The following is a 111574-nucleotide window of genomic DNA, read 5'->3' as shown; positions in this document are numbered from 1 at the left end:
TGGGCCGCCTCGCGCTGCGCGGACACGTCCCGCTCGGCTACTACAACGACCCGGCGAAGACCGCCGAGACGTTCTTCGCGGCGGACGGCGACCGGTGGGTACTGCTCGGCGACATGGCCACCGTCGACGCGGACGGTGTGGTCACCGTGCTGGGGCGGGGCTCGCAGTGCATCAACTCCGGTGGCGAGAAGATCTATCCGGAGGAGGTCGAGCAGGCCCTCAAGGCGCATCCGGACGTCTACGACGCGCTGGTGGCCGGCGTCCCGGACGGCCGCTGGGGCAACCGGGTCGCCGCGGTCGTCCAACTCCGCCCGGATGCCGCACCGTTGGACCTCGCGGCACTGCAGACGCACTGCCGGACCCGACTGGCCGGCTACAAGGTCCCGCGCCAGGTCGTCTTCACCGACCACATCCAGCGGTCGCCCAGCGGCAAGGCGGACTACCGCTGGGCGAAGGCGGTGGCGACGGGCGAACGGGAGGCGTGAGCCGCGGGCGGGTGGGGCGGGGAGGGCGGTGGAACCCCGCCCGGGGGCGCGCCCGCCGGACCGCGTCCGGTCCCGGGCGGCCCGGACGGCCCGGACGGCCCGGACGGCCCGGACGGCCCGGACGGCCGACGGCGATTACGGAACAGGGGAACAGAAGAAGGGGGAACGAGGAACGGGGAACGGGGAACACCATGCCCGCAAGTCCGGTTGCACCAGGGCATGAAGGCTATCGGCGTGGAAGAGTTCGGCGGTCCGGAAGTCCTGCGGGTCCTGGAGTTGCCCGAACCGCAGGCGGGCCCCGGCGAGGTCCGCATCCGGGTGCACGCGGCCGCCGTGAATCCGACCGACGTCCTGCTGCGGCGCGGCGGCCACGCCGTGCGCATGCCCGACCGGCGGCCCCCGTTCGTGCCCGGCATGGACGCCGCCGGCGTGATCGACCAGCTCGGTCCCGGGACCGGCGCCCGCCTTTCCGTGGGCCAACGGGTGGTCGCCATGGTGCTCTTCACCAGCGTGCACGGCGGGGCCTACGCCGAGCACGTCGTGGTGCCCGCCGCCTCGGTGGTGCCGGCGCCCGCGGGGGTGGACCTCCCCGCGGCGTCCACCCTGCTCATGAACGCCCTGACCGCGCGCCTCGCACTGGACGCGCTGGCCGTGCCGCCCGGCGGGACCGTGGCCGTGACCGGTGCGGCCGGCGCCGTCGGGGGGTACACGGTCGAGCTGGCCAAGGCCGACGGCCTGACCGTCATCGCGGACGCCGCCCCGCACGACACCCACCGCGTACGCGGATTCGGCGCCGACCACGTCGTGGCACGCGGCCCCGAGGTCGCCGCCCGCATCCGGGCGCTGGCGCCCGAAGGCGTTCCCGGCCTCGTGGACGGTTCGATGCAGACCACCGAGATCATGTCCGCCGTCGCCGACGGTGGCACCCTCGCCGAGCTGCGGGGCTGGTCCGGCCCGGCCGAGCGCGGCATCCGCGTGCGCCCGGTGATGGTGACCGACGGCATCACGGACACCGAACGACTGGACACACTGCGCCGCCAGGCCGAGGAGGGCGTCCTGACGCTGCATGTCGCCGACGTGCTGCCCGCCGAAGAGGCGGCCAGGGCCCACCGCCTCCTGGAGGCCGGCGGCCTGCGCGGCCGGTTGGTCCTGGACTTCTCCCAGGTCGTGTCCGCGGGGTAACGCATGACGAAGCACAGCGCCGCATCGACCCGTTCACCATGGACGGGCCTGATGCCGGTCGACGACACGGCCCCGGCCGTCACCGACACCGACGGCCCCGGAATCCCCGTGCTCCACCTCAACGGCCATGTCGCCACGCAGAGTTACTGACGGCAGGTCATCGCCGAACCGGGGACAGGACGGCGGCACCTCACCTACGACATGCGGGCCCGCGGCAGGTCGAAGCGCTCGGCGGACCATGCGTTCGAGACGAACGTCCCACGCCCCACACCCCGGTCATCACGGCATGCGGTGTGGACCGGAACCCCGGCCTAGAACACGGCCCGGCTCTCGCAGACCGAGCGCAGCGACCGGGCCAGCCCCGCCGCGTGCAGCACGTCCAGATGCCGCTCCCGGCCCACCCGCAGCGCGGACACCGTCAGCCACGGCACGCAGCCCGGCGCCGTACGGGCCTGCGGGGACGCGGCGATGGCCCGGACCAGCTCCCCGTTGATCCGGTTGATCTCCACACGGATCCTGGCGAGATCCGGCCGGGTGGTGGGCGCCTGCGCCGGGTCCGCCGTCCAGCGGCGGTGCAGCCCGCGCTGGACGAGCTTGCTCGCCTCGATCTGGTCCCGGAAGATCCGTACCGTCGCCTCCGGGTCGGCGCCCAGCTGGCGGGCCTGGGCCGCGACCGCGTCCAGCACCTCGCGCTCCCGGACCGGGTCGTCGATCGGACTGCCGGTCCCCCACTTCGCCGCGGCCACCAGGTCCGCGGTGGCCAGCCGCTCGGCGGAGAGCGCGGCCAGCGGCCGGAGCTGCCCGGCCGGCGCGGGCGCGGCGCCGACCGGCCCGGTGGCCGGCCGCCCGGCCCCGGCGGCCGGCGCCGCGACGGCGCTCCCGGCCCCGGTGAACAGCACCGCCGCGGCGGTCCCGGCGAGCAGCGCACGGCGCATCGAGGTGGTCACCTGCACATCGAGCCTTTCTCGAAACCGCGGCCCGGCGCGCGGCGCGCGGGCCGCGGGAGTATTGCGGACGCTGGGAGCTTACGACCGACCCGGCCCCTTCGGCACCCGCGCCCGGCACAGGTACCCCTCAACTCCCCGACGGGGGACGGCTCGACAGTCCACCAGGGCACGGCCCCACAGCCCGCCGGACCGAACTGATACCCCGTCACGCTCCCCTCGCCCGGCCAGACGTCCGCTCACCGGCTCCCCGCCAGGCCCGCTCACCCGCTCCCCGCCAGGAACGACGTCACCGCCGCCAGATACTCCCCCGGGCGCTCCTCGTGGACCAGGTGGCCGGCGTCCCCGATGGTGACCAGGCGGGCGGCGGGGATGGCCCCGGCCAGCTCGGCGAGGTGGTGCTGGGGGATGTGGCTGGTGGGGCCGCCGGCGATGACGAGGGTCGGGGCGGTGATGGCGGGCAGCGCCGCGCGCCAGTGCGGAGCGGGGGCGTTCCGCTCGGCCACCACGGCGATCTTGGCCTGCCAGTCGAAGGCCGCGGGGCCGGGCGGCGGGGCCGGGACCTGCTGCGGCGGGTCGGCGGGGACCGGCGGGGCGGGCTCCTCCACGATCAGACGGGAGACCAGGTCCGGACGGTGGGCGGCCAGCAGCAGGGCGGCGGTGGCGCCCAACGAGTGGCCGATGAGCGTGACGGGGCCCAGGCCGAGCGCCCGGACGAAGCCGATCGCGTCGTCCCGCCAGCGCTCGAAACCGTACTCCCCCGGCCAGTCGCTGCGGCCGTGACCGCGCTGGTCGAGGGCGAAGACCCGGTGCGTGGTGGCCAGTCGGCCGACCACACCGCGCCAGTCCTCACCGTCCTCCCCGAGGCTGTGCAGCAGTACCGCCGGCGGCGCGTCCGCCTCGCCCCACACGCGGTACGCCAGCCGGACGCCGTCGACCTGCACCTTCCGTACGTCACCCATGCGCCCGACGCTACTCGTGTGCCGTCCACGGCACGCCCCTTGACGTGTTCGCCGCGCGCTGATTACTTGGAGCCGCACGCAGCTACCGAATGATCGGTAGGGAGACGAGGCGGTGAGATCCATGCCGGAAGCGACGACGGACAGCGGGACGATCGGCGGGGCCTGTGGGGCCGACTGGTGCGACGACGCGGAGCGGCTCTCGGCGGACGCCCTGCACACGCTCCAACTCACCCGACTGCAGGCCGCGTTGCGCCACGCCTACGAACACGTCCCCTTCTACCGGGAGGCGTTCGACGCGGCGGGGGTGCGGCCCGAGGACTGCCGCTCGATGGCGGACCTGGCCCGCTTCCCGTTCACGGTGAAGGACGATCTGCGGGCGCACTACCCCTTCGGGATGTTCGCCGTGCCCAAGGAGCGGGTGCGGCGCCTGCACGCCTCCAGCGGCACCACCGGGCGCCCCACGGTCGTCGGCTACACCGAGCGGGACCTCTCGGACTGGGCGGACCTGGTGGCCCGGTCGATCCGCGCGGCGGGCGGACGGCCCGGCCACACCGTCCACATCGCCTACGGCTACGGGCTGTTCACCGGCGGACTCGGCGCGCACTACGGCGCGGAGCGGCTGGGCTGTACGGTCGTCCCGGCGTCCGGCGGGATGACCAGCCGTCAGGTGCGGCTGATCCAGGACTTCCGCCCCGAGATCATCATGGTGACCCCGTCGTACATGCTCACCCTGCTCGACGAGTTCGAGCGGCAGGGCGTCGATCCCCGCTCGACCTCGCTGAAGGTCGGCATCTTCGGCGCCGAACCCTGGACGCAGGAGATGCGCCGGGAGATCGAGGAGCGGTTCGCCATCGACGCCGTGGACATCTACGGCCTGTCGGAGGTGATGGGCCCGGGCGTGGCGCAGGAGTGCGTGGAGACCAAGGACGGGCTGCACATCTGGGAGGACCACTTCTATCCGGAGGTGGTCGACCCGATCACCGGGGAGGTGCTGCCGGACGGCGCGCACGGCGAACTGGTCCTCACCTCCCTCACCAAGGAGGCCATGCCGGTCATCCGCTACCGCACCCGGGACCTGACCCGGCTGCTGCCCGGCACCGCCCGCCCGGCCTTCCGCCGGATGGAGAAGATCACCGGGCGCAGCGACGACCTGATCATCCTGCGCGGGGTCAATCTCTTCCCCGCACAGATCGAGGAGATCGTGCTGCGCACCCCGGGGGTCGCCCCCCACTTCCAGCTGCGGCTGACCCGCGAGGGACGACTGGACCACCTGACCGTCCGCGCCGAGGCCCGGCCGGACGCCACGGCGGACGACCGGGTGGCCGCCGTCGACCGGATCGCCCGCGGCGTCAAGGACGGCATCGGGGTCACCGTCGCCGTCGAGATCGTCGAACCGGAGACCCTGGAGCGCTCGGTCGGGAAGTTCAAGCGCATCGTGGACGCCCGCCGGGACGGGTGACGTCAGCTCAGCGACGGGTCCCCCTTGATCAGCGCGAAGGGCGCACCGGCCGGGTCCGTCACCATCGCCAACCGGCCGACGCCAGGAGTGTCCATCGGCGGGATGAGGGTCGTGGCACCGTGCCGGATGGCGGCGTCGTACGTGGCGTCGCAGTCGGTCACGCCGAAATACGGGTGCCACTCGGAGGTCGAGCCGGCGTCCAGATTGTCCTGCTGGAGCTGGAGGATGCCGCCGTGCCCGGTGTCCTCGCCCTGACCGGCGCCGGGGGCGGAGACGATGCTGTAGACCAGGTCTCCGCCCATCGGCATGTCCCGGTAGCTCCACGAGAACACCGAGCCGTAGAACTCCTTGGCCGCGGCCGCGTCGGTGGTGTAGAGCTCCGTCCAGCACAGGGCGTTCGGCGCCATGACCACGTCCAGGCCCGCGACCTCGCCCGGCTGCCAGACCGCGAAGTCGGCGCCCGTCGGGTCGGTGAGCATGGCCAGCCTGCCCGCGGTGAAGACGTCCATCGGGGCGACCCGGACCCGGCCGCCGGCCTGCTCCACCGCCTTGCAGGTGGCGTCCGCGTCCGCGGTGTGGAAGTACGCGGTCCAGGCCGAGGAGGCGCCCTCCTCCGTCAGCGGGCCGACCGCGCCGACCGTCTTGCCGCCGAGCTGGAAGAAGCCGTACCCGCCGCTCTCGGGGCCGGCCGACTGGAAGGTCCAGCCGAAGACCGCGGAGTAGAAGGCCGCGGCGGCGTCGATGTCGGGGGCGCCGAGGTCGAGCCAGTTCGGCGAGCCCGGGACGTAACGGGTCGTCAGCATGAGGGAGCTCCGATCACACGGGGGTCAATGCCGTTTCCCAGCATGGCAGCGGGCACTGACAGTCGCCGTGCACGCGCCGCTCAGCGGGTTCCGAACCGCTCGCGCAGCGCACGCTTGAGGACCTTGCCGCTGGCGTTGCGCGGCAGCGCGTCCACGAACACCACCCGCTTGGGCACCTTGAACGGCGCCAACCGGTCCCGCGCCGCGGCGATCAGCTCCGCCTCACCCACCACGCCGTTCCCGTCCGTGCCGGCCGCCCGGTCCGCCTCGTCCGCACCGTCGGCGCGCCGGACCACCACCGCGGTCACCGCCTCGATCCACCGCTCGTCCGGCAACCCGATGACCGCGACCTCGGCGACCTGCGGATGCGCGTAGAGCACGTCCTCCACCTGGCGCGAGGCGACCAGGACCCCACCGGAGTTGATGACGTCCTTGACCCGGTCCACCACCGTGAAGTAGCCCGCCGCGTCCCGGACGGCGAGGTCACCGGAGTGGAACCAGCCGTCCCGGAACGCCTCCGCGGTCTCCTCCGGCTTGTCCCAGTACCCGGTGCACAGCTGCGGCGAGCGGTAGACGACCTCGCCCCGGGTGCCGTCCGGCACCTCCCGGCCGTCCTCGTCCACCACCCGCGCCTCGACGAACAGCACCGGGCGCCCGCAGGAGTCCATCCGGCCGGCGTGCTCGTCCGGGCCCAGGACGGTGGCCAGCGGGCCGATCTCGCTCTGTCCGAAGCAGTTGTAGAAGGCCAGCCGCGGCAGCCGGGCGCGGAGCCGCTCCAGTACGGGCACCGGCATGATGGAGGCGCCGTAGTACGCCTTGCGCAGCCCGGTCAGGTCCCGGACGCCGAAGCCGGGGTGGTTGGCGAGCGCGATCCAGACCGTGGGCGGGGCGAACAGGCTGTCCGCCCGGCCCGCTTCCACCAGCGCGAAGATCCGCTCCGGATCGGGTCCGTCCACGATGGTGTTCTCCGCCCCGACCGCCAGATAGGGCAGCAGGAAGACGTGCATCTGCGCGGAGTGGTAGAGCGGCAGGGAGTGGACCGGGCGGTCGCTCTCCTTCAGGTCGAGGGCGACGATCGCGCTGGTGTACTCGTGCACGAGGGCCCGGTGGGTCATCATCGCGCCCTTGGGGAGGGCGGTGGTCCCGGAGGTGTAGAGCAGCTGGACGAGGGTGTCGTCGGACGCCTCGGGCAGTGCGCCGGCACCGGCCGGATCCGCGGTTTCCGCCGGCTGCCGCGCCAACCGCTCCAGCAGCCCGTCCGGGGCGCCGTGCAGCGGCACCGCCCGTACCGCGGCCGGCAGCCGGGACGCCAGGGCGGGGTCGGTGAGCACCAGGGCGCTGCCGGACTGCGTGAGGATGTAGTGCAGTTCCTCGCCGGTCAGGCCGTGGTTGACCGGTACGTGCACCAGACCGGCGCGGGCGCAGGCCAGGAATCCGATCAGGTAGGCGTCGGAGTTGTGCCCGTAGGACGCCACCCGGTCGCCGGGGCGCAGGCCCTCGGCCAGCAGCACCCGCGCGGCGGCGGTCACCGCGTCGTCCAGTGCGCGGTAGCTCCAGCTCCGTCCGGCGTACCGGACCGCCGTCCGCTCCGGCACCCGGCGCGCGCTGCGCCGCAGGACCCCGTCGACCGTGTTGCGCCGCGCGCCCGTTGCATCCGTGGCATCCGTCATGCGGTGATCCTGGGGCGTGCCCGGGAACCGGTCAAGGCACCGGACCGGGCGGGAGGGTCAGGGCAGTTCGCCGGCGGGTGCCGGGCCGTCGTCCGGCAGCGCGGCGAGCCGGTCCGCCAGGCTCCGGGTGGTGGCGTCGTCCGCCCCCAGGATCCGCACGCAGTCCGCGAGGAGGCGCGCGTGGACGGCCCGGGTGTGCGGCGCGTCCCGCTCGGCCGACTCCGCCCATCCGGCCACGAACGAGGCGGCGTTCTTCTTCACCCGGGCCGCGTCGGACGCGTCGCCGAGCGCCCGGAACTCCTCCAGGGCCTCCCAGGACGCCGTCAGCGCCCCTTCGATCCGGCCGGCCTGGGCCAGCGCCGCGGCGAGGTTGGTGAGCGTTCGGGCCCGACCGTGGCGGTCGCCGGCCGCCGCGAACCGTTCGACCGCCTGCTCGTAGGCGTGGACGGCTTCCGCCCACTGCCCCGCCGCGACCAGCGAACTGCCGAGGTTGGACAGCACCGGGCCCTGCCGCGGGTGGTCGGCGGGCAGGTCCGCGCCGGCCTGTCGGCCCAGGTCGATGGCCTCCGTCAAGTCGCCGTCGTAGCCTCCGCGTTCGTAGCGGATGCGCAGGGCGCTGCTGAGGCTGGCGAGCGCCGCGGCGCGCTGCGGGAGGCCGGACGGGATGCGCACCGCCGCCTCCCGGCCCAGGAGGATCGCCTCGTCGAGGTCGTCCCAGTTGCCGGTGCGTTCGGCGCGGGCGTGCAGGGCGCCGATCAGGTTGGGGACGATGGCGCTCAGCCCGGGGTAGCTGCCTTCCGGGAGTTGGGAGGCGTGCGCCGCCTGGGCGTCCCGGAAGCAGTGGATGGCGGCGTCGAGGTCCGCCGGGTCCGCGGTGAGTTGGAAGCGGACCATGCGGATCAGGCCCAGGTTGGACAGGATGGTGATGCGCAGCGCTCCCGGCGGCGTGGCGGTGAGCACCGTGTCCAGAGCGGCGATCGCCTCGTCCGTCTCCGCCAGCCCCTGGCGCGGCTCGCGCGTGGCCTCCAGGATCTTCCCCGCCCGCAGTGCGGTTGCCGGATCGATTCCGTGGTCACTGCCCATCGTCCCGCCTCCCCTCTTCGCCGTGCCGCTGGCCGAGCACCGAAGTGATCCAGATGCGTGCCAGCCCCTCATCGTAGATTTCAATGGTCTCCGTGCCCCGTTGGACCCGGATGACCACCGGCGGGTCGCGCTGCGGTGGTACCGCGGGGGACGGCGCGGCGGCCGGTTCGGCCGGCGGGTGGACGTGCACGCCGCCGTTGATGGCCCCGGCCTGCACGGTGGGGCCGAGGAGTCGGGCGTGGCCCTCGACGACGTTGTCGCTGGTCCCGACCGTCGGAGCGCTCCCAACGGTGCCGTCCGGGGTGTGCGCCGGCGGCCGGGTGGTGCGGTACCACAGCAGTTCCCACCACTGGGCGGAGCGCGGCAGGTGGGCGCCGTCGCTGGCCTGCCGGGCGAAGCCGTCCAGCAGCTCGACGAAGACCAGCAGGATCTCGCACGAGACGGGCGCCGCGCCCTCGTGGAACCAGCCGCGGACGGTCGACGGCGTCGGCCACTGGGTGACCGGGAGCCGCACCTGGGACAGCTCGACGAGCTTGTCCACGGCCGGACTTCCGGCATCCCGGTACAGCCGTCGCAGCTCACCCCCGAGGTCTTCCGCCCCTTGCTCCACCTGTTCGACTTCCCCCTGAGGACCGTGCGTGCGCTCCGATGAGATTCCTCGGCACGAGCCGCGTTAGGGGTCCAGGCTAGCCGTTGGGGACGGGGCCGTTCGCGTTGCCTCGGGGGTGCGGCGTCCGGGGCGGCGGTGGGTCACACGGCGCGCTCCCGGCCCTCCCAATACGGGTCGCGGAGCCGCCTCTTGTAGAGCTTGCCGTTGGGGTCGCGGGGCATGGTGGCGGTGAAGTCGACGGTGCGGGGGCGCTTGTAGGCGGCCAGTCGGTGTGCGCAGTGGTCGAGGATCTCGGCGGCCAGCTCCGGCCCGGCCCGGTGGCCGTCGGCGGGCTCGATGACGGCCTTGACCTCCTCGCCCCAGTCGTCGTGCGGGATGCCGAAGGCGGCGGCGTCGGCGACGGCCGGGTGGGCGAGGAGCACCGACTCGATCTCGGCGGGGTAGATGTTGACCCCACCGGAGATGATCATGTCGATCTTGCGGTCGCGGAGGAAGAGGTAGCCGTCCTCGTCGAGGTAGCCGAGGTCGCCGACGGTGAAGAAGTCGCCGATGCGGTTCTTCCGGGTCTTGTCCGCGTCCTTGTGGTAGGTGAAGCCGCCGGTGGTCATCTTCATGTAGACGGTGCCGAGTCGGCCGGGCGGCAGGCGGTCGCCGTCGTCGTCGAAGACCGCGAGTTCGCTGATCGGCCAGGCCCGGCCGACCGTGCCGGGCTTCTTCAGCCAGTCCTCGGCGGTGGCGAAGGCGCCGCCGCCCTCGCTCGCCGCGTAGTACTCCTCGACGCAGCCGCCCCACCAGTCGATCATCGCGCGTTTGACGTGGTCGGGGCAGGGTGCGGCGCCGTGGATGGCGTGCCGCATCGACGAGACGTCGTAGCCGCCGCGGACGTCCTCGGGGAGGGCGAGGAGGCGGTGGAACTGGGTGGGGACCATGTGGGTGTGGGTGCACCGGTACCGCTCGATGAGGCGCAGCATCTCCGGTGGGGTCCACTTGTCCATCAGGACGACGCGGTGGCCGATGTGCAGGGCGGCGCCGGCGAATTGCAGGACGGCGGTGTGGTAGAGCGGCGAGCAGACCAGGTGGACGTTGCCGTCGAACGGCCGGATGCCGAAGATGCCGAGGAAGCCGCCGAGGTGGGTCTCCTCGGGGGGTTTGCCGGGCAGCGGGCGGCGGATGCCGCGGGGGCGGCCGGTGGTGCCGGAGGTGTAGTTCATCACCCAGCCCAGGGTCCGGTCGGCGGGCGCGGACTCCGGCTGTCCGTCGAGGAGTCGGGCGTACGGGCGGAAGCCGGTGACGGTGCCGACGGCGTAGCGCCGCTCGGCCGCCAGGCCCGCCTCGTCGGCGGCCTGCCGGGCCGCGTCGCCGAACCGCTCGTGGGCGATCAGCACCTTGGCGCCGGAGTCGGCGACGATCCAGGCGATCTCCGGGCCGACCAGGTGGTGGTTGACCGGGACGAGGTAGAGGCCGGCCTGGGCGGCGGCGAGGTAGGCGGTGAAGAACTCCACGCCGTTGGGGAGGACCACGGCGAAGGCGTCGCCGCGTTCCAGTCCGGCCGCGCGCAGCCCGTGGACCAGCCGGTTGGTGGCGGTGTGCAGCCGGCCGGCGGTCCACTCCTCGCCGTCCGGCGCGATCAGGACCGTCCGGTCGGGGTCGGCGGTGGCCTGGGCCCAGAAGCCGTTGGGGGTGTCGGTCATGGTCGTGTCCTCCTCAGGCGGTGGCGCATCGGCGGGTCGGCGGGTCAGGCGCGGCCGGCGATGCGGTTGATGCGGTCGATGGCCCGCTCGAAGCCGCGGGTGAGGTCGTCGAAGACGGCCTGGACGCTGCGTTCGCTGGTCATCCGGCCGACGATCTGGCCGACCGGGGTGCCGAGCAGCGGCTCGACCTCGTGCCGTTGGATACGGGAGTTGGCCTCGGCGACCAGCAGGCCCTGGAGCGGCATCGGGAGGGTGCCGGGGCCGCTGGGGTCGTCCCAGGCGTCGGTCCAGGCGGTGCGCAGCTGGCGGGCGGGTTTGCCGGTCAGGGCGCGGGAGCGGACGGTGTCGCCGGGGCCGGCGGCGAGCAGTTTGGCGGTCAGCCGCCGGGAGTGCAGATCGGCTTCCTCGGTGGTGAGCCAGATCGAGCCGAGCCAGACGCCCTGGGCGCCCAGGGCGAGTCCGGCGGCGATCTGCTCGCCGGTGCCGATCCCGCCGGCGGCGAGCACCGGCAGCGGATGGACGGCGGCCACCACTTCCGGGGTGAGCACCATGGTGGCGATCTCCCCGGTGTGGCCGCCGGCCTCGTACCCCTGGGCCACCACGACGTCGATGCCGGCGGCCTTGTGGTGCAGGGCGTGGCGCGGGCTGCCGGCCAGCGCGGCGACCCGGACGCCGTGGTCGTGGGCGCGTGCGATGACGTCGGGGGGCGGGGAGCCGAGGGCGTTGGCGAGCAGCTTGATCGGGTAGTCGAAGGCGACGTCGAGCTGGGTGCGGGCGACCTGTTCCATCCAGCCGGTGATCCGCCAGCCGGACGCCTCGCCGGGGGCGAGCGGCGGCACGTCGTACTTGTCCAGGAGTGCCTCGACGTACCGGCGGTGGTCGTCCGGGATCATCGCCTCGACGTCGGCCTCGCTGACGCCCTCCACCTTGGCGGCGGGCATCACGACGTCGAGTCCGTAGGGCAGTTGGTCGGTGTGCTCCTGCATCCAGTCGAGGTCCCGGGCCAGTTCGGCGGGCGCGGTGTAGCGGACCGCGCCGAGCACCCCGAACCCGCCGGCCCGGGTGATGGCCGCGGCGACCGCGGGAAAGGGCGTGAACCCGAAGACGGCGTGCTCGACTCCCAGCGCGTTGCTCAGCTCCGTCTGCATGGGCGCAGGATGCCGCAGCGCGCCGTGCGAGGGAAGAGATTTTCTGATGCTACGTCAGAAACTCGGTGCCGGGCCGCCGCCGGCCGGCCGGCGGCCCCGCTCCCCCGCCGGCCTCACCCCTCCTCCAGTACCGCCATCGCCGCGTTGTGGCCGGGGATGCCGCTCACCCCGCCGCCGCGGAGCGCGCCCGCACCGCACAGCAGGACGTTGGCGTGGTCGGTGGCGACGCCCCAGCGGGCGGCGGCGGAGGTGAGGGCGTCCGCGTCGTCGGCGTAGGGGAAGGCCAGTTCGCGGTGGAAGATGTTGCCGCCCGGGAGGCCCAGTTCGCGGTCGAGGTCGAGAGGTGTGCGGGCCTCGACGCAGGGGCGGCCGTCGGCGTCCCGGGCCAGGCAGTCGGCGAGCGGTTCGGCGAGGTGGGCGTCCAGCTGGGCGAGGGTGGCGGCCAGCAGCCGGTCGCGGGTGGTGTCGTGGTCGGTGGTGAACAGCCGGGCGGGGGTGTGCAGTCCGAAGAGGGTGAGGGTGTGGTAGCCCCGGCGGACGAGGTCGGGGTCCAGGATGGAGGGGTCGGTCAGGGAGTGGCAGTAGATCTCCGACGGCGGCGCGGCGGGCAGCCGGCCGGCCGCGGCCTCCCGGTGGGCGGTCTCCAACTCGGCGTATCCCTCGGCGACATGGAAGGTGCCGGAGAACGCCTCGCGCGGGTCGGTGCGCGGGTCGCGGAGCCGGGGCAGCCGGGTGAGCAGCATGTTCACCTTGAGCTGGGCGCCTTCGGCGGGCGGCGGCGCGGGCTCGCCGAGCAGCCGGGCGAGTTCGCGGGGCGCGGCGTTGACCAGGACGTGGCGGGCGCCGATCGTGCCGCGCCCTTCGGTGGTGACCTCCGCGGTGCGGCCGTCGGTGGCGAGGGCGGTGACCGGGCAGCCGGTGACGAGTTCGGCTCCGGCCCGGCGGGCGGCGTCGGCGAGCGCGTCGGTGAGGGCGCCCATGCCGCCGAGCGGGACGTCCCAGTCGCCGGTGCCGCCGCCGATCACGTGGTAGAGGAAGCACCGGTTCTGCCGGAGCGCCGGGTCGTGGGCGGTGGCGAAGGTGCCGATCAGCCCGTCGGTGAGGACCACGCCGCGCACCAGGTCGTCGTGGAAGGCCGCCTCGATCGCCTCGCCCAGGGGGCGTTCGAAGAGGGCGTGCCAGGCGGCGTCGTCGTCGACCCGGGTGCGGAGCGCGGTGCGGGTGGGGAGCGGTTCGGTGAGGGTGGGGAAGACCCGCTGGGCGAGCCGGCGGGTGGTGCCGTAGAAGTCCTCCCAGGCGGCGTACTCCCGGTCCGATCCGGTCAGTTGCGCGAAGGATTCGCGGGTGCGGGCCTCACCGCCGCCGACCAGCAGGCCGGTGGGGCGGCCGTCGCGCACTGCGGGGGTGTACGAGGAGACGGTGCGCTTGCGGACCGCGAAGCGGAGGCCGAGGTCCCGGACGATCTTCGGGGGCAGCAGGCTGACGAGGTAGGAGTAACGGGACAGCCGGGCGTCGACCCCGGTGAACGCGCGGGTGGAGACGGCAGCGCCGCCGGTGCGGTCCAACCGCTCCAGCACCAGCACGCTCCGTCCGGCGCGGGCGAGATAGGCGGCGGCCACCAGTCCGTTGTGGCCGCCACCGACGATGACGACGTCGTACGAAGTCCGTTCCGGCATGCCCCTTGAGTAGCACGGGGCGACGGTGGTCGCCAGATGGGAAACGCGTGGCGGCAGCGGAATGAATCGTTTGTTCCGGACGGTGCGGCTTCTTGACCAGTCGTCAGCCTCCTTCTAGCGTCCGGCCCTGCGCGCCCTGGAACCGCCCCGTCGGCCGTTCTTCCCGGCCGACCCACCTACCACGTGAGGTGACCCGTGTCCCATCCGTCGGTATCCCGCATCGGCCGCACCCTCGCCGGACTCACCGCCGTCACCGCCTGTTCGGCGGGACTGCTCTCGGCCACCGCTCCCGCCTCCGCCGCCCCCTCCCCCGCCCCCGGCGCCCGGTACGAGTCCGGGTACCCGAACCTGGCACCGACGCCCCCGATGGGCTGGAACAACTGGTCGTACTACCAGTGCGGCGGCCTCAACGAGCAGGTCGTCCTGGACAACGCCCGGGCGCTGGTCCGCAGCGGACTGGCGCACAGGGGCTACCGCACCGTCACCATCGACGACTGCTGGATGGCCAAGCAGCGCGGCCCCCAGGGCGAGCTGGTCGCCGACACGGCGAAGTTCCCGCACGGGATGGCCCACGTCGGGCAGGAACTCCACAAGATGGGCCTGAAGTTCGGAATCTACGAGGACGTCGGCACACTGACCTGCGGAAAGTACCCGGGCAGCCTCGGCCACTTCGAGCAGGACGCCAAGCTCTTCGCGAGCTGGGGGGTGGACTACCTCAAGGCGGACGGCTGCAACGTCCCGATCCCCAAGGGGCAGACCAAGGAGCAGGCGTACCGCGCCCTGTACACGCAGCAGAGCCGGGCGCTCCGGGCGACCGGGCGGCCCATCACCTTCTCGATCTCCGCGCCCGCCTACTTCCAGTTCTCCGGCGACGCGCTGTGGCACCGGGTCATCAAGTGGTCCGCGGAACTGGGCAACCTGTGGCGCGGCGGGGCGGACATCGCGGTGCAGCAGAGCACCCCGGCCGCGAAGTGGGCGTCCATCTCCGGCAACTTCCGCTACAACGCCAACCTCGCCGAACTCCAGCGCCCCGGACGCTGGAACGACCCCGACTTCCTGCTGGTCGGCGACTCCGGTCTGAGCCGGGACGAGATGCAGAGCCAGATGTCGCTGTGGGCGGTGATGGCCGCCCCGCTGATCTCCAGCACGGACCTCGGCAGGCTCTCCCCGCAGGCGCAGTCGATCCTGGGGAACCGCGAGGTGATCGCGGTCGACCAGGACCCGCTGGGCGTCCAGGGCCACATCGTGCAGCAGGACGGGGACGCGGCGGTGCTGTCCAAGCCGCTGCGGAACGGCGACCGGGCGATCGCGCTGTTCAACGGGGGCAGCACCGCCCGCACGCTGTCGATCAGGGCGGCCGCGGCCGGGCTGCCGGCGGCGGACTCCTACCGGCTGCGCGACCTGGTCACCGGACGGAACGGGCGGACCGCCCGGACCCTCATCGCCCGGAACGTCCCGCCGCACGCCACCGTGCTTTACCGGGTCCGCGCGGAACGCTGATCCGCCGGGCCCGGCCGACCGGGCCCCGTACGCCCGCTACCGCCGGTGTCCGGCGCGCTCCCTGCGCAGCGCCGCGACCCGGTGGTGGAGGGCGTCCGCCTCGTCCGTCCGCCCCAGCCGCGCCAGGCACTGGGCCTGTTCGCCGCGGCTGGCCAGCGCGTCGAGGTGGGCCGCGCCCAGGGTCCGTTCGCGGGCGTCGGCGACCTCGCGGTAGGCGTCCAGCGCCTCGGCCCAGCGGCCGAGCCGGCCCAGCGCCACGGCGACCTCCCGGCGGCTGGCCAGGGTGTCCGGGTGGTCCGCGCCGAGCACCCGGGTCCGGGCCGCGGCGATCCCGCGGGCCTCGGTGAGCGCCTCCGGCCAGCGGTCCAGGCGGCCGTAGTGGACGCCCAGGCCGTGCCGGGCGCGCAGGGTCTCGGGGTCGTCGGGGCCCTGCGCGCGGGTGCGGGCCGCCACCAGGTCGCGGTAGTGGGCCAGCGCCTCCGCGCTGCGGCCCAGCCGGCCCAGCGCGACCCCGGTCTCGTAGCGGGCGGCGAGGGTGTCCGGGTGGTCCGGGCCGAGCGCCGCGGCGCGCCCCGCGGCCACCCCCTGATACGCCGCCAACGCCTCCGGCCACCTCCCCAACTGCCCGGACACGAAGGCGTGTTGCCAGCGGGTGGCGAGGGTGTCGGGATGGTGGAGGCCGAGCACCCGGGCGCGCGCCTCGGCGACCTCGCGGACCGTGGTCCGGCACTCCTCCAGGCGGCCCAGCCGGCCGAGCCCGACGGCGAGGTGGTGGCGGCAGCCGAGCGTGTCGGGGTGGTCGGGGCCGAGCAGCCGCTCCCGGCCGGCCAGCACCTCCGTGAGGAGTTCCTGGGCCTCGAAGTGCCGGCCGTCCCGGGTCAGTGCGTGGGCGTTCGCCAGCCGTCCGGCGAGCGTGCCGAGCAGGGCGTGGTGGTCGCCGGGCGGCGCCGCCCGGTCGAGGCCGAGGGCCGGCGACGCCTCGCCGCGCAGCGGGTCGCCGACGCCGGTCCAGACGTCGGTGAGGACCGCGACGGCTCGGTCCGCCGAGGTGCGACGGGGCGGCCGGGTGCCGACGGCCGGGGCACCGGCGGTGATACCGCGGGTCCACGAGGGCAGCCGCGGGGTGGGCACCGTCAGGTCGTCCGGCGCCGGGCCGGTGCCCCGGGTGCGGCGGTGCCGGGCGTCGGCGAGCCGTTTGGCCAGTTCGTCGGCGTCCCGCGGCCGGTCGTCCGGGTCCTTGGCGAGCAGGTCCAGGACGATCCGCTCGTACGCCTCGGGCAGGTCGGGGCGGATCGCCCGGGGCGGGTCCGGGACGGTGTCGCGGTGGCCGACCAGGACCGCCCAGGCGTCGCCCTGGGCGAACGGCGGGGCGCCGGTGGCGACCTCGTAGAGCACGCAGCCCAGGGAGTACAGGTCGCTGCGGTGGTCGACGATGCCGCCGCCGATCTGCTCGGGCGACATGTAGTGCGGGCTGCCCATGGCGATGCCGGTGCCGGTGAGCCGGGCGGTGAAGCCGATGTCGTGGCCGAGGCGGGCGATGCCGAAGTCGCAGATCTTGACCGTGCCGTCGGTGGTCCTGACGATGTTGGCCGGCTTCAGATCACGGTGCACCACGGCCTGTTCGTGGGTGTAGGCGAGGGCCGCGGCGATCTGCTCGGCGACCTCGATGACGTCCGGGACGGGTAGCGGCTGGCGCCGGTTGTCGTCCAGCAGTTGACTGAGGTTACGGCCGTTCAGCAGCTCCATGACGATGAAGAGGATGCCGCGGTCCTCCCCGAAGTCGTGCACCACGGTGATCCCGCGGTGCTGGAGCGCCGCGGCCACCCGGGCCTCCCGGCGGAACCGCTCCCGCAGCACCCGTAGGAACCCCGGCTCCTGCTGCTGCCCCATGGGCTTGAGGCACTTGACCGCGACCAGCCGGCCCAGCGCCTCGTCCCGGGCCCGCCACACCTCTCCCATGCCGCCCCGCCCGATGGTTTCGAGCAGGCGGTAACGCCCCTGGATCAGCCTGTGCTCCGCCATCCCTGTCGCCGCCCCCGCTCCCGCGTTCAGCCGCGTGGATCCCCCTGTGTGCCGTGCCCGTCCAGTATGGCGGCGGAGTCGCGGAGCTTGAAGGTCCCCGTCCGGGCGCCGGGTCCGCGCCGCGCCACCGCCGCTCGGACGGGATCAGTGGCGGAGGGCGGCGTCCAGCATCCGGATCAGCTCGCCCACCCGTCCGCCGCCGTCCGGAGCCGCCGGGAAGCGGTTGAGCACGTCGACGACGGCCGGTGTCGCGCGCAGCGCCACCTGCCCGATGTGTGCGGCGCCGACGGTCCGGTCGTCACCGGCGACGAGCTCGGCCGCCCGGGCCGCGTGGGCGCCCGCCCCGAGAATGTGCTTGACCTGGGTGGCCTTGGCCAGCGGATGCAGGTAGGCGGCGCCGGCCGCCGACATCGCCGCCCACGCCGCCTCGCGAGCGGCCGCGGTCTCCACGGCCTTGGCTGCCTTGAGCGCCGCCCACGCCGTGTCGCGCAGTCCCTTCCCCCGCTCACCACCGCGGGCGAACTCCCAGGCGGCACCCAGCGCGTCACGAGGCCGCGGGTCGTCCGGCCGGTCGGCCTCGAACGTCCCGACCACCGCCTCCGCACACGCGGCGGCGAACCCGGTGACCTCACGGAGATCCTGTGTGCTCAGTGCGATCTCGCCTGCTTCTGCTGCCATGCGTCCATCTTCGGCCACCGCGCCGGACGGCTCGGCGGCAGGGCGGGGCCGGGCGGGCCGGGCCCGACGGGGCGGCGGAGGCCGTCCCGCCGGGGTGCCGACGGGGGTGCGTGGTCGCACCGGCTCAGCGCCGCACCCGGGGCATGCCGAGGCCGATCCACGAGATGATCTCGCGCTGGATCTCGTTGTTGCCGCCGCCGAAGGTGAAGATGACCGCGGAGCGGTAGCCGCGTTCCAGTTCGCCGTGGAGGACCGCGCCCGCCGAGCCCTCCGTGAGCGGTCCGGCCGCGCCGGCCACCTCCATCAGCCAGGCGTAGGCGTCCCGGCGGGCCTCGGAGCCGTAGACCTTGACCGCGGAGGCGTCCTGGGGGGTGAGCGTGCCCTGTTGGAGCGCGTCGACCATCCGCCAGTTGAGGAGTTTCATGGCCTCCAGCCTGGTGTGGGTGCGGGCCAGTCGCCCGCGTACCCAGCCCAGGTCGATGACCCGGCGGCCGTCGGCGAGCTTGGTGCCGGCGGCCCAGCGTTGGACGTCGTGGAGGGCGCGGACGGCCATGGTGCCGTGTGCGGCGAGGGTGACCCGTTCGTGGTTGAGCTGGTTGGTGATGATCCGCCAGCCCTGGTTCTCCTGGCCGACGCGGCGGGTGGCGGGGACGGTGATGTTCTCGTAGTAGCTGGCGGTGGTGTCGTGCGAGGCGAGGGTGTTGATCAGGGTGCAGGAGTAGCCGGGGTCGCTGGTGGGGACCAGGAGCATGGTGATGCCCTTGTGGGGCGGGGCCTGCGGGTCGGTGCGGACCGCCAGCCAGACCCAGTCGGCGGTGTCGCCGTTGGTGGTCCAGATCTTCTGGCCGTTGACGACGTAGTGGCCGGTCTCCTCGTCGCCTTCGCGCACCGCGCGGGTCTTCAGGGCCGCGAGGTCGGTGCCGGCGTCCGGTTCGCTGTAGCCGATCGCGAAGTCGAGTTCGCCGGAGAGGATCCGGGGCAGGAAGTACGCCTTCTGCTCGTCGGTGCCGAACCGCATGAGGGTGGGGCCGACGGTGTTCAGCGCCATCAGCGGCAGCGGGACCCCGGCCTGGGCCGCCTCGTCGAAGAAGATGAACTGCTCCATGGGCGTCATCCCGCGCCCGCCGTACTCCGCGGGCCAGCCGACGCCCAGCCAGCCGTCGGTTCCGAGCCGCCGCACCGTGTCGCGGTAGAAGCGCTTCTGGGCGGCCGGATCGGCGTACCGGGCATAGGCGTTGTCCGGTACCAGCGCGGCGAAGTACGTCCGCAGTTCGGCGCGCAGCCGCTGCTGTTCCGGGGTGTAGTCCAGGTGCACGGCCCCTCCACCAGTCGTCCGGTCGGGTCGTCCCGTCGCCGGTGGCCGCCCGGAGTGCTGACGGCCCGTCGGTTTCCGGGGTCGGGGGCACAGTAGAACGCGTTCCAGTAATTCGGAAGGGTGGCGACCGGCCTTGCGCGGGAGCGCGACGGGCCCGACGCGGCCCCTGGCGGGGTGCCGTGCCGGGCCCGTCGCGGGACTGGGGCGACGCGGGCGGCCTCAGCCCTCGTGCTTGGCGGAGTCGTGCGTCTGGGATCGGTCGCGGAGCCCGTCCTTGCAGTACTTGACGAAGCCGGTGTTCGTCACGTGCTTGGCCGAGATCCAGGTCCGCCGGCTGCCGCGGACCAGGTACCAGAGGTCGTTGCCGCGGATGTTCTGGGCGCGGACCTTGCAGACCAGGTAGAGCCGGGCGCCGTTGCGGAGATCACCCTTCGACGCGGAGTCCGTGCTCGGGTACTGGCGCTCGTTCATCCCGCGGGCGGCGGTGACGGTGCCGTACGCGGTGCCCGGACCGGTCAGCTTCTCGGTGCCGGACTGCGACTGCGGCCGGGGCTGGGGGTCCGCCTGGGCCGGAGCCGCTACGAGCAGCGTCGCCCCCAGGGCGACAGCCGTGGTCAGTGCGCCCGCACCCGCTGCGAGCTTCTTGCCTCGGGCCACGAGGACGTCGGTCGTGGACATAGGGGGTCTCCTGTTCTTGACGCGCGATGCCTTGCCGCACAATGCCACCCATCGGTGCGTTGCGGACATTACGCGCAAATGACCCATGCGGTGTGGTGAAACGACGACTGCGGGGCCGATCGTGTGACGCCGTGTGGGGCCGGTGGGCGAAGGAAATCACCCGTCCCCCGGCGCGCCGGTGCGCGCGCTCAGCCTTCCGTACCCGCCTGGTGGATGCCGAAGACCGCGCCCTGCGGATCACGCACCATCGCGATCCGCGGCCCGTCCGGGACGTCCGTCGGCGCCATCAGCAGCATCCCCCCGGAATCGGCGGCCCGCGCCGCGGTGGCGTCGACGGACTCGACCGCGAAGTACGGCAGCCAGTGCGGCCGGACGTCCTCCCGGTCGCGCGCCTCCACGGTGCTCATCCCGCCGAAGTCGGCGCCGCCGATCCCCCACTGGGTGTACGTGCCGTGGGCCCTGACGGTCCATCCGAAGATCCGGGAGTAGAAGGCCACCGCGGCCTCGGCGTCGCCGGTGGCCAACTCCACCCAGCCGAGCGCGCCGGGCTCGTTCAGCAGCTCCGCGCCGGCGAAGGACCGGGCCTGCCAGACCGCGAAGGCGGCGCCCCCCGGATCGGCCAGCACCGCGAACCGGCCCAGCTCGAAGACGTCCCGCGGGTCCACCAGTACGCTGCCGCCGGCCTCGGACACGGCGGTGGCCAGCGCCTCGGCGTCCCCGGTGGCGAAGGTGACGGTCCAGGCGGTCGGCTGGCCCGGCGCGTACAGCGGGGTGGCCGCGGCGACCTGGGCGTCGCCCGCGGAGAAGACCGTGTAGCCGCCGGCCCCGGCCCGCGAGTCGGTCACGGCGTGCCAGCCGAAGACCTGGCGGTAGTAGACCGCGGCCGCGGCCACGTCCGAGGTGCCCAGCTCCACCCAACAGGGCGCACCGGGCGTGGGCTCGGTGATCTTCACGCGCTGCTCCGTCCCTCGGCGCCACGGCCGGGCGGGCGGCACGCCGGACCGCGCCCGCCCCCGGCTCTCCCGTGCTGCCGATCGTCCGACGGGCGGTACCGGCCCGCAACCCGGCGCGGCGGGCGGGGTCAGGGCCGGTGCGGGTGCAGCTGCCGGCGGCCGGGCAGGCGGTGGCGGGTGCGCGCGGCGTCCGGGGCGAGGGCGGCGTCCAGGTCGCGGGCGGCCGCCGCGGCGGCCGTGGTCGAGCGGGGGAAGAGCGCCGCCTCGTACACCCGGACCGCCTGGTCCGGGTCGGTCTGCCAGGTGTGCGCCTCGGCGAGGTGCTGGGCGAGTTCGCAGCCGTCCTGGAGGGCCAGGTCGGCGCCCGGGCCCGAGAGCGGCGTCATCACGTGCGCGGCGTCGCCCAGCAGCGTCAGGCCCGGGGTGTGCGGCCAGGTGTGCGGCACCGGCAGCGCGAACAGCGGACGGTTGGCGAACCCCTCGTCGCTGTCGCGGAGCAGCGCCAGCAGCCGGTCGTGCCAGCCGTCGAACCCGGCCAGCAGGGCGGCCCGGACCGCCTCGGTGTCCGCGGTGCTCACCCCCGCCGCCCGCGCCCAGTCCTCGGAGCCCCGGAAGGCCGCGTAGACCCGGATCCGGCCGCGGCCGTCGCGCCGGGCGAGCAGTCCCTGGCCCCCGGACAGCGCCGTCATGGTGCCGCGGCCGACCAGCCGGGCGATCTCCGGGTGCCGGGTGTCGACGTCGTCGAGGCCGGTCTCGACGAAGGTCACACCGGAGTAGTGCGGCGTCCCCTCGGACAGCAGCGGCCGGACCCGGGACCAGGTGCCGTCGGCGCCGATGACCAGGTCGAAGGTGGCGGTCGTGCCGTCGTCGAAGACGGCCTGGTGGCGGCCGCCGCCGCGCGGGTGCAGCGTCCGCAGGTAGCTGCCCCACCGGACGGTGCCGGGCGCGAGCGAGTCCACCAGCAGGCGGCGCAGCTCGCGCCGGTCGATCTCGGGGCGCTCGGCGGCCCGGCCGGGCTCGGGGACGTCCTGGTGGAGCACCGCGCCGGTGCGGTCGAGCAGCCGGACCTCCTGGCCGGCGGGCCGGGACGCGGCGCGGAACGCCTTCTCCAGACCAGCCGACCGCAGCGCCGCCCGCCCGGTCGCCGCGCGCAGTTCCAGGGGCCCGTCGGGACCGGCACCCACCGGGCCGAGGTCCCGCTCGAAGACGGTCACCGGCACCCCGTACCGCTGGAGCACCCGGGCGCAGACCAGCCCGCCGGGGCCGGCCCCGATGATCGCGATGCGGAAGGTGATGGGGGGCATGGCGCGGCGCTCCTCGGGTGGTCCGCGGCCCGGCCCCCGGCCGGGACGGGCCTCGCTACCAGAGGAGCACAGCGGCCCCGAAAGTGCGATCGGTACCGGCCGCCGGGCCGGGCGGGTCACACCGGCCGGACGCGGAGCAGGGGCAACGAACCTTCCGGGGAGGGCTGTTCGGACAGGGTGCCGTGGCGGGTGGCCCGGGGCCCGCGGCGGGCGGGGTCAGTGGAACGGGCGGCGGGAAGCGGACCGGCGCAGCATGGAACCACCAGGAGGGAGGACCGACGCCATGACCGAGGGAACGCGCGAGGGGCCAGGGGCCGTACCCAGCACGCCGCGACCCGTACCGCACGACCCCGGGACGCCCGATCCCGGGCGGGAGCCGGAAGAGGAACCCGCGGCCGAGCCCGAGCCGGCCCCCGAGGAGCCGCCCGGCTCCCGGCCCGGCGACCACCCGGCGCCCGAGCCACCCGACTGACCCCGCCCTGCGGCCCGGCACGACCGGCCGCGGTGGGCCGTCCGGTTGCAGGGGCCGTACGGCCGGCGCAAGGTGGGAAGCCACTCGGGTTCGGGCGCGCCTCGGCGCGCCGGTCGGCCGCCCCGGGGACGCCGGGCCGATGTCGGGAGAAGACGGCATGTTGCTGCCGGACAAGTCCGTACTCGCCGCGCTGCTGCGGCGCTACCGCGTCTGGGAACAGGTGGTGCTCGCCGATCCGCACGATCCGGCGGCCCTGCGCCGGCTGGAGGACCTGGCCTACACGCTGTGCGTGCTGATGGGCCGGCGCACCGTCCACGAGGCGATCATCGAGGCGGAGCGCTACCTCGCCACGGACCGGACCGTGCCCCGGACCGCCGACCGGCGCAACCGCCAGGGCCGGTCCTGATCGCCGGACCGGACCCGGCACGACGGCCGGCGGAAACCGCGGCGGCGCCGCCGTGCGCGGCGCGCGACGTGAGGAGCAGACCGTGGGACACCCCGGAAACCCGACGACCACGGCCCCGGCCCCCTCGGCGGCCGGGGCTGCGGACGCGGCCGCCCCGCTCGACCCGGCCGAGCTGACCGCCCTCGACGCGCACTGGCGGGCCGCCAACTACCTCGCCGCCGGGCAGATCTACCTGATGGCCAACCCGTTGCTGACCGAGCCGCTGCGCCCGGGGCACATCAAGCCCCGGCTGCTGGGCCACTGGGGGACCTCCCCCGGCCTGAACCTCGTGCACACCCACCTCAACCGGGTGATCAAGGCCCGCGACCTGGACGCACTGTGCGTGTGGGGGCCGGGGCACGGCGGGCCGGCCGTCCTCGCCAACTCCTGGCTGGACGGGACGTACACCGAGACGTATCCGGACGTGACCCGGGACGGGGCCGGGATGGCGCGGCTGTTCCGCCAGTTCTCGTTCCCGGGCGGGGTGCCCAGCCACGTCGCGCCGGAGACGCCCGGCTCCCTCCACGAGGGCGGTGAGCTGGGCTACTCCCTCACCCACGCCTACGGGGCGGCCTTCGACAACCCGGAGCTGCTGGTCGCCTGCGTGATCGGCGACGGGGAGGCGGAGACCGGGCCGCTCGCCGCGTCCTGGCACGCCACCAAGTTCCTCGACCCGGTGCACGACGGAGCGGTGCTGCCGATCCTCCACCTCAACGGCTACAAGATCGCCAATCCGGCGGTGCCGGCCCGCATCCCGGAGGACGAGCTCGACGCGCTGCTGCGCGGCTACGGCCACGAGCCGCTGCACGTCACCGGCGACGACCCGGCCGCGGTGCACCAGGCACTGGCCGCGGCCATGGACCGGGCGCTGGACCGGATCGCGGCGATCCACCGCCGGGCCCGCACGGACGGCGACACCGGGCGCGCGTACTGGCCGATGATCGTGCTGCGCACCCCCAAGGGCTGGACCGGCCCGCACGAGGTGGACGGGCAGCCCGTCGAGGGCACCTGGCGCTCGCACCAGGTCCCGCTGCCCGGGGTCCGTGAGAACGCCGACCACCGGCACCAGCTGGAGCGCTGGCTGCGCTCGTACCGGCCGGAGGAGTTGTTCGACGAGGCGGGGCGGCCGCGCCCGGAGGTGCTGGAGTGCGTGCCCGAGGGCCGGCGCCGGCTGGGCGCCTCCCCGCACGCCAACGGCGGTCTGCTGCTGCGCGACCTGCCCCTGCCGCCGCTGGAGCGGCACGCCGTCGAGGTCGACAAGCCCGGCACCGCCCTGCACGAGCCGACCCGGGTGCTCGGCCGGCTGCTGACCGACGTCATGGCGGCGACGGCCGAGCGGCGCGACTTCCGGCTCGTCGGCCCGGACGAGACCGCCTCGAACCGGCTGGACGCCGTGTACGACGTCACCGCCAAGGCGTGGCAGGGGACGACGCTCCCCACCGACGAGCACCTGGCGCATGACGGCCGGGTGCTGGAGGTGCTCTCCGAGCACCTCTGCCAGGGGTGGCTGGAGGGCTATCTGCTCACCGGGCGGCACGGGCTGTTCTCCAGCTACGAGGCGTTCGCGCACATCGTCGACTCGATGGTCAACCAGCACATCAAGTGGCTGCGGACCGCCCGCCGGCTGCCCTGGCGGCGCCCGATCGCCTCCCTCAACTACCTGCTCACCTCGCATGTCTGGCGGCAGGACCACAACGGCTTCTCGCACCAGGACCCCGGCTTCGTCGACCATGTGCTCAACAAGAGCCCCGAGGTCGTCCGGGTCTACCTGCCGCCGGACACCAACACCCTGCTGTCGGTGGCCGACCACGCGCTGCGCAGCCGCGACTACGTCAACGTGATCGTGGCCGGCAAGCAGCCCTGCTTCGACTGGCTCACCCTCGACCAGGCGCGGGTGCACTGCGCCCGTGGCGCCGGCGCCTGGGAGTGGGCGGGCTCCGAGGACGGCGACCGCGCCCCCGACGTGGTGCTGGCCTGTGCCGGGGACGTGCCCACGCAGGAGACGCTGGCCGCCGCCGACCTGCTGCGCCGCCATCTGCCGCAGCTGGCGGTGCGGGTGGTCAACGTCGTGGACATGGCCCGGCTGCTGCCGGCGGGCGTCCATCCGCACGGGATGCCGGACTCCGAGTTCGACGCCCTGTTCACCCGGGACCGGCCGATCATCTTCGCGTACCACGGCTATCCCTGGCTGATCCACCGGCTCTGCTACCGCCGCGCCGGCCACGCCCAGCTGCACGTCCGCGGCTACAAGGAGGAGGGCACCACCACCACGCCCTTCGACATGGTCGTCCGCAACGACCTCGACCGGTTCCGGCTGGTGATGGACGTGGTGGACCGGGTGCCGGGGCTGGGCGTGCGCGCGGTGGCGCTGCGGCAGGCGATGGCGGACGTCCGGACCCGGCACCATGCCTGGATCCGGGAGCACGGTACGGATCTGCCGGAGGTCGCGGAGTGGACCTGGACCGGGTGATCGCCGCCGTCGCCGCGGCCCGTCGTCCCCCGCACTGCTGACGGACCGTCGGCCGGCTCCCGCGCCTCCCGGGCCACCGGCCGGGCGCCGGTCGGCCCGTGCGGACCGGCTCGGGAGGTGGCCCAGGGCCCGGCCTCCTAGCATGGAACGGCACCGAACCGCACCACGAAGGCGGCTCCCGCATGCGCCCCACCGCGAAGTTCTCCATCAGCTTCGGCCTGGTCACGATCCCGGTGGCCGCCTACAACGCCACGGACACCGCCGCCTCGGTCAGCTTCGTACGGCTGCACACGGCGGACGGCGGGCGGGTACGCAACCAGCCGGTCTGCTCCCTCGAAGGCACCGAGATCTCCCCCGACGAGATCGGCCGCGGCTACCGGACCGACGACGGCACCCTCGTCCCGCTGACCGACGACGACCTGGACGCGCTGCCGCTGCCGACCGCCAAGACCCTGACCATCCTGGCCTTCGTCGCGGGCGGCGACATCGACCCGCTCCAGATCGGCAAGGGCTACTACCTGGGCGTGGACGGCCCGGCGGCGGCGAAGCCGTACGCCCTGCTGCGGGACGCGATGGAGCGGCACCGGCGGGTGGGGCTGGGCAAGATCGCGCTGCACGGCCGGGAGACCTTGGCGATGATCCGGCCGGTGGAGGACGTGCTGGTCATGCAGGTGTTGCTGTGGCCGCATCAGATCCGTCCGATGACCGGCGTCCTCCCGGAGCGGGAGGTGAAGGTCGCCGCCAATGAGGTGCGGGCCGCCGAGACGCTGATGGACTCCTTCGGCGCGCTGTCCGAGGAGGACGTGCACGACCACTACCGGGAGGCGCTGGAGGAGATCGTGGCGGCCAAGCTCGCGCGCCGCGAGCCGGAGTTCGCGACGGGCGAGGAGCAGCCAGCGGGTCAGGTGAAGGACCTGATGGCGGCCCTCCAGGACAGTGTGCGGGCCGCGAAGCGGGCCCGCGGCGAGACCGTCGAGGCGGAGGGGACGGACGAGGCGGACAGGGCTGCCGGGGCCGCCGGGGCGGGCCGGGCGGGCGGCGGAGCGCGGTCGTCGGGCCGTACGGCGACGAGGGCCACGGCCCGTAAGACCGCCACCGCCCGGAAGACCGCCGAGCGGCAGCCCGCGAAGCCGACCGCGACGGGCACGGCGAAGGCCGGGGCGGCGACGGGCGCGGCGGCGAAGGGGAGGGCGGCTACGGGGAAGACGGCCGCGGCGGCGAAGGGGACCGGCGCGAAGAAGGCGGCGGGCACGGCCCGGAAGACGTCCGCGGCCAAGCAGACCGCCGGCCGCGGGCGGAAGGCGGGCTGAGTCCGGAGCGGCGGCCGGGCGGCCTGGCCGGTCAGCGGCAGCCGGTGCCGCCCACCGGCAGCACACCGTCCATCAGGAACCCGTCCACCTTCTGCCGGACGCACGCGTTGCCGGAGGCGTACGCGGCGTGCCCCTCGCCGTGGTACGTCAGCACCACGCTGGCGTTGCCCAGCGCCCGGGCCATGTGCACGGCGCCCTCGTACGGCGTGGCCGGGTCGTCGGTGGTGGCCACGAGCAGGGCGGGCGGAGCGTCGTGGGCGGCCACGTCGCGGGACGAGTCGTCGCCCGGGACCGGCCAGCCGTAGCAGTCCAGCAGCGTCGGGGCGATGTCCGGGCCGAACAGCGGGGACGCCTGGGCGAGTTCGCTCGCGGCGCGCGGGTAGTCGGCGGGGCCGTAGCGCTCGGAGGTGTCCCGGCAGCTGATCGCCCGGAGCGCCAGTTGGTCCTGGGAGGGCATGGCCTCGGTCGGGACGGGCCCGGGGCGGCCGCCGCCGGCCCGGGCGGTGCCGCTGCCACCGCTTCCGCCGCCGCTCAGTTGCAGGATCCCGGTGGCGTCCCCGCGGCGCAGCTGGGCCAGCGCGTCCCGCAGCGAGGGCCAGCTGTCCCGGCTGTAGAGGGCCTCCCGCAGCGCGTAGACGTAGGTCGTGCCGTTCACGTCCGTGCCCTGCGCGGAGATCGGATGGTCCGTCAACTTCTGGTACCAACTGGTCAGTTGCTGCTGTGCCGCGGTGACGTCCGCGCCGAGCGGGCAGCCGTCGGTGTGCACGCAGTCGGTGGCGAAGTCGTCGAGCACCCGTTGGAAGCCGCGCGCCTGGGCGATTGCGGTCTGCCAGGTGTTCTTGGTCGGGTCCTCGACGCTGTCCAGGACCAGCCGGCCGGTGTTCCGGGGGAAGGCGTGGGCGTAGTTCGCGCCGAGCCGGCTGCCGTAGGAGAACCCGAGGTAGTTGAGCTTGCGGTCGCCGACGGCGGACCGCAGGACGTCCATGTCCCGGGCGACGTCGGGGGTGCCGACCCAGGGCAGCAGCGCGCCGGAGTACCGGCCGCAGGCTTCGTTGATGCGCTTCTCGTTGGCGGCGAGGCCGGCCGCGCCGGTGCCGCCGGCCGGGGTGTAGCCGGTGCCGCAGGAGATCGGTTCGGTGTGGCCGGTGCCGCGCGGGTCGAAGCTCACCAGGTCGTAGCGCTGGCCGAGATGGGCGAAGGCATCGCTGTTGCCCATGAGGTAGTTGACGCCCGAATCACCGGGGCCGCCGGGGTTGATGACCAGCGAGCCGAGCCGCTTCCCGGGCCCGGTCGCGGGCAGCCGCACCAACTGGACGCGCAGTGTGCCGTGCTCCGGGTGGCGGTAGTCGCGCGGGACCTCCAGCCGGGCGCACTGGAAGCGGCTCCCGGTGCCGGGTGACGGCGACGGCGACGGTGGTGACGGCGGCGGGGGCGGGGGCGACGGCGGCGGTGACGGTGGTGACGGCGACGCCGACGAGCCGTGGTCGGCCTGGCCGGTGCCGGACGGGCCGGTTCCGGGGAAGCCCGCCGGGCAGGGCTGCCAGTCCGGTCGCTGGGCGGCGAAGCGCGCGAGGTCCGGGCCCCCGGATGCGGGACCCGGGTCGGCGTCCACCACCGGGGCGGGAATCCCGACCAGGGCGCCGGCCAGCGCACCCGACGCCAGCACCGCGAGGGCTCCGCGAAGACCCGGCATACCCCGAGGGTAGGGCCGCGGTCCCGGAGAGGCATCCGGACGCCGCACCACCAACGGGCCCGCCCGACCGCAACCTGGACCCGCCCGCGTCCACCCGGCGACCGGGAGGGGCGTACGGACAACCGCCGGCCCGCCTCGGTGCGGAAGCCGAGGGCGGCGGGCGGGACGCCGACGAGGAGGGCGGGCGCTCCGGCCCGGCGCGGCACGGCCAGGCGGCGACACCACCGGGCAATACCCCCGCAAATACCCCCAGGGGGTAGACGGCTCCCAGCCCTCCGCACACCGGACCGCCGACCCCCGAGCGTCCGCACCCCCACCCCCTTCACGCTTGAACACTCTGTTTACAACACTCCATTGACAACGACCTACGCAAGCACGCATCCTGACACCATGTCAGCGACTGCGGAACAGCCCCAACAGCCCACCCCTGCCGCCCGATCCGGCCAAACCGCCGAGTCCACCGACCCGTTCACTCCCCCGGACCCCGGCCAGGCCCGCGCGCACCGCGCCCACGCCGCCCTCTTCCGGATCGCCGAACGGCATGCGGCCACCGACGAGCAGCGCCGGCGCCAGGCGCACCCCGCCTTCGTCGGCCCCCACGAAGCCGTCCGCCTCGTCTCGTTCCTGCTCAGCGGGGCCGCCCTGCTCCAGGACGGCGAGCCGGAGGTGGACCGCGCCGACGTCACCGCCGCCCTGAGCCTGGTCCCCATGGTGCGCGGGGAGATGGACGAACTGGAGGCCGGACTCCTCCAAATGGCCCGCGGCCGCGGCATGACCTGGCAGGAGATCTCCTTCGGCCTCGGCCTCGGCACCCCGCAGGCCGCCCGGCAGCGCTACGAACGCCTGGTGGGCCGCACCGCCACCGACCCCGAGGAGGGCACCCCCTGAGGGACCGTGGCGGGCCGGCCGGACCGGGAGTAGTCTCCGGCGATGCCTGATCTCCTGCCGACACTGCCCGCGGGTTACGAGGCGCGGCCGACCACGGCCGACGACGTGGACCCGGTCCACCGCCTGGTCGCCGCCTGTGAACGCGCCCTGTACGGCCGGGTGCAGTCCGCTCCCGGCGTCATCGCCGCCGACCTCGGCCGACCGGGCCTGGACCCGGAGCGGGACACCCTGCTGGTCCACGACCGGGCGGGGCGACTGGCCGCCCGGGCCTGGGTGGACCGGCGCTCCGAAGTGGACGTGCACCCCGCGCACCGGGGCCGCGGCCTGGGCGCCGCGCTGCTGGACTGGGTCGAGGCCCGGGCCCGCCAGGCGGGAAGCGAGGGGATCGTGCAGACCGTGCCGGACGACGACACCCACGCCGTCGCGCTCGTGCGGTCCCGCGGGTACCGGCCGCTGGTGACGGCCTGGCAGCTGGAGTTCGCCATGGCCGACGAGCCGGCGGTGCCCGAACCGCCCGCGGGCCTCACGGTCCGGCCGTTCCGCTCCGGCGACGAGCGCGCCGCCCACCACCTCATCGAGGACGCGTTCGACGCGTGGCAGCCGCGCCGCAAGTCCTACGAGGAGTGGGCCCGGCACGCGGTCGGGCGGCCCACCTTCGCCGCCGACCGCTCGACGCTGGCCTTCCGCGGCGACCAACTCGTGGGCGCGGTCATGTCGTTGGACCTACCGGAGGCGGGCGAAGGCCATATCGAGCAGGTCGCGGTCCACCCCGACCACCGCAACCGGGGCATCGCCCGCCTGCTGCTGCGCCACGCCTTCCGCGCCTTCCACCGGCAGGGCGTGCGGACCTGCACCCTGTGGACCCATTCGGACACCGGCGCGCTCGCCCTGTACCTGCGGGTGGGCATGACGGTCCGCCTCGGCTCCACGGTCTTCCGGAAGGGCCTGGCGGACGGCTGACCCGGCCGCCGGGGCCGCGGCGGACCGCGCCGACCCGCCGGTCAGCGCCCCGCCGGTCAGCGCCCCGCCGGTCAGCGCCCGGCAGGGCGGCGCTGGGCCCAACTCGGCCGCCAGGTCTCGGTGTCGGGGTGGCTGGGAGGCAGGGAGTCGAGGTGGTCGCGGAGCGCGGTGAGCCCGGGGTGCGGGTTGTCGCCGCGCCAGAGCAGCGAGTGCGGGTACACCGGGGTCGGATCGTGCACCGGGATCCGCCGCAGGTCGTGGCCGGCGGGCCAGACCAGGGGCGTCCGCTGGCCGAAGAAGGTCGCCAGCGTCGCGGAGTCCGCGAGGGTGTCGAAGAGCGCCTCGACGCCGAAGTCGGGTCCGATCGTGTCGATGGTGAGGCCGAAGGCGGCGGCCAGATCGTCGTAGTAGGCCCGCCACTCCGTGCCGGGGGCGGCGCCGGGCATCCAGATCCGGTGCCCGGCGAGCTGGGCGAGGGTGACCGCGGGAGCGGCGGCGAACTCATGTGCCGGGCCGACGCACAGTTCGAGGGCCTCGTCGAAGACCGGGGCGGCCCGGACCTCGTCGGGCAGGTGCCCGCCGGGCTTGGTGACGGCGCGGAAGGCGGCGTCGATCGCGCCGGTCCGGATGGCGGCGACGGCCGCGTCGGCGTCGAAGAGCGTCACCACGTCGAGGGCGACCTGGGGGTGCGCGCGGTGGAAGTCGCGCAGCAGGCCGGCCGTCGCGAGCCGCCGGCCGACCACGTCGACGCGGAGCGCACGGCTGCCGGGCCGGACGGAGCCGACCGCCCGCTCCTCGGCCTGGAGGAGGGCGCGGGCGTGCGGCAGGAACGCCTGCCCGTCGATGGTGAGAACGGCCCCCCGCGGCGTCCGCGTGAACAGCCGCACGCCGAGGTCGTCCTCCAGGACGCCGATGCGCTTGGACACGGCCTGCTGGGTGAGCGAGAGGTCGATGGCGGCCTTTTGGAACTGCCCGGTCTCCGCGACCGCGACGAAGGTACGCACAGTGTTGAGGTCCACGCCGCCTAGGCTATCGCCACAACGCTTCGTTGTGGCACGCCGACGTCGCGGTTGTTTGATCTGCCAGCCGGATGGCGGCTTTGATGGCGGGCGTCAACGGGGAGCCGGACCGGATTCCCGAAAATGCACAGGACATTGGGTTTTGTCCGGCGCCGGAACGGCAGCGGACAAGGCCGGAGTCGGCGTTCACAGGCCGGATGCACAGCGGAGCCCGGCTGCATACCGGACAACACATGGTTGTCCGGTGTCTCGCAGCGCTCCGAGGCGTCCGTCCCCTCCGCCCTTCGGCCGGCGCGGCTCCGTCCGCCTCCGTTGACGCCGTCGGCCCCTTGTAAGGCCACCACCGCGGCCCCGGCCGGGTGGGGCCGCCCACCCGTCCCGGAGGTGACGCAGCCATGCCGGACTCCTTCGTCCACCTGCACAACCACACCGAATACTCGATGCTGGACGGCGCGCAGAAGCTGAAGCCGATGTTCGCCGAGGTCGCCCGGCAGCAGATGCCGGCGATCGCCATGAGCGACCACGGGAACATGTTCGGGGCCTATGAGTTCGCGCAGGTCGCGAAGGGCTTCGACGGCGTCAGGCCGATCATCGGCATCGAGGCGTACGTGGCCCCGTCGTCCCGGTTCGCCCGGAAACAGGAGTTCTGGGGCCCGGGGGGCCGGCGCGCGGTCGGCAACGACGGCGAGGGGTCGAAGGACGTCTCCGGGGGCGGCCGCTTCACCCACATGACGATGTGGGCGCGTGACGTCCAGGGCCTGCGGAACCTGTTCTGGCTCTCCACACAGGCCAGTTACGAGGGCCAGTTCCCGGCCGGCAAGCCGCGGATGGACCGCGAGCTGATCGCGCAGCGGCCGGACGGCATCATCGCCACCACCGGCTGCCCCTCCGGCGAGATCCAGACCCGCCTGCGGCTCGGCCAGTACGCGGAGGCGCGCGCCGCGGCCGGCGCCTACCAGGAGATCTTCGGACCGGAGAACTACTTCCTGGAACTGATGGACCACGGTCTGGACATCGAGCGCACCGTCCGCGACGGCCTGCTCCGCCTCGCCGGGGAACTGGCCATCCCCCTCCTGGCCACCAACGACGCGCACTACGTCACCGAGGACCAGGCCGACGCCCACGACAACCTGCTGTGCATCGGCGTCGGCAAGAACAAGAACGACCCCGGCCGGTTCCGCTTCAACGGCTCCGGCTACTACCTCAAGTCGGCCGCCGAGATGCGCCGCCTCTTCTCCGAACTCCCCGAAGCCTGCGACCACACGCTGCTGATCGCCGAGCGCGTCGAGCCCTACGACGCGGTCTTCGACTACGTGGACGAGATGCCGCAGTTCCCCGACGTACCCGAGGGCGAGACCCAGGAGTCCTGGCTGCGCAAGGAGGTCCTCAAGGGCCTGACCCTGCGCTACGGGGACCCGGTCCCCGCCCACGTCACGGAACGGTTCGAGACCGAGATGGCGGTCATCGGGCCGATGGGCTTCAGCTCGTACTTCCTGGTCGTGGCGGACATCTGCCGGCACGCCCGGGAGAACCGGATCCCGATCGGTCCGGGCCGCGGGTCGGCCACCGGCTCCCTCGTGGCCTACGCCACCCGCATCACCGAACTGTGCCCCCTGGAGCACGGGCTGCTCTTCGAACGGTTCCTGAACCCCGAGCGCATCAACCCGCCGGACGTCGACCTCGACTTCGACGACCGCCAGCGCGACCGGATGGTCCGCTACGTCACCGAGAAGTACGGCGACGCGTTCACCGCCCTGGTCAACACCTTCGGCAAGATCAAGGCCAAGAACGCGATCAAGGACTCCTCACGGATCCTGGGCTACCCCTTCTCGCACGGCGAACGGATCACCAAGGCGCTGCCGCCGGACCAGAACGGCAAGTCCGCGCCGCTCGCCGCCCTCTTCGACCCCGCGCACGAGCGGTACGCCGAGGCCGGCGAGATCCGGCAGCTGTACGCCGGCGAGCCGGACGTGCAGCAGGTGATCGACACCGCCCGCGGCGTGGAGGGCCTGACCCGCGGCACCGGTGTGCACGCCGCGGCGGTGATCCTGTCCAAGACGCGGCTGACCGAGCGGATCCCGCTGCACATGCGGGCCGCGGACGGCACGAAGATCACCGGGTTCGACTACCCGTCGTGCGAGGCGATGGGCCTGATCAAGATGGACTTCCTGGGGCTGCGGAACCTGGGCGTCATCGACCAGGCGCTGGCGAACATCCGCGAGAACCGGGGCGTCGCCCTGGCCACCGTCGACCCCCTGGACGGCGACCCCTCCACCGTCGTGATCCCGCTGGACGACGCCCGGACCTACCGCTTGCTGGCCGCGGGCAACACCTTCGGCGTCTTCCAGCTCGACGGCGGCGGCATGCGGGCCCTGCTCAGGCTGATGGAACCGAGCCGGTTCGAGGACATCGCCGCGGCCAACGCCCTCTACCGGCCGGGCCCGATGGCCGCCAACGCCCACACCAACTACGCACTGCGCCAGAACGGCAAACAGGACCCCACCCCGATCCACCCGGAGCTCAAGGACGCCCTGGAGCCGATCCTCGGCTCCACCCACCACCTGCTCATCTTCCAGGAGCAGATCATGGCCATCGCCCGGCAGCTGGCCGGCTACACCCTGGGCGGCGCCGACATGCTCCGCCGCGCGATGGGCAAGAAGAAGCCGGAGGTGCTGGCCGCGGAGTGGGAGACGTTCCACGGCGGCATGCGGGGCAACGGCTACTCCGACGAGGCGATCCGGGCCCTGTGGGACGTGATGCTGCCGTTCTCCGGCTACGCCTTCAACAAGTCCCACACCGCCGGCTACGGCCTCGTCTCGTACTGGACCGCCTACCTCAAGGCCAACTACCCGGCCGAGTACATGGCCGCGCTGCTCACCTCGGTCGGCGACGACAAGGACAAGGCCGCCGTCTACCTCGCCGACGCCCGCAAGAACGGCGTCCGGGTCCTCCAGCCCGATGTCAACGAGTCCGTCGCGGAGTTCACCGCGATCGGGGACGACGTGCGGTTCGGGCTGCGCTCCGTCCGCAACGTCGGCGACGCCGTCATCGACGCCGTCGTCGACGCCCGCCGCCGGAAGGGGAAGTTCACCTCCTTCCCCGACTTCGTGGACAAGGTCGATCTGCCCGCGCTGAACAAACGGGCCGTGGAGTCCCTGATCAAGGCCGGCGCCTTCGATTCGCTGGGCCACTCCCGCAAGGGCCTGACGGCCGTCCACGAGGACGCCATCGACGCGATCATCCCGGTGAAGAAGGCCGCGAGCTTCGGCCAGGACGACCTCTTCGCCGAACTGGGCGGCGGGGACGGCGACGGACCGGCCTTCGGACTGGACCTCCCCCTCGACGAGGAGGAGTGGCCGCGCCGCCAACTGCTGTCCACCGAACGTGAGATGCTGGGCCTGTACGTCTCCGCGCACCCGCTGGACGGGGCCGAGCACATCCTCGCCGGCGCGCGGGACTGCTCGCTGGCCGAACTCCTCGCCTCCGGCCGGACCACCGGCGAGGTGCAACTGTCCGGGCTGATCACCGGCATCCAGCGCAAGGTGACCAAACAGGGCAACGCCTGGGCCATCGTGACCCTCGCGGACCGGGACGCCGCCGTCGAGGTGCTGTTCTTCCCCGCCTCCTACCAACTCGTCCAGCACGCCCTGTCCGAGGACACCGTCATCTCCGTCCGCGGCAGGATCGAGGACCGCGACGGCACCCTGAACGTCTTCGGCCGGGAACTGGCCGTGCTGGACGTCTCCGCGGCCGAGCACGGCGGGCGACCCCCGGTGCGCCTGGCGTTCCCCGCCCACCGCATCACCGAGGGAGGGGTGCGCGAACTGAAGCGCCTCCTCACCGACCACCCCGGCGACAGCCCCGTCCACCTCAGCGTCCGCGGCACGGCGCGGACCACCGTCTACGCCCTGCCCGCCAAGGTGGACGCCACCGCCCTCGCCTCCGACGTCAAGGGCGCGTTCGGCGCCGAAGCCTGGACGGGCCTCGTATGACGCCCGCCCCCGACCTGCCGCACCCCATAGCGCTGCGGGCCGCCGACCCCGCTCCCCCGCCCTGCCCGCGCTGCCGGACCGCGGTGCTGCTGGTCGCCCGCTACCCCCACACCTGGCACAACCGCTCCGGCGAGCCGGTCCACGGCCTCAGGGAGTCCGTGCTCTGCGCCTCCTGCGACCCGGACGACCCGGCGGCGGCCGGACTCCTCGCACTGTTCGCCGACGGCGGCCTCCCGGCCCCGGCCACCCCCGACGCGCTCGGCCCGCACCTGCGCACCTGGCTGGCCGCGGTGCGCCGGCGCGCCCCGCACCGTGCCGACCTGGACGCCGAGGAGGCCCGGTGGCGGGCCGGCGAGTTGTAGCGGGAGGCCGGACGCGGGCGCTGACAGGGGGTCAACACGGCCCCCCGGCACCGGAGTCGGCCCGCACCGGGAACAAACCTCCGCACCGGCGACTTGTACGCCGCATGAAGGCGATTGTGTACCGACAGCATGGCGGCCCCGACGTCCTCGGCCTGGAAGAACGGCCGGTACCCGCCCCCGGTCCCGGCGAGGTCCGGGTCAGGATCCACCTCTCCGGGGTCAACCCGACCGACTGGAAGGCCCGTACGGTCTCGGTCTTCGGGTTCTCCGCGGACGGCCAGGGCCAGGTGCCCCACCAGGACGGCGCCGGCACGATCGACGCGGTCGGCGCGGGCGTGCCCGCCGACCGGGTCGGCCAACGGGTCTGGATCTGGGAGGCCGCCTGGCAGCGCGCGAACGGCACCGCCCAGGAGTACGTGGTCCTTCCGCAGGCCCAGGCGGTGGCCCTGCCCGACCACGCCTCGTTCGAGCTGGGCGCGAGCCTGGGCATCCCCGCGCTCACCGCCCACCGCTGCCTGACCGTCGCCGACGGCGGCCCGCGGCGGCTGGCTCCCGGCGCGCTCGCGGGACGGACCGTGCTCGTCGCGGGCGGCGCCGGTGCCGTGGGCAACGCGGCGATACAACTGAGCCGATGGGCCGGCGCCACGGTGGTGACGACCGTCAGCGGCCCGGCCAAGGCCGCCCTCGCCCGGGCGGCCGGGGCCCACCACGTCGTCGACTACCGTGCGGACGACGCGGCTTCCGCGATCCGCGCGCTGGTCCCGGGCGGCGTCGACCTCGTTGTCGAGGTGGCCCCCGCGGTGAACGCCGGCCTCGACCACCACGTCGCGGCGCCGCACGCCACCATCGCCTGCTACGCCGACACCGGTGCCGACACCCTCGCCTTCCCCGTACACCCCTTCCTGTTCGCCAATCTCCGGTGGCAGGGGGTGCTGGTCTACACGCTCCCCGAAGCGGCGAAGGCCGACGCCGTCGCCGCCGTCACGGCGGCCGTCGCGGACGGCGCGCTGCGCGTGGGGGACGACGCCGGACTCCCGCTGCACCGCTTCCCCCTGGAGAAGACCGGCGACGCGCAGGCCGCGGTGCAGCGGAACGTCGTCGGCAAGGTGCTGGTGGAGGTGGCCACCGACTGACGCGGCGGCTGCGGCGCGACCGCGGGCCCGTAGGCGGGCAGGCGGTCAGGCGGCGCGCGCCCGCCCGCCTGCCCGCCCGACCACTACATGTCGGGCAGGCCGTGGCGCTTCCAGATGGCCTTGCCGCAGTAGACGGCGCCGTCGCCCGGCTTCCAGAGGCGGTCGCTTCCGCACGCGTCGTTCGGCGCACCGTTCGGGTACACCTTCGTGATCTGCACGGTGTACTGGTACTTGGCCGGGATGCCGGCGCCGCACGGGGTGACGGCGTTCCGGTAGACGGAGAGCGTCCGGCCCTGGGCGTCGGCGAACATGCACTGCCCGGCGGCGTAGTTGCGCTTCAGGCAGAGGTTGGTGTCGGAGCTGTCGCTGTTGCTGTGGAACCAGGTCTTGTCGGCCGAGGCGCAGCTCCCGGAGCGCTCGGTCGACGTCACCCGGTAATAGGCGTCGCTGCCGGCGCAGCTGGTCACCGTCGGGGTGGACGGGGTCCAGTCCAGGCCGGTGCCGGAGTAGTTGCCCAGGCAGTCGGCCGTGGCGACGCGGCCGAAGGCGATGTCCTCGGCACTGGGGGGACTGGGGCTGGGACTGTACGAGCTGGGACTGGGGCTGGGGCTGTAGGTGGTGGGGGCGGGGCCGACGCCCGCTCCACCGCTGCGGCTTCCGCCGGAGGTGCCGGCGCTCAGGTCCCGGGCGGCGCTGCTGGGCGTCGTCGCGCTACTGGTCGACGGGCCGGCCGACGTGTCCGTCGACTGGTTCACGTTGTGCTGGACCAGCCAGATGATGCCCAGGACGACGAGTACCGCCCCGAACACCGCGCCCCATTCGACCTTGCTCTCCTGTTTCCCGCCGCCGGCCGGCTTCGGCGGCGGAACGCTCTTCTTCGGCTCCGGGCGCGACGCCTGCTTCGGGGCCTCCGCCCGCGGCTGCGCCTCCTGGGTGAGGAGCTTGGTCCGGCCCGGCAGGTCCGAGGTCCAGCCGCGGGTGACCGTCTCGGCCTCCGCCTGGTCGGCGGCGCGCCGGAGCCGGCGGCCCTCCTCGGCGTACTGGCCGATCAACGCCGTCCAGCCGGGCGGCAGGAGCCTGGTGGTGCCGGTGGCGAACCGCCGGTTCAGCTGCTCGGCGGTCGGCCGGTCGGCGGGCCGCACCGCGAGGCAGTCGCGGATCACCGCGGTGAGGCCCGCGGGCAGCCCGTCCAGGCTGATGGCGGCCCGTCGCACGTAGTTGAGCTGCTGGAGCGGCTCGTGGGTCTCCGGGTAGGGCAGTTTCCCGCACGCCACGTAGTACAGCGTGATGCCCAGCGCGTAGATGTCCGAGGCCGGGGTGCTGGGCTGCCCCTCGGCCTGTTCCGGCGCGGCGAAGGCGATGGTCCCCAGGGTGAGCCGGGTGCTGGTGAGATCGCTGGCGTGGGAGATGCCGAAGTCGATGACCTTCGGGCCGTCGACGGGCAGCAGGATGTTCAGCGGTTTGACGTCCCGGTGCACGATGCCCTTGCCGTGCAGCTCGGTCAGCGCCCGCACCACCCCGGAACCGATCCAGCGCACCGCGCGCTCGTCCCGCAGCGACCCCTGCTGCACCACCAGCGCCTCCAACGAGGGCGCCGGTACGTACTCCATGGCCATCCAGGGCCGGCCGGCCTCGACGTCGGAGTCCAGTACCCGGGCGGTGTTGGTGCTCGTGACGCGGCGGGCGAGCCGGACCTCGCGGTCGAATCGCTTGCGGGCCTCCGCGCTGACGCCCCCCGGGGCCAGCAGGGTCTTGACGGCGGCGATCCGGCCGGAGCGGGGATCCCGCCCGAGGTAGATCACGCCCATGCCGCCGGTGGCCAGCTGGCCGAGCAGCTGATACGGACCGAGTCGGCGCACGTCACCACTGAGTGCGAACACGCCCATCTCGAACGGGTCTGTCACAGCGGCACCCCCCTGTGCTGCTTCCCATGGTGGTACTGACGCACGCCGTCGAACTCCGGTTCCGCAGACCCAAGTTGATCACGGGCGGCCGGGCGCTCCCCGGGACGGCACCACCTTTTCGCATGGCCGCCGGGGCGGGCCCGGCACCGGCACCCGAGCGCCCCGACGGCCGACGGGCCTCGGCCCACCGGACCTCGACCGGCCGGGACTCAGTCCCGGACGCTGCCGAAGAAGTCCAGTAGTGCCGCGTTGACTTCATCGGGGCGTTCCTGCTGCGTCCAGTGGCCGCAGCCCGGGAAGAGCTCGCTGTGGTGCAGTCGGGGCAGCACCTGCGGCAGGGCGGCGATGAAGTCCCGCGCTCCGGGCATGGCGGTGACGAGGTCCTCTTCGCCGGCGAGGTACAGCGCGGGCACGGAAAGGGGCAGCCCGTCCAGTGCGGCGGTCAGTTCCCAGTTGAGATCGGTGGCGCGGTACCAGTTGAGGCCGCCGGTGAACGCCTCGGCGCCGTGCGGTGCGTACTCCGCCACGAACGCGTCCACATCGGCCTCGGTCAGCCAGTCCGGCAGCTGCTCGGGGTCCGCGAGCGCGTCGAGGAGCCGCCCGCCGGGCGGGACCGTCCAGAGCCTGCTGCCGTCCTCCGTGGGGAGACCGGCCAGGGTCCGCCGGAAGGTGGAGCGGATGTCCTCCGCCAACTCGGCGTCGGCGCGGCCCGGTTCCTGGAAGTAGACGAAGTAGAAGCGCTCGCCGAGCCGCTGCCGGAAGCCGGCCGCCATCGACTGTGCGCCGCGCGGGAACGGCGGCACGCTGAGACCGGCGACGCCGCGCACCAGGTCGGGACGGAGCTGCGCGGTCGTCCAGGCGACCGGCGCGCCCCAGTCGTGGCCGACCAGGAAGGCGCGGGACTCCCCCAGCGCGTGGATCAGGGCGACGACGTCGCCGGTGAGGTGGTGGATGGTGTACGAGGACGGGTCCTTGGGGCGGTCGCTGCGGGCGTAGCCGCGCTGGTCGGGGGCGACGACCCGGTAGCCGGCGGCGGCGAGCGGCTCGAACTGGTGCCGCCAGGAGTACCAGCACTCGGGAAAGCCGTGCAGCAGCAGGACCAGTGGCCCCTCCCCCTGTTCGGCGATGTGCAGCCGCACTCCGTTGACCTCGACGTGACGGTGCTTGATGGCCGTCGTCATCCTTGTGCTCCCTCCATGAGACGTCGGACCCGCGGGCGGGCCGACGAGGCCCCGGGTCCGTCCCTGAGCCCTACCCCGTTCCTCCGCCCCGGCCGCCCGCGAACCGGTCGTCGGGCCCTGACCGGCGACGTGCCGCGCCGGGTATCCGACGGCGGGGCCGACGACAGCCGGGCCGGCGTTCAGAAGGTGCCGGTCAGCCCCTCGATCGCGGTGCGGGCCCAGTCCTGCGCCCCCGCCGCCGTACCGGCCACCACGCCGGTGGCGACCGGGGCCAGCGTTCCCCTGAGCAGGGCGAGTGCGCGGCGGAGCCGACCGGCCTCGGGCGGGGTCGGCTCGGTGATCGTCGCGAGCACCTCCCGGGCCGCGGCCTCGGTGTCCTCGCGGTCCTGGTCGGCGAGACCGACCCGGGGCAGTTCCCGGAGCAGGTCGGTGACCAGGGCGGCGAGCGCCTCGAAGCCCGGCGCGGCGGGGCCGGCGTTCTGCTGGTGCTGGGTGACCGTGTGGTTGTTCCAGGCGAACTGGGCGCCGGAGACCTCGGCGTGGAACACCGGCCCGGCGGCGTTGTCGGCGTGCTGCGGGTCGTTCATGCGCGGGATCCGTCCTCGTCGGTCTGCTGCTGGATGACGTCGTGGTTGTTCCACGCCAGCTGGGTGCCGCTGACCTCCCGGTGGAAGACCGGGCCGATGAAGTTGTTGACGGTCGTCGGCGCGGGCTCGGCGGGCTCCGGCTCCTTCGTGACGACCGCCAGCGACGTGCGGAGCGAGACCAGTTCGACGCGGCCGTTGTGCTGCACGGCCACCCCCTGTGTGCCGTCCACGGAGCAGTCCGCCAGCCGGCCGGCGCACTTCTCGTCGAAGCTCGCACCCGCGGCCGCGCAGTCGACGAACCCGCTGTCCGCGACGTCCAGATAGGCGGAGCCCAGTCCGCAGAGGCCGAACGCCTCCGAGCCGGTCACGGTGAGGTTCCGCGCGACGAGCCGCGCCCGGCCGAACCCGAGGGCCCCGCCGGAGCTCACCCCTTCGACGGCACAGCCGTACGCGAAGAGCTGGGCGTCCTCGCCGACGCCGAAGCCCAGCCGACCGCGCTCCGCGACCACGCCCTTGAGGGTGACCCGGGAGTGGCCGAGCACCTCGGCCGCGGACATGCCGAAGTCCCGGAACCGGGAGTCGGAGACCTCCGCCGTGGTGCCCGCACCGCCCCGGGTCTCCAGGCCCGACGGGCAGCGCTCCACGCGGACCTGCTCGAAAACGGCCTTGGCGTCGTCGCTGACCCGCAGTGCCACGCTCGTCAGGTCGCCGATCTCGACCCGGGTGAAGCGGCCTCTGGCGGCGTCGGTGACGGCGATGCCGACGTTGCCTCCCGAGATGCGGCAGCCGTGGACTTCGGGAGCCCCGCCCTGGGTCGACAGGACCGCGACGTTCCCCGCGGCGAGGACCTCGCAGTCCTCGAACCTGCCGCGGCCCGACGTCTGGACGTTGATACCGGTGTCGCGGCACGCGGTGAGCGTGCATCCGCGCACCACCGGGTCGGCGCCGCTCGCCACCGCGATGCCGTGTTGGGTGTCGGTGACCCGGGCCCCGTCCACGGAGCCCCTGGACTGCTCGATGAACATCACCGCCTCGGCGTCCACGGCGTGGATCGTGCAGCCGGACACGGTGAGTTCCGCCTGGGTGTCCGCCACGAGGGCGGCCTTTCCGGTGCCGGTCAGCTCGCAGCCGGTGACCTCGGCCCGGGCATCGCTGACGCGCACGCCGTGGATGCGGCTGCCACCGATCCAGCTGTCCCGGACCGCGACGCGGGCGCCTTCGATCACCGCGACGGCGTTGTCGGCGGCGTCGCTGAACCGGCACCGTTCGATGAGCCCTCCGGCGCCGGCGAAGAGCGTCCGGCCGTGCCGGATCGCGCTGTCCCGCAGCGTCACGGCGGTGTTCGGCCGCCCGCGCACGCTGACGCCGTTGTGCGCCCGGACCTCCGAGTGCTCCAACGTGAGCGTGCCCGCACGGCAGTCGACAACGTCGGCGTCCCGGCCGATCAGCACGAGGCCGTGGACGCGCGCCGCCCCGGAGGCTTCGAGGACGGTTCCGCGCGGCCGATGCACCACCACGGAGCCCGGGCCGTCGACCGCGACCAACTCCACGTCGCCCCGGACGGTGAGCGCCTCCTCGTAGCGGCCCGGCGCGATCTCCACGCGCGCCGCTCGGCCGCGTCCGGCCGCGGCGTCGAGGGCGGACGCGATGTCGGAGTAGCCGCGACGACCGCGCCGCGGCGAGACGAAGTACCTCGCGACCATCTCGACTTCCCCCACGCCGCCCGTTCGGAGCCGTCGATGCTACCCGAACGGCGTGCTGTTACGGGGGACTTGGCAGGGCCCGGCCGGAGTTCCCGGTCTCCACCGGCGAGTCGCGGCCACGTTCGGACTCCGGAGGGGCAACGGCTCACCGCCCCGGCGGAAGCACCGCGAAGAGCGGTGGTGAACCAGGTGCAGACGGGCGCGAGTGCGGGTGACGCGGGCCAGCCGTTGATCGTCGCCAGGAGCTGCCGGTAACGCTTGGCGTGCGGGTCGACGGTCGTCCGGAGGCGGGCGAGGAGCCAGGGCTGCGGTCCTGGTGGCGGTGGACTGTTCTGCCGCCCCTCCGGAAAGTCCGCGTGCGGCGCCGCGAACGGAGCAGCGGCCGGCGCGACGTCCGCAGTCCGCCGGCGAGCCCCGCTTACGCCGTTCGGGTGGCCAGGCGCCACTTCTCGTCGAGCGGCACATCGCCGGCGGGATGTCGGCGGATCGCTTGTGACTACGCAGCGCGCGTTCATCGGGAGGGGCGGGCGTCGGTCGCCGAGCGCCCGTTGGGGTGGAGAAACCTTGTGGACGACGGTGCAGCCGGCAGCTCGCGGCCCGATACTTGATCCGCCGGAGCAGTCCGATGGAAAGGTCACCCGATTGGCTGATTACCTATCAGGAAAGTCTGCGTGAGGTCAGCGTCAGTCCCGCCGGAAGCCGCCGCCAGGCGCCCTGGGGCGCCGAGATCAAGAACCAGCGAAACCGCATCTGACCTGCAAAGACATAGGTCACGGACGTGCTTGTCAGGATCCCTGGAAGGTACCCATGAAGATGTTGATCAACGTCGCCGAAACCGTGGTGGCGGATGCCCTGCGGGGGATGGCCGCGGCACACCCGGAGCTGGTGGTGGACGTGGAGAACCGGGTGGTCGTGCGGCGGGACGCGCCGGTGGCCGGGAAGGTGGCGCTGGTCTCCGGCGGCGGGAGCGGACACGAGCCGTTGCACGGGGGGTTCGTGGGGCCGGGGATGCTGGATGCGGCGTGTCCGGGCGAGGTGTTCACCTCACCGGTGCCGGATCAGATGGTGCGGGCCGCGGCGGCGGTGGACTCCGGGCGCGGGGTGCTGTTCGTGGTGAAGAACTACACGGGTGACGTGCTGAATTTCCGGATGGCGGAGGAGCTGGCGGAGGACGAGGGGGTGCAGGTCGCCAGCGTGCTGGTCGACGACGACGTGGCGGTGCGCGACTCGACCTTCACCGCGGGGCGGCGCGGGACCGGGGCGACGCTGTTCGTGGAGAAGATCGCGGGGGCCGCGGCGGAGGAGGGGATGCCGCTGGAGCGGGTGGAGGCGGTGGCCCGCCGGGTCGTGGCGTCGTCACGGAGTTTCGGGGTGGCGCTGAGCGCCTGCTCGACGCCCGCCAAGGGCGGTCCGACCTTCGAACTCCCCGACGGTGAGCTGGAGTTGGGGGTGGGGATCCACGGCGAGCCGGGGCGGGAGCGGCGGGCGATGATGACGTCGCACGAGATCGCGGACGTCGCGGTGGATGCCGTCCTGGCGGACCTGCAGCCGGAGTTGCCGGTGCTGGTGCTGGTGAACGGGATGGGGTCGACGCCGCTGCTGGAGCTGTACGGCTTCGGCGCGGAGGTGCGCCGGGTGCTCGACGAGCGCGAGGTGGCGGTGGCCCGTACGTTGGTGGGGAACTATGTGACGTCGCTGGACATGGCCGGGGCCTCGGTGACGTTGTGCCAGGTCGACGGGGAACTGCTGCGGCTCTGGGACGCGCCGGTGGCGACGGCGGGGCTGCGGTGGGGGCGGTAGGCGGTAGGCAGTAGGCGGTGGAAGGTAGTTGGGTGTCGCTCGTGCAGAGGGGTGATGGTGTGGTGGACACGACGCTTGACGGTGGGTTCTTCGTGCGGTGGATGGCCGCCGCGGCCGGTCTGGTCGACCGGGAGGCCGGGCGGCTCACCGAGCTGGACTCGGCCATCGGCGACGCCGATCACGGGGCCAATATGCAGCGGGGGTTCGCGGCCGTGGTGAAGGCCGTGGAGGCCGAGCCGCCCGGTGCGCCGGGGGCGGTGCTGGTCGCCGCGGGACGGCAGCTGATCTCGACGGTCGGGGGCGCGTCCGGGCCGCTGTACGGGACGCTGCTGCGGCGGACCGGGAAGAGTCTCGGCGAGGCGCCCGAGGTGACGGTGGCGGAGCTCCAGGCGGGGCTGCGGGCCGGGGTGGCGTCGGTGCGGGAGCTCGGGGGTGCCGCGCCCGGGGACAAGACGATGGTGGACGCGCTGGAGCCGGGCGTGGCGGCCTTGGAGACGTCGCTGGACGCGGCGGCCGCGGCGGCCGAGGAGGGGGCGCTGGCGACCGTGCCGATGCTCGCCAGGAAGGGGCGGGCGAGCTATCTGGGGGAACGCAGCATCGGGCACCAGGACCCGGGCGCGACGTCCTCGGCACTGCTGTTCGCGGCCCTCGCGGAGGTGGCGCGATGAGCGGCGCGGACGCCCTGGTGGGCGTGGTGCTGGTGTCGCACAGCAAGGCGGTCGCGGAGGCGGTCGCGGAGCTGACGGTGGGGCTGGCCGGCCAGGGCGCGAAGGTGCCGGTGGCCGCGGCCGGCGGGACGCCGGACGGCGGGCTGGGGACGAGCTCCGAGCTGATCGCGGCGGCGGCGCGGCAGGTGGACCGCGGCGCCGGGGTGGCGCTGCTGGTGGACCTCGGCAGCGCGGTGCTGACGGTGAAGGCGATGGTCGCGGAGGGCGACGAACTCCCGGCGGACGCCCGGCTGGTGGACGCGCCCTTCGTCGAGGGTGCGGTGGCCGCCGTGGTCAGCGCGTCGGCCGGGGCGGATCTGGCGGCGGTGGTGGCGGCGGCCGAGGAGGCGCACGGGTACCGCAAGGAGTGAGGGCCCGGCCCTCCGGGGCCCGGTCCGCGGGGTGCGGGCTCAGGGTTTGCGGGCGACCGCGGCGTAGCAGGCGGCCTCGGCGTCGGTGACGTGGGTGGCGTCCTCGGGGCGGTCGGGGCGCCACTGGTGGGAGAGGGTGACGCCGGGGTCGAGCAGTTCCCAGCCGTCGAAGAAGCGGAGGAACTCGGCGCGGGTGCGGAACTGCAGCTCGGTGCCCGCGTCGCGGTAGATCCCGATGATCCGGTTCATCATCTCGGCGCTGTAGTCCGGGGTGGCGTGGGTCATCGCCAGCGTGCTGCCGCTGGGGAGGGCGGCCTTGAGGGTTTCCACGACGGTGTGCGCGCGGTCGTGGCCGTCGTCGGTGACGAAGTGCATCAGGGCGTTGAGGCTCAGCGCGACCGGCCGGGTCAGGTCGAGGGTGGCGCGGAGTTGCGGGGCGGTCAGGATGCTGCCGGGGTCGGTGACGTCGGCCGGTACGTAGGCGGTGCGGCCCTCGGGGGTGCCGTGCAGCAGGGCGGCGGCGTGGGCGAGGACGATGGGGTCGTTGTCGGTGTAGACGATGCGGGCGTCGGGGGCGGCGCGCTGGGCGAGCTCGTGGAGGTTGGGCGGGGTGGGGATGCCGGTGCCGATGTCCAGGAACTGGCGGAGGCCGGCGGCGGCGAGGTGCCGGGTGGCCCGGTGCATGAACTCGCGGTTGATCCGGGCGGCCACCAGGGCGGCGGGGAAGACGCCCAGGACGCGGCCGGCGGCCATCCGGTCGGCCAGGAAGTTGGTCTTGCCGCCCAGGAGGTAGTCGTAGATGCGGGCCGAGTGCGCCCGGTCCAACTGCAGGTCCACCACGGGCTCGTGGTCGTTCATCGCGTACTGCCTCCCCCTCGCCGGATGCTTCTCCGGCCGGCCGCTCCCCAGCGGGCGCGCCGTCGCGGAGAGCACTGCCCGGTGCGCGCGTGTTCATGCGCCGGGGCGGCTCCGTGCGCCGGGTGCCGGTCATTCCGCGCCGGGGTGCCGATGGTCGCGTCGCGGACGCCGGTGCGCGGGTTTTGATCGTTCTCGGTCACGAGTAGTCATGTGCATACGGAGCGCAGGAATATTTGTCGTCCGGTGCCACAAATCAGCGAGGTTTCCTGTTGATTGGAGGGTGAGGGCAAACCGCTCTCCCGGCGCGGCCCCCGGTCCTCGGTGGTGCCGCGGCGGTGCACGGCGACGGAACGAGGACGGCGCGTGAGCACACACCGGGACCGACTTCTGCCGGCCAGGAGGCCGGACCGTGTTGCCCTGCCGGAGATAGCCGTTGCGCAGGAATCGGGCGGCCGGTTGACGCTCACCTTCCAGGCGTTCCTGGCGACCCACGCCCGGAGGTGGCTGGCCTACGCCTATCTGCACACCGGCAGCGAGGCCGCCGCCCGCGAGGTCACCCTGGCCGCCTACGAGCGGCTCGGCCGGGTGTGGCCGCACGCGCTGCGCCAGGCGTCGGTGGAGGCGTACGCCTGGGCGGTGCTCAAGGAGCGGGTCATGGAGTGGCTCTACGACCGCCGGCAGCCGACCGCGCTCACCGAGACCGCCGCCTTCGCCGTCGTCACCCATGCCCTGCTGCGCGAGTGCCAGCAGCAGTTCGCCATGTTGGAGAGCCAGTTGGGGCTCTATGCGGCGATCTCGCGGCTGCCGGAGCGGCAGTGCGACGTGATCGTGCTCCGGCATGTCATCGGGTACCGCGACGTGGAGATCGCCGCGCTGCTCGGGGTGGACGAGGTCACCGTGCGTTCGTACGCGAGCCGGGGCAAGCGGAAGCTGGCCGCCGCACTCGGCATCGATCAGGGATAGTCGGCCCACCGCGGCCGGACAGTTCAGCGGGAGTCGAACATGGGGGAACGGAAGATGACCAGGGCGTACCGGGATGTCGGCGAACGGCGGGAGACCGTCGAGACGCTGCTCAGCGCCGCCGCGGCGGTGGCCGGGATCGACGGACTGGCGGACTTCGGCGCGCTGGACGACGCGGGGGCGCTCGACGGGCTGGGCTGTCTGGCGCCCGCCGCGGTGGCCGGGCGGACGGCGGAGCTGCCGCCCACGGTGGTGCCGCCGCCGGTCCCGTCCGGTCGGGCCGCCCCCAGCGGGTATCCCACCGCGCGGGACGAGGCCACCCATGAACTCCAGTTGGCGTGCGCGCTGGTGGTCAATGCGGCGGCGGCCGCGGCGAGCCTGGAGCGGCTGGTGAACGACCACCACATCGACCCGGAGGGGGCGCTGGTCTTCGGGTGCCTGCTGCACATCACCGGGCGGTCCGCGGCCGCGCACTTCTGGTGGCACTTCGGTGCCGGGGCCGGCAGCCGGACCGCGGCGTACTGCCTGTACCTGGCGCACCGTCGGGACGGCGAGTTCCGCGATGCCTCCTACTGGCGCGAGCAGGCCGCGCACGCGCCCGACGAGGAGCCCCGGGCGGTGGCGGCGTTCGACGAGAAGCAGCTGCTGCCGGACGAGGCCCGGCACAACCTGCTCGTCCAGTGGCACAGCGGGCTGGCGCCGACGCTGCCGACCGCGCTGGAGAACGTGATCAACCGGCTGGTGGTGGAGGGGGACGACGAGGACTTCGGGGTCATTCCCCGGCCGTCGCCGACGCTGGTGGCGGACCTGGGGCGGGCCCTGCCCTGACACCGGACGGTGGTCAGAGGAAGTCGACGCCCTGGGCGAGCGGGAGGTCGGCGGAGTAGTTGACGGTGTTGGTGGCCCGGCGCATGTAGGAGCGCCAGGCGTCGGAGCCGGACTCCCGGCCGCCGCCGGTGTCCTTCTCGCCGCCGAACGCGCCGCCGATCTCCGCCCCCGAGGTGCCGATGTTCACGTTGGCGATGCCGCAGTCGGAGCCGTCGGCGGCCAGGAACCGTTCGGCTTCCCGCTGGTCGCGGGTGAAGATGCTGGAGGACAGGCCCTGCGGGACGCCGTTCTGCAGGGCGATGGCCTGGTCGAGGGTGCGGTAGGTCAGGACATAGAGGATCGGGGCGAAGGTCTCGGTGCGGACGATGCCGGTCTGGTCGGGCATCCGGACGAGGGCGGGCCGGACGTAGGCGGCGTCCGGGGCCTCGGCGGCGAAGCGGCGGTCGCCGCCGGTGAGCACGGTGCCGCCGTCCCGCCGCGCGGCGGCCAGCGCCTCGGTCATGGTGGTGTGCGCGGCCGTGCTGATCAGGGGGCCGACGAGGGTGGCCGGGTGGTCGGGGTTGCCGAGCGGGAGTTGCTCGTAGGCGTGGGTGAGGCGCTCGACGAGGCGGTCGGCGAGGTCCTCGTGGACGATCAGCCGGCGCAGTGTGGTGCAGCGCTGGCCCGCGGTGCCTGCGGCGGCGAAGACCACGCCGCGGACGGTGAGGTCGAGGTCTGCGGAGGGGGCGACGACGGCGGCGTTGTTGCCGCCGAGTTCCAGCAGGCAGCGGCCGAACCGGGCGGCGACCCGCGGCGCCACCCGGCGGCCCATCCGCACCGAGCCGGTCGCGCTGACCAGGGCCACCCGGGGGTCGTCGGCGAGCCGTTCGCCGTGTTCGGGTCCGCCGAGCAGCAGATGGTGGACGCCGGGCGGGGCGCCGGTGTCGGCGGCGGCGCGGGCGAGCAGGGCGGTGCAGGCGAGTGCGGTGAGGGGGGTGAGTTCGGAGGGTTTCCAGACCACCGGGTCGCCGCAGACCAGGGCGAGGGCGGTGTTCCAGGACCAGACGGCGACCGGGAAGTTGAAGGCGGAGATCACCCCGGCGACGCCGAGCGGGTGCCAGCTCTCGGAGAGCCGGTGGCCGGGTCGTTCGCCGGCGATGGTCCGGCCGTAGAGCTGTCGGGAGAGGCCGACCGCGAAGTCGCAGATGTCGATCATCTCGCGCACCTCGCCGAGCGCCTCGGAGCGGATCTTGCCGACTTCGAGGGTGACCAGGTCGGCGAGGTCGTCCTGGTGGGCGGTGAGCAGTTCGCCGAGCCGTTTGACCAGGGCGCCGCGGACCGGGGCGGGGACGGTGCGCCAGGTGAGGAAGGTGCGGTGGGCGTCGGCGAGGGCGGCCTCGGCCTGGTCGGGGGTGGTGGCGGGCAGGTGGGCGAGGACGGCGCCGGTGAGGGGGGTGCGGGCGGGGAGCGTGGCGCCGGTTCCGGGGGCCTGCTCCGGGTGCGCGTCGAGTCCGGCGGCGCCGCAGCGGCGCAGCGCGGTGCCGGCCCGGTCCCGCAGGACGTCGGTGCCGGGGAGGCCGAGGGTGGCGGGATGCGCGCTGACGGTCATCGGTGACTCCTATGCGGGCGAGGGGTGGTGACTAGTTGTCGGACGCGGCGGTGGGCGGCGGGGTGTCCAGGGCCTGGCGGGCCGCGTCGGCGCGCAGGGCGGTCAGGGCCACGCGCAGGGAGTGGTCCTGTTGTGCGGCGTAGCCGGCGAACGGGTCGTGTACCGGGCGGCCGAGGGCTTCGGAGAGGCGGTGCGCGTCGAAGGGGGTGCCGTCGCGGTGCGGGTCGCGGGTGCCGTCGCCGGTGAGGTTGGAGCGGAAGATGCCGGCGGCGGAGCGGGGCAGGAAGTCCTCGTAGACGACGGGGTGGGCGGTGAGCCAGCCGTCGGCGAGCAGGGCGGCGAGGTCGGCGGGCGGGCGGCGGCCGTCGCGGGGGCGGTCGGCCACCGGGCGGTAGGTGAAGAACGCCAGCCGTTCGGCGGCGAGTTGGGCCTCGGTGCGGGGGAAGTCGCGTTCCCACAGGGTGCGGGCGGTGGCTTGGCGGTCGGCGTCGGGGCGGTCGGCGGTGCGGCGGTCGGTCTCGGCCGTGAGGGTGTCGTAGCGGGCCCGGCCGGTGCGGGTCAGGGCGATGCCGCGGGCCTCGACCTCGCCGAAGCGGACCCGCAGGGCGCCGCGGGTGAGCCGGCCGTCGGGGTCGCGGAAGGTGCGGGGTTCGGCCAGCGCGCGGAAGGAGGTCTGGCGCAGCAGGACGTCGGGGCCGGCCCAGCGCGGCGGCCCCTGGATGCGGTCGATCATGGTGATGCCGCGCTCCCCCATCCGCCGGTAGAGCGCGTCGATGTCCAGGACGCGCGGGGTGAGGTGGTTGACGTGGGTGGTGGTGACCCCGCCGATGTCGGCGGCGACCGCGGAGATCCGTTCCAGTTCGGCGTACCAGGCGCGGTCGACGGGTTCGGCGGAGAGGGTGAACGCGTCGACGGCGAGGGTGAGGAAGCGTTCCGCGGCGGGCTCGTCCAGGCCGTGTTCGCGTTCCGCCCGTTCGGCGAGGTGGAGGAGGTCGGGCGGGAAGAGGCGGCGGCGGGCGAGGAAGGCGTCCAGGCGGGATTCCAGGTCGGGGTCGAAGAAGCGGCGGTCGCCGGTGGTGAGGAGGGAGGTGAAGACCCGGAAGGGGTTGCGGTCGAGTTCGGCGGCGTCCAGGGGGCGGAAGGCGGTGGAGACGACGGGGACCGCGCCGATGTCGCCGTCCCGGAGGTCGTAGAAGCCGACCGGGTGCATGCCGAGCGCGGCGAAGACCTGGGCGGCCTGGCGGAGTTCGGTGGGGGTGCCGACGCGGATGGCGCCGTGGCGTTCGGCGGTGACCCGGTCGATGCCGCCGAGCCGGCCGGCGTGCGGATCGTGGTCGGCGACCTCGTCGTTGATCTGCCCGGTGACCTCCAGGAGGGTGGTGTAGGCGGGCACTTCGGTGCCGTACATGGCGGAGAGCCGGCGGGCGAACGCGGCGCGCAGCCGCCAGGCGGGGATCAGGGCCATGGGGTCTCCTCTCCCGGATCGGGCGGGGTCAGATGATGTGGGCTTCGGGGCGGGTGGCGCGGTGGCCGTCGAAGCGGGTGGCGGCGAGCGGGCCGACGTCGAGGAAGGGTTCGCGGCGCAGGTACAGGTCGCGGACGATCTCGCCGACGGCGGGCGCCTGGAGGAAGCCGTGGCCGGAGAAGCCGGTGGCGTAGAGGAAGCGGCCTGGGTGCGGGGCCTCGCCGATGAGGGCGTTGCGGTCGGGGGTCATCTCGTAGAGGCCGGCCCAGCCGCCGGTGATCGGCGCGCCGGCGAGTTCCGGGGCCCGGCGGGCCGCGGCGGCGCGGAACGGGGTCAGCCATTCGCGGCTGAACTCCCGGTCGTAGCCGGGCTGTTGGGCCGGGTCGGAGAGGCCCAGGAGCAGGCCGTCGGCGCCGTCGTTGTGGAAGTAGAGGGTGGAGCCGTAGTCGAGGGTGAAGGGGATGCGGGGCGGCCGGGGGCGCAGCGGCCCGGTGAAGGCGATCTGGCGGCGCAGCGGGGTGACCGGGAGGGTGACCCCGGCCAGTGCGCCGACCGCGCCGGACCAGGCGCCGGCGCAGCAGATCACGGTGCGGGTGCGGACGGTGCCGTGCGGGGTGCGGACCGCCGTCAGGTGGCCGTCGGCGGTGTCGATGGCGGTGACCGGGCAGCGGGTGCGGACGAGGGCGCCGAGCCGGCGGGCCGCGCGGAGGTAGCCGGTGACGGCGGCCGCGGGCGTGGCGTAGCCGTCGGTGGGCGAGAAGGCGGCGGCGACGAGGGTGCTCGGGTCGATGTAGGGGCAGAGGTCGCGGGCGGCGCGCGGGGTGATGATGCGGCTGGGTACGCCGTGGGCGTTCTGGATCTCGACGCCCGCGGTGAAGGTGTCCCGTTCGGCTTCGCTGCCGAGGAGGAAGAGGTAGCCGACGGTGTCCAGTCCGATGTCGGCGCCGGGGCGGCGGGCGAAGTCCCGCCAGGCGTCCAGGCTGCGCAGGCCGAGCCGGATGTTGAGCGGGTCGGAGAACTGCGCGCGGACCCCGCCCAGCGGTTTGCCGGACGAGCCGGAGGCGGGCAGGTCGCGTTCGAGCAGCAGCACCCGGCCGGCGTCCGCCTCGGCCAGGTGGAAGGCGATGCTCGCGCCGATCACCCCGCCGCCGACGACCACGACGTCGGCGGCGGAGGGGAGCGGTGCGGGCTGCGGGTCGGGGACCGGGGGAGCCAGAGCCGTGGGGTGGGCCATCGGGGCCGCCTTCCCGTCGTCGCGTCATCGGGTCGTCGGGTCGTCGCGTGGGCCGTCCGGCCGCCGGCCGGGCAAGGCGGGGCGGCGGGGCCGGTGCCCTTCGATGGTGACGGGCCGGTGGCCGTCCGTCCATGCAGAGTCACTGGAGGTGATCTGTGAGGAGGCGTGGAGGTCCGGAGGGTTTGGCGGGGCGCGGGTGGTGCCGGTGGCCGGTGGGTAGGGTCCCGCCGTGGAATTGCCGGGGGTGCAGCTCAGGACGCTGCTGGAGCTGACCCGGAGCCGCACCATGACCGCGGCGGCCGCGGCGCTGGGCTACACACCGGGCGCGGTCTCCCAGCACATCGCGGCGCTGGAGCGGACCACCGGCACCGAACTCGTCCGGCGGGCCGGGCGCCGGGTGGAGCTGACGGACGCCGGGCGGACCCTGGCGGTGCACGCCGAGCGGATCCTGGGCGCCCAGGCCGAGGCGGTGGCGGCCCTGGAGCGGGCCCGCGGGGAGGTGGGCGGGCGGCTGCGACTGGGGGTGTTCGGGACCGCGGCGGCGGTGTTGCTGCCGCCGGCGCTGCGCCGGCTGGCGGCCCGGCATCCCGGGGTGCGGGTGGTGAGCCGCGAGGTGGACGTGGACCAGGCGTACGCGGAGGTGCTGGCCGGGCGGGTGGATCTGGCGCTGGGCCTGGACTATCCGGACGCGCCGCTGGACCGGGACGGGGCGGTGGAGCTGGTGCGGCTGCGCTCGGAGCGGTTCGCGCTGGCGGTGCCGGCCGGGCGGGTGCCCGGCGGGGCGGCGCGGGCGCCGCTGTCGCTGGCGGAGGCCGCGGCGTACGAGTGGATCCTGCCGGCGGCCGGCTCGTACTACGGGCGGGCGATCCGGACCGCCTGCCGGCGGGCCGGCTGCGAGCCGCGGGTGGTCCACGAGGTGACGGACACCGCGACGTCGCTGGCGATGGTGGGGGCCGGGCTGGGGGTGGCGCCGCTGACCGGGCTGATGCTGCGGCTGCGGTCGGAGGGGATCGTGGCGGTGCCGTTGCGGGAGACCGTCGAGCGGCACGTCGTGGTCGCGGTCGGGCGGGCCGCCCGGGCCAGGCCGTCGGTGGCGGCGCTGATCACGGCGCTGCGGGCGGGTGCGGAGGTGGGGGCGGGGCCGGAGCCGGGCCCGGGACCGTGACCGGCGGCGGCCGGACGCCGGGTCCGCGACCGGATGGCCGGAACGTCACACTCAGGAGTCAGGGCGGGTGCCCGGCCGGGCGTCGCTCGCAGGCGTGACCCCTCCCCCACATGGCCGAGTCCGGCCGCGGTCAGCCCGCGGTGGCCTCGTCGGCGGGCGGCGGCCAGGTGGGGCGGCTGGCGACGGGGACCGCGGCCAGGGCGTGGCCGACCGTCGGGTAGCAGGAGAAGACGCCCAGGGACTGCGTCCCGACCAGGAGTTTGAGCATCCGGACGCCCAGGGACGCCAGCAGGAGCCGGCCCTCCAGGCGGCGGCAGAGCCACTCCAGGGCGAGCAGGCAGCTCAGGCCCCGGGAGTCGCAGAACCGCAGGGCGGTCAGATCGAGTACGAGGAAGCGGTGACCGGCCGAGACGATGGACCGCGCCTCGGCGAGGAACGCCTGCTCGGTGCGGAGGTCGAGCTCCCCGCTGACCCGCAGCACCGCGCACTCGTCCTCCTGGACGAGTGCGGTGACCGCCAACGACCGCATCTCCGAGCTCATGTCGTCCAGCCTAAGCGCCGTCGGACCCCGCACCACCGGGGTGTCACCGGCGTACGCGGGCGAGCGCGGGCGGCCGCCGCGGGCACGCGCACGGCCCGGAACGGGCGCGACCAGGGAGCGGGGCACGGGAGAACAGCGTCCGGATGCGGTCGGAAACGGGCAGATTTGATGCCGCTGCGGGCCGCGACGGGCGCATGATCTGTTGCTATAAACCTGGCTGCGGGCAGAAACGGGCACCGCCGTGACCGAACGGAAAGCGATCCGCACGGAACACGACCGAACGGAAGACGGCGGCGGGAGCGCGGCGGGCGCGTCCCGCCGGGGGCAGGAGAGAGCGATGAGGGCCGAGGAACGCCAGAGCCGCCTCCTGGTGCTCGCCCGGCAGTCCGGACGCATCGAGGTCGCCGAGGCGGCCGCCGCGTTCGGGGTGGCCCGCGAGACCGTGCGGCGCGATCTGCGGGAGCTGGAGCGCCGGGGGCTGGTCCGGCGGACGCACGGGGCGGCGTACCCGGTCGAGAGCGCGGGGTACGAGACCACGCTGGCGCGGCGGGAGACCCAGCAGGTGTCGGAGAAGCGGCGGATCGCGGCGGCCGCGGCGCAGTTGGTCGGCGAGGCGGAGACGGTCTTCGTCGACGAGGGGTACACGCCCGAGCTGGTCGCGACGCTGCTGCCGACGGACCGGCCGCTGACCGTGCTGACCGCGTCGCTGCGGACCGCGTCGCTGGTCGCGGCGTCCGACACGACGACCGTACTGCTGGCCGGTGGGCGGGTGCGGGCCGGCACCCAGGCGACGGTGGGGCCGTGGTGCCGGGACATGCTCGCCGGCTTCGTGGTCGACCTGGCGTTCGTTGGTGCCAACGGGATCTCCCGGGAGCACGGGCTGACCACGCCCGATCCGGCGGTCGCCGATGTGAAGGCGCAGGCGGTGCGCTCGTCGCGGCGGCGGGTGCTGGTCGGGGTGCACAGCAAGTTCGGGGCCAGCAGCTTCTGCCGGTTCGCCGGGATCGGCGACCTCGACGCGATCGTCACCGACACCGGGCTGTCCGCGCCGGAGGCGCAGCGTTACTCCCTCCTGGGGCCGCAGGTGCTCCGGGTCTGACCGCCCTCCCCCGTCCGCCGCCGGCCCGGCCGATGGCACATCTGACATGCCCATGCCCGTCCCCTCGGGCCGAACCACCCCGGAAAGGCAGGAGCCGTGCGCGCACGATCCCCCGGAGCCGTCGGCGGCGCGGGCCGCCGCATGCGATGGTCGGCAGCCCTCGCGGCCGCCCTCGCGCTGACCACCGCCGGCTGCTACCGCGGCGCCGGCGGCACCGGCGACGACGGCCCGCACACCCTCAACGTACTGATGGTCAACAACCCGCAGATGGTGGACCTCCAGCGGCTCACCGCCGAGCACTTCACCAAGGAGACCGGCATCCGGGTCCACTTCACCGTGCTGCCCGAGGACGATCTCCGCGACAAGATGAGCCAGGACTTCTCCAGCCAGGCCGGGCAGTACGACGTGGCCAGCCTCAGCAACTACGAGACGCCCCTCTACGCCCGGAACGGCTGGCTCACCCCGCTGGGCGAACTGGCTGGCAAGGACCGGGAGTTCGACCAGAAGGACCTGCTCGCGCCGGTGCGGTCCTCGCTCACCGCGGCCGACGGCGAGGTCTACGCGGAGCCGTTCTACGGCGAGTCGTCGTTCCTGATGTACCGCAAGGACCTGCTGAAGGCGGCCGGGCTGACCATGCCCGCCCACCCCACCTGGAACCAAGTGGCCGCCATCGCCGCCAAGTTGGACGGCTTCCGGCCGGGGCTGAAGGGCGTCTGCCTGCGCGGGCAGCCCGGCTGGGGGCAGCTGGCGGCTCCGCTGACGACGGTGGTCAACACCTTCGGCGGGACGTGGTTCGACAAGGACTGGCAGGCCCGGCTGGACGCCCCGGAGTTCGCCCGCGCGACCCGCTTCTACGTCGGACTGGTCCGCGCGCACGGGGAGCCCGGCGCGCCCCAGGCCGGCTACACCGAGTGCCTCAACGCCATGCAGCAGGGCAAGGTCGCCATGTGGTACGACGCGACCGCCGGGGCCGGGTCGCTGGAGAGCGCGGACTCACCGGTCGCCGGCCGGATCGGGTACGCCCCGGCACCGGTCGAACGGACCCGCAGCGCGGGCTGGCTCTACACCTGGGCCTGGGGCATCCAGAAGGCCGGTACGCACCAGAAGGCGGCCTGGGAGTTCGTCCGCTGGGCGTCCGGGGCGTCGTACGAGCGGCTGGTGGGCCGCGAACTGGGCTGGTCGCGGGTGCCGGCCGGGAAGCGGGCCTCGACCTACCGCGATCCGGACTACCTCAAGGAGGCCGGGGCGTTCGCGGCGGCCACCGAGCGGGCGATCACCTCGGCCCGGCCGGACGATCCGGGGGTGCAGCCGCGCCCGGCACCCGGGATCCAGTTCGTGGACATACCGGAGTTCTCGGACCTGGGGACGAAGGTGTCGCAGGAGATCAGTGCGGCGATCGCCGGCAAGCAGAGCGTCGAGGACGCGCTGCGGGCGGGCCAGCGGCTGGCCCGGGAGGTGTCCGATGCGTACACCGGTCGCTGAGCGCGCGAAGAAGTGGGCCCGGCGCGCCCCGCTGCTGCCCGCGCTGGTCTTCCTGGTCGCGGTCACCCAACTCCCCTTCGTGGCAACGGTGGTGATCTCCTTCATGCGCTGGAACGCGCTGGCCCCCGACCACCGCGGGTTCGCCGCCTTCGACAACTACCGGGCGGTGGTCACCGATCCGGCGCTGCGGTCGTCGGTGGGGACGACGGTGCTGCTGACGGTGGCGGTGGTGCTGGTCAGCCTGGGGCTGGGACTGGGGCTGGCGCTGCTGCTGGACCGGAGCTTCCGCGGCCGGGGCGTCGTCCGCACCCTGCTGATCACCCCGTTCCTGGTGGTGCCGGTGGCCGCCGCGCTGCTGTGGAAGCACGCGCTGTACAACGCCTCGTACGGGCTGTTCAACGGCGTCCTGACCTGGCTCTGGCAGCTGTTCGGCGCCGGCACCCCGCCGCAGCCGGACTGGATGACCGACTCCCCGCTCCTGGCGGTGGAACTGTCGCTGATCTGGCAGTGGACGCCGTTCATGATGCTGATCCTGCTGGCGGGGTTGCAGAGCCGGCCGGCGGACGCGGTGGAGGCGGCCCGGATGGACGGGGCCTCGACCTTCGACGTCTTCCGCCACCTCACCCTGCCGCACCTGCGGCGCTACCTCGAACTGGCGGCGCTGCTGGGGACGGTGTACATCGTGCAGAACTTCGACGCGGTGTTCACCCTCACCTCGGGCGGGCTGGGCACCGCCAACCTGCCGTACACCATCTACCAGACCTTCTACCAGGCCCACGACTACGGCCGGGCGTCCGCGCAGGGCGTCGTGGTGGTGCTGTGCTCACTGCTGGTGGCGAACTTCGCCCTGCGCACCGTGTCGTCCCTGCTGCGCGAGGAGATCACCCGATGACGCGAGGAGACCGCAGGGGCGGACGGCGGGTCCGCGGGGCGGCGCTGGGCCTGCTGGCCTGGCTGTGCGGGATCGCCTTCTTCCTGCCGGTGGCGTGGATGGTGCTGACCTCCTTCCACCGCGAGACGGACGCGGCGACCAATCCGCCGAGCCTGGCCGCGCCGCTCACCCTGCACGGGTACCGGGAGTTCTTCGGCCTCGGCGGCGCGGGGGTGAGCCCCTGGCCGCCGCTGCTCAACTCCCTCACCGCCTCGGTGGCTTCGACGCTGCTGGTGCTGGCACTGGCGGTGCCGGCGGCGTACGCGCTGTCCATCCGGCCGGTGCGCAAGTGGCGCGATGTGCTGTTCTTCTTCCTCTCCACGAAGATGCTGCCGCTGGTGGCCGGGCTGCTGCCGGTCTACCTGGTCGCCCAGAACACCCGGATGCTGGACAGCATCTGGCTGCTGGTCGTCCTCTACACCTCGATGAACCTGCCGATCGCGGTGTGGATGATGCGGTCGTTCCTGGCCGAGGTGCCGATGGAGATGCTGGAGGCCGCCTCGATCGACGGGGCCGGGCTGCCCACCACGCTGGTGCGGATCGTGGCGCCGGTCGCCCTGCCGGGCATCGCCGCGACCGCGCTGATCTCCTTCATCTTCAGCTGGAACGAGTTGCTGTTCGCGCGGGTGCTGACCGGCATCGTGGCCGGGACCTCACCGGTGTTCCTGACCGGGCTGGTCACCAGCCAGGGACTGTTCCTGGCGAAGGTGTGCGCGGCGGCCACCGTGGTGTCGCTGCCGGTGCTGGTCGCCGGGTTCGCCGCCCAGGACAAGCTGGTGCAGGGACTGTCGCTGGGCGCGGTGAAGTGACGGCGGACCATGTCCGGGGAACCAGGGAGCCGGGGACCGGTCAGCGGGCCTCGCCGGGCCCACCGGCGAGGACGTCCGCCAGCCGGTCCAGGAATTCCCGCTGGGCCGCGACCAGCCGCGCACGCGCCTGCTCCGGGGCCCACCACGCCACCCGGTCGATCTCCGGGAAGTTCCGGAGCACCCCGGAGCCGCGCGGCCACTCCATCTCGAACGTGCCGGGCTCGATGCCCGCCGGATCGAGGTCGGCCGCGACGGCCCAGACCGTCACCACCTTCCCGCCGGACTGGCGGACGTCCCCCAGGGGCACGTACCGCCCGTCCGGCGGCGGCACGCCCAACTCCTCGGCGAACTCCCGACGGGCCGCGGCCAGCGGCTCCTCCGGCGGTACGTACTCGCCCTTGGGCACCGACCAGGCCCCGGCGTCCCGGCGGGCCCACAGCGGCCCGCCCATGTGCGCCAGCAGCACTTCGGTGCCGCCGTCCGCGCCACCGCGGTGCAGCAGCAGTCCGGCACTGCGTCTGGCCGCCATCCGCTCAGGTGCTCCCTTCCCGTGCGCCGCGGGGCCGGGTCATCCGTGCGCGGCGAGCACGGTGTCGAGGGTGTCGGCCGCCGCGGCCGTCTTGTCGTCCCGGTAGCGCACCACGCGGGCGAACCGCAGGGTGACACCGGCCGGGTAGCGGGACGAGGTCTGCAGCCCGTCGTAGGCGATCTCCACGACGAGTTCCGGGCGGACGGTCACCACGTGCCCGTCGTCCGCCACCGCCAGCTCCCGCAGCCGTGCGGTCTGCCAGTTGAGAACGGCGTCGGTGAGCCCCTTGAAGGTCTTGCCCAGCATGACGAACCCGCCGTCCGCGGCCCGCGCCCCCAGGTGCAGGTTGGAGAGCCTGCCGGTGCGGCGGCCGTGGCCCCACTCCGCCGCCAGGACCACCAGGTCCAGGGTGTGCACCGGCTTCACCTTCAGCCAGGCGGCGCCCCGGCGGCCGGCGCTGTAGGGCGCGTCGAGGGCCTTGACGACGACGCCCTCGTGGCCGCGGCGCAGGGTGCGGTCGAAGAAGTCCGCCGCGGCGGCGCGGGCGCCGGGGTCGTCGGGGTCCGCCACGACGCAGCGCCGCACCCGCGCCGACTCCGGTACGAGCGCGGCGAGTTCGGCGTGCCGGAGATCGCCGGGAAGGTCCAGCAGGGCGCGGTCGCCGAGCGCGAGGAGGTCGAAGAAGACCGGGGTCAGCGGGAGGGCGGCGCGGGCCGCGGCGACGTCCGTCCGGGAGCCGAAGCGGCCGGCGATCCGCTGGAACGGGACCGGGCGGCCGTCCGCGTCCAGGGCGATCACCTCGCCGTCGAGGACGAAGCGCGCGGCGGGCAGGGTCCGGACGAGGGCGGTGACCTCCGGCAGCCGGTCGGTGACCTCGTCCAGGGTGCGGGTGTGGATCCGCACGTCCGGGCCGTCCCGGTGCACCTGCACCCGGATGCCGTCGAGCTTCTCCTCCACGGCGCAGCGGCCGAGCCGGCCGATCGCCTCGGCTACGGAGGCGGCGGTCCGCGCGAGCATCGGCCCGACGGGCCGGCCGACGGTGAGCCGGAAGTCGGCCAGCGCCGGCGGGCCGGTGGAGAGCAGTGCCCGGGCCACCTCGGGGAGCGACCCGGCGAGCATCACGGCGCGCCGCACCGCCTCCGGAGGTGCGCCGGTGGCGGCGGCGAGCCCTTCGACCGCGAGCGCGTCCAGGGCGCCCTGGCGGACCTCGCCGGTCAGCAGCCCGTACAGGAAGCGCTGCTCCTGGGCGGTGGCGGCGGCGAGCAGTTCCCGGACCAGCCGCCGCCGCTCGGCCTGGGCGCCGGGGCCGGCGACCCGGGCCAGGGCGGTCAGTGCGGTGTGCACGTCGCGGACGGTGAGGGTGGGCCGGTCGGCGGGCGGCGGCGGGTCGCGCAGGGCGCTCCAGCCGACCCCGATCCGACCCTGGGGCAGCCGCCCCGCCAGATACGGGATGACCACCGGGGCGTCCTCCGGGTCGGCGGCCCGGAACAGCTCGGCCAGCAGCGCGGTCTTCCGCGACCGGGCCGAGGTGGCGGCGACCTCGGCCGACACCTGCGCGAGAGCGGCGAGCAGCATACGGTCATTCTGCCCCCGGTGACCGAGCGCCGTAGTGGGCCACGGGGCGCCTCGGTCGGCGGGTGCGCCGCCGGTCGGGGAGGTGCCCGGGTACGCGTGGGCGCGGATCAGGGCGTTCCCGGCACGGCCTGGAGGTGCTCGGCGGCCTCGTCGGCGGTGTAGGTGGAGGCGAAGGTGAACGCGCGGGGGGACGGCCCGTACTCCCGCAGGTCCGCCAGCCGCTCCAGGGCCTCGCCGACGGTCGGGAGGTGGCCGGCGGGGACCCACCAGAGCACCAGGTGCGCCTCAACGTGCCGCTCGAACCATTCGCGGCGCCGCCGCATCGCCTCCAGGTGCCCGCTGCGGTAGGTGAACTCCCACAGGGCCGACGGGGTCTCCCACACCGACATGGTGACGATGACGTTCTCACCCAGCGGGCGCATGCCGGTGGCGTCGGCCTCCCCCTCCTCCACGAGCCGCCACACGAAGCCGGGCGCACCGTCGGCGGAGGCGTTGACCGGGTCGAGCAGTTCGACGAACGGCGCCGTGCGCGGGTCGTCGAGGGGGTGGTGGAGCGTGGCGACATTGAGTTGGGCGAGGTGGGCGGCGCGCTGGGATGCGGTCATGGCCTCATCCCAGCACGGTCCGCTTTTCTATGTCAATGATGATTGTTTTTAGACTCCTCGACCACCACGCAGCACTCCCCCGGCCGGGCGTCCATACGGGCCCGGACCGGGCCGTCCGCGCCGAGCAGCCCCTCCAGCAGCGCGAGGTTCATGCCGCAGACCAGCGGCGGGAAGCGTTCCGCGACGGCATGGAAGGGGCAGTTGCGCATACGGACGACCCGCCCCGCCGCCCCGGACGGCTCGTCGGCACCTTCCGCGCCATCGGCCCCTTCGGCGTCTTCGGCGTCTTCCAGGTGCGGTTCGTAGCCGCGGGCGGCCAGCACCTCCATCACCTCCGCGAGACCGCCGCACGGCGCCGCCGAGCCGCGCAGTGCCTCGCCCCGGCTGCGCGCGGCCGCGCGGAGCCCGGCGTCCAGCCCGGCCTGCTCCGCGGCCTCGGCGAGCAGTTCGGCGGCGGTGCGGTAGTCGCGGGCGGGCAGCGACACCGCCCGCTCGCCCGGCGCCCGCGTGTACACCTTGGCGGGACGCCCCGCCCCCGGGCCCGAGCGGCCCGTCAGGCGGCGACTGCCGCTCTCCAGCAGCCCGACCTCGACCAGCCGGTCCAGATGGTGCGCCGCGAGCGTGCGCGCCACCCCTGCCGCCTCGGCGGCCTCGTTGCGGCCGACCTCGCGGCCCTGGGCCGCCACGTACTCGTACAAGCGGCGCCGCACCGGATCCTGCAACGCCGCGATCGCGTCGATGTTCTCCACCCGGCCATTCTAGGAACAACGCAGGCTGGAGATAGAGAGCCGGGGGCGCGCCCCCGGGGCGGCCCGGTGCGCGCCCCCGGTCGCCTACCGGCCGCTCTCGTGGACGATCTCGCCGCCGACCACGACCGTCTCCGCGACCGTGCCGGGGATGTCCTCGGGTGCGGCCCGCAGGATGTCCCGGGACAGCACCACGAAGTCGGCGAGCTTGCCGACGGTCAGCGAACCCCGTTCCCCCTCAAGGAAGTTGGCGTACGCGGAGCCCATGGTGTAGGCGTGCACGGCGGTCTCCACGCTCACCGTCTCCTCGGGCTGCCAGGCCGCGCCGCCGGCCAGCGGCCGCCGGGTGAGGGCGGTGTAGATGCCGATCATGGGGTCCATCTCGGCGACGTTCCAGTCGCTGGAGAAGGCCAGCACGGCGCCGGCGGAGTGCAGGCTGCGCATCGGCCACGCCTTGTGCCAGCGCTCGGGGCCGACGTTCTCGGCCCAGTCCTGGCCGGGCCCGGCGATCTCCGGGGCGCAGTGCCGGGGCTGCATGCAGGCGACCACGCCCAGCTCGGCGAAGCGGGGGGTGTCCTCGGGGTCCAGGCATTCGACGTGCACGACCTGGTGGCGGGCGTCGCGCGGGCCGTTGGCGGACCGGGCCGCCTCGACGGCGTCCAGGACGGTGCGGATGCCGCGGTCGCCGGTGGCGTGCACGAAGCACTGGAAGCCGCGGGCGTCCAGCTTGGCCAGCAGTTCACCGAATTCGGCGGCCGGGTAGAAGGTCTCGCCGCGATGGTGGCCGCAGCCCGCATAGGGCGCCAGGAGGGCCGCGGTGCGGGGTTCGACGACGTCGTCGATGTAGAGCTTGAGCGGGCCGACCCGCAGCCGGTCGTCGGCGAAGCGCTGGGCGGCGGCCGCGAAGTCGTCCAGGTCGGCGTCGGTGGTGCCGCGCGGGTGGAAGAGCGCCGCGACGATCCGGGAGCGGAGCCGGCCCTCGGCCCGGGCGCGCTCGAAGAGGGCGAGGTCGTCGAGGGAGTTCTGGGGTTCCACGACGGTGGTGATGCCGAACCGGACGGCGTCGTCGAGGCTCTTGGCGAGCCGCCCGTACTGCCGGTCGGCACCGGCCCACGGCACGCCCAGTTCCTGGAGGGCGCGGTGGCCGTCGCGGGAGAGGCCCTTGACCGCGAAGTCCTTGATGAATCCGGTGGGTTCGCCGGTCTCCGGGTCGGTCTCGGCCTCGCCGAACGGCAGGCCAGTGTGGTCCCGGTCGATGCCCAGACGGCGCAGGGCGGCGGTGTTCAGCCAGGCGGTGTGCACGTCGTAGCTGAGGACGAAGGCGGGGGTGTCGCCGGTGGCCGGGTCGAGGTCGGTGGCGCGGGGCATCCGGCCGCCGGGGATCGCGGAGTAGTCGAACGCCTCGGCCTCGATCCACTCGGCGTCCGGGTGGGCGGCGTGCCAGTCGCGGATCCGGCGGTGGATGGCGTCGAGGGTGCGGACGCCGGCGAGTTGGACGCAGGCGTCGTCGGAGCCGAGCCGGACGTGGTTGTGGGCGTCGATGAATCCGGGCAGCACCAGCCGCCCGCCGGCGTCGACCACCGTGGTGCCGGGTCCGGTCCACCGGGCGGCGTCGGCGTCCGCGCCGAGCCAGGCGATCCGGCCGTCGCACACGGCGAGCGCCTGCGCCTCGGGCAGGTCGGGGTCGACGGTGTGGATGCGGGCGCCGGTGAGGACGAGGTCGGCGGGGCCGGCCGGGGCGGCGGTACGGGACATCGGGGGATCTCCTGGGTCGTGCGGTGGTACGGGACGTTCGGGTCGTCGGGGGTGGTGCGGGAGGGCGGGCCGGTCAGGTGGCCGGGGTGGTGGCGGCGACCGTGCGGCGGGCGAGCGCCCAGTAGGCGAGGCCGGAGACGAGGGCACCGAGGAGGGTGAGGTCGGCGCCGCCCAGAGGGGCGACCAGCGGGCCGGTCCACAGTTCGGAGTGGCAGGTCAGGGCGGCGAAGACCATGCCGAGCAGGAGGGCCGCCAGGCCCGGGGCGTGATACCCGGCGCGGTACCAGTACCTGCCGGCCGGGCCGGTGTGCAGGGCCCGGGTGTCGTACCGGCAGCGGCGCATCAGCATGTCGGCGAGGAACACGCCGCCCCAGGGAGCGAAGACGATGATCAGCAGGGAGAGGAACGAGAGCAGCGACTCGGTGAAGTCGGCGAGGAAGAGGGCGCCCAGCGCGCCGAGTGCGGTGACGGTGGCGCTGATGAGGATCGCCTTGGCACGGCTCCAGGGGATGCCGAGGACCTGGAGGTTCAGGCTGGAGGAGTAGAGGGTGACGATCGAGTTGGTCACCGAACCGAGCAGCACCAGGGCCAGGAAGGCGGCCTGGAACCACGCCGGGAGCAGCCGCTCCGTGCCGGCCACCGCGTCGGTCATGTCGGTCCGGGTGGCCGCGGCCGCCCCGATCACGCCGAGCGCGACCGAGGAGAGGAAGCCGCCGAGCGCGCCGTACCAGGTCAGCGAGCGCAGCGAGGTGGACTGCGGCAGGTAGCGGGTGTAGTCGGCGGGCATCGGCACGTACGAGACGGGGCCGGCCAGCATCACCACGAACGCCAGGCTCCAGCCCGCGGCGCCGGCCGGGCCGGCGGGGGCGGTGGTGTGCGCCCCGGGCAGCACCAGGACCAGCAGCACGGCGAAGCCGACGGCCAGCACGTACGCCATCCAACGTTCGGCGAACTGGACGGTGGCGTGGCCCCACATCGCCACCACGAAGGTCAGGGCGAGAGTGATCAGCAGGGCCAGGGCTCGGGTCGGGGTGCCGCCCTGCCAGCCCAGGTCGGCGAAGAAGGCTTCCAGGGCGAGGGTTCCGACGACCGTGTTGACGATGGTGTAGCCGATGCTGACCACCCAGTTGAGCAGGCCGGCGGGCCAGTTGCCGCGGGCGCCGAAGGCGGCGCGGGAGATCACCAGGGTGGCGGTGCCGGTGCGGATGCCGCTCAGGCCGGCGGCGCTGATCACGAAGAAGGCCAGTCCGCCGAGCACGATGACGGCGGTGGCCTGCCGGAAGGAGAGGCCGAAGGAGACCGCGAGGGCCCCGTTGATCACGTAGGTGAAGGTGAGGTTGGAGCCGAACCAGAGCCAGAAGACGTCGCGGGCGCTGCCGTGCCGCTCGTCGTCGGGGATGGGGTCGATGCCGTGGGTCTCGACCTTGAAGACCTCGTCGGTCTCCGGCTGGGCACCGGACGTGCCGCGCCGAACCGCGCGGTCGTCCGGATCGGCGGTGTCGACGCTCCCGGTGTCCGGCTGCTGCTGTGCCATCGCGCCCGCCTTTCCGTACCCACACATCTTGAATGCCGTTCTAAGTTTTAGAACGGCATTCAAGATGTGTGACCGCTGCCCCGGTCGTCAAGACCTCTGCGCGAATTCGCCGATAGGGTCGGCCGGAGACGGCACACGAGCGAAAGGCACCACCGGTGGCACGGGCGGTACGACGGCGCGACGGGCACCTCGCCCAGGAACGGATGCTGGAGGAGGCGATGGCGGCCATCGCCGAGAACGGGCTGGCCGCGCTCACCATGTCCGCCCTCGCCGAGCGACTGGGCACCAGCGGCGGCCACATCCTGTACTACTTCGGCAGCAAGGACCTGCTGCTGCTGGAGGCGCTGCGGTGGAGCGAGGCGGCGCTCGCCGAGGAACGCACGGCACTGCTGGCACGGCGGCTGACCGCGGAACGCAAGCTCGACCTCTTCCTCCAGCTCTACCTCCCGCGCGGACCGCGCGACGCGCGCTGGATGCTGTGGATCGAACTATGGGCCCGCACCCCCTCCAACGAGGCGCTGCACCGCGCGCAGGAGGAGATGGACCAGGGGTGGCAGGACGACCTGGCGGCACTGCTCGCCAAGGGGGTGGAGCGCGGCCGCTTCGCGCCGATGGACACCGCGGCGCGGGCCGATGAACTCCTGGCGCTGCTCGACGGGTTGAGCACCCGGGTCGTCCTCGGGCAGCGCGGCACGGACCACGACCGGGCGCTGGTCTCGGCCCGCTCGGCGGCCCGCCGGCTGATCGGCCTGCCGGAGTGACCCGACCGGGCCATTCGACCCGGCCGGAGGACCCCTGAGGCCCGGCCCGAGATCCCCCCTGAGGCCCGGCAGGCGACGACACGCCCTGGACGGCCGCGCGGCCCGCCGCCGCGGCACACCCGCACCCCGCACCCACCGCCCCGGATTCCCCGCGGCGGGGCCGCCCCGCGGCGCTACCGTGAAGGGGTGACCGCACCCCGCGCCCCGGAACCCTTCGACGCCGGCGGGAACACCTCCCGCCCGGCCGCCGTCACCCACGTCTGGTACGCCGCGTACGGCTCCAACACGCACCCGGAAAGGCTCGGCCACTACCTCACCGGAGGCCGCCCGCCGGGCGGGCGACGCGACTTCCCGGGGTGCCGCGACCCCCGCCGGCCCCGGCGCAGCATGCCGCTCCTGCTGCGCGGGCGGCTGTACTTCGCCACCGAGTCCGCGGTGTGGACCGGCGGCCGGGCCTTCTACGACCCCGACGCCGACGGCGAACTCCCCTCCCATGCCTATCTCCTGACGCTCTCTCAGTTCTCCGACATCGCGGCACAGGAGATGTACCGGGACCCGGGCGAGGACCTCGACCTGACGCAGGTCCTCACCCACGGGCGCGCCCGACTGGGCCCCGGCCGCTACGAGACGCTGGTCTGCGCCGGCCGTCTCGACGGCCACCCGGTGCTGACCTTTACGGCGCCCTGGCGCGGCACGGAGGTCCCGCCGAACCCGCCCTCCGCCGCCTACCTGCGGCACATCGCCGCGGGCATCGGCGCCGCGCACGGCTGGACCGCGCACCGGACCGCGACCCACCTCGCCTCGTGCCCGGGAGTGCACCCTCGGTGGTCGGTCCAGGAGATCGCGGACCTCCTGGCCCCGGACCGGCCCGGCGCCGGCCCGGCGGGACCGCCCGGACTTGCGGAATGACCTCGGGTGGGGTTATTCCGGATTTAGGTGTGGACGTGGCTTTCGTCTCCCCTGAGTAGGGGGTGCACACTGTGCTGTTCACTGACCGCGCGGACGCCGGACGGCGGCTGGCCGAGGCGCTGCGCCATTTGGAGAAGGAAGAACCCGTCGTACTGGGCCTGCCCCGCGGCGGGGTGCCGGTGGCCTATCAGGTGGCCCAGGCACTCGGTGCCCCCCTCGACGTGATCGTGGTCCGCAAGCTCGGCGTCCCGTACCAGCGGGAACTGGGTTTCGGCGCGATCGGCGAGGGCGGCGTACGGGTCCTCAGCGAGGACATCATCCGCCGGGGCCGGGTCGGTCCGGCGGACGTCGACGCGGTGCAGCGCACCGAGGAGGCGGAACTGGCACGGCAGGCCGAGCGGTTCCGGGCCGGCCGGCAGCGGCTGCCGCTCGACGGCCGGACCGCGATCGTGATCGACGACGGCATCGCCACCGGGGCGACCGCGGCGGCCGCCTGCCAGGTGGCCCGCGCCCAGGGTGCCGCCCGGGTCGTCCTGGCCGCGCCGGTGGCCCCACCGGACGCGGCCGAGCGCCTGCGCACCGCCGCCGACGAGTTCGTCTGCCTGTCCACGCCCTACGCGTTCGCCGCGGTGGGCGAGTGGTACGAGGACTTCTCCCAGACGTCGGACGACGAGGTGGTCTCGCTCCTGTCCCAGGCGGCGACCGGTGCCACCGCCGGAGCGGCCGCCGGCGGCCGTGAGCGGGCGGCGAGCGGCGCGGGCGGCACGGAGGAGGTGCGGATCGAGGCCGGACCGGTCCGGCTGATCGGTGATCTCACCCGGCCCGTCGCGGGCTGTCCGGTGGTGATGTTCGCCCACGGCTCCGGCAGCAGCCGGCACAGCCCGCGGAACCGCGCGGTGGCCGCGACCCTGAACCGCGCGGGCCTGGGCACCCTGCTCTTCGACCTGCTCACCCCGGCCGAGGAGTCCGATCGGGCCAAGGTCTTCGACATCGACACGCTGGCCCGGCGGCTGGCCGACGCCACCCGCTGGCTGCGCGCCCGCGAGCCCGTCCCGATCGGCTACTTCGGCGCCAGCACCGGCGCCGCGGCCGCCCTGCGCGCCGCCGCCTACCCCGATGCGGGCATCGGCGCCGTGGTCTCCCGCGGCGGCCGGCCCGACCTCGCGGGCCATTCGCTGCTCTCCGCAGTCCAGGCCCCGACACTCCTGATCGTCGGCGGCGCCGACACCCTCGTCCTGGATCTCAACCGCCAGGCTCAGTCGGCTCTGACCTGCGAGAACAAGCTCGAAATCGTGCCCGGTGCGACCCATCTCTTCGAGGAGCGGGGGGCCTTGGACACGGTGTCCGCGCTCGCCCGCGACTGGTTCACCCGCCACTTCCACCTGCTCCCGGCGTAAAGCCTCACGCCACACGAGAACGGCAGTGGCCGACGGGCATCCCGTCGGCCACTGCCGCCTGTGGGGGAAGCAGCGGCTAGTAACGCAGCGTCCCCGCGATCCCGCCCACCTCGGCGAGCACGCCGTCCGGTACGAACCGCACCTCCGCGCCGGTGTCCAGGGACCGCTCCACGATCGAGTCCACGATGTCGTCGATGGCGTCCCGCTCACCGGGCTCGGCCGGCGTCAGATGGCCGCCGGTCTCCCGTACGGTCTCGCGGTAGTTCTCCTCCACGGCCAGCAGGGCGACCCGGCCGATCTCGGCGCTCTGCCGGATCTCGTCCAGTCCGGCCGCGAAGGTCCGCCGCCCGCGCGCCCGGTCCAGTTCGGCCAGCACGTCGGCGATTTCGGCCTCCGTACGCTTCTCCGCGTACGGGCGGACGGCCTGCCAGAGGGACTCGGACGGTCCGGCGGCCAGCCCGGCCTGCGGTACCTGCGTCACCGCGACCTTGGTGCCGGTGCCGCCCCGCATGACCGTCCCCGCGTCGTCGAAGAGGGAGAGCGCCGGCGCCTCGCCGACCACGTACAGGGGCCGGGGGTCGGCCCTGAGGACCGCGGCCAGTTCGGTGTCCGCCTCGCGCAGGAACCGGCGGGTGTGTTCGTTGCGGAAGGTGCTGGGCACGTCGCCCACCTGCAACTGGTCCTCGGGGTCGGGATCGACCAGGCTGCGGGTCAGCGGGAAGCCGCCGCGCCGCACCTCGGTGAGGCGGTCCATCGCACCGCTCCACAGGCTGACGTGGTCGGCGGAGAGCGCCAGCACCCAGAAGGGGTGCTCGGCGGCGTGCGCGGCGACGAGGTTGCGGGTCAGGAAGGTGTCCGAGAGCACCACCCGGGCCGGAACCGTGCAGCTCAACGACCAGATCTGGTACTCCCCCGGCGCGGCGAAGAGGGCCAGGCCGTCCTCGGCGTGCGTCAGGTCGACCTCCGACGCCGCCTTGTCCAACTGCTCGATGACGTCGATCCGTCGCTCCCGGGAGACGTCCGGATCGGCCTGGAGCCGCTCCTTCGCCTCGGCGAGCATGTTCCGCAGCAGGACCGGGTCCTGCGCGTTGTCCGGCTCACGGCGATGCGTGGGCATCAGCACCGACACGGCCGGATAGGGCCGCTGCCGGCGAAGCTTGGCGAGGTCAGCGGAGCTGAGCGCAGCATGCATCGGAACCCTTCTTTCGACGAGCGGATACACGGAGCTTTCGGTGAGCGGATCGGCTGGTTCGGAGAGCGGATCGGCTGGCACGACCGCACGGAGCACGTCCGGAACGGACTCCCGGCTGCCGGCACCCGGTCCGCCCCCGGTGCTCTACCACACTAAGAACGATATGCCCGATTCTCCGGTGGGGCAGCAGGTGCCGGGGCGGCGCGCTCCGGCCCGTGCGGCAGCGGGATTTCGCCCCCCGACGACGGCGCCCGGCCCCGGAAGCGACCTTGCGGCATCCGTGGTGTCATCGAAGGGAGGACGCCGTGCGCACCACGCGGACACACCCTGCGACGCGTACGGCCGACGCTCCGCGCGGGCCCGCGGAGCCCGCCGGGAAGGACGCGGCGGAGCACACCGCACGGGCCGGCGGGGAGGACGCGGCGGAGACCGCCGCGCGGACCATTCACCAGCACGCTGTGACAGCGGGAGGAACCATGGCCGGCAAGCTGCGAGCCCGGGACATCATGACCGGCGGAGTGCAATGCGTCGGCGCGCACCAGTCGTTGCAGGACGCGGCGAAGATGATGCGCGACCTGAAGGTCGGCGCCCTGCCCATCTGCGGTGACAACAACAAGCTGACCGGGATGATCACCGACCGTGACATCGTCGTCAAGTGCTGCGCCGAGGGCATCGACCCGTCGACGGTGCAGGCCGGTTCGCTACAGGGCAAGATCCACTGGATCGACGCGGAAGCGGACGCCGGCGAGGTCCTGCGCACCATGGAGCAGCACCGGATCAAGCGCCTCCCCGTGATCGACATCAAGGGCGGGCACCAACTGGTGGGCATGATCACCGAGGCCAACCTGGCCAAGAACCTCACCGACGCCCAGGTCGCCGAGTTCGCCACCCGCGTCTACGCGACCGCCTGACGCACCCCGCACGGCGGCCGAGCGCGCCCACCCCTTCCCGCACCCGGCCGCCGGCGGACCCGTCCGACCCCCGCCACCGGGTCCTACAGGTCCGCCTCCTCGCCGAGGTAGAGCCCGGCGAACGACTTGGCCGCGGCCTCCGAGCCGAGCAGCCGCCGCAGCCGGGCCGAGGCCGTCCCGGCACGGAACCGGTCGCCGGACGAGGCCCCGTGCAGCAGCTCCGAGAGCCACTGCGAGAACTCCAGGTACTGCCAGGCCCGCCGCAGCGCCGCCGCCGAGTACCCGGCCAGTCCGCGGTCGTCGCCCTTGTAGTGGGCGATCAGCGCCTCGCCGAGGAGCAGCGCGTCGTTGACCGCGAGGTTCATGCCCTTCGCCGCGATCGGCGCGAGCAGGTGCGCCGAGTCACCGGCCAGGTGCAGCCGGCCGTACGCCATCGGCTCCACCACGTAGTTGTGCATCGCCAGCACGGTCTTCTCGCTCAACGGCCCTTCGTGCAGCGGCCGGGCGCCGTCCGCGGCGAGCCGGAGGCGCAGCTCGGCCCACACCCGGTCGTCGGGCCAGTCCGCCGCGTCGTCGTCGGCCGGCACCTCCAGGTAGTACCGCGTGACCTCGGCGCTGCGCGCCATGTGCGCGCCGAATCCGCGCGGGTGGATGCCGAAGACCACACCGTCCGCGGACGGCGGCGCCTCGGCCAGCACCGCGAGCCAGGCGACCCCGTGGTCGTAGCGGGTGAGCCGCACCTGCCCGTCGGGTATCGCGGCCCGGCTCACCCCGCGCGCCCCGTCGGCGCCGACGATGTGGTCGCAGGCGATCCGGTGCCGCTCGCCGGTGTGCGGATCGCGGTACGAGACCGCGGTCTGCGGCCCCTCGATGTCGTGCAGTCGCACGTCCCGCACCTCGAAGCGCACCGCGCCGCCCGCCCGGTCCGCGTACGAGGCGAGCAGGTCGCCGACCAACAGGGGCTGCGGATAGACGAAATGCCGCCGCCCCGACAGCCGGGCGGTCCGCACGGTGTGCCGGGCCCCGTCGCAGCGGAACTCGAACTCCCCCTGGGTCTGGGCCCGTTCCAGCAGCCCGTCGGCGAGGCCGTGCCGGGCGAGCGCCCGCACCGCCCACTCCTCGACGAACCCGGCGCGCGGCCGCCGCTCGATGAACTCCCGGCTCTCCGCCTCCAGTACGACGCAGTCGACACCGGCGGCCCGCAGCACGTTGGCCACGGTGAGCCCGGCGGGTCCGGCCCCGATGACGACGACGGCGGTGCGGGAGGGGGGCGGGGCGGCGGGAGAGGGGGAAGGTGAGGACACTGCGGGTGGTTCCCTTCGGGCCGAGCGGAAGATCGCTCGCAGTATGGCGGTCGGCCGAAAACATGCGCCCGGCGCCCCGGTTCCCGACGCTGCTCGACCACCGCCCAATCCCGTACGGCCACTGCCATATCCGCACGTAACTCCCCACCCCACCGCGCCCGGGAGCGACCCGGGACGGCCGCGGGCCCCTGTGGCGCGTATCCACAGGGGCCCGGTCCGGCGTGCGTGCGCCGCGGCGGCTCAGGAGGCGTCGTCGCGGTCCTTGAGGGAGTCCTTCACGCCCTGGACGCTCTCCTTGGCGTTGCGCATGGCGCTCTTGGCCTTGCCCTTGGCCTGGTCGGCCCGGCCCTCGGCGGCCATCCGCCGGTCGCCGGTGGCCTTGCCGGCCACCTCCTTGGCCTTGCCCTTCATCTTGTCCGGCGAGCCCTTGTCGGCCATGGCGAACTCCTTCGTTCGGTGGGGAGGATGCGAAGCCTCGGCGGGGACGCGAAGCTCCGCCACCACGCTGCCGCAGCTCACCACCGGCCGCATCCGGAGCCCGGACCCACCGCACCGCTCGGTGCGCGGTCCGGCCCCCGTCCGCCGGCCCGGCGGTCACCCGAACGGCCGCCCCGGATCGCCCCTCCGCAACGGGCCTCCTAGCGTCGAACGACGCGGGGCGCCGCACCCGCACCGCCGCCACGAGGAGGCCGACATGCACAGGCTCATCGCCGTGCCGACCGTGCTGCTGGCCCTGGCCGCCGCCGGCTGCGGGACCGTGGACGGCGTCAGGGACGCACCGGCCACCTCGTCCGCGTCCGGCCCGGGCGCGGCCCCGAACGGCACCCCGGCCCCGCAGGACTCCCCCACCATCCCGGGCCAGCCGGTGAGCTGCGGCGAGATCGCCGGCGTACTGGGGCAGGCACACGGTGTCGCGCTGTTCGCGGACCCCGGCGCCGCCGGCACGGTGGGCTGCCCGGAGGCGCTGGCGGTGATGAAGGAGTTCTTCCTGCGGGCGCCGCCGCAGTCGGGCGGCCCGCCGGGAGCACTGGCCGTGCAGGGCTGGTCCTGTCGGTACGACGGCGGCCCGACCGGCACCTGGATCACCGAGTGCCGCCGCGGCGAACGCGCGATGCACACCGAGGACACCGGCCAGGGCGGACCCGGCGGCCCGCCGGACGCGTCCGAGATGCCGGGCCTGCCCGACGAGTCCTCGCTGCCCATGGGACAGCCGTCGACCACGGAGCTGTAGGCCCGGCCGCCGGGGCAGGCCCTAGCCAGCCGTGTCCGGTTCCGCTTCCGCCATGCCCTGGAACCACGTCGGGCCGGCCTCCAGCGCCTTCTTGATCCGGCTCAGCGCGTAGTCGTCCAGCGCCGGGAGGGCGTCCGCCGGGAACCAGCCGACCTCCAGCGACTCGTCGTCGTTGACCCGCGCCGTGCCGCCGACCGCCCGGCAGCGCAGCGTCACGTCCATGAACTGGCACACGTCGCCATTGGGGTAGTGGGTCGGCGGCATGGTCTCGACGAGGACCACGCCCTCGGGGACGACGTGCACCGCGGTCTCCTCGTACACCTCGCGGACCGCGGTCTCGGCGGGCTGCTCACCGGGCTCGGGGATGCCGCCGATCACCGACCAACCGCCGGTGTCCGCCCGCTTGCCCAGCAGCACCCGGCCCGCGTCGTCGAACACGACCGCACTCACCCCGGGCAGCCACAGCAGCTTCGTGCCGATGTCGGTCCGGAGGTCGCGGATGAATTCGGGGATCGCCATGCCCCGACCCTACGGGACCGGACGGACGCGACCCCGACGTGCGGCGCCGTGCCGGACAGGGACGGCACCCCGAGGCCCGCAACGGGTGCCGCACGACAGACGGGACTTCGCGGACCCGGCCTAAGCCGTCGAGGCCGGGCGGCGCAGCCGGAGCCGCTCGCGGACGCAGCGCACCGCGCCCTCGGCGTCGTCGACGGTGACGGTGAAGGTGCGCCCGTCACCGAGCCGCAGCACCATCGCCTCGCCGCGCCGGACGACCACGGCCGTGCCCTGCTCGGGGCGCCAGCGGTAGCCCCAGCCGCCCCAGTGGCGCGGGGTGACCCGGGGCGCGAAGTCGGCGCCGACGACCGAGTCCAGGGGGATCCGGCGGCGCGGTACTCCCATGTGGCCGCACCGCACCTCCAGGGCCTCCTCGTCGACCCGGACCGCGACGTGGACGAAGGCGAGGGTGCCGAAGAGCACCAGCAGACCGGCCGCGACACAGCCGACCACGGCCATCACCAGGGGCGCCAGGCCGGAGGTCCAGGTGCTGTTGACGGCCAGGTCGATGCCCAGCGCCAGACAGGCCGCGCCCACGGCGGCCAGCAGCCACTGGACGCGGTTGGACGCGCTGCCGTGCCAGACCTCGGGAATCTCCGCATGGGAGCCGCCGGCCGGACGGACACCGGCCGGACCGCCGTCCGTGCTGCCGTGCTGATCGGGGGCTGCGGCCCCCTCGTGGGGGTGGTCCCTCATGAGACGCAGCGTACGCGCCTTCGCACGCTGCGGCAGTGCGCCGGAGCACTGCGCCGCTCCGGCCGACGGGTCACACGGTGCGCGGTGCGGCCGGGACGGCGCCGGCGAGCAGCCGACCCTCCTCGTAGGCCAGCACCACATCGGGCAGGGAGCCCGAGCGGCCGCTCAGGAGCACGCTGAGGGTGCCGGTGGGGGCGGCCGCGGGGGCCGGTTCGGTGCCGATCCGGCGGAGGGCCTGGGCGGCGACCGCCTCGGCGGAGCCGTACAGCACCAGCGGCGGGGTACCGGGCTGCTGGAGGGCCGCCCGGATCCGTTCGGCGACCAGTTCGTAGTGGGTGCAGCCCAGGACGACGGACCGGATGTCCCGCGGGGTGTTCGCCGCGGCGGCGGCCACCGCGGCGTCGATCGCGGCCTCGTCGGCCTGCTCGACGGCGTCGGCGAGGCCGGGGCAGGGCACTCCGGTGACCGTGACGCCCTGGGCGAAGCGGGCGATCAGGTCCTTCTGGTACGGGCTGCCGGTGGTGGCGGGGGTGGCCCAGATGGCGACCGGGCCGCCGCCGGCCGCGGCGGGCTTGATCGCCGGGACGGTGCCGATGACCGGGATGTCCGGTTCCAGTTCGGCGCGGAGCGCGGGCAGCGCGTGCACCGAGGCGGTGTTGCAGGCGACGATCAGCGCGTCCGGGCGGTGCGCGGCGGCGGCGCGGGCCACGGCCAGGGCGTGCGCGGTGACGTCGTCGGGGGTGCGCGGGCCCCACGGCAGGCCGTCGGGGTCGGTGGAGAGGACCAGATCCGCGTCGGGCCGCAGGTGCCGTACGGCGGCGGCCGCCGGGAGCAGGCCCGTTCCGGAATCCATCAGCGCGATCTTCACCCGGACACTTTACTCAACGGTCCGTCCCGCTTGTCATACCGGGCCGGGAAGGACCGGAATGGGCGGGCGCCGCGACGGCCCCGTTCCCCTGCCGGCCGGAGCGCGTGTCGGGTCCCGGTCAGCGGCGGCCACGGTGGGGCAGACTGCGGCCGTGGAAGCGATGGAGTGGATCGGCGCCGGGTCGCTGCTCGCCTGGCTGTGGCTGCTGCTGGGGCAGGGCTTCTTCTGGCGGACCGACGTCCGGCTGCCGGCCCGCCGGGATCCGGACCGCTGGCCGTCGGTGGCGGTGGTGGTGCCGGCACGGGACGAGGCGGCGGTGCTGCCCGCGAGCCTGCCGACGCTGCTGGCGCAGAAGTACCCGGGCCGGGCCGAGGTCTTCCTGATCGACGACGGGAGCACGGACGGGACCGGCGCGCTCGCCCGCGAACTGGCGGCCGTCCGCGGCGGGCTGCCGCTGACCGTCGCCTCGCCCGGTGAGCCGGAGCCGGGCTGGACCGGGAAGCTGTGGGCGGTCCGGCACGGCATCGCGCTGGCGCGGGAGCGCACCGCCCCGGAGTACCTGCTGCTGACCGACGCCGACATCGCCCACGAGCCGGACAGCCTGCGGGAGTTGGTGGCGGCGGCCCGTTCCGCGGGGCTGGACCTGGTGTCGCAGATGGCCCGGCTGCGGGTGGCGACCGGCTGGGAGCGGCTGATCGTGCCGGCCTTCGTGTACTTCTTCGGGCAGCTCTACCCGTTCCGGTGGGTCAACCGGCGCGGCGCCCGGACCGCGGCGGCCGCCGGCGGCTGCGTCCTGCTGCGGCGGGAGGCCGCGGAGCGGGCGGGCGTGCCGGAGGCGATCCGGCACGCGGTGATCGACGACGTGTCGCTGGCGCGGGCCGTGCAGGGGTCCGGCGGGACCGTCTGGCTGGGCCTGGCGGACCGGGTGACCAGTGTGCGCCCGTATCCGCGGCTCGCGGAGCTGTGGCGGATGGTCTCCCGCAGCGCCTACGCGCAGCTGCGGCACCGGCCGCCGCTCCTGCTGGGCACGGTCCTCGGGCTGGCGCTGGTCTATCTGGCGCCGCCGGCCGCCCTGTTGGCCGGGCTCGCGGCCGGCGACCCGTCGGTGGCGGCGCTGGGCGGCGCGGCCTGGGCGGTGATGGCCGGGACGTACCTGCCGATGCTGCGCTACTACCGGCAGCCCCCGTGGGCGGCGCCGCTGCTCCCGTTCACCGCGCTGCTCTACCTCCTGATGACCGTGGACTCGGCCGTGCAGCACTACCGGGGGCGCGGCGCCGCGTGGAAGGGCCGCACCTACGGCGCGCCCTGAGCGCTCACTTGCCGGCCGGGGACCAGTTCAGGCCCCAGCCGTAGGCGTGGTCGACGGTGCGCTGGGCGCTGACGCCGGGCGCGGGGACGAGGTAGCGGGCCTCGCGTTGGACGACGAGTTCGCCGCCGGTGTTGGTGATCAGGGCCAGCGCGCAGACGGTGGCCGGCACCGTGCAGGCGTCGAGCGTGAACTCGACCGGGGCGCCGTGCTGCGGCTGGAGGGTGACGGTGGCGTCCAGGCCCTCGAAGCTGCGGGCGCCGGAGTAGATCGTCACGAAGATCAGGATGCGCCGGAAGCGGGCCTGGTGGTCGAGGTTGATGGTGAGGTTCTCGCCGGTGGCGACGGCGCCGGTGCGGTCGTCGCGGTCGAGCTGGATGTAGGGCGGGGCGTACAGGTCGCCGAAGGCGTTGGCGATGGGGTGCACCACTCCGGCCGAGCCGTCGGTGAACTCGTAGAGCGCGCACAGGTCGAGGTCGAGGTCGCCGGAGGGCGGCAGCAGTGCGCCGCGGGCGCCCAGTGCCTCCATCGCCTTGCGGCCGAGCTTCTTGGTGAAGCGTTTGCCGGCGCCGCCCGCGCTCCAGTTGAGGTTGACCCGCATCGCTCCGGAGGTGCCGCCCTGCTTCGTCAACGAAACGACCGGAGCGTCCTTCGTCAGGGTGACTTTCGTCAGCCGGACGGGACCGGGTGCGGGCGCCGGTGCGCCGTGACCGGGCGGGGGCGGAATTGACGCCACCGGTTGACCGCTCGGCAACGGCGGCACGGGGGCGGCCGGCGGCGCCGGGGCGGCGGGCGGCCCGTCCGCCACACTGATGCCGAAGTCGGTGGCCAGCCCCGCGAGGCCGGTGGCGTACCCCTGCCCCACCGCGCGGAACTTCCAGCCGCCCTGCCGGCGGTAGAGCTCGCCGAGCACGAACGCGGTCTCGGTGGTGGCGTCCCGGCTGTCGAACCGGGCGAGTTCGGCGCCGCTCCCGGCGTCCAGCACCCGGACGTACAGGCCCGGTACGCCGCCGAAGCCGCCGCCGTCGGCGGAGGCGGCCAGGACCACGGTGTCGACGGCGGGCTCGACGGCGCCCAGGTCGACGTGGAGGGTGTCGGTCATCGTCCCGCCGGTCGGCCGCTTGCCCTCGTGGCGCACCGCGCCGGAGGCGTGCACCGGTTGGTTGTAGAAGACGAAGTCGGCGTCGTCGCGGACCCTTCCGGACAGCAGGAGCAGCGCGGAGGCGTCCACGTCGGGCGCCCCGGGGACGGGCTGCCAGCCCAGCTCCACCCGGACCGCCGGTGCCGGAACCGGGACGTTGCCGCCCTTGAGCATCGACATCGCCGCGCCTTCCTGTCGTCGTGGTGTGCTCGTGCCCCCGTCAGCGGTGGCTGCCACCAACCTACTTGGCCGGGAACGCCCCGAAAGCCCACTGTTCATCTGCGGGAAGCGCCGTCTTTACACGATTCCTACGGGCGATCGCGACCGATTTTCACAAGTTCGCTCACTTTGGGGACCCGGGGCCACTCCGAACCGGTAAAACAACCCTCTAGTCGGGCTCCCCATTCGACACATCGTGGGCTTAACTTATGAAGCATGACCTCCCCCCGCTCCACTTACAGCGGCGGCTACTACGCATCGCCCTCCTTCCCGGACACCCCCATCTACGACAGCCTCGTCGCAGAGCGGGGTACCCCGCAGATCGCCCCGATCCGGGTGAACCCGTCGCCCTGGGACACCGGTTCCTCCTCGCTGCCGGCGCTGCCCTCGGCACTGCCCGCCCTGCCCGCGGCGCCCTCCGCGCCGTCCGCGGGCGGGTATCCGGGCGCCGCGGCGCAGCCGGTCGCCCCGTTGCAGCACACCCCGGCGCCGTACATCCCGCAGCAGGCCGGGAACCGCGGGTACCCGGCCCCGCAGCAGCACCAGCGCCCGGCGCCGGGCACGGGGTACGAGTCGATGCGGCCGGCCGGCCCGGTCGCGCCGCGGCCCGCCTCGCCGTTCGACGACCCGGGGTACGGCCGCCAGTATCCGCGCGGGTACTGATCCGACCGGTCGACCGGACGTCCGGGGCGGCTGGCAGGATGGGGTCATGCCCGCACCACAGGTCCAGTCGCTGCACGTCTATCCGGTCAAGGCCCTGGCGGGGTCCGGTCCCGGCGAAGCGACCGTCGAGCCATGGGGGCTCGCCGGGGACCGACGGTGGCTGGTGGTCGATGCCGAGGGCCGGCAGATCACCCAACGCCAGCAGCCGGGGCTGGCGTTGGCCCGGGCCGAGGAGCTGCCCGGCGGCGGTCTGCGGCTGACCGCACCCGGGATGCCGCCGCTGGTGGTCGAGGTGCCCGTGCCGGTGGGCACGGTCCCGGTCGAGGTCTTCGGCGCCGTGGTCGAGGCGGTGCCCGCCGGTCCGGAAGCGGCCGCGTGGTGGCAGGGCTATCTGGGCTCCGCGTGCCGGCTGGTGCACATGGACTCCCCGGAGAAGCGCCGCCCCGTGGACCCGCGGTACAGCGAGCCCGGGGACACGGTCAGCTTCGCGGACGGCTTTCCGCTGCTGCTGACCACCACCGCGTCGCTCGGCGCCCTCAACTCCCTCATCGCCCAGGGCGATCACGCCGACGAGGGCCCCCTCCCGATGAACCGTTTCCGGCCCAATGTGGTGATCGACGGCACCGCGCCCTGGGCGGAGGACGACTGGCGGCGGGTGCGGATCGGCGAGGTGGAGTTCCACGTGGCCAAGCCCAGTGGCCGCTGCGTGGTGACCACCACCGACCAGCACACCGCCGCACGCGGCAAGGAGCCGCTGCGGACGCTCGCCCGCCACCGGCGCTTCGGTGACGGGCTGGTCTTCGGCCAGAATCTGATCCCCCGCGGGGCGGGCGTGCTCCGCGTCGGCGACCCGTTCGAGATACTCGACTGACGGCCGTACGCGGCCGCCGTCGCCCTCATTGCGGGCCGGTCGGCAGCTGCCTACAGTGAGCGCACAGCGCCGCCGACGGGACGGGCCGCGGGGGGAGACAGAGAGCTGTTGTGCCGATGCCTGCCAGGGACGCGTTGAGCGAGCGCCTCATTCCCCTGCAACGCCTGCGCCCCGGGGACCACGCCTTCGTGAGCTACGGCGACGACGAGGTGCGGTGGGAGGCCGTCACGGCCTTCGTCCGGCTCGGGCTGGCCCGCGGTGAGAAGGTACTGGTCCTGCCCTCCCCGGACGTGCCGGAGGAAGAGGTGCTGGCCAGGATCGACTTCCCCAGTCGCAGCACGGTCCGGGCGCGCCGGCACGGCCAGCTGGCGGTCACCAGCATGCGGGAACTGATCCGGCCGGACGCCGTGTTCACCGCCGCCCGCCAGATGGGGCAGCTGCACGCGGCGACCGACCGGGCGACGGCCGAGGGGTACACCGGGTTGCGGGCGTTCATCGACATGGGCTGGGTGGCCGCGCTCGGCGCCGACGTGGCGGCGATGGCCCGGCGCGAGACCGGTGCCCATGCGCTGTTCACCGGGCGGCCGTACACCGAGGTCTGCGCGTACGACCGGCGGCGGTTCGACCGGGCGGTGCTGACCGCGATGGAGCAGGCGCATCCGCGCGTCGCACTGGAGCGGTTGGGCAGTCTGCGGACGGTGCACGGGCCGGACGAGGCGGTGGCCTTCGTCGGTGAGGCGGATGCCGCCAATCAGGCCGGGTTCGTCCGGTCGTTGGAGATCGCGCTGTCCCGGACGGCGGCGGCCCGACGGCTCACCGTGGACCTGACCCGGCTGCACTTCCTGTCGGTGGGCTGTGCGGTAGGTCTGCTCACTCTGGCCCGGGGCGCCGCGGGCCACGATCTGGTCGAGGTGCGCTGCGACCGCGGGCAGCACCGGATGCTGCGCCGGCTGGGCGCCGATGCGGTGCCGCGGCTGGCGCCGAGGGAGGTGGTACGGCCGTGCTGAATCCGGAACCGGCCGGTCACGGTCAGGCGGAGGAGCCCGGACGCCGGCTGCTGCAGCGGCGCTTCACCGCGCGGCTGCTGCCGCAGCTGCGGCTGCTGGTCGAGGAGTGCGCCGCCCGCGAGGGGCTGAACGAGCCGCGGCGCGGGGAGTTCGTGCTGGCGGTGGACGAGATCGCGGGGAACGCCGTGGAGCACGCCGGCGGTTCGGGGCGTCTGGTGCTCCAGCGGGTGGGCGACGAGTTGGAGTGCCGGATCAGCGACGCCGGCCCCGGCTTCAGCGAGGCGGTGATCCCGGAGCTGCTGCCGGGCCTGGACGGGGCGCCCAAGGGGCGGGGGCTGTGGCTGGCGCGGCTGGTCGCCGACCGGTTCGCGGTCGCCCCGGGCACCGACCCGGCAGGTCCGCGGGGCGCGGTGGTGACGGTGGCGGTCCGGCTGCCCTGACGGCACCGCCGTACGGGGTGGTACCCGGTCGGGTGCCCGAGGTGTCGCACGCCTCCCGCAGTACCGCCGACCGGCTCCGAGGGCGGGGTTGTTCGCTGACGGAGGCGGCGGTCGTCGGCGGCACCCGCGGCGTGACGTTGATCTCGCTTCCCGGAACCGGCGCATGGGCACGCCGCGATGCGGTATGCACGGACCACGAGAGGGGGCACGATGCGGGCGATCGCGGGCATCTGGCACTGGCGGCACAATCCGCTCCGGCGCCGGACCGACCGGTGGGAAGCATGGCTGGCGCTGATGGCCGCCCTGCTGATCGCCGTCGGGGCGCCCTGCGCCGGCTGGTTCGCCGGCCGGGCCGCGCACGGCGCCCTCCTGGAGGCCGTACGGCTCCAGCGGGAACAGCGCCACCTGGTGTGGGCGACCGTGGACCGGCCGGCGTCCCCCAATCCGGTCGACCCCGACCCCGAGTCGGCCTCGCAGCACCATGTGCACCTACGGGTGATCGCCCGCTGGCCGGGGCCGGGCGGCGCCCCGCGGACCGGGGAGGTGATCGCGCCGCGGCCGGTGGAGACCGGTGACCGGTTCCGCATGTGGGCCGACGAGCGGGGGCGGGCGGTGCCCCGGCCGATGGACGAGGAGACCGCGGCGACGCACGCGGTGCTGGCCGGGCTGGGCTGCGCGGCGGCGGTCGGCGGGCTCGTCGAGGGCGGCCGCCGGCTGGTCGTCCGGCAGCTGATGGCGCGTCGTTTCCGCCGCTGGGACGCGGCCTGGGCCCGCGCTGGACAGGACTGGGGCCGGGCCGGCGCCGGGAGTTGAGGAGCGGCTGGCCAGGCGGCGGACCGTGTCAACTGCCGCCCGCCGAGCGCGCTACGGTGGTGCACCCAGCCTCTCGGCTGGTGCCCCGCAGACCTCAAAGCGGACATCCGCGGACGGATGACTGCGGGGGCGACATCCGCCGTACGAAGTGGGGACACGACACCGCCATGGCACAGGGTTCGGTCCAGGTCGAGCCTACACCCTGGCAAGCTCTATTTCCGCAGGTCAGCAACGAGAAGCCCCGCCCATGCGCCGAGAGAGGCACAGGGACGGGGCCTGTTCACTTGGCCACGGGGCCGTCAGCGGTCTACTTCTCGCCGCCCCCCTGCGGGGTGGGCTCGCGCGGTGCCTCCGGGGGCATGGGTCCGCCGTCGTGCCTCCCACCGTCGTTCTCGGCGACGACCACCAGGTCCGCCGGGTGCCGGAACGGGATGCCGCGCCAGCCTTCGGCGTCGGGCGTGCGCGTCTCGTACGTCTCGACCGCTAGAGCACTCATCCGTCTACCTCCTCTTTCGCGAGGGGCCGCACCGCCGTACCGTCGTAGGCACGGCCCGAAGGTCCGCAGGTCTCTGCGGGTGGGTCACCCGCCCCGGCTGCTCGACTGTCCAGGTTTCCGCCGCCGGGGCGGGAGTCTCAAGTGCCGGTCATCTGGGCGCAGGCGTGGCAGACCCAGATGCCGGGTGCTTCCTCCGTCATCAGATGCCCATGTCGGCAGAGCACCTACTGACGGCCCTTGGCGCGGCAGGTTGCGCACGGGTAGGGGCATGCGGGTACCGGCTGACCCCGGGGCACCGACGTGGTGCCGGAGCGGCCCCACAGGGGGCTGTGGGCCGTGGTCGGCTCGTGGTCGTGGTCGGCCGGCTCGGGGCGGGTCACAGCGTCTCCCGGTGTCCGTCGTGGTGGTTCCGAATTCCCCGGGCGGCGTTGCAGGCGGTCTTCCAGTCGCCGACCTTCGCCGCCTGGTCCCGCTTCGCGGCAAGGCTGGCGCAGGAGGCGCAGCCGGAGGCGGCGTCGCCTTCCAGGAGCCAGGCGTCCAGGTCCAGTTCAACGGGTGTGGTGCTGTACCGGCTCGGGGTCGTCATGCCATCTCCGCGGGTTCCTCGCGTCGTTTGGGTGCTGACCACGCTAGGGAGGGCGTTGTGAGGTGGGCCACTCTGTTGCAGTCTGTTGCAGGTGAGTTACCCGAGGGAGTCGAGGGCGCCTGTGATCAGCGTTCTTGCTTCGGCTCCGTAAACGGCCATTCGGCGCAGGCGTTCGAATGCGGCGAGGTACAGCGTCACTTCGCTGGGCGTTGTCACCGTGACCTTGGCTGCCAGGAGTTCGACGTGCACGCGGTTGTCGTCGAACACGGTGAACGTTTCCGTGCCCCACATGTCCCGGCGGACGGATCTTGGGATGATCCCCAGGGAGACGGCCGGGTATGACATGGCGGCGAGCAGGTAGCCCAGTTGGGCGGCCATTTCGGCGTCATCGGCGACGCGGTGGTGGAGGGCGTCCTCTTCCACCACGAGGACGACGCGGCGGTGTCCGTCTCGGATGATGTGCGAGCGGTCAACACGGGCTGCTGCGGCGCGTGCTGAGTCGTCGGGTAGGCCACGGAAGTCCGCGATGGTGGCGAGGAGGGCTCTGGCGTAGCCCTCTGTTTGCAGGAGTCCGGGCATGAGCCGCGAACAGTAGATGCGGAACCGGCTGGTGCGCTGGTACAGGGGAACGCTGGCTTCTTGGACGCGTCGCAGGCCGGTGCGTTGTCGGCGTCGCCATTCGACGTACATCGAGTCAGCCGAGCGTGACGCCGCAATGAGGTCCTGGGCGTGGTCAGCAGCGTTGCAGGCCCGGCACCAGACGGTGATGTCGGCCTGGGACGGCATGGTCTTGGCGTTCTCGATGCGGGAGGTTTTCGCCTTGTGCCAGCCGCACCGGTCAGCCAGTTCTTGGGTCGTCAGATCTGCGTCCAGGCGTAGTTCCTTCAGCCGCTCCGCGACGGATTCGCGAGCGGCCTGGGCGCTGGAGGAAGGGGACGAAGACACGTTCTGGCTGACTCGGTGCGTAGGGGTTAGACCTGGTACTCCTCATGCGGGATGCCGTGCTCCCACAGGGCTTCGAAGGCTTCGTTCAGGAACTTGACGGTGGCCGGTGTCGAGCTGAATTCGTCGTCCACGAGCGAGCCGTCTCCGGCGAAGTGGTGGACCCGAGCTAGCCGGTCGTCGAACAGCCAGTAGTCGTTTGCGGGTACGGCCAGGTTTGTGGCGTGGCGGCGGGGGAGCCAGCGGACCAGTTCGCCGGCCTCCGTGTTGGCGCGGGTGACGTAGTGCTCCCACCGGATGTACTCCGAGGCCGGTTCGCTCACGATGCGAAGTCGGCGGATCACGACTCCTCGTGCGACGGCGGCGGCGATGTGGTCGTGGAAGGGGCGCCACCACGACGCGCGGTCGTCCCAATTGACGCGTTCGCCTTGTCGCCAGGCTGCGAACCGCTCGTTGTCGAAGTACGTGTCACGCGCTTCAAGGTGCACTGCGGAGCGTTCGGTGTCCTTGATGATCTCAGCGAAGGTCGGATTCGCCTGCTGCGCGTTCTGCGGCATCGCATGCCTTCCGGAGCTGCGGCACCATGCGTGCCGGGATGCGGATCACAGCCTCAGTGTCCGGGATGGACCCGAAGTTCAAACACTCCGCCTCGGTGGCGTCATCGCTCTTCCAGCCTTGGAGGACAAGGTCCGCGGTTGTCTCGTCCACCCATGCGGAGGGGCAGTGATCGTCGTCCGAGTCGGGGTCTTTGCCGAAGAACAGTAGTGACATCGTCTTCTCCCGTTCGAGCGGGTTGCGGCTTGTTGCACGACGATTGCCCTGCCGAGGGGGGCCGTCAAGGGACGAACTCGCGCCAATGCTGAACCGGCAGACGCCCCGCAGTGCTACTGCGGGGCGTTGACCGCTCCCTCGCCGGTATCTCACTGAAGGGGGGAACCTCGTGATCGGTCATCCGGCGAGGGAGCGGTGTTCGGTGGGGCCGCCTGACCCGACTCCCCAGTTCTCGCAGGCGGCCCCGCGCTCCGATCCTTCTGCACCTGAAGGACGTGTGGAGCGGTTCCCGGTCATGGCCGGGCCCGTCCGGATGCTGCTCGCTTCACCCGGACGGGGCTGGTGGACATCGGCGCTAGCCGAGTAGGGGAATGGCTTCCAGCAGCTCGATGCCGCCGCCGGCCGTCAGTGTTCGCAGGGCGGACCGGGTGCGCGCGGCCGTGAGGGGCTGGGCGTGGTCGGTTACGACCTTGGGAGCGATTGAGGTCGGGGCGTGTCGGCCTGGCGGTCCGGCTGGTGGATGATCAGCAGGAGACGCGCCGGGCGAGCACCAGTTCGATGCTCGGCTTGTGACGGGTTGCCCTCCGGGCGGAGCGGTCGGAGACCAGTCCAGCAATCGCGAGGTGGGTCTCGGCGTAGGTCTCGCGGCGGCCGGTGAACCGCTGCAGCGGCCGCCACTGCTTGTACTCGGCGTTGGTGTGCTCCACACAGATCCGCGCGGAGGACTGGCAGCGCGCCGTTCGCGCCAGGCATGGTGCTCGCCGAGCGGCGCGTCGTCCTTCGGCTTCTTCGGCGGCGCACTGACCTGGCCGGGGAACTCGTTGGCCAGTCCCCGGTAGCCCTCGTCGACCTCAGCCTCCACCGTGGGGTGCTGATGGAACTGCTCGGAGATGCTGCAGTCTGGTCGTGCATCCGGCCCGGCCGCACGACTCCGCTGAACAGGGTGCGTCCCTGGCCGTCGCTGAAGGTGGTGGTCTTGATGGTGTTCTGCTTCTTCTCGCCAGAGACGACGCCTTGCGGCCGGGGCGCCCCGCGCGGGGGCGGCGGACCTGCACCTCGGTGCCGTCGATCCGCAGCTTGACACCCTCAGCGTCAGCGTAGGCGAACAGGTCCTCCAGCGAGCGCAACCGAACTCGGGGACGGTCCGGGACGGCGAAGCCGCGGGCCGCAAGCAGCGGGCGGACCTGGCGGATCGCCCCGGAGACAGTGGAACGGTCCACCGAGTACAGCTCCGCCAGCGCCGCGTGCGGCAGCCCCAGCCGCAGGTGAACCAGGGTGACCAGCAGCCGGTCGGTGAACACCATGCGCTGCTTGGGACCCGCACCAGCGGCCCGGCGCCGGGCCCCACCGCGTCGTTCGCGCAGCGCCGACTCCCGGACGGCCTGCCACTTGGCGGCGAGTTCTTCGATCAACTCGCCGAGATGTGCGCGGGCGAGGCCCGTCAGAGCAGGATGGGAACAGGCCGCACGTGCCCAGCCAGTCTTCACAACCTGCTGAACCCGTGCAGCCGTTGCCCGGTTACGGTCACCGCGCCGCTTCCTCCCGGGGCTGCTCCCGGCCGGCGTCCCGCCACGGGAAGGGAGCGAGGTCGGGCTCGATCCAGTCTGTCTTCGCCTGTGAGGAGGCCAGCGTCGACGGACGGTAGAAGCGGGCTGTCAGGAGTCGCTTGTCGAGCAGGGCGGGGTGGTGGTCGGCGAACGCGGTGAAGTCGTCTTCGCCATGTTCGGCCGCGTGGTGACCGACCAGCTCTACCCAGGCCCGGCTGACGGTCGCGTGGTACTTCTGGGGCGCCCCCGCATAGCGGGCGGTGCGCTGGATGCCGTCGCTGACCAGGCCGACCGCCGCGCGCACACCGACCCGCCGCACGGCCAGCCACGTCAGATGGACATGTTCCCGGTGGCCGAACCGATCGGTGGTCGCCATCACTTCGGCCATCAAGGCTTCGAAGTCGGGCGCGTTGGCAGCGTGCGGGGGATGAGCGGTCATGAGGGCACCTCCGTCAGGGCTTGCAGGGCAGCGCGCAGGCCTGCGATCGCGTCCGTCGACAGGCCGTCGAGTGCGCGGTGCTCCAGACCGGCGATGGCCTGTCGGATCGTGGTGGCGGTCAACTGTCCGGAGGAGGTGAGTTCGATGAGCACCGCGCGGCGGTCTCCCGGGCTGGCGCCACGGGTGATGTGGCCGCGTCGTTCCAGGCGGTCCAGGACGCTGGTCAGCGTGGTGGGGCGGGTGCCCACGGCCGCGCCGAGTTCGGACACGGTCCGGCCTCGGCCGTCGGCCAGGTTGGCCAGTGCGTTGATCTCGGAGGCGGTCAGGTCCAGGTCGACGAGCTCTGCGGCGAGCACTTGCAGGGTGGCGTGGGTGGCTCGCTGCAGAGCAAGCAGGGCCGACCACTCAGATGGCACGGATTCGGACTTCACGATTTCGAACTATACGATTTCGTAGTACCTGCTGCAAGCGAGACGAAGCCGCGTCCGGCCTCAATCGCTCCCCACGTCGTTAGCTGGTTCACGGGGATGAATCCGTGGGCGCTGAACTCATGGTCATTCAGGCGGAGGTGGGTGTTGTTGGGGAGTTCGCCGCAGTCCACGACCAGGTTGTACCCCTCCGCGGTTTCGGGGCTGGCCGGCATGTAGGGCAGGGCAAGGACGAGGCCGGGGGGGGCCTCCAGGCCGGTCTCCTCGTACACCTTGCGGCGGAGGGCGTGGGTCGGCGGTTCGCCTCCGACGGCGCAGCCCCCGGGTAGGGACCATGGCTGATGCTCCCGGTCGCGTTTGCGCAGCAGCAGGGGGTGGCCGTCGGCGTTGCGGAAGAGGGCCAGGAGTCCGATGCGGCGGCCGTCGGGGTGGAGGAACTGGTCCGTCATGCTGCGGCCCCCTGCTCCTGGCCTTCGAGCAACTTCAGGTCCTCGCGTTCGGCCAGCGTTGCGGGCATGCAGCAGGAGGCGAGGGCGTCCCAGGGGGGATGGTGCGGCCTGCTGAGCACGAGGCAGGCTCCGTTGATTGCGGTGATGCGGCCAACCTGGCCTCTGGTGGGGTCCTGCACGATTTCGCGAACGTCGAAGCGCATGCGTCTTCCCTGTGGTGGTGGGGCCCGCCCCGGCAGTGACGTCGCCCAACGATGCCGGGGCGGGTGATGGTGGCCGCCCAGGCCGGGCTGGGGTGGGCCTGGGCGGCGTCGGAGCCTGACTGACCCGCCCCCTTTAAGCAGGTCAGTCGGACTCCGTGCTCCCCGTTGTCTCCGGCGGTAGGAGACCGGGAGCCCACGGGCGGGGGTGTGGGCTCAACCGTGGGGAGCGTGCCCGGCGGGGATCAGTCCGCCGGGGATCTTCAGGGCCGCCGGTGGCGACCGTGGAAGGTGGTCTGCTGCGGGACCAGTGCGGGGGGCCGCGCGATGCGCGGCGCTACCTTGGCGGGCGGGCCGAGACCGCCGACGACCAGGGTCGCTCCGTGCTGTTCGCAGGTCCACACGGTGGCCGACTCCTGGCTCATGTCGTGCCAACCGAACGGACAGGCAACGGGGTTCGAGTCGTCGTCGGTCACCGTCGTCTCCTGTGCGGGTCCCCGCTGGTCGGCGAGCAGGCGTGCTAGTAGGCGCTGCACGGTCGCCCCCGGTCGTCGGTCTTCTTGCCTCCGTTCGGGCCCTGCGACTGCTCGTTCCTCTTGCCGTTCTTCTGGCTCAGGTCGTCCGGCTTACCGCTCACGATCGCGCCGCCTTCAGGTACCTGGTCACGCGGGCAGTTTGGCTCGGGGTGAGCTGCGGCGGGACGACGCGGTGAAGGCGCATGCCGTCTTCCCGCTCCGTCACCTTCACGGTGCTCGGGTCCGCCTGGATGTCGATCGCCTTCAGGGCGTCGTCGAACTGCGTACCCGCATCGGCGCACGCCTGGTACGGCGTGCGGGCAGGACTGGTCATGGGCCCTCCTCGCCTCTCCGTAGCGCTTCCACTACCGGGAGCACCCAGAGTTGCCTACAGTCGAGGCACCCATCAACTAGGGAAAACAGATTGATGAGTTGAGGTTGACCATGGTGAACCGCAAGGAGTTGAACCCCGAAGCGTCACCCGGCGCCCGCTTCGGGACGCGTTTGCGCAGGTTACGGGACGAACGCGGCTGGACACAGGACGAGTTGGGCGAGCGCATCGGGTGCACCGGGGCTCATGTTTCTGCCGTTGAAACTGGACGGAGGCCACCAACTCATCGGTTCGCGACAAGCGCTGACAAGGCGCTTGGGACTGGAGATTCGTTCGAGCGTGAGTGGCGCGAGATCAAACACGGTTCCTTGCTGGAGGGGTTCCCGGAGTACGTCAGCCACGAGGGCCAGGCCGCCGAGGTCCGTCTTTTTGAAATGGGTGTAATCCCTGGCCCGCTACAGACACGGGAGTACGCGGAAGCTCTAGAGGCGGTCAACGTACAGAGAGGGGACCTCACTGCCGATCAGGCAGTTGAGCGGGTGGACTTCTTAATAGAGCGGCAAATGGCGCTCGTCCGCCCCCCGGACCCCTTGGTGATTGTGGTACTGGATGAAAGCTGTATTCGACGGCCGATCGGGAGCCCCACGGTCATGGATCGCCAGTTGGCCCGCCTGATCGAGTTCGCCGAACAGCCAAACACGTCACTACAGGTAGCCCCGTTCACCATGGGGGAGCGACAGTCGCTCCGCCGACTGGTGCACCTCCTCACGCTGGTTGACCGGTCTGTGGTGTCCTACGTCGAGTCTCAGACTCAAGGCCACCTAGACCGCGAACTCGCCACCGTGTTGCCCCTGGTGAGGGCCTACCATCAGCTACAGACTGAAGCGCTCTCCCAAGCGGATTCCGTTGCCATGATCGAGCAGGCACGAAAGGGCACCCCGTGACGACCGACCCCCTCAACTGGATCAAGTCCTCTTACAGCGGTAGCAACGGTGGTTCCTGCGTCGAATGGGCCCCGGAGCACGCGGCGGCCACAGGTGAAGTACTGGTCCGTGACAGCAAGAACCCGAACGGCCCACAGCTCACGCTGACCCGGGAGTCGTTCGCCGGCCTCGTCGAGTTCGCCAAGTCACACGGCTGATCCATTCCGCCACACACGCGCAAGAATCAGAAACGGCCCCCTTCACCATCGTGGTGAAGGGGGCTGCTTGTGTCAGGCGGTGAGGTATGCGGCCACTTTCAGTACGTCGTCCAGGCCGGCCGCCGGCCCGGCCAGCTCCCGGGCTGCAAGGAACAGTTCCTCACGGGTGACCTCTCCCTGCTCGGTGTCGGGCTCGGCGGGTCGGAACAGGTCAGCTATTGCCTCACGGTGACAGCCGGAGCGTGCTCGGCAAGCAGAGGAGCAGGGAGCGTTGTCGTTCGGACACGGCTCCACCATGCGCTCCTCGGGCGCCGTCGGGACGGTCTCTCCGTCGGCCGCAATGGAGGCCAGGGTGACCGACCGCGCGAACCGGCGGGCGGTCTCGGGGGCAAGGTAGACGTACGTCGTCGCTTCCTGTCCGTCGTCGAGGCGCTGGACCTCCAGCTCCACGTACCCATCCGCGTCGGGGCGCCCGGCGATGCGTGCTCCGCCGTCGTACTCGCAGGTGAACTGATCAGCCATGATCTTCCTCCGGGGTGTTCTGCGTTCCTCGTGGCCTAGCCGTCGGCATCGACCAGCGGCCACGGGGCTCCGCCGTCGTGCGGGCCCACCGCCACCTCCACCTCCAGCTCCAGGTCCCGGCCCAGGTCCATCACGGAGGCACCGGCCAGGGTGGCGTCTTCCAAGGTCATGAATCGCATGCGCACGGGGTGGCGCTTCCTTTGCTCAGGGCCCAACAGGCCAGGGTGTGGGTGTACTTGGATGCGTTGCAGGTGCGGCAGGCGGCCACGACGTTGTCCGCTGTGTCCCGGCCTCCGCGGGCGAGGGGGAGCACGTGGTCCAGTTCCTCCGCTGGGCCGTCGCAGTAGGCGCAGCCGGACCAGCGGGCCAGGACTTCGTCCCGGTCGTACGGCGGAGGCCGGCGCCGTCTTGTCGGGCGCCGAGCTGGAGCCGGGCGCCTGCGGCGTCGGGTCACGCGGCCAGGTCCACGTCCAGGTCCACGCCCTCCAGGGCCAGTGTTTCGACGCGTGCGCGGAGGCGGTCCAGGGCGCGCTTCAACGTCTGCCGGGAGGTGGCCGGGGTGATGCCCAGTTCCTGGGCTATCGCGGTGTGGTCGGGTATCGGGAGGCCGTTGTGGTCGTAGCCGCTGAACAGGTGGGTCTCGGGCTCGAACCCGAAGACCATCCGGACGATGCGCGCGGCGTTGCCGGACAGCGTCTCCAGGAGTGCATTCGCCAGTGCGGCCTTGCGGGCCTGGTCGTGGCGGGCTTCGTCGGCCGGCTCCACTAGGTCCTCCGGCACTCCGCACCGGTACGGGTCTGCCATGGTGTCGCTCAGCGAAACGAACGCGTCGCCGGCGTGTGCCGGACCGTCCAGGGACTCCGCGCCCTCCAGGGCCTGGCGGACCCTGTGGGCGGTCTCGGCGCTCAGCCGGTGGTGGCTGGAGGGCAGGACGGTGGCGAGGTATTCCGCGGCCTCCATGTCGCCGCCGACGATCCCTAGGCACCCCTTGAAGGTGGCCACCGCGTCGGCCGAAACCGTCGGCCCGGAGCTGGTGTTGGCGGAGTCGGTCATGGCGCCCTTGATGCGGGCATGGGCGTAGGTGCTGAACAGTGCTCCACCGTCGGGGTCGTAGCGGCGGAGCGCTTCCAGCGCGGCCACCCTGCCCTCCTGGCGGCGAATTCCCGGGTAGGCCCGCGCATAGCGGGCCAGAGTGTCCCGCATGACTGAAACGGCAAGGCCGGTCTGCCTCGCCAGTGTCGCCGCGCCGCCCTGGTACGACGTTCCCAGGCCCGCGATTTTCGCCAAACCGCGTTGATGCTTGGTGAACGCGGGCCCGAACATGAGCGTGGCCGTGTGGTCGTGGAGGTTGCGGCCGTCACGGATGGCCTGGCACATGCGCGGTTCCTGCGACAGGGCCGCCAAGACAACCAATTCCACACTGGATTGATCCACGCTGAAGTAGGCGGCACCGGATTCCGCCACGACGCTCCGGCGGATTTCCCAACCCTTGGAGGGAAGTTGTTGGAGCGGCGGGTCCGAAACGGAGGCCCGCCCCGTCTTCGCACCAAGAGTGTTGATCTTCGGGTGGATACGGTCCTGGGCGTCGCGGTTCGCGAGCATGGCCACGGCGTACGACGTGCGCCACTTGGACGCCCGCTTGGCGCGAAGGACCGCGTCCGCCAACGGGTTGGGCGTGCGGACCTCCAACCGCTCCCACTTGCCGTTCAGATCCGCCAGGGGCAACAGCACCTCCTTGGCCACCGACGGGGCCCCGGAACCGGTCGTCTCCTCCCAGCTCTCTCCCATGCCCTGGAGCGCAGCCACCACCTGGCGGTCACTGTTGACGTTCTCGACGCCGTACCGGGCCGCCCTCGCGGAGTGCGTGGCCGCCTGCTCCTCAAGTCGGTTCACCAGGCCCTCCGTGTACGGCACGTCAAGGAGCATGCCGCGACGCTCCATGGCTGCGCAGATGGTCATGAGCTGGTGCTCGTACTCCACCAGCGTGTCCGGGATGCTGTGGCGGACCAGCTCCTGTTCCAGGTGGGGGCGCAGCCGGGCGGCCAGGAGCACGTCCAGGCCGGCGTAGCGCTGGTAGACCTCGTCCTGGTACGGCACTTGGGCCCAGCCGGTTTCCTTGGTCAGGCCGTAGGACCTGAACACCCGGTTCAGGCCAGCCTGGGTGTCCGGTGCCGCCGGGTCCACGTACCAGGCGGACAGCGGTTTGAGGCTGACGCCCACGCCCCCTTCGAAATCCTGCCTGCTGTCACAGAGGTGGGCGAGGATCTTGGTGTCCCGCACCCTCGGTGCGACGGACTCCAGCGACGCGACGCCGTGCCGATCCAGAACCAACAGGTCGTAGGCGGCGTTATGGATCACCAGCTCCGGACACCGGGTCACCACCGTGCGGGCCAGCTCCGTGAAGGCCGGCCCGCGTTCGACGGGGACGACGAACGCGGTATCCGCGGTGCCGTACTGCACGGTCCGCAGGCAGTGACTCGGGCTGAAGGTGTCCAGGCCGCTGGTCTCGGTATCCAGGGCCAGCGAACGCGGCTGGCGTGCGGTCAGCCAGTCCCGGGCCTGGAGCGCGTCGTCCTCTGTCTCCAGGGCGTAGATGGTGGTCTGGTCGCCGGCCAGTTGGTGGCGGTGGGTGATCAACGCGGGCTCCGTCATGGTGCGTCGGCCGCCGGCCCGCGCCGTGACATACGAAAAGGGGCCGCCCCGGGTGGGACGGCCCCTTTTCGTCACGCGCTTACGCGGTCCTGGGCTGGCCGAAGATGTCTGAGGTACCCGCATCCACTGGGGCCCGTGACGCTGTTCGCGCGTCCGCCAGATTTGCCAGGACTCGGTTCCCGTTGACTTTGCTCTCCCGCACTCCGGGGAAAGTGCGCATGGCGTCGTAGAACCTGGGGCGCGTCATTGTGTGCCGGATACCGCACTCCTCTGCCCATGTGCGGTATCGCTCCCACACGTCCGTGCGAGGAACCCGGGCGCCCTCCTGGACCACAAACTCCTCACCCACGAACCCGGCCAGGGGGTGGCTGGTGTCGCGGTAGTGGGCGGTCCGGCGCTCCACCGCCTCCGGGAAGACCAGGCCCCGGCCGGCGGCGTGCTCCCGGTACCAGGCCACGGCCCCACGAACCGCCCATGCTGCGATGCCCTCTCGCTCCGTCGCCAACGCCTCCTTCAGTCGCTTGTCCTCACGTCCCCGGAAGTCCTCCATCCACGGAACGACCCGCACGCGTTGCCAGAGCGCCTGGTCGGTGGCATCAACGTCGGGAGGGTAGTTGGTGTCCACCTGCACCAGGCACACCGGCCGGAACGTCAGCTCCTCCCTGGCGTAGACGCCCCGGGCCGTGATCGTCTGGTCCCCGGTGACCGCCTTCATCAGGGCCTGATCGAGAGGCATGTTCGCGGGCCACTCGGAGGAGATCACCAGGCGCCGGCCGCGTAGGCTGACAACGTCTGCCCGGGGGCCGCCGGACTCCCGCCGCTTCTGGAAGAGCGCGGGGTCCGCCCGCTTCGTGATCTCCCGGAACACCCGTTCCAGGGTCTCCGTGAACGTGGTCTTCCCGTTCGTCGTGGGGCCGACGTGCATCACAAAGCAGCGTTCGACGCCGTACCCGGTGATCCCGTAGCCGGTGAGCAGCTGAAGGAAGTTGGGCATGTCGGATGCGTGGGGATGGCATTCCTGCAAGAACCGCTCCCAACGGGGCGCCTGGGCCTCCGGGCGGTAGTCCACTTCCAGGACGGCCGTGTGTTCATATCCGCCGGATCGTGCGGCCGGGTCTGGCCGGTGCGCAGATCCACCACCGCGTTCTTAAACGCCAACAGGTTCGGGTCGGCGTCGAACCGGTCGGCCGTCGCGTACACACCAGGGATGCTCGCCAGCATCTCCACCATGGCCTTGACCCGCCCGGAATCCTGCGACTTCAGCGCCCACCGGGCACGCTTCTCCGGATCGTGGCCGGCCTCATCCTCCAGCGCCTGGATCACCGTCCGCACGTCCGCGTACAACGCTTCCTTCGGGATGAGTTGCCAGTGCGTCCCGTGCCACTTGTAGACCCCGATGCCGGGCACCATTCGGACGTGGCCGCCGAGCTGGAGGTAAAGCCGCGTGGCGTTGCCCAGGTCCGTAAGCGGCAGGGGCCCGGAGTCGCCGGCCGTCGACGCGGACGAAACGGGTTCGGGCTGCTCGTCCAGGACATGGAACGGTGCCCGGCGGACGGCCGCGTGGAGCTGGCCGGGGAACGACTCCGGGTCGCGGGCGCGCCAGTCGCTCAGGTCGTCCCCGGCGGGGGGGATCTCCACGCGCCGCACCATGACCCCGCCGCGGACCAGGGCGTCCGCCAGGACCTGAGTGAACTGAGCCCCGGCGGTGTCGCGGTCGCCGGCCAAGACCACGTCCCGATCCTGGAGGCTCTTGGCCAGTTCCTCCACCAGTGCGTCATTGCGGGCCAGGCCGGCTCCGCGGATCGCCACGGCGTCGTAGCCGACGCCCACGGCCGTCAACGCGTCGCCGGGGCCTTCGGTGATCAGGACGGTGCCGAAGCCGCTGTGAGCGGTGAACACGCCGTACTTGTTCCAGGCCATACCCTCCGGATTGGTGATCGACAGCCACCGAGCAGGACAGTGCCCGCTCAGGTCCCGGCCCTGAAGGCCACGGGGACGGCCGCTGAAGTCGTTCAGTGGCACGGTCAAGCGGGCGTACTTCTCGTACGCGGTGGAGCGGTAGGGAAACCGGTCGTCCAGGCCGGGAAAGTGCAGGCCCAGGCCCAGGGCCACCGCGCGCTCCGGCTCCAGGCCAAAGCGCCGGAGCACGTAGTCCCGAGCTTCTGGGTGCTCCGGGTCCAGGTAGGCAACGTTCGTGGTGTCCACGTACTGCGCCAGGGCCGCCAGACACCCGGGGTCCAGATCGCCGGGCAGCGGCTTGGCGGATGCCCGCGCGCCCTTGCCGGGCGCCCAGTCGAACAGGTCCGCCGGCCGCATGCCCAGGGCCGCCAGGATCGCGTCCCGGTCGCAGCCAGCCCAGCACCGAACCAGGAGCCTGCCGTCCTCCTTCAGGCGGAAGAACAGGCTGGGGTGGTTGTCGTCGTGGACAGGACAGGGAACTCCGTACTCCCCACGCTCCTCCAGCACCTCCGGGAACTGGGCCAGGAACTGGGTCAGGTCCTTGGTCGGGGTCGTCACGGGTTCTCCTCATGCGAAAGCGGGCGTGTCCGGCCCCATGCACTGGGGTCCGTGACACGCCCGCTTCAAGGAGGTCGTCATCTAGCTGCACTCGGCAGCATGGTCGGTGTATCCGGCCAATCAGTCGTAGCTGAGCGCCACGGACATCACTTCGACCCGCCATTCTCAAGGCGCCTCAGCATGAGTTGGAGGGCGCTGACCGTATCGCTGCGGTTCTGCACCTGACTCCCGGGCGCGGAGTCACTTTCCGCCTCGAGTACGAATTTCCCTTTTCGGCCAGTGAGATATGTGTAGGAAATATCCGCCTTCTGTCCATTTTGATCGGTGGCCTGATGGCCTTCCTCGGCCACTACTTCATCGAAGCCTTTAATTTCCGGAATTGCAGCCGCATGAACATCGTCAAACCGCACCTTGCCTTGCGTCTCCGCAGTGCATCTCTGCAGCTCGTCGTGATGCCGGGAAATGATGGACTGGGCAGAGCCCGTTGCCTGATAGGCAGTGAAAATAGATACGGCAATTACTGCGCCGTCTGGTTTTTTGACGTTGCGCCGGAGAGTGGCGAGAGCATTGTCTAGCGTTTGCGACACATAATTGCAGTTCTGGTCGACGGTATTTCCAGACAATTCGCTACTCTCGTATGGAGAGTCTTGCGTAAACTCAGGGCCCCAGTCTGCTGGCGTCAGCGTCACGCGCTTCGCGAGATCGCTGGCTGCTACAGACGAGTCGATATTCGGAATTGCCGAAGCGTTGCCTCCACCTTTGCCACCGCCGAGAACGAAGTAGAGCACAACCGCAATTGCAACAACCACAGTGGCAGCGCCAATGAGCACAGGCGGAGTGCGCCACCAAGAACGCCGCGGAGGCTGAGGGGGTGGAGGGGGCTGAGGACCTGACCCCGGCCCCTCGTACAGGGGACCACTCGGCGGGCCAGTGGGTGGTGGGTAACTCACGTGCCTCATTTACCACCCGTAGCGCTGACACCACACCGACGAGGAGAGGTTCACCTGACTGACAGGCGAAGCCGATCACCCCATAAGGCCATCCGTTCCAAGAACAAGCCGATCCAATCGCTCATTATTGTCTCCTGCCTCTGACCTGCGCAGCAGGACCAACACTTGGGCGAACGTGGCCAGATCCATGACTGCGTACCCGTCCGCCGCGGATCGCCGCGGCGCCTTGACGATGGCCACCCCAAGCGGGAACCCCGCGTGCGTGGCCTCCCGCTTGGCCTGCCGTACGTAGTCGGCCAGACGGATGGAACGTTCAGCCTTGCACTCCAGCACGAACGGCCGGGCGTGGAGGTCTCCCACGTCCCGTGCTCCGGTCTGCGCCGGCCGGATGACGTTGTCCGGGTCGTGCGGGTCCTTCCAGGGATAGGCCGCGTCCTTCCAGTGGTCCACGTACTGGCCGAGGGCGGTGTTCAGGTAGTGCCGGACCTCCCGCTCCCAGGCCGTCCCCTTCCGCTTGGCCGGGTTGCTCATCAGCGGCTCCGTCGAACAGCCGCCAGACCCACGCCCAGGGTCAGCAGGAACCAGGCGGCGCGACCGGCGATGGCCATTGCCATTGCGATGACCGCCAGGACCAGGAGCACGTCAGACACTGGCCGGCACCTCCGCCGGGACTGTCACGGCGACGTGTTCGGCCGCCACCGTCTCCACTCGGAACGTGGAGCGCTTGACCCAGCCGCTCTCGTTGCCGGTCGGCTTCACCTTCAGCATGGGGAGGACGCGGCCCTTGTAGTTCTCGGTGTAGGTCCGCAGGACGACGGCCTCCGCCATGCGCACACTGTTGCCGCGTCGGGCCGCGTACACCAGGGTGTCCCCCTCGCGGATCTCCTGACCGGTGAAGTCATGGATATGGCCTCTCTTGGCCACTGTGCTCTCCTTTGGTTCATGCCAGGCCGGCCGCGCGCCGCATCGGGCACACAGCCGGCCGAAGTTCGTTGGTCAGACGGGTGCGATCAGAACGGTGCGGAATCCGCGGTGGCCTTGGACAGGAAGGGAACGGTCGGGCCGGCCTCCGTCGAGGCGGGGCCGTGCACCGTCAGAACCGGCTTTCGGTACGCCACGTCCACCCCGGCCTTGGTGGTGAACTCGACCAGCTCCAGGCCCAGCGAACACAGGGCTGGACCACCGACGGCCTCCAGCTCCCGCCAGAGGGTTTCGACGCTCTTCATGAAGTCCCAGGAGCCGGTCATGAGCCGGAAGCGGCCGAGCCCAGGGGCGTCGGCCAGTCGGAATTCCACCCTCTGGTCCGGCTTCGGTCCGTGGCCGGCCTTGGCTGCGGCCTTGCGCTCCTGGATCGTGGTGGGGCAGCCGCACGGCTGGCCGTGGCGCGGGTCCTCTGGGTCGGTGAACTCCACGCCGTCGCAGGCGTGGATGGGCTTGCCGGTCATGCCGTACAGCGCCATCCGGAACGTCACGGCGTCCGGGCCGTCCACGATGACCTTGACGGTGTCCGTGTCGGTCAGCACCTCCAGAGAGTCTTCCTTGGTGGTCTCCCACGGTTCGGGCGTCCCGCCGTACAGATCAGCCACGGTCTTGCTCACCTCCGGGTCACCGGTCGTGATGCGCCACGCCTTCAGAGCCACGGGGCGGCCGTTGAGCTGCTGCCCGGCACGGAATCGGCCCACGTAGTCGGAAGTGAAGACCTTGGGGCGGGCGTTGGGGTCGGTGTCGAACACGCGGAGGGTGCGGGGTGCCACTGTGCTGGCTCTCCTTGGGAAGTGCTTGGAAATGAGACAGCGAAAAGGCCCGGCGCGTGGGCCGGGCCTCTCGCTACTTCCATGCACTGGGGGCCGTGACAGCCCCGGCCGGCCTACGCCGCGCGCCGCTGGGTTCCCGTCTCCGCTTCCCCGCCGGAGACCACCGGCCGGCCGACCACGCCGCGCTTGCCCTCCCGCTCCCAGTCGAACACCGCCCGCAGGTGAAGGAACGTCTGGAACAGCTCCGGCGTGTGCCGCACGGGCACCAACTTCCAGCCCTCCGGCCGAACGTGGAGAACGGCCGCCGCGTCGATCTCCGGAACGGGGACGGACTCCCCAGTGTCCGCCTTCACGATGCGGTCCGCGTTCGCGTACGCGGCGAGCTGCAACGCCACCTCCTCATGAACACCGGAGCGGGTCGTCTTCCAGTCCAGGACCACCGTCTCCCCGCCAATGCGCGCGATGGCGTCGAACGACCCGGCATAGTTGTGCGGGTCGCTCCACACCGCATCTTCCAGGAACAGGAACTCCGGCTGGACCTCGTCCAGGAATGCACGGAAGTGGTCGGCGTAGCTCCGGAGGGCCGGGTGGACGCGGGTCACTGCCTCGCCGCGGGCCAGACGCTCGAATACGTCGTGTGCGTCCGAGCCGATGTCGGCCGCCTGCCGGGTAACTCGGCGGGGCGCACCCTTGAGGTAGTCGATGGCGCCGGAGCGGTCGTTCATAGCCAGGCCGACTAGCGGGCCGATATTGTCCACGGCTGCCGTGGCCACCTCCTTGGCGGCCCAGAACTCAAGGAAGCCCTTCGGAAGCATGGACAGGACGGAGGTCACACCCGGCGCCTTGGCGCCCGTCTCAGGATCGACGTAGAACCGGCTTCCGGACCGCTGAATGGTGTTGAGTGCTGCCACGGTCTCTCCGCTCGCTCACGGGCCCACCAAGGGGCCGCGCTCAGTTGCTTACGGCGGAATCCACTGGGGCCCGTGACAGCCCCCTTCGGGGCCCAAAAACAGCCCTGCGCTCCTCCTTTCTCTGGACCGCATCAGGGAAGGAAGGGCACCAAGGCGGCTTTTCGACCCCAGACATGCGGAAGGGGCCCCGCTCCATGAGGGAACGGGGCCCCAGCGTGAGCGGGCGCATCGCGGCGACGCGCGGCCCGTCGTCCGCGCGTCAGCAGCAACCGCCTTGGTGCCATCGGACACTCAGCAAGGCGAAGGCCCCTGACCTCGATCGCAGGTCACGGGAGGCATAAGGCGCCTCCTGTCCGCTATACGGTTTGCTTCACCAACTTCGGTTCACCGCCGAGGGCCAGCTTGAAGTCGGCAAGGATGCCGAGTCCTCCAGACTGCACCTCTTCTGGCACATCAACCTCATGGAGAGACTCACCACTCTTGACTTCAATTTCGACTGGCGAGTATTCGTTTTCTGGGTTGATCCTTGCGGCAGCCTTAATGATGCCGTAATTATCGACAACGACCTTCATTTTCGCCATTTAAGCTCCAGAGGGGGTAACGACCATCGTCGAAATTGTGAAGGGCGTAACGATCTGAGGGTCAGCCACTTGAACTGTCACCCAGTGCCCGAAGAAACTGTGACCGGGAAATTCGCCTCCCGTGCTACCGCGTGTTTCAATCCCGTGAGCGACTGTCCACAGGGACTGCTTGCCTCCGAGTGGCCTGCTCGGGAATGCCTGCGAGAAAAGTGGAAAACCTCGCGCTCCTTGAGGAACGGGGAAACCGAATGCCCGGGGCTCCCCGGGACTCACGAATAGCTCTTCAGAGTCCTGAAGAGTAATGGACGCCATCTCGCCCTCCAGAGGTTACAATCGGGTGCATGCGCCTGCTCGACTAGGCGACATTTTCACCGTCGCCATCGAAGCAGTTCCACCGCAATAGATCGCTGTAACAGCGCACACCACAGAGCACTCATTTGGGTCACCTCGGCGCTTCATCTGGAGTCCAAATCACCCTCCGGTCGAGCCCCCATAGCGCTGTCTCAGTTTCCGTCTCATTCGGCTCGGTGTGTCGACGTCCATGACGGTACGCGCTGCGGTCTCAGGCGTTCCCATAACAGGCCTGAACCCAGGCGAACTTCTGCGAATACGGCGCTGACATGCGCCAACAGACTTGAGGGTGCGCGCGGAGGGCATTCGTCATCGCCGAGGCACCCCGGCGGTGGCATGTACCGCGCCTCACCATCCCCCCGATGCAGTGGTGCGGCATCGCTAGGCCCTTCGAATAGACCACGACGCTCTGCCCGTCCGGAGTCCACGTCGCGGGCATCCTCCGCTGGTCCGCAAAGTGATCCGAGCCAAGCGGCCTAGTGGCCGGTTCCGTCACCCAACGACTCCTCCGGCAGCGTCGCCGGGTTGTACTTGGCCGCCACCTTCCGGGACGCGCCCTCTCCCAGGAACAGGAGGACAAGGAACGTGATCGCGTCCACGGCCTGGTCATTCACCGCCACGTCCGCCACGGCGGGGATGTAGTGGCCCACCAGGACCAGGAGCGCGCCCAGGGCGGTCCGTACCCGGACCGGGTTGTCCCGGAGGGTCTGGCGGATGAGGTCGAACATGTCTCTCCCAACTTGTCGAACAATGCGCGGACGCTGTCGCGGAGTTCGGCCAGCGTCCCGGTGTTGTGGAGCACGTGGTCCGGCGTGACGCCGTCCAGCTCCAGTTCTGAGGGGTGCGTTCCGGCGTCACCGTCCAGGCCGGTGCCCGGCCGCTCCACCCGGACGACCACGGAGCCCTCCGCGCGGAGGGCGTCCAGCTCGTTGGCGTAGCGGGCGTCCGCCACGACGCATGGCATGTGCCATTCGCTGCCGTGGCGGACCTGGGCCAGGACCGGCCTGACTCAGAAATCCGGGTCGCGGTCGCGGACGGCCTGGCCGTACTCCTGAAGGAGCCGCCGGACCTCCCCCAGGGCCTTGGCGCCCTCCCACCCACCGTGGTTCTCCAGGGCGTCCTCCAGCCGGTGCTCCTCGTAGCGACAGCACGAGACGACCAGCGGGTTCAGGCGTACAAGGGCCGCTTTCAGTTCGTCGGCGAACGTCAGCCGGGTGAAACCGGCGTGGCGGACCAGGAGCTGGGCCACGGTGTCCTTCCCAGACCGGGCCTTGCCGACGAGAGCGATGTGGGGGTGGGGCATGAGTCCTCCAGGACAAGGGGCGGGTGTGTGCCCGGATGCACTGGGGGGCGTTCCGGTCGCCTTGACCAGGGCCGCGATCAGCGTGCCCAGGGAGGTGACTGCTGCCAGGGGCAGGGCGTAACGCCACCGCTCCAGGCCCCGCAGCCGGCTCTCATGGTCCGCCAGGGTCTGGGTGACCGCTTCGTGGGTCTGGGTCAGGCTCCGCACGTCGCCGCGCAGCGCCACCAGCTCGTCGTAGATCTCACGGGCTCCGATCATCACGGCGCCCAGCTCGTCGCGGTCGCTCACCTCTACCCCTTCACGGTGAACCCGTGCTTCGCGCCCAGCAGTCGCAGCGAGGCAATACCGGGGATGCCGTCCGGGGGGCCGCCGACGCGGGCCCGCTTCTGCCAGTTCGCGTACGCGATGCGGGTCATGGACCCGAACGAGCCGTCGCACCAGCGGGCGTCCAACAGGCCCTCTGCCCTCAGTGCCGACTCCACGGGGCGCACGTCGGCGGGGTAGGTGGTGCCGCCCTGGCCCCGGTCCGGGTCGCGGACGGCCGCCGCGCGGATGCGGGCCAGGGACACCACCGGCTTGACCTTGGCAGGAGGCTTGGCGCCCTTCTCCGGCACGGTGACCTTGTCGCCGGGGTGGATCACGTCAGGATTCTTCACCTGGGGATTGACGGCCAGGAGCGCGGCCAGGGAGACACCGGCGGATGCGGCGATCTTGCCCAGGGTCTGGCCGGCCTTCACCACCACCGTCTTGCCCTTCGACGATCCGGTGTGCGAGCCGGACGTGGCCGGCCCGGAGGCCGCCGCCTTGTAAGTGAACCCGCGCTTGTCCTTCAGGGCCGGGTCCGCGGTGGTCACGCCCTCGGCGTACTGCGGCAGGCCGTAGCCGTGGACGTAGGCGTCTCGACGGTTGCGGCGCTTGAGGTAGACGCCGTCTCCTTCCGCGCTGCCGCTCGTGTTCGTGTTGCCCTCAACGGTGGTGATCGTGTCCGCGTCGTACGCCACCACGATGCCGGTGTGCGAGTTTGCCGACCGGCCGTAGATCACCTGGGCGCCGATGGCGGGGTACGCGGAGTATCGGCCCTGGGAGCGGAACCACTGGTACGCCGTCCACACCGACGCGGTCACCGGGAACAACGACGCCGCGCCGGCCTGCCGGGCGCACCAGGAGACGAACGTGGCGCACCACGCCTGGTTCTGGGACCACTCCAGGCCCGGCACGGCCGGGCTGTAACGCTGGTGGTTGTTCCAGTGGCCCCCGCTGTATCCCTCGCGGTAGCCGATCTCTCCGCGCGCTATGCGGATCACGTCTGCGGCCTTCGCCAAGCCGCCCTCCTTCTGTCGTGCATGGAACGGCCCCACCGGTAGTGCCTGGCGGGGCCATGTGGTCGTGAGTGGGTCAGGCCGCGACGCCGTACAGCCGCTGGACACAGGCCCACACGATCGAGTTGGCTTTGGCGCGGGCCTGGAGCTTGATTTCCGGGTGCGCGCCGAACTGGTAGCCAGGGATCTTGAACGTTGCCTGGATGGGTTTGCCGGCGGAGCCGGAGGCCACGGTCTGGCCGTCCACGGTGATGCGGATATCCCCGCCGGCCCCGTTGGCCAACGCCTGCGCGAAAACCTCCATCCGCGGGTGCTGGACCTCAGGCCAGGCAATTTGGAGATCCGTCCAGTCTGTGGCCTTGGTGGAAGGCCAGTTGACTGCCTGGGCCGGGCTCATCACGACGGGCAGATGCGGGCGGGCCAGGCCGCCACCCACCACGTCCTCCGAGAGAAGTTCATTTCCCTGGGCGTCCTTGATGCGGACGGCCTGGGCCTGCCCTTCCGCGGTGGTGCCGTTCCACACCGACAGAGCCTCACTGCCATCGCGGCGCCGGACAACCAGGGCGTGTTCACCCGCGATGGGGCCGACTTCCCCGACACGGAACGTTTCCTTGCCGCCGGGCTGCCGAACGGAGAGGCTGCCGCCCTCCCCGATCTTCACGTCACCGTGGAGAACCTGGTTCATGGCCGGCCGCCGGTTCGCGGCCGTGGTCAGCATCCGCAGCTCCGCCTCCAGGCGCCGGATGCGGTCGGTCAGATCCTGAGGAATGATCGCCACTAGGCCGCCTCCAAATACAGCTCCGCGGACTCTTGTTGGCCACGCTGGTCAGGGGTAACGCTCAGCCCGACGACACGGAACGTGGCGTCCAGGCCGTCGGAGAACCAGGTGTCGCGGATGCGGAGCCGGACGGTTGCGCCGATGAGCGCGGGCGTCACTTCGCCGTCCAGACGAACCCGAATCGACGGGATCACCACCGGCTCCTTGGCGCGGGCCAGGTCGGCCTTTGCGTGCTCGTTCAACGTGGTCAGCCGCTCCACGGTGGTGTAGTCGCTGTGCCCGTCCAGGCGGGACCACCCCTCCTTCAGCTTCTCGGGGTAGGACCACTCCGTGGACAGCAGGGGGTTCGACTGTTCGGCCTGGTTCTGGTTGTCGGTCGCGCCTCGGCTCTGCCAGGTGTTGGCCATGCCGGTGGCGTCCTGCGGCCAGGAGTAGGCCAGGACGTTGCCGGGGTACGTCAGCATCACCGGCACCGCACCAGACCGGATCTTCGGGTAACCGAGCTGAAGTCGCTTCACGCGCTCGCCGGTCTCCGCCTCCCGGTAGACCTGGACGCGCCACTCAAAGCCACCGTCGACGGCCGCCAGCCGGTCCAGGGCCTCCCGTACCGGGGTCGCGTCGTACCGGGAGTACGTCCGGTCCCGAAGAACACCGGACGTGCCGGTGTAGTCGATGCGGATGCCGATGTCCCCGCCGGCCTTGTTCGCGGCGTAGGCCGCCAGCTCCCGGGCGATGTCGAGCTGGTCCATCTGGCGGGCCTCCAGGGTGTCCCGGATTTCGCGGCGGTCCCAGTAGGAGTCAAAGGTGGCCGCTTGGAGGGCGACCGTTGCCGAGCCGCGCTCGTCTACGGCGGGCGTGGCCGTCCAGACGATGCCGCCCCACCACAGGTCACGGCCCCGCTCCACCCACAGCGCCGTCCGGCCGGGCACCACGGCCGCCTTGATTCGGGCAGCCGTCGCAGCATCCGGCACCGCGAGGGTCCCGCGTAGCGATCCGGTGCGGCCGATGTAGTCGTCGAAGGCGGCCTGTTGGACGGAGAGCACGTCCAGGAGCTGGTCCGTGCGCAAGTCCGTGAACAGGAACCGGTAGCCGGCCGGGTGGAGGGCGCTGGTCATGCTGGGCCCTGCCACCGCAGCGCGGCGTAGCTGTACCGCCCGGGGACGCTGTCCAGGGCAGTCGCTGAGTAGACGTTCACCTCGATGAAGTCGCCGGCCTGGAGCACGACGGGGAGGGCGGTGGCGTGCCCTTGCCCACCGTTGGACCGGGCGATGAACGACATGTGCCATTCCCCGACGCCGGCGTTCTTGGTGACGGTTACGCGTGCCTGTTCGGCACCACCGGGCCACGTCTGCTGGGCGTACACGGTGTAGAGCCCCCCGACAGGGGCCACGAGGCGCGTGGGGTTCGTCGGCGTCCACATCGATGCGTCGGTACACGCATCGACGCCGCTCCAGCGAACGGGGGTGTAGCGGTTCGCCGCCAGGTTGTAGGCGTCGGTCTTGCGGACGGCCACGTAATGGCGCTCCGCCACACTGCGCCAGCTCTCGCCGTCCCAGCGTTCCAGGCCACGGCTGTTGTCCCGGTACTGGCCGGGGTACGCGCCGCCGTAGTTCAGGCTCCAGCCACCGGCCTGGATGCCGCCCAGGGACACGGTGGTCCGGCGACGGTCGGAGACGGCGGTGGCCCAGTCGATCCCGCCCGTACCGGCTGAAGTGCCAGCGGGCACCGTGATCTCGTACAGCTTCTCTGCCGTGCCGGAGGCCGCGGGAGCCTCCGGCGTGGCGGACGGGGTGCCCTGCGCGACGACCAGGGCGGCCGTGGACTGGTCCGACCCGTCGTAGGCGGAGTCGTCGACCCGCAGGAGGACGCTGTCCTTCCGCGGATACTGCGCGTCTCCGTCCGCGATCGTCAGCGTCTCCGGCTCCGTGACCGCCACCGGATACGCCCCCTGTACGGAACTACCGCTGATCAGGGCCCGGCCCGTGCCGATCGTGCATTGCATCGCGCCGGCCGCAGTCAACGCGAACGGAGTTCCGCCGGGGACGACGCCGCCGCGCGAGGTGAGTTCGGCCTGCGGGGTCCAGGTGCCGAGGGGGACCAGTCGGGTGTCCGCCCGGGTCTGTCCGCCGCCCGGGGAGTCCCGGTTGACCAGCCAACCACTACGTACAGTCATGTTGCCTTTCACCAGAAAGCGGACCGCCACCGCACGGTGACGGACGCCAAGGGGTCGTAGAAACCGGGCGCGGCCCGGAAGGCCAGGACGGAAACCCCGGGGTCGAACGTGAACGTCTGCTCCGGCACGCTGGACGCGGTCACGGTGTAGAGCCGTGACGCGGTGCCGTTGAGGACGGCGGTCCCCTCGTCGCAGTCGATACGCAGGACGTCGGACTCCGTGAGGGTGATGTCGTACTCCAGGCGCCAACCGGTGTGGAGCTGGAGGAGCGAGGGACGGACCACGGGGCCCCGGAACTCCACGACCGGATGTGTCGGGGCCTCGCCGAGGTTGGGCGCCGCGAGGGTGCCGGTGGACCCGGTGATGCCCCACTCCAGGGGGTGGTCCAGGCCGTCCGTCCAGTCCAGGCCGGGTTCCGGGGCCGGTAGCCCGCAGGTGATGCGGTTCTCCTGCAGTTCGTACCGGCGGGGGTCGGAGCACTCCCACACCACCGACCCGTACGGCTCCCCTCGGGTGTATCGGCGGTCCGCCGGCAGGGCCCGCCGGGTCACCCGTCCCCGCATCAGCCGCCGGGCTCCGGCGAGTTGAACTACCAGGTCCTGCTCCCGCTGGGTCGGAGCGGTCGCCCGGCGGAGGTCGGCCAGGAGCGTGGGGTAACGCTCCATGCTGTCCGGCAGAACCATGAAGTCGAACTGAAGGGTGCGGGTGCCGGCCAGGAGATGGCCGGGCCAGCCCCCGTGTTGGGTGGGGCGGAGCACGGTGGCCGACTCCACGTCGGGGAGGTCGTCCCATCCGGTCAGTTGCTCGCCCACGTACTCCGTGGTCTCTCCCATGAGCAGACCCGCGAACTCGATCTGCCCGTCTTGGGTGACCTGGTCCCCCGCTGCATTCAGTAGTTGTGGCACGTCACCCCCTTGCCTTCATGAGCCAATCCAGTTCACGCGCGACCTGGGCAGGCTGCATGTCGCCAGCGTGAAAGTTCTCGATCGTGATTGCGGCCGACGAGCGGCCGCTTGTCGGACCGGGCCGGACCTGTTCGGCTTGGGCCAGTACCGGCCGGGCCCCGACCATGGCCGGGATATCTGCGGTAATGCCGCCCAACTGCCGTTTGAGCTGGGGGACCTGGTCCTGGATTCCCTTCATGAACCCCGTCAGCAGGAGGCGGCCGTTCGGGGTCAGGATGCGGGCGTCCAGCTCCGCCGGGCCCTTCCAGTCCGGCAGCATGGACGTGATGCTCCCCAGCTTGTTCTTCAGGCTGGTGATCATGGACGAGATGCCGTCGATGAAGCCGCGGATCAGGGAAGCGCCAGCGTTCCAGAGGGTGGAGCCCAGGTTGCCCAGGGCGTCCCGGGCCCGGCCGGGAAGGCTGCGGATGGTCGCAACGGCGGACGAGATGCCGGAGGAGATCCGGTCACCCATGGACGACAGGCCGGAGCGGGCCGCCGAGACGATGTTGGAGCCCATGGTCTTGACCTGCGCCCACGCCCGTGACGCCAGGTCCGCGAAGTAGCCGACCACGGCGGAAACTCCGGACAGGACAACGGAGCCAATCTTGGTGAAGATGCTCCCGAAGAACGAAGCCAGCCCCGACAGTGCCGACTTGGCCGCGTCCAGCGCTCCGGAGAAGTCGCCACGCAGCAACGCCACGATGGCATTGATCGCCGGGACCACGATGGTGGTGATGTACTTCGACGCCAATTCGGCCAGGACACCGGCCACCTTGCCCACCAGCGTGATCACCGGCGTAATGACCGGAACGAGGGCCTTAAGGGCACCGGCCAGCAACGTGCCCAGGGCGGTGATCAGCGGGCCGCAGGCGACCAGGAGTTCGCCCAGTGCCTTTCCGATCGTCGCCAGGGCAGGCGCCAGGGCGCTGATCAGCTGGCCCACCAGGTCACCCAGGATCGGCGCCAGTTCTCCGATCACCGAAAGGATCGGTCCCAGGATGCTCGGAAGCTGGGCCAGGATCGGCTTCAAGGCCGTCAGCAGGGCTCCAGCGATCTTCGCCACCAGGCCGCCGACAATCTCCAGCACCGGCCCCAAGGCCCCGGCCAGTTGGCTGATGAGCTGGGCGGCGATCGGCAGGATTGAGGCCAGGGCCTGGGCGACCACCTTGACCACCGGGGCCAGGCCGGCCCCCAGGCTCTGGGCCAGTTGAACGAAGACCGGGGCCAGGGTTCCGGCCGCGCTCTGCATCGGCCCGGCCAGGGCCGTGACCAGCGTGTTCAACAGCGGCATGGCTACCTTCAGCGCACCGCCCAGCACCTGGGACACGGCCTTGCCGACCGCCGACACGGTCTCGAACAGGGCCCGGAACGTCTCCTGGGCCTCCGGTGTAGCCGTGATCCGCGCAGCCGTGGCTGCCAGCTCCGAGAGGACCTGAAGGGCCCCGCCTCCGGCGTCGGCCGCTGCGCCCAGGACGTTGCCCAGGGCCCGGCCGATGTTGGCCAGGGTGCTGCCGAACTCCTTGGCCACGCCTACGGCCGCCTCGATGCCGCGTTGCATGGCGCCGGACTCAAACGACCGGTCCATCTTGGCCCGGAGGCGGTCCAGGCCCTGGCCCATGGAGGCCGTCATCCGCTCCCACGTCGGGGCCGCCGCCGCGCCGAGCTGGACCAGGCCCTGAAGGACCGTTCCGGGCAAGCCCTTCATGTTCTGAAGGCCCCGGGTCGCCCCGCTGAGGGCCTTGCCCAGCGCACCGTCCTGGGCCAGCGTGCGGGCCGTGGCCAGGGTGTCCTTGCCCATGGCGTTCAGTGCGGAGGCGGTGCCGGACAGCTCCGTCCGCAGCACGGGCAGGACCGCGTTCGCGGTCCGGGTGAGGGTGTCGCCCAGGCCCTGGAACAGTGAGCCTTGGACGGACCGCTTCACCTCGTCCCACGCTGGCCCCAGGGCTTTGGTCTGCGTGACGAAGTCCTGGGCAGCAGGGGCTAGTTCGGCCATGGCCTCTGCGTCGCCGGCCAAAGCGTCGCCTAGGCCGGACATGCCGACCTTCAGGGCCACGCCCGCCGATGCCAGGGCCAGGACGGCCGGCGCGGCGATCGCAGCCGAGGGGCCCATGGAGGCGATGGAGGACGACAGTCCCGCCACCGCCGGGATGCTGGAGGCGGCGGTGGACAGCTTGCCCAGCGTCCCCACCAGGGACAGCACCTTGCGGCCGGCACCGCCGGAGCTGTCTCCCACGTTGGATACGTCCCGGGCCAGCGTGGCCAGCCGGTCCCGGTCCGCTTCGACGCGGCCGGGAATCGTCATCGGCGGCCGGATGCGCGCCAGCTCTCTGCGCAGCCTGGCGATTTCCCGTTCGGAAACCTCCAGGCGGATGCCAAGGCCAGCGTTCGCACCCTGGAGGCGTTCGCGGAGTCGTGAACGGAACTCCGAAAGGTCCGGGTCGACGTTCACGCGAACCCGAGCGCGGACCCGCGCCAACTTGGCGTTCAGCCTCTCCCGGAACCCGTCCAGGTCCGGGACGGCCTGGACCTGGACGCGGGCCCGCCGCTCGATGCGGTCAAGGTAGCGCTGGAGGCTGACGGCGAAGTTCGACGTGTCGGGAAGGACGCGGATCGAAAGGCGCCCTACCTCGCGGCCTCCGGGGCCGGCCATGAGTTACCCCCTGGTGCAATGGGTTTGGCCAAGGGGTGCGTGGACAGGTCGAGGCGTGGCCGCTCGTGCTTGTCCGCCTTGGCCTGTGGAACGTTGACGGGCGTGGGTTCCCGTTTGAGGCGTCCGCCGCTCACCCGGACGTTGTTGGCGTCGGCGAAGCGCACGGCGCCCAACAGAGCGGCCAGCAGGCGTGTTTGCACCGTCCAACCACGATGCTCGGGCCCGCCGGCCAGCGATGCGGCCAGGGCGGAGCCCGGGGGCAGATGCTCGGACAGGTGCCAGGCCCGGCGGGGCGTGAGGGCGCCCCGCCACACGTCGGCCAGGTCCAGGCCGTAGTAGCGCTGGAGGTCCGCCCGGAGCGCCGCGCCGTGGCCCTGGACTATCAGCTGTCCGAGCGCGGAGCTTCCCCCACCTGGGTCTCCTCCTGCCACTCACCGACGGTGCGGACGAACACGGCCAGCGGCCAGTCCTTCATCTCCGTCTTCAGCGCGGCCGGGTCGTCGGCCACCAGGAGGAGCAGGTCACGGATCTTCGGGACCAACTCCTCCAGGTCCTCCGATCCGGTCTCACCGAAGCGCGCGAGGATGGCGCGGGCCGCCTTCAGGCCGTCGTCGGGAAGCATGAGGATGTTGCGGAGGTGAACCGTTTCGCCGGCCCGTGTCTCCAGCGACAGAGCCTCGTACTCCGCCGCAGCTTCCGCCATCATGTCCGCGCAAGAAAGCGCCAAGGGTCGTCTCCGCAGGTCGCGTTGGTGGTCCCAGGAATGAGTCCTCCGCCCGGAGGGACCGGCCAGGCGGAAGAGGTTTGCGGATCTGTCGGCCGAGGGGTTCGCTAGTCGCTGGCCAATGGGTGGTGTGACCCGCTCGCATCGACGTCGTTGCGGCCGGTGTGGGGCGACCAGGCGGACAGCCTTTAGGGCGTGCCGGGCGGGTCAGGCCCACGCCTGGCACGAAGGTGAGCGGGTGGTGCGCATCACGTGAGCTGGAATCGATCCTGAAGCACGGCCAGCCCCGAGGTTGTCAACCGCCCGCAACTCTTACCTTCGTGTGGGTTACAACGTTTCCAGTCTCTTGACTGCATGGCGGCGGCCCGCCTGCTCCACATCCAGAAGGGATGAAAATTACTAAACGGCGATTTTTGGATGATCTAAGAATTCAATCCATATACCAGTCCGTTTGGGTATCTCGGTCCGGCAGCAAGCTCCCTCTGCACCGTTCCAAGCGAAGGGACACGAAGATGGCTGACTGGCTGCAAGTCTCTGGTGGTCTCACGACGATCTCGGTGGGGTCCAGGACCCACGTGTGGGGGGTGAACTCCCTCGGGCAGATCTACCGGTACACCGGATACGACTCGAATCCGTGGATCGGCATCCCCGGCAAAGCCGTCGACATCGGCGTGGCCGCCGACGGGACCGTCTGGCACGTCAACGCCGACGGCGGCATCTACCGCTACACCGGAGACCAGGGCTCCACCCCCTGGGTCAACATCTCCGGCGGCCTCACCCGGATCTCGGTCGGATCCAGGACCCACGTGTGGGGGGTGAACTCCCTCGGGCAGATCTACCGGTACACCGGATACGACTCGAACCCGTGGATCGGCATCCCCGGCAAAGCCGTCGACATCGGGGTAGCCGCCGACGGGACCGTCTGGCACGTCAACGCCGACGGCGGCATCTACCGCTACACCGGAGACCAGGGCTCCACCCCCTGGGTCAACATCTCCGGCGGCCTCACCCGGATCTCGGTCGGATCCAGGACCCACGTGTGGGGGGTGAACTCCCTGGGCCAGATCTACCGGTACACCGGGTACGACTCGAACCCGTGGATCGGCATCCCCGGCAAAGCCGTCGACATCGGGGTAGCCGCCGACGGGACCGTCTGGCACGTCAACGCCGACGGCGGGATCTACCGCTACACCGGAGACCAGCCGAGCTGATCTCAGGAAGCAGATCCGAGAGGCCCCCCGCCGAGAGTGCAGGGGCCTCTCGCCCCATTCCGCGGGCAACGCCACAACTCACCGATCCAGCTATGGCTACGCCACCGGGCACCACCTAATCGCCGCTGTGCGGCGGGGGCGTCGGAGCCGCGACCTGGGTCCATTCACCGATGGCGCCGCCCAGTGTCGCGGAGCCCAGGAAAGTTCCCTTGATCGGGAAGGACACGAAATCGTCGCTGGACATGCCCACCGTGTCGGAGCCCAGGAGAGAGACACGCGGGTGGTACAGCGGCAGATAGTTGGTGCCGTCCACCAGGACCACCAACAGTGCCTTGGTCTGCGGGGTGGGCGTGGCCGGGATGCGGAACGACTTGTCCGCCTGGACGGCTGCCGGGCCCGCGCCGAAGTAGAGCTGATAGGTCAGGGCCGTGGCCTGGATGGACTGGAAGGTGACGGAGTACGTCACGTCCGGGGTCGTCGCGCGGAGCTTGGCGTTCTGCCAACTGCCCTTGATCTCCGGATCGTCGCCGTCTCGGCCGAACTCAGGCAGGGCGTCAAGCTTGGTGTGCCCGATGCTCTCCCACGCACCGCCCGGGTTGGTCGGGTCGGCCAGGTCGCCGGGCTTCTCGGTATCGGGGTCAGCGATGAAGATGTAGCCGCCGGCCGGGACGATGGCGGCGTTGTCGATCAGAGCCAAACTGTTCTCCAGGGGTAGGTTCAGAGGGGCCGCGCGGTCACGCGGTAGGTGGCCTGGAACCGGAACAGGTCCGGCCCGGCCGGCGGGTCGCCCACGCGGATCTCCGCCGGCCCCGACACGTCCTCGAACCGGCTCAGGTAGCCGTCGACACCGCGGAATTGCGCTCTGCACCCCTCCGCCAGGGCAACCCGGGCCGTGCGGGCCAGCCGGGAAGCGTCGCGCCGGTCGACGGCGGCGCACTGCACGTCGATCAGGGCCACGTCGATGCCCTGCGGGGTGGCCGTGCCGCCCGACACGCGGCGGGCCACCACCAGCGGTAGCCGGTCGGCCCAGTCGGCGGGCCAGCCCACGCGCACCGTGGCGCCGCTCAGGCCCTGGCGGAGGGCGTCGGTCACCAGGGCGTCCACGTCGGGTAGTACCGGCCTCATAGGCCCGCCTCAATGGCGTGGATACCGGACACCCACGTTAGGCCGTCACGGGCCCAATGCCCGTAGTTGATCGCGTACACCGCCGGGTCCTCCAAGGTCACCGTGGAGTC

Annotated in this window: 114 protein-coding genes and 1 pseudogene (2 of these 115 only partly in view); 38 read left to right on the top strand and 77 right to left on the bottom strand. The window is 72.5% G+C overall.

The window, feature by feature from the left end; genetic code table 11:
• The 3 genes from CG747_RS25320 to CG747_RS49820 form a co-directional block, all read left to right on the top strand.
• Positions 1 to 485, top strand: partial view of an acyl-CoA synthetase gene (locus CG747_RS25320; RefSeq protein ID WP_100604114.1) — the 3' portion only. It extends 1144 nt beyond the left edge of the window; the window shows 485 of its 1629 coding nt (coding positions 1145-1629); its start codon lies off the left edge, out of view; it ends in the stop codon at positions 483 to 485.
• A gap of 219 nt (positions 486 to 704) precedes the next feature.
• Complete coding sequence (locus CG747_RS25315) at positions 705 to 1667, top strand: NADP-dependent oxidoreductase (RefSeq protein WP_100604179.1); 963 nt, start codon at positions 705 to 707, stop codon at positions 1665 to 1667.
• A 3-nt stretch (positions 1668 to 1670) separates the two neighbouring features.
• Positions 1671 to 1817 (top strand): hypothetical protein, encoded by a 147-nt coding sequence (locus CG747_RS49820; protein WP_257980707.1) that lies wholly within the window; start codon positions 1671 to 1673, stop codon positions 1815 to 1817.
• A 161-nt stretch (positions 1818 to 1978) separates the two neighbouring features.
• Here CG747_RS49820 and CG747_RS25305 read toward each other — a convergent pair whose 3' ends face one another.
• A complete protein-coding gene (locus tag CG747_RS25305; RefSeq protein WP_100604113.1) occupies positions 1979 to 2620 on the bottom strand; it encodes a chorismate mutase in 642 nt (213 codons plus the stop codon).
• Positions 2621 to 2874: 254 nt separating this feature from the next.
• Positions 2875 to 3573, bottom strand: coding sequence for an alpha/beta fold hydrolase (locus CG747_RS25300; RefSeq protein ID WP_100604112.1), 699 nt, complete (start codon positions 3571 to 3573; stop codon positions 2875 to 2877).
• 121 nt (positions 3574 to 3694) lie between these two features.
• On the opposite strand from CG747_RS25300, the gene paaK reads away from it, so the two are divergent.
• The gene (paaK, locus tag CG747_RS25295) at positions 3695 to 5032 is read left to right on the top strand and encodes a phenylacetate--CoA ligase PaaK (protein WP_180985703.1); all 1338 of its coding nucleotides are present in this window, start codon (positions 3695 to 3697) and stop codon (positions 5030 to 5032) included.
• 2 nt (positions 5033 to 5034) lie between these two features.
• Here paaK and CG747_RS25290 read toward each other — a convergent pair whose 3' ends face one another.
• The 7 genes from CG747_RS25290 to CG747_RS25260 form a co-directional block, all read right to left on the bottom strand.
• A complete protein-coding gene (locus CG747_RS25290) occupies positions 5035 to 5835 on the bottom strand; it encodes a VOC family protein (protein ID WP_100604111.1) in 801 nt (266 codons plus the stop codon).
• Between the two features lie 80 nt (positions 5836 to 5915).
• Positions 5916 to 7505, bottom strand: coding sequence for an acyl-CoA synthetase (locus CG747_RS25285; RefSeq protein WP_100604110.1), 1590 nt, complete (start codon positions 7503 to 7505; stop codon positions 5916 to 5918).
• 57 nt (positions 7506 to 7562) lie between these two features.
• Positions 7563 to 8588, bottom strand: a complete 1026-nt coding sequence (locus tag CG747_RS25280; protein ID WP_180985701.1) for a tetratricopeptide repeat protein — start codon at positions 8586 to 8588, stop codon at positions 7563 to 7565.
• Positions 8578 to 9129, bottom strand: a complete 552-nt coding sequence (locus CG747_RS25275; RefSeq protein WP_257980706.1) for a hypothetical protein — start codon at positions 9127 to 9129, stop codon at positions 8578 to 8580. Before CG747_RS25275 ends, CG747_RS25280 begins: the two co-directional genes overlap by 11 nt.
• 209 nt (positions 9130 to 9338) lie before the next feature.
• Complete coding sequence (locus CG747_RS25270) at positions 9339 to 10889, bottom strand: acyl-CoA synthetase (RefSeq protein ID WP_100604107.1); 1551 nt, start codon at positions 10887 to 10889, stop codon at positions 9339 to 9341.
• A 44-nt stretch (positions 10890 to 10933) separates the two neighbouring features.
• On the bottom strand, positions 10934 to 12037 hold the full coding sequence (locus CG747_RS25265) for a nitronate monooxygenase family protein (RefSeq protein WP_100604106.1): 1104 nt from the start codon (positions 12035 to 12037) through the stop codon (positions 10934 to 10936).
• Positions 12038 to 12150: 113 nt separating this feature from the next.
• Positions 12151 to 13713: an NAD(P)/FAD-dependent oxidoreductase gene (locus CG747_RS25260; protein WP_100604105.1), complete on the bottom strand. Its 1563-nt coding sequence runs from the start codon at positions 13711 to 13713 to the stop codon at positions 12151 to 12153.
• 195 nt (positions 13714 to 13908) lie between these two features.
• On the opposite strand from CG747_RS25260, the gene CG747_RS25255 reads away from it, so the two are divergent.
• Positions 13909 to 15213: a glycoside hydrolase family 27 protein gene (locus tag CG747_RS25255; protein ID WP_100604104.1), complete on the top strand. Its 1305-nt coding sequence runs from the start codon at positions 13909 to 13911 to the stop codon at positions 15211 to 15213.
• A 36-nt stretch (positions 15214 to 15249) separates the two neighbouring features.
• Here the strand turns inward: CG747_RS25255 and CG747_RS25250 are convergent, their stop codons facing one another.
• The 6 genes from CG747_RS25250 to CG747_RS25220 form a co-directional block, all read right to left on the bottom strand.
• Positions 15250 to 17235: a serine/threonine-protein kinase gene (locus tag CG747_RS25250; protein WP_100604103.1), complete on the bottom strand. Its 1986-nt coding sequence runs from the start codon at positions 17233 to 17235 to the stop codon at positions 15250 to 15252.
• A gap of 144 nt (positions 17236 to 17379) precedes the next feature.
• A complete protein-coding gene (locus CG747_RS25240) occupies positions 17380 to 17913 on the bottom strand; it encodes a putative immunity protein (protein ID WP_100604102.1) in 534 nt (177 codons plus the stop codon).
• 124 nt (positions 17914 to 18037) lie between these two features.
• A complete protein-coding gene (locus tag CG747_RS25235) occupies positions 18038 to 19228 on the bottom strand; it encodes an acyl-CoA dehydrogenase family protein (RefSeq protein ID WP_100604101.1) in 1191 nt (396 codons plus the stop codon).
• A 219-nt stretch (positions 19229 to 19447) separates the two neighbouring features.
• Positions 19448 to 19906, bottom strand: a complete 459-nt coding sequence (locus CG747_RS25230; protein ID WP_100604100.1) for a hypothetical protein — start codon at positions 19904 to 19906, stop codon at positions 19448 to 19450.
• A gap of 188 nt (positions 19907 to 20094) precedes the next feature.
• Positions 20095 to 20859, bottom strand: coding sequence for a VOC family protein (locus CG747_RS25225; protein ID WP_100604099.1), 765 nt, complete (start codon positions 20857 to 20859; stop codon positions 20095 to 20097).
• A 128-nt stretch (positions 20860 to 20987) separates the two neighbouring features.
• Entirely contained in the window at positions 20988 to 22163 is a 1176-nt protein-coding gene (locus CG747_RS25220) for an NAD(P)/FAD-dependent oxidoreductase (RefSeq protein WP_100604098.1), read from the bottom strand.
• A 283-nt stretch (positions 22164 to 22446) separates the two neighbouring features.
• On the opposite strand from CG747_RS25220, the gene CG747_RS25215 reads away from it, so the two are divergent.
• From CG747_RS25215 to CG747_RS25200, 4 genes are all read left to right on the top strand, one after another.
• Positions 22447 to 22635 (top strand): hypothetical protein, encoded by a 189-nt coding sequence (locus tag CG747_RS25215; protein ID WP_100604097.1) that lies wholly within the window; start codon positions 22447 to 22449, stop codon positions 22633 to 22635.
• A gap of 157 nt (positions 22636 to 22792) precedes the next feature.
• A complete protein-coding gene (locus tag CG747_RS25210; RefSeq protein WP_100604096.1) occupies positions 22793 to 23041 on the top strand; it encodes a DUF5133 domain-containing protein in 249 nt (82 codons plus the stop codon).
• Positions 23042 to 23123: 82 nt separating this feature from the next.
• Positions 23124 to 25550: a phosphoketolase gene (locus CG747_RS25205; protein WP_100604095.1), complete on the top strand. Its 2427-nt coding sequence runs from the start codon at positions 23124 to 23126 to the stop codon at positions 25548 to 25550.
• 182 nt (positions 25551 to 25732) lie between these two features.
• Positions 25733 to 26860 (top strand): Ku protein, encoded by a 1128-nt coding sequence (locus CG747_RS25200; RefSeq protein ID WP_100604094.1) that lies wholly within the window; start codon positions 25733 to 25735, stop codon positions 26858 to 26860.
• A gap of 31 nt (positions 26861 to 26891) precedes the next feature.
• Here the strand turns inward: CG747_RS25200 and CG747_RS25195 are convergent, their stop codons facing one another.
• Entirely contained in the window at positions 26892 to 28553 is a 1662-nt protein-coding gene (locus tag CG747_RS25195; protein ID WP_100604093.1) for an alpha/beta hydrolase, read from the bottom strand.
• A 390-nt stretch (positions 28554 to 28943) separates the two neighbouring features.
• Here CG747_RS25195 and CG747_RS25185 point away from each other — a divergent pair, with 390 nt between their 5' ends.
• Both CG747_RS25185 and CG747_RS25180 read left to right on the top strand, forming a co-directional pair.
• Positions 28944 to 29441, top strand: coding sequence for a DNA-binding protein (locus CG747_RS25185; protein WP_100604092.1), 498 nt, complete (start codon positions 28944 to 28946; stop codon positions 29439 to 29441).
• Positions 29442 to 29483: 42 nt separating this feature from the next.
• On the top strand, positions 29484 to 30401 hold the full coding sequence (locus CG747_RS25180) for a GNAT family N-acetyltransferase (RefSeq protein WP_100604091.1): 918 nt from the start codon (positions 29484 to 29486) through the stop codon (positions 30399 to 30401).
• 71 nt (positions 30402 to 30472) lie between these two features.
• Here CG747_RS25180 and CG747_RS25175 read toward each other — a convergent pair whose 3' ends face one another.
• The gene (locus CG747_RS25175; RefSeq protein ID WP_100604090.1) at positions 30473 to 31420 is read right to left on the bottom strand and encodes a LysR family transcriptional regulator; all 948 of its coding nucleotides are present in this window, start codon (positions 31418 to 31420) and stop codon (positions 30473 to 30475) included.
• A 395-nt stretch (positions 31421 to 31815) separates the two neighbouring features.
• Here CG747_RS25175 and dnaE point away from each other — a divergent pair, with 395 nt between their 5' ends.
• From dnaE to CG747_RS25160, 3 genes are all read left to right on the top strand, one after another.
• Complete coding sequence (gene dnaE, locus CG747_RS25170) at positions 31816 to 35412, top strand: DNA polymerase III subunit alpha (RefSeq protein WP_100604089.1); 3597 nt, start codon at positions 31816 to 31818, stop codon at positions 35410 to 35412.
• Positions 35409 to 35774, top strand: a complete 366-nt coding sequence (locus CG747_RS25165) for a DUF6300 family protein (protein ID WP_100604088.1) — start codon at positions 35409 to 35411, stop codon at positions 35772 to 35774. The genes dnaE and CG747_RS25165 overlap by 4 nt, the downstream gene beginning before the upstream one ends.
• A 116-nt stretch (positions 35775 to 35890) precedes the next feature.
• On the top strand, positions 35891 to 36907 hold the full coding sequence (locus CG747_RS25160; RefSeq protein ID WP_308303803.1) for an NADPH:quinone reductase: 1017 nt from the start codon (positions 35891 to 35893) through the stop codon (positions 36905 to 36907).
• 83 nt (positions 36908 to 36990) lie between these two features.
• Here the strand turns inward: CG747_RS25160 and CG747_RS25155 are convergent, their stop codons facing one another.
• The 4 genes from CG747_RS25155 to CG747_RS25140 form a co-directional block, all read right to left on the bottom strand.
• Complete coding sequence (locus tag CG747_RS25155; protein ID WP_100604086.1) at positions 36991 to 38811, bottom strand: serine/threonine-protein kinase; 1821 nt, start codon at positions 38809 to 38811, stop codon at positions 36991 to 36993.
• A gap of 209 nt (positions 38812 to 39020) precedes the next feature.
• A complete protein-coding gene (locus tag CG747_RS25150; protein ID WP_100604085.1) occupies positions 39021 to 39992 on the bottom strand; it encodes an alpha/beta fold hydrolase in 972 nt (323 codons plus the stop codon).
• Between the two features lie 179 nt (positions 39993 to 40171).
• A complete protein-coding gene (locus CG747_RS25145) occupies positions 40172 to 40579 on the bottom strand; it encodes a hypothetical protein (protein ID WP_100604084.1) in 408 nt (135 codons plus the stop codon).
• Positions 40576 to 42282 carry a right-handed parallel beta-helix repeat-containing protein gene (locus CG747_RS25140; RefSeq protein WP_100604083.1) on the bottom strand — a complete coding sequence of 569 codons (1707 nt, stop codon included), beginning with the start codon at positions 42280 to 42282 and terminating at the stop codon, positions 40576 to 40578. The genes CG747_RS25145 and CG747_RS25140 overlap by 4 nt, the downstream gene beginning before the upstream one ends.
• Before the next feature lie 807 nt (positions 42283 to 43089).
• Here CG747_RS25140 and dhaK point away from each other — a divergent pair.
• From dhaK to dhaM, 3 genes are read left to right on the top strand one after another with little or no spacing between them, the layout of a single operon-like run.
• A complete protein-coding gene (gene dhaK / locus CG747_RS25130; RefSeq protein ID WP_100604082.1) occupies positions 43090 to 44082 on the top strand; it encodes a dihydroxyacetone kinase subunit DhaK in 993 nt (330 codons plus the stop codon).
• A 59-nt stretch (positions 44083 to 44141) separates the two neighbouring features.
• A complete protein-coding gene (gene dhaL, locus CG747_RS25125) occupies positions 44142 to 44750 on the top strand; it encodes a dihydroxyacetone kinase subunit DhaL (RefSeq protein ID WP_100604177.1) in 609 nt (202 codons plus the stop codon).
• Positions 44747 to 45160, top strand: coding sequence for a dihydroxyacetone kinase phosphoryl donor subunit DhaM (gene dhaM / locus CG747_RS25120; RefSeq protein WP_100604081.1), 414 nt, complete (start codon positions 44747 to 44749; stop codon positions 45158 to 45160). Before dhaL ends, dhaM begins: the two co-directional genes overlap by 4 nt.
• 39 nt (positions 45161 to 45199) lie before the next feature.
• On the opposite strand, the gene CG747_RS25115 is transcribed toward dhaM, so the two are convergent.
• Positions 45200 to 46018 carry an SAM-dependent methyltransferase gene (locus tag CG747_RS25115; RefSeq protein WP_100604080.1) on the bottom strand — a complete coding sequence of 273 codons (819 nt, stop codon included), beginning with the start codon at positions 46016 to 46018 and terminating at the stop codon, positions 45200 to 45202.
• Positions 46019 to 46381: 363 nt separating this feature from the next.
• On the opposite strand from CG747_RS25115, the gene CG747_RS25110 reads away from it, so the two are divergent.
• Together CG747_RS25110 and CG747_RS25105 are read left to right on the top strand one after the other, a co-directional pair.
• On the top strand, positions 46382 to 46981 hold the full coding sequence (locus tag CG747_RS25110; protein WP_257980705.1) for an RNA polymerase sigma factor: 600 nt from the start codon (positions 46382 to 46384) through the stop codon (positions 46979 to 46981).
• 54 nt (positions 46982 to 47035) lie between these two features.
• Positions 47036 to 47806: a hypothetical protein gene (locus CG747_RS25105; protein WP_257980704.1), complete on the top strand. Its 771-nt coding sequence runs from the start codon at positions 47036 to 47038 to the stop codon at positions 47804 to 47806.
• Positions 47807 to 47819: 13 nt separating this feature from the next.
• Here CG747_RS25105 and CG747_RS25100 read toward each other — a convergent pair whose 3' ends face one another.
• Genes CG747_RS25100 through CG747_RS25090 form a run of 3 tightly spaced genes read right to left on the bottom strand, consistent with a single transcriptional unit; the run spans position 47820 to position 52093 of the window.
• The gene (locus CG747_RS25100; RefSeq protein WP_100604077.1) at positions 47820 to 49394 is read right to left on the bottom strand and encodes an aldehyde dehydrogenase family protein; all 1575 of its coding nucleotides are present in this window, start codon (positions 49392 to 49394) and stop codon (positions 47820 to 47822) included.
• A gap of 31 nt (positions 49395 to 49425) precedes the next feature.
• Positions 49426 to 50859 carry a VOC family protein gene (locus CG747_RS25095; RefSeq protein ID WP_180985700.1) on the bottom strand — a complete coding sequence of 478 codons (1434 nt, stop codon included), beginning with the start codon at positions 50857 to 50859 and terminating at the stop codon, positions 49426 to 49428.
• Between the two features lie 28 nt (positions 50860 to 50887).
• A complete protein-coding gene (locus CG747_RS25090; RefSeq protein ID WP_180985699.1) occupies positions 50888 to 52093 on the bottom strand; it encodes an FAD-binding oxidoreductase in 1206 nt (401 codons plus the stop codon).
• Between the two features lie 229 nt (positions 52094 to 52322).
• Between CG747_RS25090 and CG747_RS25085 the strand changes: the two genes are divergently transcribed.
• Positions 52323 to 53258 carry a LysR family transcriptional regulator gene (locus CG747_RS25085; protein ID WP_257980703.1) on the top strand — a complete coding sequence of 312 codons (936 nt, stop codon included), beginning with the start codon at positions 52323 to 52325 and terminating at the stop codon, positions 53256 to 53258.
• 130 nt (positions 53259 to 53388) lie between these two features.
• Here CG747_RS25085 and CG747_RS25080 read toward each other — a convergent pair whose 3' ends face one another.
• Positions 53389 to 53799, bottom strand: a complete 411-nt coding sequence (locus CG747_RS25080) for an STAS domain-containing protein (protein ID WP_257980702.1) — start codon at positions 53797 to 53799, stop codon at positions 53389 to 53391.
• Between the two features lie 337 nt (positions 53800 to 54136).
• Between CG747_RS25080 and CG747_RS25075 the strand changes: the two genes are divergently transcribed.
• The 4 genes from CG747_RS25075 to CG747_RS25060 all read left to right on the top strand — a co-directional run bounded on the left by CG747_RS25075 (position 54137) and on the right by CG747_RS25060 (position 58120).
• Positions 54137 to 54898: a DeoR/GlpR family DNA-binding transcription regulator gene (locus CG747_RS25075; protein ID WP_100604075.1), complete on the top strand. Its 762-nt coding sequence runs from the start codon at positions 54137 to 54139 to the stop codon at positions 54896 to 54898.
• Between the two features lie 141 nt (positions 54899 to 55039).
• The gene (locus tag CG747_RS25070) at positions 55040 to 56380 is read left to right on the top strand and encodes a sugar ABC transporter substrate-binding protein (protein WP_100604074.1); all 1341 of its coding nucleotides are present in this window, start codon (positions 55040 to 55042) and stop codon (positions 56378 to 56380) included.
• Positions 56361 to 57272 carry a carbohydrate ABC transporter permease gene (locus CG747_RS25065; RefSeq protein ID WP_100604073.1) on the top strand — a complete coding sequence of 304 codons (912 nt, stop codon included), beginning with the start codon at positions 56361 to 56363 and terminating at the stop codon, positions 57270 to 57272. Before CG747_RS25070 ends, CG747_RS25065 begins: the two co-directional genes overlap by 20 nt.
• The gene (locus CG747_RS25060; protein ID WP_100604072.1) at positions 57269 to 58120 is read left to right on the top strand and encodes a carbohydrate ABC transporter permease; all 852 of its coding nucleotides are present in this window, start codon (positions 57269 to 57271) and stop codon (positions 58118 to 58120) included. Before CG747_RS25065 ends, CG747_RS25060 begins: the two co-directional genes overlap by 4 nt.
• Positions 58121 to 58160: 40 nt before the next feature.
• Here the strand turns inward: CG747_RS25060 and CG747_RS25055 are convergent, their stop codons facing one another.
• From CG747_RS25055 to CG747_RS25030, 6 genes are all read right to left on the bottom strand, one after another.
• Positions 58161 to 58649 carry an NUDIX domain-containing protein gene (locus CG747_RS25055; protein ID WP_100604071.1) on the bottom strand — a complete coding sequence of 163 codons (489 nt, stop codon included), beginning with the start codon at positions 58647 to 58649 and terminating at the stop codon, positions 58161 to 58163.
• 39 nt (positions 58650 to 58688) lie between these two features.
• Positions 58689 to 60224, bottom strand: coding sequence for an ATP-dependent DNA ligase (locus CG747_RS25050; protein WP_100604070.1), 1536 nt, complete (start codon positions 60222 to 60224; stop codon positions 58689 to 58691).
• Positions 60225 to 60331: 107 nt separating this feature from the next.
• Positions 60332 to 60829, bottom strand: coding sequence for a DUF3291 domain-containing protein (locus CG747_RS25045; protein ID WP_100604069.1), 498 nt, complete (start codon positions 60827 to 60829; stop codon positions 60332 to 60334).
• 32 nt (positions 60830 to 60861) lie between these two features.
• Positions 60862 to 61578: a metalloregulator ArsR/SmtB family transcription factor gene (locus tag CG747_RS25040; RefSeq protein WP_100604068.1), complete on the bottom strand. Its 717-nt coding sequence runs from the start codon at positions 61576 to 61578 to the stop codon at positions 60862 to 60864.
• An 84-nt stretch (positions 61579 to 61662) separates the two neighbouring features.
• A complete protein-coding gene (locus tag CG747_RS25035; RefSeq protein ID WP_100604067.1) occupies positions 61663 to 63330 on the bottom strand; it encodes an amidohydrolase in 1668 nt (555 codons plus the stop codon).
• Positions 63331 to 63403: 73 nt separating this feature from the next.
• A complete protein-coding gene (locus CG747_RS25030; RefSeq protein WP_100604066.1) occupies positions 63404 to 64864 on the bottom strand; it encodes a cytosine permease in 1461 nt (486 codons plus the stop codon).
• Between the two features lie 155 nt (positions 64865 to 65019).
• Between CG747_RS25030 and CG747_RS25025 the strand changes: the two genes are divergently transcribed.
• The 3 genes from CG747_RS25025 (at position 65020) to CG747_RS25015 (ending at position 67931) form a co-directional block, all read left to right on the top strand.
• A complete protein-coding gene (locus tag CG747_RS25025; RefSeq protein WP_180985698.1) occupies positions 65020 to 65625 on the top strand; it encodes a TetR/AcrR family transcriptional regulator in 606 nt (201 codons plus the stop codon).
• A 186-nt stretch (positions 65626 to 65811) separates the two neighbouring features.
• Positions 65812 to 66534 carry a histone deacetylase gene (locus CG747_RS25020; RefSeq protein WP_100604064.1) on the top strand — a complete coding sequence of 241 codons (723 nt, stop codon included), beginning with the start codon at positions 65812 to 65814 and terminating at the stop codon, positions 66532 to 66534.
• A 71-nt stretch (positions 66535 to 66605) separates the two neighbouring features.
• Positions 66606 to 67931 carry a phosphoribosyltransferase family protein gene (locus CG747_RS25015; RefSeq protein ID WP_100604173.1) on the top strand — a complete coding sequence of 442 codons (1326 nt, stop codon included), beginning with the start codon at positions 66606 to 66608 and terminating at the stop codon, positions 67929 to 67931.
• Between the two features lie 76 nt (positions 67932 to 68007).
• On the opposite strand, the gene CG747_RS25010 is transcribed toward CG747_RS25015, so the two are convergent.
• Positions 68008 to 69123 carry a chemotaxis protein gene (locus CG747_RS25010; RefSeq protein ID WP_100604063.1) on the bottom strand — a complete coding sequence of 372 codons (1116 nt, stop codon included), beginning with the start codon at positions 69121 to 69123 and terminating at the stop codon, positions 68008 to 68010.
• Positions 69124 to 69599: 476 nt separating this feature from the next.
• Here CG747_RS25010 and CG747_RS25005 point away from each other — a divergent pair, with 476 nt between their 5' ends.
• Positions 69600 to 70034 (top strand): CBS domain-containing protein, encoded by a 435-nt coding sequence (locus CG747_RS25005; RefSeq protein ID WP_100604062.1) that lies wholly within the window; start codon positions 69600 to 69602, stop codon positions 70032 to 70034.
• Positions 70035 to 70117: 83 nt separating this feature from the next.
• Here the strand turns inward: CG747_RS25005 and CG747_RS25000 are convergent, their stop codons facing one another.
• Entirely contained in the window at positions 70118 to 71338 is a 1221-nt protein-coding gene (locus tag CG747_RS25000) for a 4-hydroxybenzoate 3-monooxygenase (protein WP_100604061.1), read from the bottom strand.
• Between the two features lie 240 nt (positions 71339 to 71578).
• Positions 71579 to 71776: a CsbD family protein gene (locus CG747_RS24995; protein WP_100604060.1), complete on the bottom strand. Its 198-nt coding sequence runs from the start codon at positions 71774 to 71776 to the stop codon at positions 71579 to 71581.
• A 256-nt stretch (positions 71777 to 72032) separates the two neighbouring features.
• Here CG747_RS24995 and CG747_RS24990 point away from each other — a divergent pair, with 256 nt between their 5' ends.
• Entirely contained in the window at positions 72033 to 72569 is a 537-nt protein-coding gene (locus CG747_RS24990; protein WP_100604059.1) for a hypothetical protein, read from the top strand.
• Between the two features lie 21 nt (positions 72570 to 72590).
• On the opposite strand, the gene CG747_RS24985 is transcribed toward CG747_RS24990, so the two are convergent.
• From CG747_RS24985 to CG747_RS24975, 3 genes are all read right to left on the bottom strand, one after another.
• A complete protein-coding gene (locus tag CG747_RS24985; protein ID WP_100604058.1) occupies positions 72591 to 73088 on the bottom strand; it encodes an NUDIX domain-containing protein in 498 nt (165 codons plus the stop codon).
• A gap of 120 nt (positions 73089 to 73208) precedes the next feature.
• Positions 73209 to 73823 carry a hypothetical protein gene (locus CG747_RS24980; RefSeq protein ID WP_180985697.1) on the bottom strand — a complete coding sequence of 205 codons (615 nt, stop codon included), beginning with the start codon at positions 73821 to 73823 and terminating at the stop codon, positions 73209 to 73211.
• A 70-nt stretch (positions 73824 to 73893) separates the two neighbouring features.
• The gene (locus CG747_RS24975) at positions 73894 to 74691 is read right to left on the bottom strand and encodes a glutamate racemase (RefSeq protein WP_100604057.1); all 798 of its coding nucleotides are present in this window, start codon (positions 74689 to 74691) and stop codon (positions 73894 to 73896) included.
• A gap of 160 nt (positions 74692 to 74851) precedes the next feature.
• Between CG747_RS24975 and CG747_RS24970 the strand changes: the two genes are divergently transcribed.
• On the top strand, positions 74852 to 76000 hold the full coding sequence (locus CG747_RS24970) for a glycosyltransferase (protein ID WP_180985702.1): 1149 nt from the start codon (positions 74852 to 74854) through the stop codon (positions 75998 to 76000).
• 4 nt (positions 76001 to 76004) lie between these two features.
• Here the strand turns inward: CG747_RS24970 and CG747_RS24965 are convergent, their stop codons facing one another.
• Positions 76005 to 77318: a TerD family protein gene (locus CG747_RS24965; RefSeq protein ID WP_100604056.1), complete on the bottom strand. Its 1314-nt coding sequence runs from the start codon at positions 77316 to 77318 to the stop codon at positions 76005 to 76007.
• A gap of 255 nt (positions 77319 to 77573) precedes the next feature.
• On the opposite strand from CG747_RS24965, the gene CG747_RS24960 reads away from it, so the two are divergent.
• From CG747_RS24960 to CG747_RS24940, 5 genes are all read left to right on the top strand, one after another.
• Entirely contained in the window at positions 77574 to 78020 is a 447-nt protein-coding gene (locus tag CG747_RS24960; RefSeq protein ID WP_100604055.1) for a DUF6643 family protein, read from the top strand.
• 46 nt (positions 78021 to 78066) lie between these two features.
• Positions 78067 to 78891 carry an MOSC domain-containing protein gene (locus CG747_RS24955; RefSeq protein ID WP_100604054.1) on the top strand — a complete coding sequence of 275 codons (825 nt, stop codon included), beginning with the start codon at positions 78067 to 78069 and terminating at the stop codon, positions 78889 to 78891.
• A gap of 116 nt (positions 78892 to 79007) precedes the next feature.
• The gene (locus CG747_RS24950; protein ID WP_100604053.1) at positions 79008 to 79898 is read left to right on the top strand and encodes an MEDS domain-containing protein; all 891 of its coding nucleotides are present in this window, start codon (positions 79008 to 79010) and stop codon (positions 79896 to 79898) included.
• On the top strand, positions 79892 to 80338 hold the full coding sequence (locus CG747_RS24945; RefSeq protein ID WP_100604052.1) for an ATP-binding protein: 447 nt from the start codon (positions 79892 to 79894) through the stop codon (positions 80336 to 80338). Before CG747_RS24950 ends, CG747_RS24945 begins: the two co-directional genes overlap by 7 nt.
• A gap of 210 nt (positions 80339 to 80548) precedes the next feature.
• On the top strand, positions 80549 to 81151 hold the full coding sequence (locus CG747_RS24940; protein WP_100604051.1) for a hypothetical protein: 603 nt from the start codon (positions 80549 to 80551) through the stop codon (positions 81149 to 81151).
• Between the two features lie 307 nt (positions 81152 to 81458).
• Here CG747_RS24940 and CG747_RS24935 read toward each other — a convergent pair whose 3' ends face one another.
• The 13 genes from CG747_RS24935 to CG747_RS24880 form a co-directional block, all read right to left on the bottom strand.
• Complete coding sequence (locus CG747_RS24935; protein ID WP_100604050.1) at positions 81459 to 81647, bottom strand: hypothetical protein; 189 nt, start codon at positions 81645 to 81647, stop codon at positions 81459 to 81461.
• A 376-nt stretch (positions 81648 to 82023) separates the two neighbouring features.
• On the bottom strand, positions 82024 to 82233 hold the full coding sequence (locus CG747_RS24930; protein WP_100604049.1) for a hypothetical protein: 210 nt from the start codon (positions 82231 to 82233) through the stop codon (positions 82024 to 82026).
• 96 nt (positions 82234 to 82329) lie between these two features.
• Entirely contained in the window at positions 82330 to 83178 is an 849-nt protein-coding gene (locus CG747_RS24925) for a helix-turn-helix transcriptional regulator (RefSeq protein WP_100604048.1), read from the bottom strand.
• 26 nt (positions 83179 to 83204) lie between these two features.
• Positions 83205 to 83732 carry a DUF6879 family protein gene (locus tag CG747_RS24920; protein WP_100604047.1) on the bottom strand — a complete coding sequence of 176 codons (528 nt, stop codon included), beginning with the start codon at positions 83730 to 83732 and terminating at the stop codon, positions 83205 to 83207.
• Positions 83692 to 83946 carry a hypothetical protein gene (locus tag CG747_RS24915; RefSeq protein ID WP_100604046.1) on the bottom strand — a complete coding sequence of 85 codons (255 nt, stop codon included), beginning with the start codon at positions 83944 to 83946 and terminating at the stop codon, positions 83692 to 83694. The genes CG747_RS24920 and CG747_RS24915 overlap by 41 nt, the downstream gene beginning before the upstream one ends.
• 524 nt (positions 83947 to 84470) lie before the next feature.
• Positions 84471 to 84653 carry a hypothetical protein gene (locus tag CG747_RS50745; protein ID WP_308303802.1) on the bottom strand — a complete coding sequence of 61 codons (183 nt, stop codon included), beginning with the start codon at positions 84651 to 84653 and terminating at the stop codon, positions 84471 to 84473.
• 144 nt (positions 84654 to 84797) lie between these two features.
• On the bottom strand, positions 84798 to 85358 hold the full coding sequence (locus CG747_RS50740; RefSeq protein ID WP_308303801.1) for a transposase family protein: 561 nt from the start codon (positions 85356 to 85358) through the stop codon (positions 84798 to 84800).
• 112 nt (positions 85359 to 85470) lie between these two features.
• The gene (locus tag CG747_RS24905) at positions 85471 to 85932 is read right to left on the bottom strand and encodes a hypothetical protein (RefSeq protein ID WP_100604045.1); all 462 of its coding nucleotides are present in this window, start codon (positions 85930 to 85932) and stop codon (positions 85471 to 85473) included.
• A complete protein-coding gene (locus CG747_RS24900) occupies positions 85929 to 86363 on the bottom strand; it encodes a MarR family winged helix-turn-helix transcriptional regulator (protein ID WP_100604044.1) in 435 nt (144 codons plus the stop codon). Before CG747_RS24900 ends, CG747_RS24905 begins: the two co-directional genes overlap by 4 nt.
• The gene (locus CG747_RS24895; RefSeq protein ID WP_100604043.1) at positions 86360 to 86809 is read right to left on the bottom strand and encodes an NUDIX domain-containing protein; all 450 of its coding nucleotides are present in this window, start codon (positions 86807 to 86809) and stop codon (positions 86360 to 86362) included. The genes CG747_RS24900 and CG747_RS24895 overlap by 4 nt, the downstream gene beginning before the upstream one ends.
• Positions 86806 to 87012 (bottom strand): hypothetical protein, encoded by a 207-nt coding sequence (locus tag CG747_RS24890; protein WP_100604042.1) that lies wholly within the window; start codon positions 87010 to 87012, stop codon positions 86806 to 86808. The genes CG747_RS24895 and CG747_RS24890 overlap by 4 nt, the downstream gene beginning before the upstream one ends.
• A 260-nt stretch (positions 87013 to 87272) precedes the next feature.
• The gene (locus CG747_RS24885; RefSeq protein ID WP_100604041.1) at positions 87273 to 87485 is read right to left on the bottom strand and encodes a hypothetical protein; all 213 of its coding nucleotides are present in this window, start codon (positions 87483 to 87485) and stop codon (positions 87273 to 87275) included.
• A 157-nt stretch (positions 87486 to 87642) separates the two neighbouring features.
• Positions 87643 to 87858, bottom strand: coding sequence for a hypothetical protein (locus CG747_RS24880; RefSeq protein ID WP_100604040.1), 216 nt, complete (start codon positions 87856 to 87858; stop codon positions 87643 to 87645).
• A 110-nt stretch (positions 87859 to 87968) separates the two neighbouring features.
• Between CG747_RS24880 and CG747_RS24875 the strand changes: the two genes are divergently transcribed.
• Complete coding sequence (locus CG747_RS24875; protein ID WP_100604039.1) at positions 87969 to 88799, top strand: helix-turn-helix transcriptional regulator; 831 nt, start codon at positions 87969 to 87971, stop codon at positions 88797 to 88799.
• Positions 88796 to 88996 carry a DUF397 domain-containing protein gene (locus CG747_RS24870; protein ID WP_100604038.1) on the top strand — a complete coding sequence of 67 codons (201 nt, stop codon included), beginning with the start codon at positions 88796 to 88798 and terminating at the stop codon, positions 88994 to 88996. Before CG747_RS24875 ends, CG747_RS24870 begins: the two co-directional genes overlap by 4 nt.
• 72 nt (positions 88997 to 89068) lie before the next feature.
• Here CG747_RS24870 and CG747_RS24865 read toward each other — a convergent pair whose 3' ends face one another.
• The 22 genes and pseudogenes from CG747_RS24865 to CG747_RS24785 form a co-directional block, all read right to left on the bottom strand.
• On the bottom strand, positions 89069 to 89518 hold the full coding sequence (locus CG747_RS24865; protein WP_100604037.1) for a hypothetical protein: 450 nt from the start codon (positions 89516 to 89518) through the stop codon (positions 89069 to 89071).
• Between the two features lie 35 nt (positions 89519 to 89553).
• Entirely contained in the window at positions 89554 to 89688 is a 135-nt protein-coding gene (locus CG747_RS49815; protein ID WP_257980701.1) for a hypothetical protein, read from the bottom strand.
• Entirely contained in the window at positions 89685 to 89972 is a 288-nt protein-coding gene (locus tag CG747_RS24860; RefSeq protein ID WP_100604036.1) for an HNH endonuclease, read from the bottom strand. Before CG747_RS24860 ends, CG747_RS49815 begins: the two co-directional genes overlap by 4 nt.
• Positions 89969 to 92170 (bottom strand): DNA polymerase, encoded by a 2202-nt coding sequence (locus CG747_RS24855; protein ID WP_180985696.1) that lies wholly within the window; start codon positions 92168 to 92170, stop codon positions 89969 to 89971. Before CG747_RS24855 ends, CG747_RS24860 begins: the two co-directional genes overlap by 4 nt.
• A gap of 79 nt (positions 92171 to 92249) precedes the next feature.
• Positions 92250 to 93239 carry a phage/plasmid primase, P4 family gene (locus tag CG747_RS49810; protein ID WP_257980700.1) on the bottom strand — a complete coding sequence of 330 codons (990 nt, stop codon included), beginning with the start codon at positions 93237 to 93239 and terminating at the stop codon, positions 92250 to 92252.
• Between the two features lie 71 nt (positions 93240 to 93310).
• Positions 93311 to 94090, bottom strand: a pseudogene (locus tag CG747_RS49805) (toprim domain-containing protein); the annotation flags it as partial.
• A gap of 743 nt (positions 94091 to 94833) precedes the next feature.
• The gene (locus CG747_RS47445) at positions 94834 to 95475 is read right to left on the bottom strand and encodes a hypothetical protein (protein ID WP_146022158.1); all 642 of its coding nucleotides are present in this window, start codon (positions 95473 to 95475) and stop codon (positions 94834 to 94836) included.
• A 237-nt stretch (positions 95476 to 95712) separates the two neighbouring features.
• Positions 95713 to 96168: a hypothetical protein gene (locus CG747_RS24845; protein ID WP_100604035.1), complete on the bottom strand. Its 456-nt coding sequence runs from the start codon at positions 96166 to 96168 to the stop codon at positions 95713 to 95715.
• A 111-nt stretch (positions 96169 to 96279) separates the two neighbouring features.
• Positions 96280 to 96561 (bottom strand): hypothetical protein, encoded by a 282-nt coding sequence (locus CG747_RS24840; protein WP_100604034.1) that lies wholly within the window; start codon positions 96559 to 96561, stop codon positions 96280 to 96282.
• Positions 96562 to 96647: 86 nt separating this feature from the next.
• Positions 96648 to 97391 (bottom strand): hypothetical protein, encoded by a 744-nt coding sequence (locus CG747_RS24835; RefSeq protein ID WP_100604033.1) that lies wholly within the window; start codon positions 97389 to 97391, stop codon positions 96648 to 96650.
• A gap of 113 nt (positions 97392 to 97504) precedes the next feature.
• Positions 97505 to 98302, bottom strand: coding sequence for a hypothetical protein (locus CG747_RS24830; protein WP_100604032.1), 798 nt, complete (start codon positions 98300 to 98302; stop codon positions 97505 to 97507).
• A 356-nt stretch (positions 98303 to 98658) separates the two neighbouring features.
• Positions 98659 to 98883: a hypothetical protein gene (locus tag CG747_RS47440; RefSeq protein WP_146022157.1), complete on the bottom strand. Its 225-nt coding sequence runs from the start codon at positions 98881 to 98883 to the stop codon at positions 98659 to 98661.
• 827 nt (positions 98884 to 99710) lie between these two features.
• Positions 99711 to 99962, bottom strand: a complete 252-nt coding sequence (locus tag CG747_RS24825; protein ID WP_100604031.1) for a hypothetical protein — start codon at positions 99960 to 99962, stop codon at positions 99711 to 99713.
• 281 nt (positions 99963 to 100243) lie between these two features.
• Positions 100244 to 100825, bottom strand: coding sequence for a hypothetical protein (locus CG747_RS49800; RefSeq protein ID WP_257980699.1), 582 nt, complete (start codon positions 100823 to 100825; stop codon positions 100244 to 100246).
• A 2-nt stretch (positions 100826 to 100827) separates the two neighbouring features.
• Positions 100828 to 101859 carry a LysM peptidoglycan-binding domain-containing protein gene (locus CG747_RS24815; RefSeq protein ID WP_100604030.1) on the bottom strand — a complete coding sequence of 344 codons (1032 nt, stop codon included), beginning with the start codon at positions 101857 to 101859 and terminating at the stop codon, positions 100828 to 100830.
• A gap of 73 nt (positions 101860 to 101932) precedes the next feature.
• Positions 101933 to 102634 carry a hypothetical protein gene (locus CG747_RS24810; protein ID WP_100604029.1) on the bottom strand — a complete coding sequence of 234 codons (702 nt, stop codon included), beginning with the start codon at positions 102632 to 102634 and terminating at the stop codon, positions 101933 to 101935.
• Complete coding sequence (locus CG747_RS24805; RefSeq protein WP_100604028.1) at positions 102634 to 103749, bottom strand: hypothetical protein; 1116 nt, start codon at positions 103747 to 103749, stop codon at positions 102634 to 102636. The genes CG747_RS24810 and CG747_RS24805 overlap by 1 nt, the downstream gene beginning before the upstream one ends.
• Positions 103746 to 104807, bottom strand: a complete 1062-nt coding sequence (locus CG747_RS24800; protein WP_100604027.1) for a hypothetical protein — start codon at positions 104805 to 104807, stop codon at positions 103746 to 103748. The genes CG747_RS24805 and CG747_RS24800 overlap by 4 nt, the downstream gene beginning before the upstream one ends.
• A gap of 8 nt (positions 104808 to 104815) precedes the next feature.
• Positions 104816 to 105712, bottom strand: coding sequence for a phage tail protein (locus CG747_RS24795; protein WP_100604026.1), 897 nt, complete (start codon positions 105710 to 105712; stop codon positions 104816 to 104818).
• A 1-nt stretch (position 105713) separates the two neighbouring features.
• Positions 105714 to 108404 (bottom strand): hypothetical protein, encoded by a 2691-nt coding sequence (locus CG747_RS24790; protein WP_100604025.1) that lies wholly within the window; start codon positions 108402 to 108404, stop codon positions 105714 to 105716.
• A complete protein-coding gene (locus CG747_RS47435) occupies positions 108377 to 108835 on the bottom strand; it encodes a hypothetical protein (protein ID WP_146022156.1) in 459 nt (152 codons plus the stop codon). Before CG747_RS47435 ends, CG747_RS24790 begins: the two co-directional genes overlap by 28 nt.
• Positions 108787 to 109110, bottom strand: coding sequence for a phage tail assembly protein (locus tag CG747_RS24785; protein ID WP_180985695.1), 324 nt, complete (start codon positions 109108 to 109110; stop codon positions 108787 to 108789). Before CG747_RS24785 ends, CG747_RS47435 begins: the two co-directional genes overlap by 49 nt.
• Positions 109111 to 109517: 407 nt before the next feature.
• Here CG747_RS24785 and CG747_RS24780 point away from each other — a divergent pair, with 407 nt between their 5' ends.
• Positions 109518 to 110339, top strand: coding sequence for a tectonin domain-containing protein (locus tag CG747_RS24780; RefSeq protein WP_219621534.1), 822 nt, complete (start codon positions 109518 to 109520; stop codon positions 110337 to 110339).
• 115 nt (positions 110340 to 110454) lie between these two features.
• On the opposite strand, the gene CG747_RS24775 is transcribed toward CG747_RS24780, so the two are convergent.
• The 3 genes in view from CG747_RS24775 to CG747_RS24765 are tightly spaced (at most 20 nt apart) and all read right to left on the bottom strand, a layout consistent with a single transcriptional unit that may run on beyond the window.
• Positions 110455 to 111036 carry a hypothetical protein gene (locus tag CG747_RS24775; RefSeq protein ID WP_100604023.1) on the bottom strand — a complete coding sequence of 194 codons (582 nt, stop codon included), beginning with the start codon at positions 111034 to 111036 and terminating at the stop codon, positions 110455 to 110457.
• A 20-nt stretch (positions 111037 to 111056) separates the two neighbouring features.
• Positions 111057 to 111464, bottom strand: coding sequence for a hypothetical protein (locus CG747_RS24770; protein WP_180985694.1), 408 nt, complete (start codon positions 111462 to 111464; stop codon positions 111057 to 111059).
• Positions 111461 to 111574: the final stretch of a DUF5403 family protein gene (locus CG747_RS24765; protein WP_100604022.1), read on the bottom strand. It continues 171 nt past the right edge of the window; the window shows 114 of its 285 coding nt (coding positions 172-285); the start codon falls outside the window, past its right edge; its stop codon occupies positions 111461 to 111463. The genes CG747_RS24770 and CG747_RS24765 overlap by 4 nt, the downstream gene beginning before the upstream one ends.

It is taken from the genome of Streptomyces sp. CB02959, assembly GCF_002803155.1.
GTDB lineage: Bacteria > Actinomycetota > Actinomycetes > Streptomycetales > Streptomycetaceae > Streptomyces.
This window is presented reverse-complemented; position numbering and strand designations above follow the sequence as displayed.

Coding starts and splice junctions, on each gene's coding strand:
- paaK (WP_180985703.1), top strand. CDS start 3,695: ATGCCGGAAGCGACGACGGACAGCGGGACGATCGGCGGGGCCTGTGGG.
- CG747_RS25005 (WP_100604062.1), top strand. CDS start 69,600: ATGGCCGGCAAGCTGCGAGCCCGGGACATCATGACCGGCGGAGTGCAA.
- CG747_RS47440 (WP_146022157.1), bottom strand. CDS start 98,883: ATGGCGAAAATGAAGGTCGTTGTCGATAATTACGGCATCATTAAGGCT.
- CG747_RS25045 (WP_100604069.1), bottom strand. CDS start 60,829: ATGACCGCATCCCAGCGCGCCGCCCACCTCGCCCAACTCAATGTCGCC.
- CG747_RS49815 (WP_257980701.1), bottom strand. CDS start 89,688: ATGACCTTGGAAGACGCCACCCTGGCCGGTGCCTCCGTGATGGACCTG.
- CG747_RS24950 (WP_100604053.1), top strand. CDS start 79,008: ATGCCTGCCAGGGACGCGTTGAGCGAGCGCCTCATTCCCCTGCAACGC.
- CG747_RS24960 (WP_100604055.1), top strand. CDS start 77,574: ATGACCTCCCCCCGCTCCACTTACAGCGGCGGCTACTACGCATCGCCC.
- CG747_RS25250 (WP_100604103.1), bottom strand. CDS start 17,235: ATGGCGGAGCACAGGCTGATCCAGGGGCGTTACCGCCTGCTCGAAACC.
- CG747_RS24915 (WP_100604046.1), bottom strand. CDS start 83,946: ATGTCACTACTGTTCTTCGGCAAAGACCCCGACTCGGACGACGATCAC.
- CG747_RS24895 (WP_100604043.1), bottom strand. CDS start 86,809: ATGACGGACCAGTTCCTCCACCCCGACGGCCGCCGCATCGGACTCCTG.
- CG747_RS25290 (WP_100604111.1), bottom strand. CDS start 5,835: ATGCTGACGACCCGTTACGTCCCGGGCTCGCCGAACTGGCTCGACCTC.
- CG747_RS24780 (WP_219621534.1), top strand. CDS start 109,518: ATGAAAATTACTAAACGGCGATTTTTGGATGATCTAAGAATTCAATCC.
- CG747_RS24890 (WP_100604042.1), bottom strand. CDS start 87,012: ATGCGCTTCGACGTTCGCGAAATCGTGCAGGACCCCACCAGAGGCCAG.
- CG747_RS25270 (WP_100604107.1), bottom strand. CDS start 10,889: ATGACCGACACCCCCAACGGCTTCTGGGCCCAGGCCACCGCCGACCCC.
- CG747_RS25080 (WP_257980702.1), bottom strand. CDS start 53,799: ATGAGCTCGGAGATGCGGTCGTTGGCGGTCACCGCACTCGTCCAGGAG.
- CG747_RS24965 (WP_100604056.1), bottom strand. CDS start 77,318: ATGTCGATGCTCAAGGGCGGCAACGTCCCGGTTCCGGCACCGGCGGTC.
- CG747_RS24880 (WP_100604040.1), bottom strand. CDS start 87,858: ATGACCAGTCCTGCCCGCACGCCGTACCAGGCGTGCGCCGATGCGGGT.
- CG747_RS25035 (WP_100604067.1), bottom strand. CDS start 63,330: ATGTCCCGTACCGCCGCCCCGGCCGGCCCCGCCGACCTCGTCCTCACC.
- CG747_RS24985 (WP_100604058.1), bottom strand. CDS start 73,088: ATGGCGATCCCCGAATTCATCCGCGACCTCCGGACCGACATCGGCACG.
- CG747_RS25180 (WP_100604091.1), top strand. CDS start 29,484: ATGCCTGATCTCCTGCCGACACTGCCCGCGGGTTACGAGGCGCGGCCG.
- CG747_RS25280 (WP_180985701.1), bottom strand. CDS start 8,588: ATGGGCAGTGACCACGGAATCGATCCGGCAACCGCACTGCGGGCGGGG.
- CG747_RS25140 (WP_100604083.1), bottom strand. CDS start 42,282: ATGGTCGCGAGGTACTTCGTCTCGCCGCGGCGCGGTCGTCGCGGCTAC.
- CG747_RS25215 (WP_100604097.1), top strand. CDS start 22,447: ATGACCGAGGGAACGCGCGAGGGGCCAGGGGCCGTACCCAGCACGCCG.
- dnaE (WP_100604089.1), top strand. CDS start 31,816: ATGCCGGACTCCTTCGTCCACCTGCACAACCACACCGAATACTCGATG.
- CG747_RS24790 (WP_100604025.1), bottom strand. CDS start 108,404: ATGGCCGGCCCCGGAGGCCGCGAGGTAGGGCGCCTTTCGATCCGCGTC.
- CG747_RS25100 (WP_100604077.1), bottom strand. CDS start 49,394: ATGACCGTCAGCGCGCATCCCGCCACCCTCGGCCTCCCCGGCACCGAC.
- CG747_RS24920 (WP_100604047.1), bottom strand. CDS start 83,732: ATGCCGCAGAACGCGCAGCAGGCGAATCCGACCTTCGCTGAGATCATC.
- CG747_RS24995 (WP_100604060.1), bottom strand. CDS start 71,776: ATGGCCGACAAGGGCTCGCCGGACAAGATGAAGGGCAAGGCCAAGGAG.
- CG747_RS25075 (WP_100604075.1), top strand. CDS start 54,137: ATGAGGGCCGAGGAACGCCAGAGCCGCCTCCTGGTGCTCGCCCGGCAG.
- CG747_RS24970 (WP_180985702.1), top strand. CDS start 74,852: ATGGAGTGGATCGGCGCCGGGTCGCTGCTCGCCTGGCTGTGGCTGCTG.
- CG747_RS24875 (WP_100604039.1), top strand. CDS start 87,969: ATGGTGAACCGCAAGGAGTTGAACCCCGAAGCGTCACCCGGCGCCCGC.
- CG747_RS24940 (WP_100604051.1), top strand. CDS start 80,549: ATGCGGGCGATCGCGGGCATCTGGCACTGGCGGCACAATCCGCTCCGG.
- CG747_RS25185 (WP_100604092.1), top strand. CDS start 28,944: ATGTCAGCGACTGCGGAACAGCCCCAACAGCCCACCCCTGCCGCCCGA.
- CG747_RS24825 (WP_100604031.1), bottom strand. CDS start 99,962: ATGTTCGACCTCATCCGCCAGACCCTCCGGGACAACCCGGTCCGGGTA.
- CG747_RS24845 (WP_100604035.1), bottom strand. CDS start 96,168: ATGAGCAACCCGGCCAAGCGGAAGGGGACGGCCTGGGAGCGGGAGGTC.
- CG747_RS25315 (WP_100604179.1), top strand. CDS start 705: ATGAAGGCTATCGGCGTGGAAGAGTTCGGCGGTCCGGAAGTCCTGCGG.
- CG747_RS25010 (WP_100604063.1), bottom strand. CDS start 69,123: ATGCATGCTGCGCTCAGCTCCGCTGACCTCGCCAAGCTTCGCCGGCAG.
- CG747_RS25050 (WP_100604070.1), bottom strand. CDS start 60,224: ATGCTGCTCGCCGCTCTCGCGCAGGTGTCGGCCGAGGTCGCCGCCACC.
- CG747_RS24980 (WP_180985697.1), bottom strand. CDS start 73,823: ATGAGGGACCACCCCCACGAGGGGGCCGCAGCCCCCGATCAGCACGGC.
- CG747_RS24800 (WP_100604027.1), bottom strand. CDS start 104,807: ATGACTGTACGTAGTGGTTGGCTGGTCAACCGGGACTCCCCGGGCGGC.
- CG747_RS25095 (WP_180985700.1), bottom strand. CDS start 50,859: ATGGCCCTGATCCCCGCCTGGCGGCTGCGCGCCGCGTTCGCCCGCCGG.
- CG747_RS25260 (WP_100604105.1), bottom strand. CDS start 13,713: ATGCCGGAACGGACTTCGTACGACGTCGTCATCGTCGGTGGCGGCCAC.
- CG747_RS24805 (WP_100604028.1), bottom strand. CDS start 103,749: ATGACCAGCGCCCTCCACCCGGCCGGCTACCGGTTCCTGTTCACGGAC.
- CG747_RS25195 (WP_100604093.1), bottom strand. CDS start 28,553: ATGCCGGGTCTTCGCGGAGCCCTCGCGGTGCTGGCGTCGGGTGCGCTG.
- CG747_RS24930 (WP_100604049.1), bottom strand. CDS start 82,233: ATGACGACCCCGAGCCGGTACAGCACCACACCCGTTGAACTGGACCTG.
- CG747_RS25165 (WP_100604088.1), top strand. CDS start 35,409: ATGACGCCCGCCCCCGACCTGCCGCACCCCATAGCGCTGCGGGCCGCC.
- CG747_RS24905 (WP_100604045.1), bottom strand. CDS start 85,932: ATGACCGCTCATCCCCCGCACGCTGCCAACGCGCCCGACTTCGAAGCC.
- CG747_RS24785 (WP_180985695.1), bottom strand. CDS start 109,110: ATGATGGCGGAAGCTGCGGCGGAGTACGAGGCTCTGTCGCTGGAGACA.
- CG747_RS25200 (WP_100604094.1), top strand. CDS start 25,733: ATGCGCCCCACCGCGAAGTTCTCCATCAGCTTCGGCCTGGTCACGATC.
- CG747_RS25055 (WP_100604071.1), bottom strand. CDS start 58,649: ATGGCGGCCAGACGCAGTGCCGGACTGCTGCTGCACCGCGGTGGCGCG.
- CG747_RS25065 (WP_100604073.1), top strand. CDS start 56,361: ATGCGTACACCGGTCGCTGAGCGCGCGAAGAAGTGGGCCCGGCGCGCC.
- CG747_RS25220 (WP_100604098.1), bottom strand. CDS start 22,163: ATGCCCCCCATCACCTTCCGCATCGCGATCATCGGGGCCGGCCCCGGC.
- CG747_RS25210 (WP_100604096.1), top strand. CDS start 22,793: ATGTTGCTGCCGGACAAGTCCGTACTCGCCGCGCTGCTGCGGCGCTAC.
- CG747_RS25090 (WP_180985699.1), bottom strand. CDS start 52,093: ATGGCCCACCCCACGGCTCTGGCTCCCCCGGTCCCCGACCCGCAGCCC.
- CG747_RS24770 (WP_180985694.1), bottom strand. CDS start 111,464: ATGAGGCCGGTACTACCCGACGTGGACGCCCTGGTGACCGACGCCCTC.
- CG747_RS25145 (WP_100604084.1), bottom strand. CDS start 40,579: ATGAACGACCCGCAGCACGCCGACAACGCCGCCGGGCCGGTGTTCCAC.
- CG747_RS25240 (WP_100604102.1), bottom strand. CDS start 17,913: ATGGCAGCAGAAGCAGGCGAGATCGCACTGAGCACACAGGATCTCCGT.
- CG747_RS24855 (WP_180985696.1), bottom strand. CDS start 92,170: ATGACGGAGCCCGCGTTGATCACCCACCGCCACCAACTGGCCGGCGAC.
- CG747_RS25300 (WP_100604112.1), bottom strand. CDS start 3,573: ATGGGTGACGTACGGAAGGTGCAGGTCGACGGCGTCCGGCTGGCGTAC.
- CG747_RS25285 (WP_100604110.1), bottom strand. CDS start 7,505: ATGACGGATGCCACGGATGCAACGGGCGCGCGGCGCAACACGGTCGAC.
- CG747_RS25030 (WP_100604066.1), bottom strand. CDS start 64,864: ATGGCACAGCAGCAGCCGGACACCGGGAGCGTCGACACCGCCGATCCG.
- CG747_RS25265 (WP_100604106.1), bottom strand. CDS start 12,037: ATGCAGACGGAGCTGAGCAACGCGCTGGGAGTCGAGCACGCCGTCTTC.
- CG747_RS24935 (WP_100604050.1), bottom strand. CDS start 81,647: ATGAGTGCTCTAGCGGTCGAGACGTACGAGACGCGCACGCCCGACGCC.
- CG747_RS25150 (WP_100604085.1), bottom strand. CDS start 39,992: ATGACGACGGCCATCAAGCACCGTCACGTCGAGGTCAACGGAGTGCGG.
- CG747_RS25070 (WP_100604074.1), top strand. CDS start 55,040: ATGCGATGGTCGGCAGCCCTCGCGGCCGCCCTCGCGCTGACCACCGCC.
- CG747_RS25115 (WP_100604080.1), bottom strand. CDS start 46,018: ATGAACGACCACGAGCCCGTGGTGGACCTGCAGTTGGACCGGGCGCAC.
- CG747_RS24865 (WP_100604037.1), bottom strand. CDS start 89,518: ATGGCTGATCAGTTCACCTGCGAGTACGACGGCGGAGCACGCATCGCC.
- CG747_RS24955 (WP_100604054.1), top strand. CDS start 78,067: ATGCCCGCACCACAGGTCCAGTCGCTGCACGTCTATCCGGTCAAGGCC.
- CG747_RS25105 (WP_257980704.1), top strand. CDS start 47,036: ATGACCAGGGCGTACCGGGATGTCGGCGAACGGCGGGAGACCGTCGAG.
- CG747_RS25060 (WP_100604072.1), top strand. CDS start 57,269: ATGACGCGAGGAGACCGCAGGGGCGGACGGCGGGTCCGCGGGGCGGCG.
- CG747_RS25230 (WP_100604100.1), bottom strand. CDS start 19,906: ATGTCCACGACCGACGTCCTCGTGGCCCGAGGCAAGAAGCTCGCAGCG.
- dhaM (WP_100604081.1), top strand. CDS start 44,747: ATGAGCGGCGCGGACGCCCTGGTGGGCGTGGTGCTGGTGTCGCACAGC.
- CG747_RS49820 (WP_257980707.1), top strand. CDS start 1,671: ATGACGAAGCACAGCGCCGCATCGACCCGTTCACCATGGACGGGCCTG.
- CG747_RS24990 (WP_100604059.1), top strand. CDS start 72,033: ATGCACAGGCTCATCGCCGTGCCGACCGTGCTGCTGGCCCTGGCCGCC.
- dhaK (WP_100604082.1), top strand. CDS start 43,090: ATGAAGATGTTGATCAACGTCGCCGAAACCGTGGTGGCGGATGCCCTG.